Annotated in this window: 94 protein-coding genes, 2 tRNA genes and 2 pseudogenes (2 of these 98 only partly in view); 29 read left to right on the top strand and 69 right to left on the bottom strand. The window is 70.0% G+C overall.

Annotated elements, in window-relative coordinates; translation table 11 throughout:
* Both ACIOJD_RS32885 and ACIOJD_RS32880 read left to right on the top strand, forming a co-directional pair.
* Positions 1 to 969 carry the 3' portion of an ion channel protein gene (locus ACIOJD_RS32885; protein WP_401919933.1) on the top strand. It extends 306 nt beyond the left edge of the window, so 969 of the gene's 1,275 nt are visible here — the last part of the coding sequence; its start codon lies off the left edge, out of view; the stop codon is at positions 967 to 969.
* 128 nt (positions 970 to 1,097) lie between these two features.
* Positions 1,098 to 2,537 carry a glutamate decarboxylase gene (locus ACIOJD_RS32880; protein ID WP_401919932.1) on the top strand — a complete coding sequence of 480 codons (1,440 nt, stop codon included), beginning with the start codon at positions 1,098 to 1,100 and terminating at the stop codon, positions 2,535 to 2,537.
* A gap of 56 nt (positions 2,538 to 2,593) precedes the next feature.
* Here ACIOJD_RS32880 and ACIOJD_RS32875 read toward each other — a convergent pair whose 3' ends face one another.
* The 5 genes from ACIOJD_RS32875 to ACIOJD_RS32855 form a co-directional block, all read right to left on the bottom strand.
* Positions 2,594 to 3,424, bottom strand: coding sequence for an ABC transporter permease (locus ACIOJD_RS32875; protein ID WP_401919930.1), 831 nt, complete (start codon positions 3,422 to 3,424; stop codon positions 2,594 to 2,596).
* Positions 3,421 to 4,386, bottom strand: coding sequence for an ATP-binding cassette domain-containing protein (locus tag ACIOJD_RS32870; RefSeq protein ID WP_401920025.1), 966 nt, complete (start codon positions 4,384 to 4,386; stop codon positions 3,421 to 3,423). Before ACIOJD_RS32870 ends, ACIOJD_RS32875 begins: the two co-directional genes overlap by 4 nt.
* Before the next feature lie 126 nt (positions 4,387 to 4,512).
* Positions 4,513 to 5,154, bottom strand: coding sequence for a PadR family transcriptional regulator (locus ACIOJD_RS32865; protein WP_401919929.1), 642 nt, complete (start codon positions 5,152 to 5,154; stop codon positions 4,513 to 4,515).
* A 208-nt stretch (positions 5,155 to 5,362) separates the two neighbouring features.
* Positions 5,363 to 6,829 (bottom strand): aldehyde dehydrogenase family protein, encoded by a 1,467-nt coding sequence (locus ACIOJD_RS32860; protein WP_401919928.1) that lies wholly within the window; start codon positions 6,827 to 6,829, stop codon positions 5,363 to 5,365.
* 54 nt (positions 6,830 to 6,883) lie between these two features.
* Entirely contained in the window at positions 6,884 to 7,765 is an 882-nt protein-coding gene (locus ACIOJD_RS32855; RefSeq protein WP_401919926.1) for a helix-turn-helix domain-containing protein, read from the bottom strand.
* 317 nt (positions 7,766 to 8,082) lie between these two features.
* Here ACIOJD_RS32855 and ACIOJD_RS32850 point away from each other — a divergent pair, with 317 nt between their 5' ends.
* Positions 8,083 to 8,604, top strand: coding sequence for an ATP-binding protein (locus tag ACIOJD_RS32850; RefSeq protein WP_401919925.1), 522 nt, complete (start codon positions 8,083 to 8,085; stop codon positions 8,602 to 8,604).
* A gap of 544 nt (positions 8,605 to 9,148) precedes the next feature.
* On the opposite strand, the gene ACIOJD_RS32845 is transcribed toward ACIOJD_RS32850, so the two are convergent.
* From ACIOJD_RS32845 to rpmG, 5 genes are all read right to left on the bottom strand, one after another.
* Positions 9,149 to 9,388 carry a DUF397 domain-containing protein gene (locus ACIOJD_RS32845; protein ID WP_401919924.1) on the bottom strand — a complete coding sequence of 80 codons (240 nt, stop codon included), beginning with the start codon at positions 9,386 to 9,388 and terminating at the stop codon, positions 9,149 to 9,151.
* A gap of 316 nt (positions 9,389 to 9,704) precedes the next feature.
* A complete protein-coding gene (rpsR, locus tag ACIOJD_RS32840; RefSeq protein WP_401919923.1) occupies positions 9,705 to 10,004 on the bottom strand; it encodes a 30S ribosomal protein S18 in 300 nt (99 codons plus the stop codon).
* Positions 10,004 to 11,245 (bottom strand): CobW family GTP-binding protein, encoded by a 1,242-nt coding sequence (locus tag ACIOJD_RS32835; protein WP_401919921.1) that lies wholly within the window; start codon positions 11,243 to 11,245, stop codon positions 10,004 to 10,006. Before ACIOJD_RS32835 ends, rpsR begins: the two co-directional genes overlap by 1 nt.
* Positions 11,245 to 11,502, bottom strand: a complete 258-nt coding sequence (locus tag ACIOJD_RS32830; protein ID WP_401919920.1) for a type B 50S ribosomal protein L31 — start codon at positions 11,500 to 11,502, stop codon at positions 11,245 to 11,247. Before ACIOJD_RS32830 ends, ACIOJD_RS32835 begins: the two co-directional genes overlap by 1 nt.
* A 114-nt stretch (positions 11,503 to 11,616) precedes the next feature.
* Positions 11,617 to 11,781: a 50S ribosomal protein L33 gene (gene rpmG, locus ACIOJD_RS32825; protein ID WP_401919919.1), complete on the bottom strand. Its 165-nt coding sequence runs from the start codon at positions 11,779 to 11,781 to the stop codon at positions 11,617 to 11,619.
* A 52-nt stretch (positions 11,782 to 11,833) separates the two neighbouring features.
* On the opposite strand from rpmG, the gene rpmB reads away from it, so the two are divergent.
* Both rpmB and rpsN read left to right on the top strand, forming a co-directional pair.
* Complete coding sequence (gene rpmB / locus ACIOJD_RS32820) at positions 11,834 to 12,070, top strand: 50S ribosomal protein L28 (protein ID WP_401920023.1); 237 nt, start codon at positions 11,834 to 11,836, stop codon at positions 12,068 to 12,070.
* Positions 12,070 to 12,375 carry a 30S ribosomal protein S14 gene (gene rpsN / locus ACIOJD_RS32815; protein WP_401919918.1) on the top strand — a complete coding sequence of 102 codons (306 nt, stop codon included), beginning with the start codon at positions 12,070 to 12,072 and terminating at the stop codon, positions 12,373 to 12,375. The genes rpmB and rpsN overlap by 1 nt, the downstream gene beginning before the upstream one ends.
* A gap of 298 nt (positions 12,376 to 12,673) precedes the next feature.
* Here rpsN and ACIOJD_RS32810 read toward each other — a convergent pair whose 3' ends face one another.
* Both ACIOJD_RS32810 and ACIOJD_RS32805 read right to left on the bottom strand, forming a co-directional pair.
* Positions 12,674 to 15,085, bottom strand: coding sequence for an FUSC family protein (locus ACIOJD_RS32810; protein WP_401919916.1), 2,412 nt, complete (start codon positions 15,083 to 15,085; stop codon positions 12,674 to 12,676).
* A gap of 249 nt (positions 15,086 to 15,334) precedes the next feature.
* Positions 15,335 to 16,723 carry a DUF2786 domain-containing protein gene (locus tag ACIOJD_RS32805; protein ID WP_401919914.1) on the bottom strand — a complete coding sequence of 463 codons (1,389 nt, stop codon included), beginning with the start codon at positions 16,721 to 16,723 and terminating at the stop codon, positions 15,335 to 15,337.
* 175 nt (positions 16,724 to 16,898) lie between these two features.
* Between ACIOJD_RS32805 and ACIOJD_RS32800 the strand changes: the two genes are divergently transcribed.
* Positions 16,899 to 17,483, top strand: coding sequence for a sugar O-acetyltransferase (locus tag ACIOJD_RS32800; RefSeq protein ID WP_401919912.1), 585 nt, complete (start codon positions 16,899 to 16,901; stop codon positions 17,481 to 17,483).
* Positions 17,484 to 17,718: 235 nt separating this feature from the next.
* On the opposite strand, the gene ACIOJD_RS32795 is transcribed toward ACIOJD_RS32800, so the two are convergent.
* Together ACIOJD_RS32795 and ACIOJD_RS32790 are read right to left on the bottom strand one after the other, a co-directional pair.
* Positions 17,719 to 18,630 carry an NADP-dependent oxidoreductase gene (locus ACIOJD_RS32795; protein ID WP_401919910.1) on the bottom strand — a complete coding sequence of 304 codons (912 nt, stop codon included), beginning with the start codon at positions 18,628 to 18,630 and terminating at the stop codon, positions 17,719 to 17,721.
* Positions 18,631 to 18,835: 205 nt separating this feature from the next.
* Positions 18,836 to 20,071 (bottom strand): MFS transporter, encoded by a 1,236-nt coding sequence (locus ACIOJD_RS32790; protein WP_401919908.1) that lies wholly within the window; start codon positions 20,069 to 20,071, stop codon positions 18,836 to 18,838.
* A 284-nt stretch (positions 20,072 to 20,355) separates the two neighbouring features.
* Between ACIOJD_RS32790 and ACIOJD_RS32785 the strand changes: the two genes are divergently transcribed.
* A complete protein-coding gene (locus ACIOJD_RS32785) occupies positions 20,356 to 22,107 on the top strand; it encodes a bifunctional 3'-5' exonuclease/DNA polymerase (protein ID WP_401919907.1) in 1,752 nt (583 codons plus the stop codon).
* A gap of 76 nt (positions 22,108 to 22,183) precedes the next feature.
* Here ACIOJD_RS32785 and ACIOJD_RS32780 read toward each other — a convergent pair whose 3' ends face one another.
* The 12 genes from ACIOJD_RS32780 to ACIOJD_RS32725 form a co-directional block, all read right to left on the bottom strand.
* Positions 22,184 to 23,731 carry an N-acetylmuramoyl-L-alanine amidase gene (locus ACIOJD_RS32780; RefSeq protein ID WP_401919906.1) on the bottom strand — a complete coding sequence of 516 codons (1,548 nt, stop codon included), beginning with the start codon at positions 23,729 to 23,731 and terminating at the stop codon, positions 22,184 to 22,186.
* 660 nt (positions 23,732 to 24,391) lie between these two features.
* A tRNA-Thr gene (locus ACIOJD_RS32775) sits at positions 24,392 to 24,465 on the bottom strand.
* A 97-nt stretch (positions 24,466 to 24,562) separates the two neighbouring features.
* On the bottom strand, positions 24,563 to 26,122 hold the full coding sequence (locus tag ACIOJD_RS32770; protein WP_401919905.1) for an alpha/beta hydrolase: 1,560 nt from the start codon (positions 26,120 to 26,122) through the stop codon (positions 24,563 to 24,565).
* 68 nt (positions 26,123 to 26,190) lie between these two features.
* Positions 26,191 to 27,396, bottom strand: coding sequence for a DNA polymerase III subunit delta' (locus tag ACIOJD_RS32765; RefSeq protein WP_401919904.1), 1,206 nt, complete (start codon positions 27,394 to 27,396; stop codon positions 26,191 to 26,193).
* A 303-nt stretch (positions 27,397 to 27,699) separates the two neighbouring features.
* On the bottom strand, positions 27,700 to 31,239 hold the full coding sequence (gene tmk, locus ACIOJD_RS32760; RefSeq protein ID WP_401919903.1) for a dTMP kinase: 3,540 nt from the start codon (positions 31,237 to 31,239) through the stop codon (positions 27,700 to 27,702).
* Between the two features lie 404 nt (positions 31,240 to 31,643).
* Positions 31,644 to 34,493, bottom strand: a complete 2,850-nt coding sequence (gene topA / locus ACIOJD_RS32755; RefSeq protein ID WP_401919901.1) for a type I DNA topoisomerase — start codon at positions 34,491 to 34,493, stop codon at positions 31,644 to 31,646.
* A gap of 374 nt (positions 34,494 to 34,867) precedes the next feature.
* Positions 34,868 to 35,065: a hypothetical protein gene (locus ACIOJD_RS32750; protein ID WP_401919900.1), complete on the bottom strand. Its 198-nt coding sequence runs from the start codon at positions 35,063 to 35,065 to the stop codon at positions 34,868 to 34,870.
* A gap of 552 nt (positions 35,066 to 35,617) precedes the next feature.
* Positions 35,618 to 37,141 (bottom strand): methyltransferase, encoded by a 1,524-nt coding sequence (locus ACIOJD_RS32745; protein WP_401919898.1) that lies wholly within the window; start codon positions 37,139 to 37,141, stop codon positions 35,618 to 35,620.
* Positions 37,142 to 37,393: 252 nt separating this feature from the next.
* Positions 37,394 to 37,990 (bottom strand): small secreted protein, encoded by a 597-nt coding sequence (locus ACIOJD_RS32740; protein ID WP_401919897.1) that lies wholly within the window; start codon positions 37,988 to 37,990, stop codon positions 37,394 to 37,396.
* 230 nt (positions 37,991 to 38,220) lie between these two features.
* Entirely contained in the window at positions 38,221 to 40,644 is a 2,424-nt protein-coding gene (locus ACIOJD_RS32735) for a sodium-translocating pyrophosphatase (RefSeq protein ID WP_401919896.1), read from the bottom strand.
* 276 nt (positions 40,645 to 40,920) lie between these two features.
* The gene (locus ACIOJD_RS32730; RefSeq protein ID WP_401919895.1) at positions 40,921 to 41,373 is read right to left on the bottom strand and encodes an ATP-binding protein; all 453 of its coding nucleotides are present in this window, start codon (positions 41,371 to 41,373) and stop codon (positions 40,921 to 40,923) included.
* Positions 41,374 to 41,473: 100 nt separating this feature from the next.
* The gene (locus ACIOJD_RS32725) at positions 41,474 to 41,827 is read right to left on the bottom strand and encodes an STAS domain-containing protein (RefSeq protein ID WP_003967428.1); all 354 of its coding nucleotides are present in this window, start codon (positions 41,825 to 41,827) and stop codon (positions 41,474 to 41,476) included.
* 79 nt (positions 41,828 to 41,906) lie between these two features.
* Between ACIOJD_RS32725 and ACIOJD_RS32720 the strand changes: the two genes are divergently transcribed.
* Positions 41,907 to 44,399, top strand: a complete 2,493-nt coding sequence (locus ACIOJD_RS32720) for a DEAD/DEAH box helicase (protein ID WP_401919894.1) — start codon at positions 41,907 to 41,909, stop codon at positions 44,397 to 44,399.
* 81 nt (positions 44,400 to 44,480) lie between these two features.
* On the opposite strand, the gene ACIOJD_RS32715 is transcribed toward ACIOJD_RS32720, so the two are convergent.
* The 7 genes and pseudogenes from ACIOJD_RS32715 to ssd all read right to left on the bottom strand — a co-directional run bounded on the left by ACIOJD_RS32715 (position 44,481) and on the right by ssd (position 49,464).
* On the bottom strand, positions 44,481 to 44,882 hold the full coding sequence (locus ACIOJD_RS32715; RefSeq protein ID WP_401919893.1) for an Rv3654c family TadE-like protein: 402 nt from the start codon (positions 44,880 to 44,882) through the stop codon (positions 44,481 to 44,483).
* Entirely contained in the window at positions 44,879 to 45,322 is a 444-nt protein-coding gene (locus ACIOJD_RS32710) for a TadE family type IV pilus minor pilin (protein WP_401919891.1), read from the bottom strand. The genes ACIOJD_RS32715 and ACIOJD_RS32710 overlap by 4 nt, the downstream gene beginning before the upstream one ends.
* A pseudogene (locus tag ACIOJD_RS32705) lies at positions 45,309 to 45,464 on the bottom strand (DUF4244 domain-containing protein); the annotation flags it as partial. The pseudogene ACIOJD_RS32705 and the gene ACIOJD_RS32710, both read right to left, overlap by 14 nt.
* A gap of 85 nt (positions 45,465 to 45,549) precedes the next feature.
* Entirely contained in the window at positions 45,550 to 46,332 is a 783-nt protein-coding gene (locus tag ACIOJD_RS32700; protein ID WP_401919889.1) for a type II secretion system F family protein, read from the bottom strand.
* Entirely contained in the window at positions 46,329 to 47,210 is an 882-nt protein-coding gene (locus tag ACIOJD_RS32695; protein WP_401919888.1) for a type II secretion system F family protein, read from the bottom strand. The genes ACIOJD_RS32700 and ACIOJD_RS32695 overlap by 4 nt, the downstream gene beginning before the upstream one ends.
* Positions 47,207 to 48,370, bottom strand: coding sequence for a TadA family conjugal transfer-associated ATPase (locus tag ACIOJD_RS32690; protein WP_401919886.1), 1,164 nt, complete (start codon positions 48,368 to 48,370; stop codon positions 47,207 to 47,209). The genes ACIOJD_RS32695 and ACIOJD_RS32690 overlap by 4 nt, the downstream gene beginning before the upstream one ends.
* On the bottom strand, positions 48,367 to 49,464 hold the full coding sequence (ssd, locus tag ACIOJD_RS32685; RefSeq protein WP_401919884.1) for a septum site-determining protein Ssd: 1,098 nt from the start codon (positions 49,462 to 49,464) through the stop codon (positions 48,367 to 48,369). Before ssd ends, ACIOJD_RS32690 begins: the two co-directional genes overlap by 4 nt.
* Before the next feature lie 511 nt (positions 49,465 to 49,975).
* Here ssd and ACIOJD_RS32680 point away from each other — a divergent pair.
* Positions 49,976 to 50,812 (top strand): HAD family hydrolase, encoded by an 837-nt coding sequence (locus ACIOJD_RS32680; RefSeq protein ID WP_401919881.1) that lies wholly within the window; start codon positions 49,976 to 49,978, stop codon positions 50,810 to 50,812.
* Between the two features lie 357 nt (positions 50,813 to 51,169).
* Here the strand turns inward: ACIOJD_RS32680 and ACIOJD_RS32675 are convergent, their stop codons facing one another.
* The gene (locus ACIOJD_RS32675; protein WP_401919880.1) at positions 51,170 to 52,048 is read right to left on the bottom strand and encodes an oxidoreductase; all 879 of its coding nucleotides are present in this window, start codon (positions 52,046 to 52,048) and stop codon (positions 51,170 to 51,172) included.
* Positions 52,049 to 52,150: 102 nt separating this feature from the next.
* On the opposite strand from ACIOJD_RS32675, the gene ACIOJD_RS32670 reads away from it, so the two are divergent.
* On the top strand, positions 52,151 to 53,137 hold the full coding sequence (locus ACIOJD_RS32670) for an ATP-binding protein (RefSeq protein WP_401919878.1): 987 nt from the start codon (positions 52,151 to 52,153) through the stop codon (positions 53,135 to 53,137).
* 18 nt (positions 53,138 to 53,155) lie between these two features.
* Here the strand turns inward: ACIOJD_RS32670 and ACIOJD_RS32665 are convergent, their stop codons facing one another.
* On the bottom strand, positions 53,156 to 54,427 hold the full coding sequence (locus tag ACIOJD_RS32665; protein WP_401919876.1) for a hypothetical protein: 1,272 nt from the start codon (positions 54,425 to 54,427) through the stop codon (positions 53,156 to 53,158).
* 303 nt (positions 54,428 to 54,730) lie between these two features.
* Here ACIOJD_RS32665 and ACIOJD_RS32660 point away from each other — a divergent pair, with 303 nt between their 5' ends.
* On the top strand, positions 54,731 to 57,232 hold the full coding sequence (locus tag ACIOJD_RS32660) for a bifunctional SulP family inorganic anion transporter/carbonic anhydrase (RefSeq protein WP_401919875.1): 2,502 nt from the start codon (positions 54,731 to 54,733) through the stop codon (positions 57,230 to 57,232).
* 261 nt (positions 57,233 to 57,493) lie between these two features.
* Here ACIOJD_RS32660 and ACIOJD_RS32655 read toward each other — a convergent pair whose 3' ends face one another.
* The gene (locus tag ACIOJD_RS32655; protein WP_401919873.1) at positions 57,494 to 57,826 is read right to left on the bottom strand and encodes a hypothetical protein; all 333 of its coding nucleotides are present in this window, start codon (positions 57,824 to 57,826) and stop codon (positions 57,494 to 57,496) included.
* 612 nt (positions 57,827 to 58,438) lie between these two features.
* Between ACIOJD_RS32655 and ACIOJD_RS32650 the strand changes: the two are divergent.
* From ACIOJD_RS32650 to ACIOJD_RS32625, 6 genes and pseudogenes are all read left to right on the top strand, one after another.
* Positions 58,439 to 58,777 (top strand): annotated as a pseudogene (locus ACIOJD_RS32650) (NUDIX hydrolase); the annotation flags it as partial.
* Between the two features lie 150 nt (positions 58,778 to 58,927).
* A complete protein-coding gene (acs, locus tag ACIOJD_RS32645; protein WP_401920021.1) occupies positions 58,928 to 60,886 on the top strand; it encodes an acetate--CoA ligase in 1,959 nt (652 codons plus the stop codon).
* 305 nt (positions 60,887 to 61,191) lie between these two features.
* Positions 61,192 to 62,589, top strand: a complete 1,398-nt coding sequence (gene nhaA, locus ACIOJD_RS32640) for a Na+/H+ antiporter NhaA (protein WP_401920019.1) — start codon at positions 61,192 to 61,194, stop codon at positions 62,587 to 62,589.
* A 64-nt stretch (positions 62,590 to 62,653) separates the two neighbouring features.
* Positions 62,654 to 63,148: a phage holin family protein gene (locus tag ACIOJD_RS32635; RefSeq protein ID WP_401919872.1), complete on the top strand. Its 495-nt coding sequence runs from the start codon at positions 62,654 to 62,656 to the stop codon at positions 63,146 to 63,148.
* Positions 63,145 to 64,230, top strand: coding sequence for an alpha/beta fold hydrolase (locus ACIOJD_RS32630; protein ID WP_401919870.1), 1,086 nt, complete (start codon positions 63,145 to 63,147; stop codon positions 64,228 to 64,230). Before ACIOJD_RS32635 ends, ACIOJD_RS32630 begins: the two co-directional genes overlap by 4 nt.
* Before the next feature lie 188 nt (positions 64,231 to 64,418).
* The gene (locus tag ACIOJD_RS32625; RefSeq protein ID WP_401919868.1) at positions 64,419 to 64,598 is read left to right on the top strand and encodes a hypothetical protein; all 180 of its coding nucleotides are present in this window, start codon (positions 64,419 to 64,421) and stop codon (positions 64,596 to 64,598) included.
* 99 nt (positions 64,599 to 64,697) lie between these two features.
* Here the strand turns inward: ACIOJD_RS32625 and ACIOJD_RS32620 are convergent, their stop codons facing one another.
* From ACIOJD_RS32620 to nth, 3 genes are all read right to left on the bottom strand, one after another.
* A complete protein-coding gene (locus tag ACIOJD_RS32620; protein WP_401919866.1) occupies positions 64,698 to 65,897 on the bottom strand; it encodes a MarP family serine protease in 1,200 nt (399 codons plus the stop codon).
* A 167-nt stretch (positions 65,898 to 66,064) separates the two neighbouring features.
* Complete coding sequence (locus ACIOJD_RS32615; RefSeq protein WP_401919865.1) at positions 66,065 to 66,769, bottom strand: NUDIX hydrolase; 705 nt, start codon at positions 66,767 to 66,769, stop codon at positions 66,065 to 66,067.
* Between the two features lie 205 nt (positions 66,770 to 66,974).
* Positions 66,975 to 67,820 (bottom strand): endonuclease III, encoded by an 846-nt coding sequence (nth, locus tag ACIOJD_RS32610; RefSeq protein ID WP_401919864.1) that lies wholly within the window; start codon positions 67,818 to 67,820, stop codon positions 66,975 to 66,977.
* Between the two features lie 313 nt (positions 67,821 to 68,133).
* On the opposite strand from nth, the gene ACIOJD_RS32605 reads away from it, so the two are divergent.
* Positions 68,134 to 68,808, top strand: a complete 675-nt coding sequence (locus tag ACIOJD_RS32605) for a Crp/Fnr family transcriptional regulator (RefSeq protein ID WP_030353254.1) — start codon at positions 68,134 to 68,136, stop codon at positions 68,806 to 68,808.
* A gap of 173 nt (positions 68,809 to 68,981) precedes the next feature.
* Here ACIOJD_RS32605 and ACIOJD_RS32600 read toward each other — a convergent pair whose 3' ends face one another.
* From ACIOJD_RS32600 to ACIOJD_RS32585, 4 genes are all read right to left on the bottom strand, one after another.
* Entirely contained in the window at positions 68,982 to 69,812 is an 831-nt protein-coding gene (locus tag ACIOJD_RS32600; RefSeq protein WP_401919863.1) for an MBL fold metallo-hydrolase, read from the bottom strand.
* Positions 69,809 to 70,885 carry an NUDIX hydrolase gene (locus ACIOJD_RS32595; protein WP_401919862.1) on the bottom strand — a complete coding sequence of 359 codons (1,077 nt, stop codon included), beginning with the start codon at positions 70,883 to 70,885 and terminating at the stop codon, positions 69,809 to 69,811. Before ACIOJD_RS32595 ends, ACIOJD_RS32600 begins: the two co-directional genes overlap by 4 nt.
* Before the next feature lie 290 nt (positions 70,886 to 71,175).
* Positions 71,176 to 71,646: a RidA family protein gene (locus tag ACIOJD_RS32590; RefSeq protein WP_401919861.1), complete on the bottom strand. Its 471-nt coding sequence runs from the start codon at positions 71,644 to 71,646 to the stop codon at positions 71,176 to 71,178.
* A complete protein-coding gene (locus ACIOJD_RS32585) occupies positions 71,643 to 71,804 on the bottom strand; it encodes a DUF4177 domain-containing protein (protein WP_014178397.1) in 162 nt (53 codons plus the stop codon). Before ACIOJD_RS32585 ends, ACIOJD_RS32590 begins: the two co-directional genes overlap by 4 nt.
* Before the next feature lie 72 nt (positions 71,805 to 71,876).
* On the opposite strand from ACIOJD_RS32585, the gene ACIOJD_RS32580 reads away from it, so the two are divergent.
* Positions 71,877 to 72,842 carry an ArsA family ATPase gene (locus tag ACIOJD_RS32580; RefSeq protein WP_401919860.1) on the top strand — a complete coding sequence of 322 codons (966 nt, stop codon included), beginning with the start codon at positions 71,877 to 71,879 and terminating at the stop codon, positions 72,840 to 72,842.
* Complete coding sequence (locus tag ACIOJD_RS32575; RefSeq protein WP_401919858.1) at positions 72,839 to 74,251, top strand: ArsA family ATPase; 1,413 nt, start codon at positions 72,839 to 72,841, stop codon at positions 74,249 to 74,251. Before ACIOJD_RS32580 ends, ACIOJD_RS32575 begins: the two co-directional genes overlap by 4 nt.
* A gap of 386 nt (positions 74,252 to 74,637) precedes the next feature.
* On the opposite strand, the gene ACIOJD_RS32570 is transcribed toward ACIOJD_RS32575, so the two are convergent.
* Complete coding sequence (locus tag ACIOJD_RS32570; RefSeq protein WP_030353248.1) at positions 74,638 to 74,982, bottom strand: WhiB family transcriptional regulator; 345 nt, start codon at positions 74,980 to 74,982, stop codon at positions 74,638 to 74,640.
* Positions 74,983 to 75,409: 427 nt separating this feature from the next.
* Here ACIOJD_RS32570 and ACIOJD_RS32565 point away from each other — a divergent pair, with 427 nt between their 5' ends.
* Positions 75,410 to 77,689, top strand: a complete 2,280-nt coding sequence (locus ACIOJD_RS32565) for a transglycosylase domain-containing protein (protein ID WP_401919857.1) — start codon at positions 75,410 to 75,412, stop codon at positions 77,687 to 77,689.
* Positions 77,690 to 77,808: 119 nt separating this feature from the next.
* On the opposite strand, the gene ACIOJD_RS32560 is transcribed toward ACIOJD_RS32565, so the two are convergent.
* Positions 77,809 to 78,282, bottom strand: a complete 474-nt coding sequence (locus ACIOJD_RS32560) for a GatB/YqeY domain-containing protein (protein WP_401919856.1) — start codon at positions 78,280 to 78,282, stop codon at positions 77,809 to 77,811.
* A gap of 77 nt (positions 78,283 to 78,359) precedes the next feature.
* Here ACIOJD_RS32560 and ACIOJD_RS32555 point away from each other — a divergent pair, with 77 nt between their 5' ends.
* The 4 genes from ACIOJD_RS32555 to ACIOJD_RS32540 all read left to right on the top strand — a co-directional run bounded on the left by ACIOJD_RS32555 (position 78,360) and on the right by ACIOJD_RS32540 (position 80,938).
* Positions 78,360 to 79,286: a metallophosphoesterase gene (locus ACIOJD_RS32555; protein WP_401919855.1), complete on the top strand. Its 927-nt coding sequence runs from the start codon at positions 78,360 to 78,362 to the stop codon at positions 79,284 to 79,286.
* A 156-nt stretch (positions 79,287 to 79,442) separates the two neighbouring features.
* Positions 79,443 to 79,516 (top strand) — tRNA-Pro (locus tag ACIOJD_RS32550).
* A 306-nt stretch (positions 79,517 to 79,822) separates the two neighbouring features.
* Positions 79,823 to 80,509 (top strand): hypothetical protein, encoded by a 687-nt coding sequence (locus ACIOJD_RS32545; protein WP_401919853.1) that lies wholly within the window; start codon positions 79,823 to 79,825, stop codon positions 80,507 to 80,509.
* A gap of 123 nt (positions 80,510 to 80,632) precedes the next feature.
* Positions 80,633 to 80,938, top strand: coding sequence for a hypothetical protein (locus ACIOJD_RS32540; RefSeq protein WP_401919852.1), 306 nt, complete (start codon positions 80,633 to 80,635; stop codon positions 80,936 to 80,938).
* A 321-nt stretch (positions 80,939 to 81,259) separates the two neighbouring features.
* Here ACIOJD_RS32540 and ACIOJD_RS32535 read toward each other — a convergent pair whose 3' ends face one another.
* The 8 genes from ACIOJD_RS32535 to tatA form a co-directional block, all read right to left on the bottom strand.
* Positions 81,260 to 81,634, bottom strand: a complete 375-nt coding sequence (locus tag ACIOJD_RS32535) for a hypothetical protein (RefSeq protein WP_401919851.1) — start codon at positions 81,632 to 81,634, stop codon at positions 81,260 to 81,262.
* Positions 81,635 to 82,889: 1,255 nt separating this feature from the next.
* A complete protein-coding gene (locus ACIOJD_RS32530; protein WP_401919850.1) occupies positions 82,890 to 83,324 on the bottom strand; it encodes a hypothetical protein in 435 nt (144 codons plus the stop codon).
* Positions 83,325 to 83,427: 103 nt separating this feature from the next.
* The gene (locus ACIOJD_RS32525; protein ID WP_401919849.1) at positions 83,428 to 83,883 is read right to left on the bottom strand and encodes a hypothetical protein; all 456 of its coding nucleotides are present in this window, start codon (positions 83,881 to 83,883) and stop codon (positions 83,428 to 83,430) included.
* Positions 83,884 to 83,898: 15 nt separating this feature from the next.
* Entirely contained in the window at positions 83,899 to 85,542 is a 1,644-nt protein-coding gene (locus tag ACIOJD_RS32520; RefSeq protein ID WP_401919848.1) for a restriction endonuclease fold toxin-2 domain-containing protein, read from the bottom strand.
* A gap of 260 nt (positions 85,543 to 85,802) precedes the next feature.
* Positions 85,803 to 87,995, bottom strand: coding sequence for an MMPL family transporter (locus ACIOJD_RS32515; protein ID WP_401919847.1), 2,193 nt, complete (start codon positions 87,993 to 87,995; stop codon positions 85,803 to 85,805).
* Positions 87,995 to 88,600 (bottom strand): TetR/AcrR family transcriptional regulator, encoded by a 606-nt coding sequence (locus ACIOJD_RS32510; RefSeq protein WP_401919846.1) that lies wholly within the window; start codon positions 88,598 to 88,600, stop codon positions 87,995 to 87,997. The genes ACIOJD_RS32515 and ACIOJD_RS32510 overlap by 1 nt, the downstream gene beginning before the upstream one ends.
* 687 nt (positions 88,601 to 89,287) lie before the next feature.
* Positions 89,288 to 89,713 carry a hypothetical protein gene (locus ACIOJD_RS32505; RefSeq protein ID WP_401919845.1) on the bottom strand — a complete coding sequence of 142 codons (426 nt, stop codon included), beginning with the start codon at positions 89,711 to 89,713 and terminating at the stop codon, positions 89,288 to 89,290.
* 82 nt (positions 89,714 to 89,795) lie between these two features.
* A complete protein-coding gene (tatA, locus tag ACIOJD_RS32500; RefSeq protein WP_401919843.1) occupies positions 89,796 to 90,050 on the bottom strand; it encodes a Sec-independent protein translocase subunit TatA in 255 nt (84 codons plus the stop codon).
* A 160-nt stretch (positions 90,051 to 90,210) separates the two neighbouring features.
* On the opposite strand from tatA, the gene ACIOJD_RS32495 reads away from it, so the two are divergent.
* A complete protein-coding gene (locus tag ACIOJD_RS32495) occupies positions 90,211 to 91,848 on the top strand; it encodes an LCP family protein (protein WP_401919841.1) in 1,638 nt (545 codons plus the stop codon).
* On the opposite strand, the gene ACIOJD_RS32490 is transcribed toward ACIOJD_RS32495, so the two are convergent.
* The 4 genes from ACIOJD_RS32490 to ACIOJD_RS32475 form a co-directional block, all read right to left on the bottom strand.
* Complete coding sequence (locus tag ACIOJD_RS32490; RefSeq protein ID WP_401920016.1) at positions 91,839 to 94,760, bottom strand: HAD-IC family P-type ATPase; 2,922 nt, start codon at positions 94,758 to 94,760, stop codon at positions 91,839 to 91,841. The two genes, ACIOJD_RS32495 and ACIOJD_RS32490, sit on opposite strands and share 10 nt — an antisense overlap.
* A 217-nt stretch (positions 94,761 to 94,977) precedes the next feature.
* Entirely contained in the window at positions 94,978 to 95,334 is a 357-nt protein-coding gene (locus ACIOJD_RS32485) for an ArsR/SmtB family transcription factor (RefSeq protein WP_401919839.1), read from the bottom strand.
* A 105-nt stretch (positions 95,335 to 95,439) separates the two neighbouring features.
* Positions 95,440 to 95,718 carry a twin-arginine translocase TatA/TatE family subunit gene (locus ACIOJD_RS32480; RefSeq protein WP_401919838.1) on the bottom strand — a complete coding sequence of 93 codons (279 nt, stop codon included), beginning with the start codon at positions 95,716 to 95,718 and terminating at the stop codon, positions 95,440 to 95,442.
* Positions 95,719 to 95,896: 178 nt separating this feature from the next.
* A complete protein-coding gene (locus ACIOJD_RS32475) occupies positions 95,897 to 96,568 on the bottom strand; it encodes a hemerythrin domain-containing protein (RefSeq protein ID WP_401919836.1) in 672 nt (223 codons plus the stop codon).
* 340 nt (positions 96,569 to 96,908) lie between these two features.
* Here ACIOJD_RS32475 and ACIOJD_RS32470 point away from each other — a divergent pair, with 340 nt between their 5' ends.
* A complete protein-coding gene (locus tag ACIOJD_RS32470) occupies positions 96,909 to 98,699 on the top strand; it encodes a S9 family peptidase (protein WP_401919835.1) in 1,791 nt (596 codons plus the stop codon).
* Between the two features lie 213 nt (positions 98,700 to 98,912).
* Positions 98,913 to 99,665, top strand: coding sequence for an SURF1 family protein (locus tag ACIOJD_RS32465; RefSeq protein ID WP_401919833.1), 753 nt, complete (start codon positions 98,913 to 98,915; stop codon positions 99,663 to 99,665).
* A gap of 255 nt (positions 99,666 to 99,920) precedes the next feature.
* Here ACIOJD_RS32465 and ACIOJD_RS32460 read toward each other — a convergent pair whose 3' ends face one another.
* From ACIOJD_RS32460 to ACIOJD_RS32415, 10 genes are all read right to left on the bottom strand, one after another.
* Positions 99,921 to 101,369 carry a hypothetical protein gene (locus tag ACIOJD_RS32460; protein WP_401919832.1) on the bottom strand — a complete coding sequence of 483 codons (1,449 nt, stop codon included), beginning with the start codon at positions 101,367 to 101,369 and terminating at the stop codon, positions 99,921 to 99,923.
* On the bottom strand, positions 101,366 to 102,031 hold the full coding sequence (locus ACIOJD_RS32455) for a SigE family RNA polymerase sigma factor (RefSeq protein ID WP_401920015.1): 666 nt from the start codon (positions 102,029 to 102,031) through the stop codon (positions 101,366 to 101,368). The genes ACIOJD_RS32460 and ACIOJD_RS32455 overlap by 4 nt, the downstream gene beginning before the upstream one ends.
* 400 nt (positions 102,032 to 102,431) lie before the next feature.
* Positions 102,432 to 103,499, bottom strand: coding sequence for an aspartate-semialdehyde dehydrogenase (locus tag ACIOJD_RS32450; protein WP_401919831.1), 1,068 nt, complete (start codon positions 103,497 to 103,499; stop codon positions 102,432 to 102,434).
* Positions 103,500 to 103,578: 79 nt separating this feature from the next.
* Complete coding sequence (locus tag ACIOJD_RS32445; protein ID WP_401919830.1) at positions 103,579 to 104,850, bottom strand: aspartate kinase; 1,272 nt, start codon at positions 104,848 to 104,850, stop codon at positions 103,579 to 103,581.
* Between the two features lie 231 nt (positions 104,851 to 105,081).
* On the bottom strand, positions 105,082 to 105,957 hold the full coding sequence (locus tag ACIOJD_RS32440; RefSeq protein ID WP_401919829.1) for a glycoside hydrolase family protein: 876 nt from the start codon (positions 105,955 to 105,957) through the stop codon (positions 105,082 to 105,084).
* A 55-nt stretch (positions 105,958 to 106,012) separates the two neighbouring features.
* The gene (locus ACIOJD_RS32435) at positions 106,013 to 106,750 is read right to left on the bottom strand and encodes a thaumatin family protein (protein ID WP_401920014.1); all 738 of its coding nucleotides are present in this window, start codon (positions 106,748 to 106,750) and stop codon (positions 106,013 to 106,015) included.
* A gap of 319 nt (positions 106,751 to 107,069) precedes the next feature.
* Positions 107,070 to 108,260, bottom strand: coding sequence for a glycoside hydrolase family 76 protein (locus ACIOJD_RS32430; RefSeq protein ID WP_401919828.1), 1,191 nt, complete (start codon positions 108,258 to 108,260; stop codon positions 107,070 to 107,072).
* A 447-nt stretch (positions 108,261 to 108,707) separates the two neighbouring features.
* The gene (locus ACIOJD_RS32425) at positions 108,708 to 109,376 is read right to left on the bottom strand and encodes a DUF5063 domain-containing protein (protein WP_401919827.1); all 669 of its coding nucleotides are present in this window, start codon (positions 109,374 to 109,376) and stop codon (positions 108,708 to 108,710) included.
* Positions 109,369 to 109,968, bottom strand: a complete 600-nt coding sequence (gene recR, locus ACIOJD_RS32420) for a recombination mediator RecR (RefSeq protein WP_401889649.1) — start codon at positions 109,966 to 109,968, stop codon at positions 109,369 to 109,371. The genes ACIOJD_RS32425 and recR overlap by 8 nt, the downstream gene beginning before the upstream one ends.
* A gap of 114 nt (positions 109,969 to 110,082) precedes the next feature.
* Positions 110,083 to 110,418 carry a YbaB/EbfC family nucleoid-associated protein gene (locus ACIOJD_RS32415; protein ID WP_401919826.1) on the bottom strand — a complete coding sequence of 112 codons (336 nt, stop codon included), beginning with the start codon at positions 110,416 to 110,418 and terminating at the stop codon, positions 110,083 to 110,085.
* 417 nt (positions 110,419 to 110,835) lie between these two features.
* On the opposite strand from ACIOJD_RS32415, the gene ACIOJD_RS32410 reads away from it, so the two are divergent.
* Positions 110,836 to 111,630 carry an SLATT domain-containing protein gene (locus ACIOJD_RS32410; RefSeq protein ID WP_401919824.1) on the top strand — a complete coding sequence of 265 codons (795 nt, stop codon included), beginning with the start codon at positions 110,836 to 110,838 and terminating at the stop codon, positions 111,628 to 111,630.
* Positions 111,631 to 111,888: 258 nt separating this feature from the next.
* Here ACIOJD_RS32410 and ACIOJD_RS32405 read toward each other — a convergent pair whose 3' ends face one another.
* Positions 111,889 to 112,539, bottom strand: coding sequence for a hypothetical protein (locus tag ACIOJD_RS32405; protein ID WP_401919822.1), 651 nt, complete (start codon positions 112,537 to 112,539; stop codon positions 111,889 to 111,891).
* A gap of 435 nt (positions 112,540 to 112,974) precedes the next feature.
* Positions 112,975 to 115,343, bottom strand: partial view of a glycosyltransferase gene (locus ACIOJD_RS32400; protein ID WP_401920013.1) — the 3' portion only. 334 nt of this gene lie beyond the right edge of the window; 2,369 of the gene's 2,703 nt are visible here — the last part of the coding sequence; the start codon falls outside the window, past its right edge; its stop codon occupies positions 112,975 to 112,977.

Genomic DNA, 115,343 nt, shown 5'->3' with positions numbered 1-115,343 from the left:
ATGCCCGCCGGGGTGGTGCCGGGGCTGCTGCTGGTCACCGGGCTGGCGCTGGCCGGAGGCGTGAGCCTGGGCCCGGAGAACCCGATCACCGCGTCCAACATCGCGCTCGCCTACTGGCTCGGCCGTAAGGCGGCGCCCGACGCGCCCGCCGCGCTCTGGGTCGCGCTCGCCGCCGCCGGCACGATCGGGGCGCTGTTCGGTACGCCCGTGGCCGCCGCGCTGGTCCTCTCCGAGACGCTCGCCACGAGGCCGGGGCCCGGCTCTCTCTGGGACAAGCTGTTCGGCCCGCTGATCGCGGCCGGCGCGGGCGGTCTCACCACGGTGCTGATCGACCATCCGACGTTCGACCTCGATCTGCCGAGGTACTCGGGCACCCACTGGAGCAGCCTCCTGGCGGCGCTGGTGATCACCCCGCTGGCAGCGGTGCTGGGCATGGCGGCGGTGTACCTGTTCCCCTACGCCCACGCCGCCTTCCGGCGCCTGGGACACCCCGTACTGGCCCTGACGGCGGGCGGGCTGGTGCTCGGCCTGCTGGGGGCGCTCGGCGGGCCGCTGACGCTCTTCAAGGGGCTGGACCAGGTGAAGACCCTGGCCGAGGATCCGGACGGCCGGTCGGCGGGGGCGCTCGCGCTGATGACGGTGGTGAAGCTGGCCGCGATGATGATCGCGGCGGCCTGCGGGTTCCGGGGCGGGCGGATCTTCCCGTCCGTCTTCGTGGGGGTCGCCTTCGGGCTGTGCGCCCACGCCCTCGTCCCGTCCGTACAGATCAGCCTGGGCGTGGCCTGCGGAGTGCTGGGCGTCCTGCTCGCCGTCACCCGGCTGGGCTGGCTCAGCCTGTTCACGGCGGCGGTCCTGGTCGCCGACCCGAATGTGCTCCCCCTGCTGTGCGTGGCCACGCTCCCGGCCTGGCTGCTGGTCACCGGCCGCCCCCAGATGCAGCTCCGCGGGGACGGCACACCGATGCGCTGACCCGCCCCGGCCGGCACGCGGGCGGCGGGCCGCCGGTCCGGCGGGCGCTCCCCGATGTTCGTTCGTATCCTCGCCAGGGGGGACCCGCCACGTCCCAGGGGGCCGTACCACCCCGAGGAGACCCGCTGATGCCACTCCACCGAGGCGCGGACCGCTCAGCCCGTACGACGACGGAGGAAGAGCGCACCGAGCTGCGCAGGCTGTCGCTCAACCCGTTCTACGGGGAGGCCGATCCGGTCAGCGGCATGACCTCGGCCCCGCCCCAGCACCGGCTTCCCGACGGGCCGATCCCGCCCGCCACCGCCTATCAGCTGGTCCACGACGAACTGATGCTCGACGGCAACTCGCGGCTCAACCTCGCCACCTTCGTCACCACCTGGATGGAGCCCCAGGCCTCCGTACTGCTGGCGGAGTGCCGGGACAAGAACATGATCGACAAGGACGAGTACCCGCGCACGGCCGAGCTGGAGCGGCGCTGTGTGGCGATGCTCGCCGACCTCTGGAACGCGCCCGACCCGGCGACGGCCGTCGGCTGTTCGACCACCGGGTCCAGCGAGGCCTGCATGCTCGCCGGGATGGCGCTCAAGCGCCGCTGGGCCACGCGTAACGCGGCGCGCTACCCGGCGACCGCCCGGCCGAATCTCGTCATGGGGATCAATGTCCAGGTCTGCTGGGACAAGTTCTGCAACTTCTGGGAGGTCGAGGCGCGGCTGGTGCCCATGGAGGGTGGCCGGTTCCATCTCGACCCGCAGGCCGCCGCCGACCTCTGCGACGAGAACACCATCGGCGTGGTGGCCGTGCTGGGCTCCACCTTCGACGGCTCGTACGAACCGGTCGGCGAGCTGTGCGCGGCGCTGGACGCGCTTCAGGAGCGTACGGGCCTCGACATCCCCGTCCATGTCGACGGGGCGTCGGGCGCGATGATCGCGCCGTTCCTGGACGAGGATCTGGTCTGGGACTTCCGGCTGCCGCGCGTCTCGTCCATCAACACCTCCGGGCACAAGTACGGGCTGGTCTACCCGGGCGTCGGCTGGGCCCTCTGGCGCTCGCCCGCCGAACTCCCCGAGGAACTGGTCTTTCGCGTGAACTATCTGGGCGGCGACATGCCCACCTTCGCGCTGAACTTCTCCCGGCCGGGCGCGCAGGTCGTCGCGCAGTACTACACGTTCCTGCGGCTGGGCCGGGACGGCTACCGCGCCGTGCAGCAGACGGCGCGGGACATCGCCGGGACGCTGGCCAGGCGGATCGAGGCGATGGACGAGTTCCAGCTCCTCACCCGGGGCGACGAGCTGCCCGTGTTCGCCTTCACCACCGCCCCCGGCGTGCGGAACTTCGATGTCTTCGACGTCTCGCGCCGCCTGCGCGAGCACGGCTGGCTCGTGCCCGCGTACACCTTCCCGGCCAACCGCGAGGATCTGTCCGTCCTGCGGGTGGTCTGCCGCAACGGCTTCTCGGCCGACCTGGCCGCGCTGCTGGTGGCCGACCTGGAGCAGGTGCTGCCCGAACTGCGGGGCCAGCAGCACCCGTTGAACCGGGACAAGTCGGCCGCCACGTCCTTCCACCACTGAGAGCCTGCCGGGTGGTCCACGCCGGCCACCCGGCCGACGCGGACCACCCGCCCCATTCAGTGGCTGAGCCTCGCGAACCTCCGTACGGCGAGCGGGAAGAACACCGCGAGCAGCGCCACCGGCCACAGGACGGCCAGCAGCCCGGAGTGCTCCGCCGCCCAGGAGCCGCCCGCCGCGCCCGGGTTGCCGAACAGCTCACGTACCGCCGTGGCCGTCGCCGACATCGGGTTCCACTCCACGACGGCGCCCAGCCAGCCCGGCATGGACTCCGGCGTCGCGAAGGCGTTGGAGAGGAAGCCGATCGGCCAGACCAGGATCTGCACCGCCTGCACCATCTCGGGACGGCCCGCCACCAGCGCCAGCTGGATCCCGAGCCAGAGCATCGCGAACCGGAACAGGAGCAGCAGACCCACGGCGCCCAGGAAGGACGCGGGTCCGTCGTGCCAGCGCCAGCCGATCGCGTACCCGACCCCGATCATCACGGCCAGACCGGCCGCCGACTGGAGCATGTCGGCGACGCTCCGGCCCACCAGGACCGCGGACGACACCATCGGCATCGAACGGAACCGGTCGACCACGCCCTTGTCGAGATCCTGAGTCACCGCGAGCATGGTCGACTCCAGGCCGAAGGCCATCGTCAGGGCGAGCATGCCGGGGACGAGGAATTCGACGTACTCCCCATCGACCCCCCGGCCGCCGCCGATCAGGTAGCCGAACATCAGCAGCAGCATCACCGGGAAGACCAGCCCGACGACGACCTGGACCGGCTGCCGTGCCCAGCGGGCCAGTTCGCGCCGGGTCATGGTCCAGGAATCGGCGAGTGCCCAGCCGAGCCCGCTGCTCTCGGCGGCTGTCCGGACCGGGGCTGTCGCGTGCGTCGTCGTCATGCCGGCATCTCCTGTCGCTCGGTGCCGTCCGGCCGGTCGGCCTCGCGGGCGGCGGTGAGCTGGAGGAAGACCTCGTCCAGCGTCGGCCGCCGCAGCGCGATGTCCCGCGCCTCGATTCCCCGCGCGTGCAAGGCCCGTACGGTCTCGGTGAGCGCCGTCATCCGGTCCGCGACCGGCGCGCTGAGCAGCCGCCGGTCCACGTCCGTACTGACGGCGTGCGTGCCGGTCGCGTGCGCCAGCGCGTGCGCGCCGTCCGCGAGCCGGTCCGCGTCGTGCAGGACGACATCGATCCGGTCGCCGCCTGCTCTGGCCTTCAGTTCGTCCGGCGTGCCCTCGGCGACGGCCCTCCCGCTGTCCACCACCGAGATACGGTCGGCCAGTTGGTCGGCCTCCTCCAGATACTGGGTCGTCAGCAGTACGGTCGTCCCGCCGCCGACCAGCGAGCGCACCGCGCCCCACACCTCCGCCCGGCCTCGCGGATCGAGCCCGGTCGTCGGCTCGTCCAGGAAGAGCACCTCCGGTTCGGTGATCAGGGACGCCGCCAGATCGAGCCGCCGCCGCATCCCGCCGCTGTAGAGCTTCACGGCCTTGCGGCCGGTGTCCATGAGGCCGAACCGCTCCAGCAGTTCGTCCGCCCGGACCCCCGCGCGCCGGGCGCCCAGATGGTGGAGCCGTCCGAACATCTCCAGGTTCTGCCGGCCGCCCAGGTCCTCGTCCAGCGCCGCGTGCTGCCCCAACAGCCCGATCCGCCGCCGCACTTCACGCCCCCGGTTCCGTACGTCGTGGCCGGCCACCCGCACCAGCCCCTCGTCGTGCCGCAGCAGCGTGGTCATGACCCGTACCGCCGTGGTCTTGCCCGCGCCGTTCGGCCCGAGCACCCCGTGCACCGTGCCGCGTTCCACCGTCAGATCCAACCCGTCCAGGGCCGGCTTCCCGCCGTACCTCTTGCGTACGCCCGCCATGACGATCACATCGTTCGACGTACTCAGTGCGCCCAATGTGCTCTCCCCTTCGGTCCCGCACCCCGTGTAGTCAAGTTTGACTACGTGCCCGAAGGTAACCCCGACCGGACCATTGGTCAAACTTGATCAGCGACGATCTCCGTCATCGGGAATCCCCGTCGCGTACGGGTTCTCCTCGCCCTCGGCGAGCACCCCGACGAACGGCTCACCCTCCCCCGCGAAGGTGTACGCCCCGCCCTCGATGCGTTTGATCAGCCCCTGCGTCCACTCCGCGCCCGAATCCGCGGAGTGCACCCAGTAGTTCATGATCTCCCCGATGTGCCCGAGCTGTTCCGGACCGTCCTCCGGTACGTAGTGCTCGGTCACCGCGGCCCGCCAGGCCTCGATCGCCCGCACCCGCTCCTTGAGCAGCTCGATCACCTCGGCGCGCGGCAGGTCGACGATGCAGCCGATGCCCGCGGACAGCACGTCCATCTTCTGGTCGTACGAGGTCAGCGCCTCGCGCAGCAGCCTGAGGTACTCCTCGCGGCCCGCGTCGGTGAGCTCGTACTCGGTCCGCGGCGGCCCGCCGGCCGTACTCGGCGCGACCTCGTGCGCGAGGAGTACGCCCTGCTTCGCCATCTGCTTCAACGCGTGATAGATCGAGCCGGGCTTGGCGTTGGACCACTCGTGGGCGCCCCAGTACTCCAGGTCGTTGCGGACCTGGTAGCCATGGGCCCGCCCGTGCTGGCGCACCGCGCCGAGCACGAGCAAACGGATCGCTGACATTGCTCCAGGTTATGACCCCGGGCCGAGACCCTCTCGGGACCCCGGCGGTCCGGAGCAGGTCCGGAGCCAGGCCGGGAGCAGGCCCAGGGCAGGCCCGGAGCCAGGCCGGGAGCAGGTCTGGAGCCAGCGGGAGCGGGTCCGGGGCAGGCCCAGGGCAGGTCCGCGGGCCCGAAGCAGGCCCGGGGGCGGTCCTGAGCCGCCCCAGCGCTCAGAGAGGGAAGTGCGTACGGCCGTGCTGCACCGAGATCCACTTCTGCGTCGTGAACGCCTCGACCGCCGAATCACCGGCCAGCCGGCCGACCCCCGAGGACTTCTCCCCGCCGAAGGCCACCATCGGCTCGTCCTGCACGGTCGAGCCGTTGACGTGCATCATGCCGGTCTCGATCCGCCGGGCGAACGAGACGCCCCGCTCCACATCGGACGTGTGCACGGCGCCGCTCAGCCCGTACGGACTGCTGTTGGCGAGCCGTACCGCCTCTTCCTCCCCGTCGAACGGAACCAGCAGCACCACCGGTCCGAAGATCTCCTGCCGCATCAGCGCGGAGTCCTCCGCGACCCCGGTCAGCACCGTCGGTTCCACGAGATTGCCGCGCGTACGGCCCCGTACGAGCGCCGTCGCGCCCTCGGCCAGCGCCTGGTCCACCAGCGCCGCCAGGGCGTCCGCCTGGGAGGTGTTGATGACCGGGCCGATCTGGGTCTCGGGATCGCGCGGGTCACCGGCCTTCAGCGACTTCACCCTCGCCACGAACTTCTCGGTGAATTCCCGCTCGACACTTCGGTCCACCATGATCTGGTTGGCGGACGTACAGACCTGCCCCTGGTAGATGAACCGGCTCGCCACCGCCGCGTCCACCGCGTAGTCGAGCCCCTCCTCATCGAGATCGTCGAGCACGACCAAGGCACTGTTGCCGCTGAGTTCGAGAATGGCCCGCTTGAAATGGCTGCCCGCGACCGCCCCGACATGACGGCCGACCCGGTCGGAACCCGCGAACGAGATCACCTTCGGGACGGGGTGCTCGATCAGCGCGTCGCCGATCTCCGCGATGTCCGTCACCACGACGTTCAGCAGTCCGGCCGGCAGTTCGGCGTCCTCGAAGAGCTTGGCTATGAGCCCGCCCCCGACGACCGGCGCGTTCTGATTGGGCTTGACCACGACCGCGTTGCCGAGCGCCAGCGCGGGCGCCACCGACTTGAGCCCCACCAGGAAGGGGAAGTTGAACGGGCTTATCACCCCGACGACGCCGACCGGCAGCCGGTAGACGCGGTTCTCCTTGCCGTCGACCGGGGACGGCAGGATCCGGCCTTCGGGCCGCAGCGCCAGCTGAATGGCCTCGCGCAGGAACTCCTGCGCGGTACGGACCTCGTACACCGCCTTGAGACGCGTACCACCGAGCTCGTCGATGATCGCCTCGACGATCTCGTCCTGGCGCTCCTCGACCAGCCGGAGCACCCGTTCGAAGACCAGTCTGCGGGTGTACGGATTGGTCACGGCCCAGACGCGCTGCGCGCGCTCGGCGGCGCGGTAGGCCTCATCGACCTCCAGGGCCGTGGCGACCGTGATGGCGGCCAGCTTCTCCCCGTTGTACGGATTGAAGTCGATGATGTCCCACGAGCCACTGCCGGTCCGCCACTCGCCATCGATGTACTGGTGAGCCAGGTCGGTGAAGTAGGACATGCGATCCCTTACTGCAGGTGCAAACTCCTGATATGACGTCATCGTACTGATGCTTCAGATGAGTTGAAGCAGGCCACGGAGGACATCCCGGCTTTCCTCCGGTCCCGGACTGTCCTCCTGGAGCCGCGCCATCACCCGTTCGTACTGCGCCACTTCCTCGCGCTTGTCCAGATACAGCGCGCTGGTCAGCTGTTCCAGGAAGACGACATCGGACAAATCCGACTCGGGGAAGCTCAGCATGGTGAACGCGCCGCTCTCGCCCGCGTGCCCGCCGAAGCTGAACGGCATCACCTGAAGAGTGATGTTCGGCTGCTCCGAGATCTCGATCAGGTGCTTCAACTGGCCCTGCATCACGGACCGGTCGCCGTACGGGCGGCGCAGCGCCGCTTCGTCCAGTACGGCGTGGAAGCGGGGCGCCCGTTCGGAGACGAGGACTTTCTGCCGCTCCAGACGGAGGGCGACCCGGCGCTCGACCTCGGCGCAGGGCGCGTCCGGCTGGCCGCGGGTGACGACCGCGTGCGCGTACGCCTCGGTCTGCAACAGACCGTGCACGAACTGCACTTCGTAGATGCGGATCAGCGAGGCGGCACCTTCGAGACCGATGTACGTCTGGAACCAGCCGGGCAGCACATCACCGAAGCTGTGCCACCAACCGGCGACATTGGCCTCCTTGGCGAGGCCAAGGAGAGCCGCGCGCTCGCCCTCGTCGGCGACTCCGTAGAGGGTCAGCAGGTCCTCGATGTCCCTGGCCTTGAAGCTCACCCGTCCCAACTCCATACGGCTGATCTTGGACTCGGATGCGCGGATCGAGTAGCCGGCCGCTTCACGTGTGATGCCGCGCGTCTCACGCAGCCGCCTCAGCTGTGAGCCAAGCAGGATGCGCCGCACCACGGAACCGCCCGATTCGGCTGCGGTCACGTCTCCAACCCTCCCCATCGCATGTGGTTCTCCTCGGAGCACCCCCGAACTCCAAGTGCCGGATTCTGCCATCAAAACGCTTCAGCCCGTACTCGATCGATTACGGAAATAAGAAGGCTTTACGGAGAGACCGAAACTGGTCATGGGGAGAAATCAACAACAACCGGCACGGGAAGGGCCAATCCCGGCGCGTGCACGTGCATCTGCCCTTGCATCTGCCCTGCGCATTCGGAACCATGGGCCCCGCGCACCTGTGTGCTCGTACGTGATTGACGTGTTGTGACGCTGGACCCATCGCAGTATCGCTACGGCCGCGAATCCCGGGAGTGCCTCGCATGGGGATGAATGGATCGACCGTGCTCGAGCCGTTGAGGCAGGGCCTTCCCCCGATCGATCCCGCAGGAGCCGCGGGGTCCGCGTCGTGCGCTCTGCCTCCCCACTACGAAGCGGTACGCGGGGCACGGCAGTTCACCCGCACGACGCTCAAGCAGTGGGAGCTGAGCGAGCGTTTCGACGATGTCGCGCTGGTCGTCTCCGAACTCGTCACCAACGCACTGCGGCACGCCCTGCTCGATGACGGCACCGTACGGCAGGAGCCGTACGACGCCCCCGTACGACTGCATCTGATGCGGTGGACATCGCGACTGGTGTGCGCGGTACGGGACCCCAGCCACACGGGCCCGGCGGCGCGGCAGACCGAGGAGGACGGGGCGGCGGAGTCCGGACGGGGGCTGCTCCTGGTGGAGTCGTTCAGCGACACCTGGGGCTGGCACCCGCTGGCGGGGACGCTGCACGGGAAGGTGGTCTGGGCGCTGTTCCAGCTGCCGTGCGCCGCGGAACCGGACGGCCGAACCTGAGCCGGACCGCTGAACCCGATCCGGACCACTGAAGCGGACCGCCGGGCATTGAAGCGGACCGCCGGGCATTGAAGCGGACCGCGGGGCATTGAAGCGGACCGCCGGGCGTTGATCGGAACCGCGGGGCCGCGCATGCAACCGGGCCGCCCGGCGGGTCCGCACAGGGAACCGACCGCGGATCCTCGGCACCGAACCGGCACCCATCGGCTCATCGGGGGCTCATCGGGCGACTGGCCGATTCGCGCTCTTTCGCGGTGACGTTGGGCACGCATGGCCCCTACTGGTCCGTACCAATCTGGCCGTGATCCTCGCCAGATTGACTGAAACTCGCCGCTCCCGAGGCGTACCGGAGCGCGCTCCCGCCGCTGGGCGCACGCCGTAGGCGCGCCAGGCGCATGAAGCAGGCACACTCCGTGACGAGTACGCCGTCGGACCCCCGTCGGAACCCCGTCGGAACCGTGCGCCGTCGAGGCGGCGCGCACAGCCGCCGCCCGTGCGCCGTGAGGCGGTGGCAGCCGGTGGTCAGGTGGTGGTCAGGTGGTGGTCAGCCGGTGGTCAGGTGGTCGAACTCCCCGGCCTTGGCGCCGATCAGCATGGATTCGATCTCGGCCAGGGTGTAGACGAGCGCGGGACCGTCGGGGTGGCGTGAGTTCCGTACCGCCACCTCGCCGCCCGGCAGTTTGGCGAACTCCACACACGAGCCCTGGGAGTTGCTGTGCCTGCTCTTCTGCCAGACGACTCCGTGAAGCTCTGTGGCCGCTATGCCGTTGTACACGTCGTACACAGGTCGCTCCCCGAGTTGCAAGGTGCAGGTTTCAACTGTCTCGGATCATAGCTGTGTTCATGTGCCGTTGCATGAGCAGATGCACGTGCACGCGGGGTGTTCCTGCGATTACAGACTCGCAGGTGAAACGGCTGTCCGGACCCGCTCCGACCTGCGCCGACCCGTTTATGGGCCGTCCGCGGGCCGGTGCCGGACCGATTCCGGGCCGGATTCCCTGCGTTCTCTCCTGCTTCCTGAGAAGGAGACGTATTTCGAGGGCATTCGGCTCCCTTGCCGGCCCTCTCCCGTGCCGGTTTTTCCTCTCCTGTGTCGGTTATCACTCCCGCTTCCTCCGTGACGGAGGAAGCGGGAGTGAGCGGGAGGGGGCGGGACGGTCAGCGCGGGCCGTGCGGTACGGCAGCAGACCCATCTCGCGCGCGTTCTTGATCGCGCGCTCCAACTGCCGCTGCTGCTGGGCGTTCACCCGTGTCACCCGGCGGCTGCGGATCTTGCCGCGGTCCGAGATGAACCTCCGCAGCAGGTCGGTGTCCTTGTAGTCGATATAGGTGACGCCCGCGCGATCCAGCGGATTGGGGCGGGGCGCCGACGGCTTGCGGTCCCTGCGGCGGGTGGACATCAGACCTCCAGGAGGGAGTCGAAGGCGGGCGGCAGGCGCTTCCAGGCCGCGCGGCCCGCGGTGTACTCGGCGTCGGTCAGCAGGCAGGACTCCAGGAGCCGCTCGACCCCTTCGCGGTCCAGGCCGGGTGAGGTGAAGACCAGGTGCTGGCAGCGGTCGCCGTGGTGCGGATGCCAGTCCAGGGCCACCGCGGCCCGGCGCAGCGGCGGGACCGCGTCCCAGGCGGCGTCCGGCAACGAGGCCAGCCAGGGCCCCGCGCTCTCCACACAGAGCGCGCCACCCGCCGCGTCCCAGGCCAGCAGCGTGTCGGGACGGTCGGCGAGCCAGAAGCGGCCGCGGCTGCGGGCCGCGGCGCAGGTCAGATCCTCCAGCGCCTGGTAGAGCCGCTCCGGGTGGAAGGGGCGGGTGCGGTGCCAGACATACGTACCGACACCGCAGTCGTCCGCCTCCTGCGGCAGCAGCGCGCAGGCCGGGTGCTGACGGGCGGCCGCGGCCTCGATGTCGAAGCCGGCGAGCGCGGCGGCGGCCAGTTCTCCGGCGCGCACTCCGGCGCGCTCGGTGGCGGACGCGTCTTCGCCGGGGATCCGTATCTGCCGTGCGGTCGGGTGGAGCTGGGCCAGCAGCGCGCGGTCCTCGTCGTCCGCGAGCGGGTTGTCGATCACGGCGAGTACGGGCGCGTACTCCAACTGCCGGGCCCAGGTGTCGGCGATCGTCCGCTGGTCGGAGGCCGCTGCCGCCAGCCCGGCGTCGGCGAGGTCGTCGCCGTTGCCGAGAAACGGCAGCAGCAGCGCCGGATCCACGGCGGTCAGCACCTGACTGACGACCAGCCCCTCACCGTGCGCCGCGACGACCTCGGCCATCGCCCGGGGCTCGACCGAGTCCCAGAGCTCGACGACGGCCAGCCGGGTCGGTCCGCCGTCCGCGAGCCGTTCCAGCTCGGGTACCAGGTCCTCGCGCAACGCGCAGCAGGCACAGTCGTGGACCAGCGGCGCCTCACCCGTGGAGATCAGTTCGGCGGCGTCGCGGACCGTACGTACGACCGTGCCCCGGTCGGCCGTGGACAGGTCGTGGTGGAGCGCGACGCTGCCCGGCACGGTGGCGAGCAGGTGGCGCACGGCGGCCTTGCGCGCATCGGAGTGCAGTCCGGCGACGATCACGACGGGGAGCTTGCCGTCGGCGCCACCGATGTCACCGATACCGCCGCTCTCGCCGATCGCCCCGGAATCGCTGATGCCGCCCATCAGCGGGCCTCGGGGCGGCGGCCGTACCGGCGCTCGAAGCGCTCCACGCGGCCGGCGGTGTCCAGGACGCGGGCGGTGCCCGTGTAGAAGGGGTGGCTCACCGACGAGATCTCCACATCGATGACGGGGTAGGTGGTGCCGTCCTCCCATACGACCGTCTTCTCGGAGGTCGCGGTCGAGCGGGTCAGGAAGGCGAAGTCGGCGGCCTTGTCGCGGAAGACGACGGGCCGGTACGCGGGGTGGATTCCGGGCTTCATCTCAGGCCTCTTCTGGTGCTTCTTGTTCTTGTGCTTCTTGTGCTGCTTCTTGTGCTGCTTCTGCTGGTGCCGGTACTTCTGTTGGTGCCGGAGCTTCTGCCGGCGCTGCCGGGGTCAGCGCTCTTCGCGGAAGTCGACGTGCCGCCGGGCGACCGGGTCGTACTTGCGCAGCCTCATGCGGTCGGGATCGTTCCGGCGGTTCTTGCGAGTCACGTAGGTGAAGCCGGTCCCCGCCGTGGACCGGAGCTTGACGATCGGGCGTAGTTCGTTGCGGGCCATGTGGCTAGTATATGGAAATGGTTTCCATTTCCAAAGAGAGGAACGTGTGACGTTGTCCGCCCACTGCCAGCTGACCGGCGCCAAGCCGGGCTTCGGCAACCAGATCTCCCATTCGCACCGGCGCACCTCCCGCCGCTTCGACCCCAACGTCCAGCGCAAGCGCTACTGGCTCCCGAGCGAGGGCAGGCATGTCCGGCTCACCCTCAGCACGAAAGCGATCAGGACCATCGACGCGATCGGCATCGAAGCCGCGGTCACCCGGATCCGCGCCCGCGGGGTGAGGGTCTGATGGCGAAGAAGAGCAAGATCGTCCGCAATGAGCGGCGCAAGGAGACAGTCGAGCGGTACGCCGCGCGACGTGCGGAGCTGAAGGAGGTCCTCCGGCGCCCCGGCACATCCGACGAGCAAAGGATCTCGGCGCAGCGGGAGTTGCGGAGCCAGCCGCGCGACGCGAGCGCCACGCGGGTACGGAACCGGGACAGCGTGGACGGCCGACCACGTGGGCATCTGCGGAAGTTCGGGCTGTCCAGGGTCCGGCTGCGCGAACAGGCCCACGCCGGATTCCTTCCCGGGGTGCGCAAATCCTCCTGGTAGCTTGGCGCGAACTTGTCAACCAATCAGGGGACTTGTCGACCAGTCAGAGGGAACGGATCATCCGAAGTCCTGACGGCGGCGGGACCGTGAAGGAAGACAGCGGGACGGCGCGACCGGATTACGGCTACGGCTCACCGGCCGACCTCCCGTCGGCGGTCGCCCGGTTTTCGGCGCGCGGGCCGCGGATCCTTCTCGGATCCGTGGCCCGCGGCCGTTACCGCGGGAGCCGCGGCCGTTACCGCGGGAGCCGCGGCCGTTATCGCGGGGCCGTGGCCGCCACGCCTTCGGACCTACTCGTCTAGATCGTGTCCCGCCGTTCGACCCATTCCTCGTCCCACCCCTCGGCCCGCCCTTCGTTCCCTTCCGCCTCCTGCTCCTCGTCCAGGCCCTCGTCCAGCCCTTCCGACAGTTCCTCCAGCGCGTCGAGAAGCAGGCCGGCTCCGCTCCGTACGACTTGGTCGGGGACGCCCTCGCCGTCCCAGCGCGCCAGTGCCTCACGGACCGGACCCCACTGCGGGACCCGGCCCTCCTGTATGTCCTTCGCGCCCTGTTCCGTAGCCCGTCGCAGTGCCTCGGCCAGGTCGGCCGCCGCCGGTACGGGGGTGGTTCCGCGTTCCGGAAGGTGCGCCTCCATCAGCATCGCGACCCGGGACAACTGGGCGAGCGCCTGCTCCGCGTCATCGGCGGCGACGAGGGAGAGGCCGCGGTGCCGCACCGGTTCGTGAATGGCCCTCGCCTCGGCCTCGTGCCAGGCGACCCGGGCCTCACGGGTCTCCAGCAGCGCCTCGCGTACGTCCGGGCTGTCGCGGTCCGCGGGCTCGGCGTAGTGGGCGACGACGGCGGCCGCGTAACGGCCGTCCGCGACCAGCCAGTCGGCGAGCCGGGCGCGCAGGCGCGGGGTTTCCCAGGCCGGATAGACGGCGTACGCGATCATCGCGAGCAGACCGCCGAGGAGGGTGAGCAGGGCCCGCTCCCGTACGGTCTGCGTCACGCCCATGCCCGCCACGCCGAGCAGGAAGACCACGTAGGCGGCGACAAAGATCTGGCTGATCGCGTAACCGGTGCGCAGCAGCAGATACATCAGGCCCGCGCTGAGCACGGCGAGGAGGACGAGGACCTCGCGGCCGGGGTGGGCGAGTTCCACGATGCCGGTGGCCAGGGCGACGCCGACGAGGGTGGCGCCGATGCGGGCCACCGCGCGTCCGTACGTCTGGGAGAAGTCGGGGCGCATCGTCATGACGGCGGTCATCGGCACCCAGTAGCCGTGCCCGAAAGGAAGGGCCGCGCCGAGGACGTAGCCGACGGACGTGACGGCCGTGACGCGGATGGCGTGGCGCAGGATCGGGGAGTCGTGGTGCAACTCGTTGCGGACGGAGCGAAGGACGACCGGGACCAGCCGCAGCAGACTGGGGCGGTCGCGGTGGGAGGCGGCCTGCTGCCGCCTCTGGCTCCGGTCCTGGTGGAGGGTCTCCTGGGCGGGGGCCTCTGGGGCCTTGTCGGCGGACTGGGCGAGGGCCTGGGCGAGGGCCTCTCGGTCGAAGGCCTCGTCGGAGGCCACGCCTGAGGCCGTGTCTGAGGCTCTGTCTGAGGCCGTGTCTGAGGCCACGCCTACGCCCACGCCCACGTCTGCGGCCTGTCGCCTGCGGGGTGGCCAGGCCTTGACCTTGTTCTCCGGTGGCCGTCGTCGGGGCCAGGGCGCGATCCCCGCCCGGGTCTCGCTTCCCGAGCCCTTCGCCGTCTCTACGACGTCATCGAGCAGGGCGACCAGCCGGGCGGCGGCGCGGCGGGCCGGGCCGGTCAGGACCGAGCTGGTGTCAGGGGTGCTGACCAGCCCGAGCGTGGCGGGTTCCAGCCGGACGGGCTCACCGTGGCGGATGGCGCGGGCGGCCGAGTCCAGGGCGGAACCGGCGGCGGCGAGCAGTTCCCGTACGCGGTCCCGTTCCGGCCCTTCGGACGGGGCACCGACCGCCGGATCGGCGAGGGAGGCGAGCACGGGCCTGATCCGCTCGGCGACCCCGCGAGCACCGTGCAGTTCGGCGGGGCGGCGGCGGGCCTCCCACGCGGTGATGGCCGCGGCGCTGCGCGCCGTCATCAGCGGCTCGGGGTCGAACGGGGCGACCGGGTCGTACCGTAGCCGGCGGGCGTAGTCGGCCACGGCGGCGAGGGCGTCGGCCAGCGCGTCCCGCTGTCTGCCCCAGCGCCGGATCGGGAAGAGCAGGATCATCCCGGCCTGGACGAGCCCCCCGCTCGCGATCACGGCGGCGTGCTCGGCGGCGGTCGCCACGGACGTGGGGAGGGTGACCGTCACCAGCATGATCGCGACATTGGACGACGCGATGATGCCGACGGTCGGCCCGGCCACCCAGGCAAGACCGGCGAGGAAGGTCCAGACCGCCAGCAGGATGAGGAACAGCGCGATATGGGCGCCGCCCGTGAGGTAGCCCAGGAAGGTACTGACGGCCAGACTCGCCCCGGAGGCCAGCGCGAGAGTCGGCCGGGGCCGCCAACTGCGCTGAAGGGTGGCGATGCCCGCCTGAAACGCGCCGAAGGCCGCGCTGACGGCGACCGTCGCCCCGAACAGCGTGAGGCAGACTCCGACGACGACGGCGAGCCCCACGGCCCCGCGCAGTGCGACGAACGGTTCGAGCCGCTGCCGCTCGATCGTGAACCCCGAACGGGCCGTCTCCTTCAGCGCCCGGAGCCAACTCATGGACCGAGCCTAGCCATAACCGGGCAGACTGGGTGATTCGGGAAGGTGGAGTTCACCCGCCTCTCGGGTCTCAGGCGTAGCGCCGACGGGCACGGTGAGCGGTGCATTCGGACGCGAGGGCATCCGGGCACGGTGCATGGGGCATTCAGACGCGGGGGGCATCCGGGCACGGTGCATGGGGCATTCAGACGCGGGGGGCATCCGGACGCGGGGACATCCGTACTGAGGGGCAGGGACCATGGAGCGCGGTCAGCCCGCCGGACGGATTCGGCCGCGCCGGTCCTTCGTACCCGAGGCTCCCGGCACATGCGCCGCGTCCGCCGCCGAGGTGCCATGGGTCCAGCCCTCGGCGTCCGTCACCCCGCGCACCCGCGTCGCCACCGTCTCCGGGAACATCCGGTCCGTACGGTCCGCCACGGCCACATCCCGCGCCGCGAGCACGGGAAGCAACGCGTCACCGCCGTCGGCACCCCCTGCGCCGCCCTCGGCAGCCTGCTCCGTGACCTGTTCCGTGACCTGTTCCGTCGCCCTCGCCAGCCGTTCGCCGATGCGATGGGCGTACGCCATCAGGAACGACTGCCGGAAGGTCTTGGTCCGTTTGCGCCCCGACGCGCGTTGGGCCGCCTCCGCGCGGGTCATCGCCGAGGTCCCCTGCACCAGCAGGGACGTGTGGAGCAGTTCGACCGCCTCAAGGTCGGGCTCGAAGCCGACGACCGTCGAGAAGCCGAAGGCGCTGTTCCAGACCGCGCGACAGCGGTTCGCGGAGGCGACGGCATCGAGCAGGATCGCCTTGGCCGTCTCGTACGGAGCGTCCACCCCGATCCGGCACGCGCCGGGCACATCACCCCGGTGGGTCCGGTCGGCCAGCAGCGCCTCGTCGATGCTGTGCCGGGCCATCAGCTCCTGCGCCTTGGCGGTGAGCGCCTCCGCCTCCTGCGGGTAACCGGTCGCCTCCGCCTTGGCCAGCAGCGCGCGGATCCGGGTGAGCATGCGCGGCTCGCCGTCGGCGGCGGGCAGATGTACGGGCGTACCGGGCACCGGTCCCACGGACTCGATCGCGGGCAGCCGTATGAGGAGCAGGTACAGCTCCAGTACGGCGGTGGCGTACGAGAAGCGGTCGGCCCGGTAGGGCGCGGGCCCCGGACCTCGCCGCGCGCCCGGTTCCGGACCTCGCCGCGCGCCCGGTTCCGGACCTGGCCGCGCACCCGGTTCCGGCACGGGGTCGGCGCCGAGTTCGGCGAGCTGGGCGGCCCAGCGCGGCGGCAGCCGCTCGTACCGCCGCACCTCCGCCACGATCAGCTCGGTGGCCAGCCGTACGTGGTGGTCCTCCAGGTCGCGGCGTACGAGTCGTACGACATCGGCCGGCTGCCAGCCACGCTCCCAGGCCAGGCGTACGAACTGCTCGCCGCGCCGCCGCAGTTCCTCGTCGGCCGCCGGGTCGGCGGCGAGCAGTGAGGCGCCGGCGTCGATTCCGTCGAGCCCTGCGGCGCCTCGCGGGCCGTCACCGCCGCCCGTGGAACGCGCGGAGAGCACGGCGGCAAGGGCACGCTCGACGGTACGGACGGCCTCACCGGCCTCACCGGCGGCGCCCCGGTCGCCACCCTCACCGCCGGCGCCGCCATCGCGGCTGTCGCTCATGCCGTGCCCTCGGTGTGCTCCACGAACATGCGGGTGCCTCCTCTGATGTACTTCTTGCCGCGCCCTCGATGGTCCCAGGTCCACACCCCGAACCTTGTCCACAGGCTGTGGATATCGAACTGTCGCACGGGACGCCGGGTCTACGGTGGTACCTCCGACCGACGAGAGGACGTCCGTGGGCGAGAACAAGCGACGCATGCTGGCCGGCGAGTGGTATCTCCCCGACGACGAGGAGCTGGGGACGGACACCGAGCGCCGCTTCGCGCTCTGCGCGGCGTACAACGCGAACGGCGGCGCCGCACCGGCCGACCGCGCCAAGATCCTTGCGGAGCTGCTCGGTTCGGTGGGCGAGAATGTCCGTATCAGGCCGCCGTTCCAGTGCGACTACGGAAGCCATATCAGCGTCGGCGACCGTACGTTCGTCAACTTCAACGCGGTCTTCCTCGACGCCGCGCCGATCACCGTCGGCTCCGACGTACAGATCGGCCCGAACGTCCAACTGCTCACCCCCACCCACGAACTCGACACGGAACGCCGCCGTGCGGGCTGGGAGAAGGCCTCGCCGGTGACGATCGGCGACAACGTCTGGCTGGGCGGCGGGGTGATCGTCTGCCCAGGGGTGACGATCGGCGAGAACACCGTGGTGGGCGCGGGCTCGGTCGTGACGAAGGACCTCCCGGCGGGCGTGCTCGCGGTGGGAAACCCGGCGCGGGTGATACGCGAGTTGGAGAGCCGAGGCGACGCGGGCCGTGGGACATAGACGGGGACCGAGGACGCGGACGGGGACGCAGGCCGAGGACGCGGTGGTGGCCGATCGACCCCACCACCGCGCGTCTCGGCCTCACGACGACGCTATGTCACGGGCTCACGACGTCACTACGTCACGGCCTCACGATGTCGCTGCGTCACGGCGTCGCGGCATCACGACGTCACTACGTCACGGCGTCGCGGCATCAACGCGGCGCGTCATGGCATCGGCTCAACGCGTCACGCCCTCACGGCGTGATCACGAGCTTCCCGCCCGCATGGCCGCCCTCGCTGATCGCGTGCGCCTCCGCCGCGTCCGCCAGGGGGAAGACCCGCGCGATGTTCAGGCGGAGCGCGCCCTCGGCAGCCAGGCGGACATTCTCGGCCAGGCCCGCGCGCTTCTTCTCCAGCGACGTGCCCGACGAGTAGGGCACCCCGTACTTCCCGGCGTCCGGGTCGGCGATGGTGATGATCCGGTCCGTCGTACCGCCGCGCAATTCGATCGAGTCGGGCAGCGCCCCCTTGCCCGCCACGTCGAAGACCGCGTCCACCCCTTGGGGCGCGGCGGCGCGGACGCGTCCGACCAGACCGTCCCCGTACGCCACCGGGATCGCGCCCAGCGAGCGGACGTACTCGTGGTTGGCCGGGGCCGCCGTACCGATCACGGTGGTTCCACGGGCGACCGCCAGCTGTACGGCCATCGAACCGACCGAGCCCGCGGCGCCGTGCACCAGCAGGGTCTCGCCGTCCCGGACCGCGAGCTCGTCGAGCACCCGCCGGGCGGTCTCCCCCGCGACCGGGATCGCCGCGGCCTCGTCCCACCCCAGGGCGGCCGGTTTGGGTACGAGGGTCTCGGCCAGGGCGTACGGGGCGTAGGCGCCGGTGGCGGTCCATCCCAGCACCTCGTCGCCGACGGCGACCTCGGTGACTCCCTCGCCCCTCTCGTCCACGACCCCGGCGAATTCCAGACCGGGGATGGCGGGCAGGGGCGTGGCGAAGGCCTGTTCCATCCATCCGCGGCGGATCTTGTAGTCCAACGGGTTGACGCCCGCCGCCCGTACCGCCACCCGGATCTGACCGGGGCCGGGGTGCGGCTCCTCGACCTCCTTGACGTGCAGTACGTCGGGGCCGCCGAACTCCTCGAAAACGATCGCTTGCATTCCAGCCTCCATACGGCGCGCGGCCTCATACGGCGCGCGACTTCGCGAAACAGCGTGAAACCGCGTGAACCGGCCCGGATTTCCGGGCATGGCTCCTGAGTCGATCCTCCCGGTGCCCGGCCCGGCCCGCCTTTCGAACGGTTCCGTCCACCCGAAAGGTGGGCCTCCGCGCGGCCGGCGGATCGTGGGCGGCAGGAGCCGGGTGTCATACGGTCGCGGCGCGGCGTCCGAGCATCTCCCCGAGGCACGAGAGAAGGGCCGCGGCGCTGAAGGCGGCGCCCAGGGCGCAAGCGCCGGTCCACCCGGCGTGGGCCCAGACGAGGGAGGTGAGCGCCGAACCGGCGACGCCTCCGAGGAAGTACGCGGTCATGTAGAGCGAGTTCAGCCGGCTGCGCGCGGGTGGGTCGAGGGCGTACACCACGTTCTGATTGCTGATGTGCACCGCCTGCACCGCCAGGTCCAGCACCAGGACCCCGGCGAGCAGCCAGGCGAGTCCGTGTCGTCCTCCGGCCAGCAGAACCGCCCAGGAGGCCAGCAGGAGGATCGCGCCGCCGATGGTCACGGTGTGCACCAGCCCCCGGTCGGCCAGCCGTCCCGCGGCCGAAGCCGCGGCGGCTCCGGCGGCCCCGGCCAGCCCCATCAGGCCGATGGCCGCGGTGGACCAGCCGTATGGCGGTCCGGACAGCAGGAAGGTCAGCGAGACCCACAGCACCGTGAAGGCACCGAAACCCGATGCCCCGGTCAGGGTCCGCCAACGCAGCACCGGATGGTCGCGCAGCAGCAGGGCCATCGAGCGGAACGCGGCCAGGTAGGAAGCGCGTCCGGCGGCGGGGAAGAGCGGCAGTATGCGCCGCAGCAGCAGGGCCATCGCCAGCATCAGCACGGCGTTGACCCAGTAGACCGTGCGCCATCCGCCCAGCTCGGCGAGGCCGCCCGCGGCCGTTCTGGCCAGCAGAATGCCCAGCAGCAGCCCGGTCATGACGGTGCCCACCGCTCTGCCGCGCATCTCGGGCGATGCCATGGTCGCGGCGAACGGCACCATGACCTGCGCGCCGACGGAGCACAGTCCGGTCAGGGCGAGACCGGCGAACAGCAGGGGGACGTTCGGCGCGGCGGCGGTCCAGGCGAGCCCGACGGCCGTGGCGGCGCACAGCGTCACGGTGAGCCGACGCCGTTCCAGCAGGTCCCCCAGCGGTACGAGGAGCACCAGGCCGCACACGTAACCGAGCTGGCTCACGGTCACCACGAGCGCGGCCGTACCGGAACTCATCCCGAACCGCTGGGCCATGGTGTCGAGAAGCGGCTGGGCGAAATAGTTGCCCGCCACGGACAGACCGGTCGCGGTGGCCATGAGCAGCAGCGTGGAGCGCGTGAGGCCGCCGGCGACGTCGCGGCCGGTGACGTCGACGTCCACGGTGGCGTCCCGTGCGGCGCGCTTCATACGGGAGTCCCTTCAAGAGCTCCCGCTCCTGCTCCTGCTGCCCTGTTCATGAGCGGTGGAACTCCTTTCGCACTCCTGTGCCCAGGAGCGCTCCTCGACACTGATGCCCATCACTTCACCGGCGAACCGCGCCACGAGCGGTTCGCCGAGGCCTTCACCAGGTGCGCGTCCCGGTGCGTTCCGGCGCGCGTCCCGGCACGTCCTGGCACGTCCTGGCGCGCGTCCGGCGCGCGTCCCGGTCGTGCCCCCGGGCGTTGTCAGACCCTCCTGCGAGACTCGGCATCATGACCGAACGATGGGCCCTGGCCACGGCTGACGGCGGTGGCGCGCTGCTCGCTCCGCTGGGCGTGGACGGCCGACCGGCCGGGCCCGTACTGCGCGAGCCCGACCTCGTCGCGGCGGTCGGGGCACGGCTGCCGGAGGTCGGACGGTGGGTGTGGCGCTCCACCGCCGAGGTGTATCCACGCCTGCTCGCGGCGGGCGTGCGGGTCGAGCGGTGCTACGACATCGAGGCGGCGGAGCTGCTGCTGCTCGGCCACGAAGGACGGCTCGGCGAGCCCCGGTCGGCGGCGGCCGCCTGGGCCCGGCTGCGGAACGGACCGGTGCCGCCCGATCCGCCGCCGCGCTCGGCGGCACCGGGCTCGCAGTCCTCGTTGTTCGAGGCGCACGCGGGGGCGGACGTGCCGTTCGAGGGCCTGTTGGAGGTGTACGCGGAGCAGCAGCGACGGCATGCGGCAGCCGAACATCCCGGCCGGATGCGGCTGCTCACCGCGTCCGAGTCGGCCGGGATGCTGGTGGCCGCGGAGATGCACCGCGCGGGGCTGCCCTGGCGGGCGGATGTGCACCGGGAGGTGCTCAACGAGCTGCTGGGCGAGCGGTATGCGGGCGGGGGCGAGCCGCGGCGGCTGGCCGAGCTGGCGGAGGAGGTGTCGGCGGCGTTCGGGCGGCGGGTCAGACCCGACCTGCCCGCGGATGTGGTGAAGGCCTTCGCGCAGGCCGGCATCAAGGTGAGATCGACCCGGCGCTGGGAGCTGGAGGAGATCGGCCATCCGGCGGTGGAGCCACTGATCCAGTACAAGAAGCTGTACCGCATCTGGACGGCGCACGGCTGGAGTTGGCTCCAGGACTGGGTACGGGAGGGGCGGTTCAGGCCGGAGTATCTGCCGGGCGGCACGGTCTCCGGCCGCTGGACGACCAACGGCGGCGGGGCGCTCCAGATCCCCCGGGTGATCCGGCGCGCGGTCGTCGCCGACGAGGGCTGGCGGCTGGTGGTGGCGGACGCCGACCAGATGGAGCCCCGGGTGCTGGCCGCGATCTCCCGTGACCCGGGGCTGATGGAGGTGGCCGGACACGACGGCGATCTGTACACGGCACTGTCCGACCGGGCGTTCTCCGGCGACCGCGACCACGCGAAGCTCGCGCTGCTGGGGGCGATCTACGGGCAGACCTCCGGCGACGGGCTGAAGAATCTGGCGGCGCTGCGAAGAAGGTTCCCGCTGGCCGTGGCGTATGTGGACGACGCGGCACGCGCGGGCGAGGAGGGCAGGCTCGTACGGACCTGGCTCGGGCGGACAAGCCCGCGGGCGGCCGGGAGTGGGGACGACGACGAGGCCGGGATCCCCCAGGAGATGCCGTCCGGAACAGCCGGATCCGAGGACGGGAGTACGGGCGGGGGCGGCGACGGCGGTACGGGCGAACGGGCCTCGGGCGGTGGCGAGTTCACACCGGGCTACACCTCGTCGAACAGCCGGGCGCGCGGGCGCTTCACCCGCAATTTCGTCGTACAGGGCAGCGCGGCCGACTGGGCCCTGCTGATGCTGGCCGCGCTGCGGCAGGCGACCGCCGGGATGCGGGCGGAGCTGGTCTTCTTCCAGCACGACGAAGTGATCGTGCACTGCCCTGAGAAGGAGGCCGAGGCCGTGGTGGAGGCGATCCGCACGGCCGGGGAGGTGGCCGGGCGGATCGCGTTCGGGCAGACGCCGGTGCGGTTTCCGTTCACGACGGCGGCGGTGGAGCGCTACTCCGACGCGAAGTGACGGCACCGCCCCACGTACCGGCCCATGTGAGGAAGGGAGGACGCTTGGACCGGACACGAAGGCCGGGCGCGGTGCATCACTCCGCGACGACGGTCGTGGCAGCGCTGGTCGCCGTCCTGCCGGACTGATGGACGGCGCGTACGGCGACCTTGTGGGAGCCGGGAGAGAGCGTCGCCTTCGCGGACGTCGCTGAACCGGCGACGCTCGCGGCCACCTCGCCGTCGACCAGCAGTTCGTTCTTGGTGATCAGCGCCGCCGGGGTGGTCGCCGACCACTTCACGACGATGCCGCCCCCGGCGGAGTACGTCGAACCGGCGCGGCCCGTCCCCGTACCCGCACCTGAGCCCTTGCCCGATCTGATGGACTTGACGGCCAGACCGGACACGGGGCCCGCCGCCCAGGACCGGATGGCGGCCAGCTTGCGGTAGAAGGCGTCACCCGGACACTGGGTGTTGTAGCCGTCACGGTGTCCGTGGATGGCCCGGAAGGACTTCCGGGCACCCTTGGCCCAGGACCTGCCGAAGTGGTCACCGCCCCGGTCCCCCGCGGTGAGCGTGACGGTGCCGGCCGGGTCGACACCGTACTGACCGAGCTTCCAGGCGGCGACACGGGCGACCGAGGTCATGGCCGCCCTCGACGGTGCGACGGCGGCGTACGTACCGAGCACCGAGACGCCCGCCGTCTCGGTGTTGAAGCCATAGGCGTGAGCACCCGTCACCGGCCGGTCGACACCGCCCTTGCGGCCCTCGTAGACCCTGCCGCACTTGTCGACGAGGAAGTTGTAGCCGATGTCCTTCCAGCCCAGCTTCTTCACGTGGTACACGTACACCCCCCGCACCACGGCCGGGGCCTGCGCGCAGGTGTAGTCGTTGCTCTCGGCCGTGTGGTGGACGATCACCGCCTTGATCTTGCCGCCCGGCAGGTAGCCGGGCTTCTCGGGACTGATCGACTCGTCAGCGCCCCACTCGGACCGTGCGGTGATCGGCGGGCGCGGCGCGGACCCGCTGCCGGCCGCGCGGTGACCGGCGGATCCGGTATCGGCGCCGCCCCGTACGGAAGGGGAGGCGGACGACGCCACGCGCGCCGGTTCGGACGGCCTGCCGCCCTCGGGCCTCGCCGGTACCGGAGCCTTCGACGCCGGAGTCCCCGGTGCCGGGACTTGCGGTGCGGTGGCTCCCAACGCCGGGATTTCCAGCACCGGGGCCCCCGTCTCGTCAGCGGGGCCGAGGCCGAGGCCGAGATCGAGACCGGGTCCGGGTCCCCCGGACGTACCGGATTCCTGAGGGGCGGACCCAGCGGAACCGGAGGCGGCGAAAGCGGCGGTCTCCATCCTCAAGGCACTCCCCCGCCCCGGGCCGGCGCTCCCCCGACCCGGATCGATCATGGCCAGGCTGAGCCCAGCGGGCAGCCGCTCCGACGTCTTCCCGCCGCTGGTGACCCGTACCTCGACACCGTCGGAGGGCCCCACCCACGCGGGCTCGGTCCCTCCCCGCTCGGCCCCGCGCTCGCTCTGCCCGGTGTCACCGTCCAGCGTCAGCCAGCGGGACCACGCCCCGGACGCCACAGAACGAGTACGGGCCTCGACCCGGCCGTCCACGCGCGCGCCCGGGTCCCTCCACGTCACGCCCAGCATGCTGAAGCGCCCGGTGTCCCGCTGCGCGAGCACGGCGCTGCGCCCGTCCCCCCGACTCTCCAGCCCGGCCGACCGCACATACGCACGCACCGGCGCCGAACGCTTCCCGTCCTCGCCGCCACCGGACGCTCCCCGCCCGCCACCGGACGCCCCCGGAAGGACGAGAGCACCCGAGACACCGACCGCGGCAATGCCGGCGGCAATCCACAACCGACGCGACGTCACGCCGTTCCTCCCCAGTTGATACAGCGCGGAAGCATTACGCCCGACTCCTCTGCCAACCCGTTCGCCGACTGTTCGTCAACTCCTCCGCCAACTGATCAACCGGGGGCTCCGTGCTGCCGACTGCCGGAGATGGGCGCAATTCGCCGCGCACAGGAGGGAACAGGGGGACGCCTGTACGAACAGAGCCCGGCGGCGACTTCGGTACGACGCTTCCCGCATACGGTTCGAAGCTCGACAGCCCGAGCAGCCTCGTCCTGTCGGCATGGACGACCGCCCGCCTCTGCAACGGCAGCCACCAAACGGCCGCACCCGCTTCTGAGACCACAATGGAGACCACGGAAAGCCGGACGGCACGCACTCGGCGGCCGTCATGCCCGGACATGAAAAAACCCCAGGTCACGGCGAGTGAGTCCTGGGGTGATTCCGAGCCGCCTTCGGGATTCGAACCCGAGACCTACGCATTACGAGTGCGTTGCTCTGGCCAACTGAGCTAAGGCGGCGTGCCGTGTGCACCATGGTGCGATCAGCAGCGCGGCCAAGTCTACACAGTTTCGAGGGGTGCTCCGCACACCCTCGGCGTGGAGGGGTTCTCGCAGGTCAGGAGCACTTCTTGCCGGCAGTCGGAGGGGTGCCCTCCAGGAGGTAGGTGTTGATCGTCGTGTCGATGCAGTCACTGCCGCGGCCGTACGCCGTGTGGCCGTCGCCGTCGTAGGTGAGCAGGGTGCCGGAGGAGAGCTGGCGGGCCAGGGACTGGGCCCACTTGTACGGGGTGGCCGGGTCGCGGGTGGTGCCGACCACGACGATGGGCGCCGCGCCCTTCGCCTCGATGCGGTGGGGGGAACCGGTGGCCTTGGTGGGCCAGTAGGCGCAGTTCAGGGAGGCCCAGGCCAGGCCCTTGCCGAAGACCGGGGACGCCTTTTCGAAGGAGGGGAGGTCCTTGGCGACCGCTTCTGGGGCGGTGAAGCCGGGCGGGAGGTCCAGGCAGTTCACGGCGGAGTTGGCGTACATCAGGTTCGCGTACGAACCGTCGCTCTCGCGCTCGTAATAGGAGTCGGCCAGGGAGAGCAGGGCCGCGCCGTCGCCGTCCATGGCGCCGGCGAGTGCTTCGCGGAGCTGGGGCCAGCCGGACTCGTCGTACATCGCGGCGATCACGCCGGTCGTGGCGAGGGACTCCCCCAGCCGGCGGCTCTGGCCGGTCGGGACGGGCTTGGCGTCCACGGCCCTGAAGAAGGCCTTCATACGGTTCGAGGCGTCGGCGGCGGAGGTCGTGCCGAGCGGGCAGTCGGTCTGCTTGACGCAGTCCTTGGCGAAGGACTGGAAGGCCGTCTCGAAGCCGCCGGTCTGATCGCGGTTCAGGTCACGGGCCGGCAGGGACGGGTCCATCGCGCCGTCGAGGACGAGGCGGCCGGTGCGCTTGGGGAACAGCTCCGCGTACGTCGCACCGAGGAAGGTGCCGTACGAGGCGCCGACGTACGACAGCTTCCTGTCGCCCAGCGTGGCGCGGAAAATGTCCATGTCGCGGGCCGCTTCGACCGTGGAGACGTGCGGGAGGATCTTGCCGGACCGCTTCTCGCAGCCCTGGGCGAACTTCTTGAACGACCCGGCCAGCCGCGTCGTCTCGGCCCGGTCGTCGGGTGTCTGGTCGACCTGGGTGTAGGCGTCCATCTCCTTGCCGCTGAGGCATTCGACGGGCTCACTGCGGGCGACGCCGCGCGGGTCGATGGCCGCCATGTCGTACCGGGCCCGGACCTGGGCCGGGTAGCCGATGCCCGCGTACGTCTGGAGGTAGCCGATGGCCGTGCCGCCGGGGCCGCCCGGGTTGACGAGGAGGGAACCGAGACGCTTGCCGGGACCGGTCGCCTTCTTGCGGGACACGGCCAGCTTGATCTCCGTACCGTCCGGCTTGGTGTAGTCGAGCGGTGCCTTCATCGTGGCGCACTGGAAACCGGGGACTCCGCACCCGCGCCACGTGAGCTTCTGGTCGTAGTACTTCTTCAGGGCGGCCTGATCCACGGCCACCGAGCCCGGAGCCGCTCCGGAAGCCCCGTCCGAAGCCGATGCCTCGGACGGCGATTTTCCGGAGCTGCATCCGGAGATCAGCAGACCGGCTGCCACGAACGCGGTGGCGGAGAGACGGAGCAGGCGCCTGGTGTCCATCCAGGGAGACTAGCCGCCGGACCGCCCGCGCCACCTCTCCGCACTCGTACGGGTGAGTACGCCTATGATCAGCCCGCCCGCAGCGACACCGCCATGGCCTCCACCGCCAGCAGCGGCGCCACATTGCGGTCCAGCGCCTGCCGGCAGGCGCCGATCGCCTCTATCCGGCGCAGCGTCCGCTCCGGTGTCGAGGCATGGGCGATCCGGTCCAGAGCGTCCTGTACGTCCCCGTTGGCGAGCGCGACCCGCGAGCCCATCTGGAGGGCGAGTACGTCGCGGTAGAAGCCCGTCAGGTCGGTGAGGGCGAGATCGAGGCTGTCGCGCTGGGTACGGGTGGAGCGGCGTTTCTGACGATCCGCCAGATCCTTCATCACACCCGCCGTGCCCCGGGGCATACGGCCGCCCGCCGAGGCGCCGAGCGCGGCCTTCATGTCCTCGGTCTCCTTGCCGTCGACATCCTCGGCGACCTGCTTGGCGTCCTCCGTGGCGGCGTCGATCAACTCCTGCGCCGCCCTGAGGCAGCCGCCGATGTCGTCCACCCGCAGGGGCATCTTGAGAACCGTGGCCCGGCGGGCGCGGGCCCGCTCGTCGGTGGCGAGGCGGCGGGCCCGGTCGATGTGTCCCTGGGTGGCCTGTGCGGCCGCGTGGGCGGCCTCCGGCGCGATGCCGTCGCGCCGGATCAGGAAATCGGCGACGGCCGCCACGGGTGGGGTGCTCAGGACGAGATGGCGGCAGCGGGAGCGGATCGTGGGCAGGACGTCCTCCTGAGAGGGCGCGCAGAGCAGCCAGACCGTACGGGGCGCGGGCTCCTCCACCGCCTTCAGCAGGACATTGCCGGCGCCCTCGGTGAGGCGGTCGGCATCCTCCAGCACGATGACCTGCCAACGGCCGACGGCCGGGGAGAGCTGGGCGCGGCGCACCAGCTCACGGGTCTCCTTGACACCGATGGAGAGCAGGTCGGTACGGATCACCTCGACGTCGGCGTGCGTGCCGATCAGGCTCGTGTGACAGCCGTCGCAGAATCCGCAGCCCGGCTCTCCGCCGAGCGCGCGGTCGGGGCTGGTGCACTGAAGAGCGGCGGCGAAGGCGCGGGCCGCGGTGGCACGGCCCGAGCCGGGCGGGCCGGTGAACAGCCAGGCGTGCGTCATCTTCGACACCTCGGGCGGCGCGGCGCGCGAGGCTTCGGCGGTCACGCGCGCGTCGGCGTCGCGGGCGGCGGCGGCGAGCGCCACCTGAACGCGGTCCTGCCCCACCAGCTCGTCCCATACGGTCATGCGCCGTCACCCCTCCGTGCCATGTGCTGCCTCACGCCTCACGCCCCACACCTCGTGCCTCGTCGCGCGCCCGTGTGCCGTCACCTCGCGGTGGCTCCACCGCGGATCGCGTCGGTCGGTCGCCCAGATCGTTCGGTCACTCGGAATCCATTGTGGGGGCCGGGGTCTGACAGTCCGGCCCCACCGGCGCGAATACGCCCCATACGACGGAGCACCGCCGGGATCTGTCACGGCCCGGCGGTGCCCTGGGTGCCAGCGTGCCGGGGCGAAGATCCGCCCGACACGCCCTGGTGACGCCACCTGCTAGCGGTGGCGCCTGCCCCTGCTGTCGTCTCCGTCGTCACCGTCACGCGGGCCGAGCAGTTCGTCCGCCAGAGACGGGAGGTCGTCCAGCGGGGTCTCCTCCGCCCAGTCCGAGCGGCGGCGCGGGCGCTCGGGCTCACGCTCCGGCGCACGCCCGGACCCACGCCCCGGGATCTCCCGCTCCGGCGTGGCCTCCGGGTTGAAGTGCGGCAGCTCAAGCTCCCGGGTGCGCTCGTTGGGGTTCTCCTCGGACGACGACGGGGCGCCTTCGCGGAAGAAGCCCGGCGGCACACGGTCGGCCGGATCGGCGTCGCGTACGGGCGGGAGTACGGCGGTCTCGTCAGCGGCACGCGTCTCCCGCGCACCCCTGGAATCCCACGCACCCCTGGACTCCCACGGGCCTCCGGAGTCCCGCACTCCACCTGAGTTCTGCGCGTCCCTCGGATCCCGTATGCCCTGGGCGCCACCCGAGTCCCGCGAGTCCCCCGCGTTTCGTCCGTCCCGCGGACCCCGGTCCTGGCCCCGGTCCCGGTCCTGACCCCGGTCCTGGCCCCGATCCCGATCCCGGTCCTGATCCCGGTCCCGGTCCCGGTCCCGTACCGACGGAAACACCGCTGTCTCGTCCGCGTCCCGCCCCTCCGTCGGCCGCGCGTCCTCCGGACGTACCGCCGGAACCTCCTGCGTCACGTCGTCCGGAGCGATCTCCGGCTTCCGGAGGTTGTGCCGGACGACCGGCGTCGGAACCGTGATCTCGTTCGGCGAGAGCTCCCGGCCCGGGTCCGCGGCAGATTCGGCGGCTGCCGACTCCTCCGAGAGCCGACGTGCCTCCTCGGCCCTGACCAGCGCCTCCTCGGCCTTGCGCTGCTTCTCTCGGCGGCGCTCCTCGGCCTCCACGCGGAGCCTGGCCTCTTCCTGGGCCTGCTTCCTGAGGCGCTCCTGCTCCGCCTCGTACGCCTTCTCCTCGGCCTCCCGGCGCTTGCGCTCCTCCTCGGCCCTCCGGCTCTCTTCCTCCGCGCGCCGCCTGGCCTCCTCCGCCTGCCGCTCGGCCTCGCGCTGGCGCGCCTCCTCCAGCTCGCGCCGCTTGCGCTCCTCCTCCTCGGCGCGGAGCTTGGCGAGCTGCGCCTGTCGCTCACGCTCCAGCCGCTCCTCCTCCGCCTTGCGGGCGGCCTCTTCCTCGGCCTTGCGGCGGGCCTCCTCGATGGCGGCCTTCCGCGCCTCCTCCTGGGCCTTCACCTCGGCCTCGGAGAGCGGCAGCAGCTGGTCGAGCCGGTGCCGTACGACCGTGGTGACCGCCGCGGGCTCCTGGCCCGCGTCCACGACGAGATAGCGCGCGGGGTCGGCCGCGGCAAGGGTGAGGAAGGCGGACCGTACCCGCTGATGGAACTCCGCGGGCTCGGACTCCAGCCGGTCGGGCGCCTCAGTGAAGCGCTCCCGCGCCGTCTCCGGGGAGACGTCGAGCAGCACCGTGAGATGCGGTACGAGACCGTCCGTCGCCCAGCGCGAGATACGGGCGATCTCCGTCGGCGAGAGATCACGGCCCGCGCCCTGATACGCCACGGACGAGTCGATGTAGCGGTCGGAGATGACGACCGCACCGCGCTCCAGGGCCGGGCGTACGACCGAGTCGACATGCTCGGCGCGGTCGGCGGCGTACAGCAGAGCCTCCGCCCGGTTCGACAGACCGGCGCTCGACACGTCCAGGAGGATCGAACGGAGCCGCTTGCCGATCGGAGTGGCACCCGGCTCACGGGTGACCACCACTTCGTGGCCCTTGGCGCGAATCCAGTCCGCGACTGCCTCGACCTGGGTGGACTTGCCGGCGCCGTCGCCGCCTTCCAACACGAGGAAGAAGCCGGTGGCCGTCTGGACCTGCGCCGGATCGGCGCCACCGCGCAGCGCGTCACGCAGATCGCGCCGGAGCGGCACGCCGGAACGGTCGTCCGTCTTCGCGAGGACGACCGCCGCGACGGGCAGCAGCAGCGCGCCGACCAGCATCAGCGTGAAGGCTGCGCCGTCATGCGCGAAGACGAAACTGCCGCCGGCGAGGCGGTGCGGGCCGATGGCCGCGGCGACGAGGGGGGCGACGACCACGCCGAGTGCGATGGAGACCCTGACGACGGCATGCAGGTGTTCGGTGACTCGGGGACGACGGTACTCCTCCGTCTCCAGGTCGATAAGAGCGTGGCCGGTATGCGCCACGACACCGGCCGCGAAGCCCGCGAAGAGCGCGAGGAACAGCACCGTCGCCATGTCCGGTACGAACCCCATGACAAGCAGCACGATGCCGGTGACCGTGATCGCCAACGGGAGCAGACGACGCCGCGACAGCGTGGGCAGCACCTTCGCGGCACCGCGGATCCCGAGTGCCGTACCGCCGGTCAGGGCGAGGACCAGCAGGGCGAAGGCGACGGGGCCGCCGCCGATGTCCTTGGCCTGGAGTACGGAGACGGACACGGCGGCCGCGACCGCTCCGGCCACGGCGGCACAGGCGAGCACGAGCAGCGACACCGCGCCCGTACGGCCCTTGTCCGCGCCACCGCTCCCGGCACCGGCGGGGCGGCGCAGTCCTTCGAGCGGGGAACGCGGGCGGGGCGTGTGTCCGTCGGGCAGTTCGAGGAAGTACAGGACGGAGACGGACGCGGCGAACAGTCCGGCCGCGACATACGAGCCGAGAGCCGCCTGGTGCAGCGAGAACCACCCGATGCCCGTGCCGAGCAGGTTGCCGATCAATGTGGCGACGAGCAGAACCGCCGCGGCGACGGGCACCGCGAGAAAGGTCGTACGGAGAGAGAGGCGGCGCAGCGCGTCGAGGTGGTCGGGCAGCGGCCGTACGGCGGCGCCCTCCAGCGGGGGCGGCGGAAGCAGCGCGGGGGCCGCGCTCTCCTTGGCGACCGTCCAGAAACGCTCGGCGACACCGACGACGAAGACCGTGCTGAGAAGGACCGGGAGCGCGCGGCCGGGGCTCCAGTCGAGCCACAGCGGCGCGATCATGAGGAGTGCGAGGCGCAGTACGTCCGCGACGATCATCGTCCAGCGGCGGTCCAGGGGACCGCCGTCCTTGGCGGACTTGGCCGACTTGGCGGACTTGGCCGGCGCGGACGGCTTCCCGGCCGTCTCGGCGCTCGCCGCACCCTCGCCGTCCAGGGTGGGCTTGGCGCCTACCGGCGAGGCTCCGCCCACCTTCGTGGCGCCACCGGCCGGCGGGACGGCACCCGTCGCCCCGGCTTCACTCGTGGGCTCCGCCGCACCCGCGGTCTTCCTGGCCCCTGCGGCTCCCGCCGTCCCCGTCGCGCCCGTGCTCGGCGCGATCAGCGCCGACAGCGGGCCGAGGAGCACGGCTCCGAACAGCAGCGTCGCGAGAATGCGGGCGCCGAACACCGCGGCGACGGCAAATGCCACGCCCCTGTATCCGGCACCGAACGAGCCCTCGGCGATCGCCGCCTGCAACGACAGCAGCAGAAGCACGAGAAGGGCGAGTACGTCGCCGACACCGCCGACGAGTTGAGCACCCCACAACCGCCGCAGCGGAGGTAGGCGCAACAAAGATCGTACGGCGCGCTCTCGTGAGTCTGCGGCAAGTGCGTCGGAGTCGGAGGTGGGGCTCACGACCGTTGGCTGCTCGGCTCGCGTCATCCGCCCAGCCTAGCCGGAGCCACCGACAAGCCTTGCGACGGCATCCGAACAAACGACCATGTGACGGCCACGTCAGACCGCGTGACACCTGTGACAGGTGGGACGAGAGAGTCCGGGAGGGCACTGCCCCGATCTCCGGCAGAGGCCCGGGAAGGCACTGCCCCTCACCCGGCAGAGTCCGGGAGGGCACTGCCCCGATCCCCGACAGAGTCCGGGAGGGCACTTGCCCCTCCTCAGCCGACCATCCGCCTACCTGTCCGCGCCCGTCCGTCCTGCGCGCCTGCCCCTAGTGTCCGGCTTCGACACTGTCCCTACGTGTCCGACTTCGCCGAGGACGATGCCGACGCCGACTTCGCGGCCGTCTTCTTGGCGGTCGTCTTCTTCGCCGCCGTCTTGGCCGTCGTCGTCTTCTTCGCGGCGGTCTTCTTCGCCGTCGTCGCCTTCTTCGCCGGGGCCTTCTTGGCCGGAGCCTTCTTCGCCGCCTTCTTGGCCGACTTCTTCGCCGGACCCTTGGCGCGCTTCTCCGCGAGCAGCTCGTAACCCCGCTCCGGAGTGATCTCCTCGACGCTGTCGTCGGTCCGCAGCGTCGCGTTCGTCTCGCCGTCCGTGACGTACGGCCCGAAGCGGCCGTCCTTCACCACGACCGGACGCTCGCTCACCGGGTCCGTGCCCAGTTCCTTCAGCGGCGGCTTGGCCGCGGCCCGGCCCCGCTGCTTCGGCTGGGCGTAGATCGCCAGCGCCTCTTCCACCGTGATGTTGAAGAGCTGGTCCTCGGTCTCCAGCGACCGCGAGTCCGTGCCCTTCTTCAGATACGGGCCGTACCGGCCGTTCTGCGCGGTGATCTCGACACCCTCGGCGTCCTCGCCGACCACCCGCGGCAGCGACATCAGCTTCAGGGCTTCGGCGAGCGTGACCGTGTCCAGGGACATCGACTTGAAGAGGGAGGCCGTACGCGGCTTGACCGCGTTCTTGCCGGTCTTCGGAGTGCCGTCCGGGAGGATCTCGGTGACATACGGCCCGTAGCGGCCGTCCTTCGCCACGATCTCGTTGCCGCTCACCGGGTCCGTACCCAGCTCGAAGTCGCCGCTCGGCTTGGCCAGCAGCTCCTCGGCGTACGTGACCGTCAGCTCGTCCGGCGCCAGCTCCTCCGGCACATCGGCGCGCTGATGGCCCTCCTGGTCCTTCTCACCGCGCTCGACGTACGGGCCGTACCGCCCGACGCGCAGCATGATGCCGTCGCCGACGGGGAACGAGGAGATCTCGCGCGCGTCGATCGCGCCGAGGTCCGTGACCAGCTCCTTGAGGCCGCCGAGGTGGTCGCCGTCACCGTTGCCCGCGCCCGAGGCGAGGCCCGCGTTCTCGTCGCCCTCGCCGAAGTAGAAGCGCCTCAGCCACGGCACCGCCTGGGCTTCGCCCTGCGCGATGCGGTCGAGGTCGTCCTCCATCTTGGCCGTGAAGTCGTAGTCGACCAGTCGGCCGAAGTGTGTCTCCAGCAGGTTGACCACGGCGAACGACAGGAACGACGGGACGAGCGCCGTCCCCTTCTTGAACACATAGCCGCGGTCGAGGATGGTGCCGATGATCGAGGCGTACGTCGACGGGCGGCCGATCTCGCGCTCTTCCAGCTCCTTGACCAGCGAGGCCTCGGTGTAGCGGGCCGGCGGCTTGGTGGCGTGACCGTCGACCGAGAGCTCCTCGGAGGAGAGGGCGTCACCCTCGGCGACCTGCGGCAGCCTGCGCTCGCGGTCGTCCAGCTCAGCATTCGGGTCGTCGGCGCCTTCGACGTAGGCCTTCATGAAGCCGTGGAAGGTGATCGTCTTGCCGGAGGCGGAGAATTCCGCGTCCCGGCCGTCGCTCGACCGGCCGCCGATCTTGACGGTGACGCTGTTGCCGACCGCGTCCTTCATCTGAGAGGCGACGGTCCGCTTCCAGATCAGCTCGTAGAGCCTGAACTGGTCGCCGGACAGACCGGTCTCCGCCGGCGTACGGAAGCGGTCGCCCGAGGGACGGATCGCCTCGTGCGCCTCCTGCGCGTTCTTGACCTTCCCGGCGTACGTACGCGGCTTGTCCGGCAGATAGCTCGCGCCGTACAACTGCGTGACCTGCGCACGGGCCGCCGAGACCGCGGTGTCCGAGAGGACCGTCGAGTCCGTACGCATATAGGTGATGAAGCCGTTCTCGTACAGCTTCTGCGCGACCTGCATCGTCGACTTCGCCCCGAAGCCCAGCTTGCGCGAGGCCTCCTGCTGGAGGGTCGTCGTACGGAAGGGGGCGTACGGGGAGCGGCGGTACGGCTTGGACTCGACCGAGCGCACGGCGAACGAGGCGTTCTCCAGCGCGGCGGCGAGAGCCCGTGCGTTCGCCTCGTCCAGATGCAGCACCTGGTCGGACTTGAGCCGGCCGTCGGAGCCGAAGTCACGGCCCTGGGCGACACGGCGGCCGTCGACCGAGTTCAGCCGGGCGACCAGCGACGACGGGTCGGAGGCGTCACCGGCGCGGCCGGTGGAGAACGTGCCGGTCAGATCCCAGTACTCGGCGGAGCGGAAGGCGATGCGCTCGCGTTCGCGCTCGACGACGAGCCGGGTCGCGACGGACTGGACGCGGCCGGCGGAGAGGCCGCGCATCACCTTCTTCCACAGGACCGGCGAGACCTCGTAGCCGTACAGCCGGTCGAGGATTCGGCGGGTCTCCTGGGCGTCGACCATGCGCGAGTTCAACTCGCGCGGGTTGGCGACGGCGGCCCGGATCGCCTCTTTGGTGATCTCGTGGAAGACCATCCGGTGGACCGGGACCTTGGGCTTGAGGACTTCCTGGAGGTGCCACGCGATGGCCTCGCCCTCGCGGTCCTCATCCGTGGCGAGATAGAGCTCGTCGGATTCGGCCAGCAGCTCCTTGAGCTTCCTGACCTGGGCCTTCTTGTCGGCGTTGACGACGTAGATCGGCTGGAAGTCATGTTCGACGTCCACGCCGAGGCGGCGCACCTCGCCGGTGTACTTCTCGGGCACCTCGGCGGCGCCGTTCGGGAGGTCGCGGATGTGCCCGACGCTCGCCTCGACGACATAGCCGGGGCCGAGGTAGCCCTTGATCGTCTTCGCCTTGGCAGGCGACTCGACGATGACGAGTCGGCGGCCGCCGTGTGCGGTCTCGCTGGTCGGGGACAACTTCGCTCTTCTCTCCGGTCGATGCTCGGTGGGCCCGTACGGCAGTACGTCAGTACGTCATGGTGGGCGCGGTGCTGCCCAGCGGTGACGCTGCTTCGCTGCGGAGTGTGACGGTACAACCCGCCCCCGTGTCAAACGGCAAAAGCCCGCAACGGCCACTCGAACGGTAACCCGACTCCAGGCATTCCTGCCGCCCGGACCCCGTGCCCGCCACGTCGGACGACGCTCACCGTGGTTCCGCCGGAGGATACGGAGGCCGTTCCTCCGGCGGGCCCGCAGACGCGTCCCGCGCAGGTCCGGCGGCCTTGGGGCGCCGCCCGCCGACCTGTGTCGATCATGAACGGAGGTTCCGGTCCGGCCTCCCGGGGTCTGGATCACATACGACCGAAGCACCACACGCCGAGAGCGAGAAAGACCACGCCCGAGAGTGTCACCGCCGTCGTGGCCACCGCCGGCCGCATCCCGTGGACCACCGGTTCGCGATGCAGGAGGCGGCCCCCCGTCCACAGCAGCAACGCGGCGCCGAACAGGGCGAACGCCGTCCCCGCGAAGATCGCCGGCCCGCTCTCCATACGCCCGTGCCCCGTTCGTTCTGTGACGCCCTCACCAGGGCACCGGGAATCCCGGAGGCCGAGGCTGACACCCCGGGACGTCAACGGCGCGAATTCGAGGTGAACGCCACACACGGGCCCGCCAGAACCCGTCCGAGCACCTTTCGTCCGGATCAGGCAGGGGCTCCATGCCGCCCCCGGACCAGCGGCTCGCCACACGGGCCCCATACGCGTAAGAGCCGTACGGGCACGGGCTTCCGTACACACAAGACCCGTGCGGGCACGGGCTCCCGTACGGCACGGCACGGACTCCCGGACAGCACGCGCTTTCCGTATCACGCGCACGCGCCCTCCCCACCAGCACACACACCTCGTACGGCACGCGCATCCCGCACAGCGCAGGCTTTTCGAACGGCACGGACTTCCGCCGCCGCGCGGACTGCCCCTACCGCGGGGATTGCCCCTGCCGCACGGACTGCCACTGCCCCTACCGAGCGGACTGTCCCCGACCGCTCGGGCTTTCCCGACCGCTCGGGCTTTCCCGGCCGCGCGGGCCGTACGAGGTGTCCGCCGTCATCGCGGCCACGGCTCCGGCGCGGGTTCGGGGACCGGTTCCAGGAACCCTTCCTCCACCAGCAGCCGGATCGACTGAGGGGTACGGTCGCGCAGCAGCACCGGGTCCTCCCCCATCAGCTGAGCGATCGCGTCCATGATCCGCCCGGCGCTCAGCGTCCCGTCACAGACCCCCGCGAACCCCGCTCCGACCGTGTCGACCTTCGTCGCCCGCCGCATGCCGCGGTTCTGCCGCAGCACCACATGCTCCGGATCCTCGGCGCCCGGCAGCCCGACCTGCTCCTGGACGACCTCCGGCGCCAGCACGAAATGACCGGCGAGGAGCGCCGCGTCGTCGTGCGTCCGCAGATAGTCCTGCCGCTCGAAATGGGCTCGTACGCTCTCGCCGAGCGGCTGCTCCACCGGGTGCGGCCACTCCTCGACGACGATCGACGGCCGCTCCGCGCCCGACTTCCTGAGCGCGATCCACCCGAAGCCGACCGCCTTGGTCCTCCGGGCCTCGAACTCGTCCAGCCATGCTTCGTACCGCGCGGCGTACGCTTCCGGATCGGCCCGGTGGTCACCGCTGTCGCGCAGCCACAGCTCCGCGTACTGCGTCACGTCCTGCACCTCGCGCTGCACGATCCAGGCATCGCAGCCGCTCGGCACCCATGAGCGCAGCCGCTGCTGCCACTCCTCCCCTTCCACGTGCTGCCAGTTGGCGAGGAATTGCGCGAACCCGCCCTCCTCCAGCCGGTCCCCCGCCTGCCGCACGAGCGTGCGGCACAGGTCGTCCCCGCCCATCCCGCCGTCCCGGTAGGTGAGCCGGGCGCCGGGAGAGATGACGAACGGCGGGTTGGAGACGATCAGGTCGTACGTCTCGTCCCCGAGCGGTTCGAAGAGCGAGCCCTCCCGCAACTCGGCGGCGGGCGCGTCGGAGAGAGCCAGGGTCAGCCGGGTGAAAGCGAGCGCGCGCGGGTTCAGATCGGTGGCGGTGACCCGCGTCGCGTGCTGCGCGGCGTGCAGCGCCTGGAGACCGGAACCGGTGCCGAGATCGAGCGCCTTTGCGACCGGCGTACGTACGGTGATCCCCGCCAGGGTCATCGAGGCACCGCCGACGCCGAGGACCACCCCCTCGTCATGGCCGCTCGCGCCGCCGGCCCCGCCGACGGAACAGCCGAGGTCGGAGACGATGAACCAGTCCTCCCCCTCGGGCCCGCCGTACGGCCGGACGTCCACCGTCGCGCGGATCTCCTCACCGTCCCGCACGACCCAGCCGTCGGCCAGCGCCTCGTCCAGGGGCAGCGCGACTGCCGCCCGCTCCCCCGGGACCGGCCGCTGGAGCAGGAAGAGCCGCACGAGCGTTTCGAGCGGGGTGTCGCCGCGGGTGGCCCGCAGGGCGGGCACGGTCTCGCTGCGGGCCAGCGCGGCGTACGCGGGGGCGCCGAGCAGGTCGAGCAGGCCGTCGGCCGTGAAGTCGGCGGCGAGGAGGGCCGCACGGAGTCGGGGCGAGTGGTCGGGCGCGGGAAGGCTGGTCGTACTCACCCGCCCATTGTGGCGGCTCCCACTGACAACGGCCCGCGGCCCGGCCCTCCGTTCGGGAGGACCGGGCCGCGATGCCGTGTTCGAGAGCGTCCGTGAGCGGATGCCGTGGGTCGCCGCGCCGAGCGCCGACAGCGGTCGGGAAAGCGGTTACGCGGTCACGCGGTCACGCGGTCACGCGGTCACGCGGTCACGCGGTCACGGCGGAACGAGGTCGCGTGCCGCGCGATTCCCTGCCCCGTACCACCGAGCTCGTCATGACGCGGTGTCGGACGCCGGCTCGGCGGATCCGCCACCGGCCGACGGTGACGGCTTCTGGCAGCCGGGCTGCTTCGCCATCGCCTTGCCGACATCACCGGACTGAAGCTGCTGGAGCGCCTTGTCGCCGCTCTTGCTGAGCTTGTCCAGCTCGTCCGCCACACCCTTGAGGCCATCGGCGAAGTTCGCCTGGTCCTTGGTGTCGAGCTTGTCCACCTGCTTCTTGAGGTTCGCGTACGAGACCGAGGTGGCGTTGAGTTCCTTGACGGCCTCCTGCTGCGTCTTGTCGCCGTCGTCGACGGGCGGAGCGCCCGCGCTGTTCACGGCGGAGCCCAGCGACTTGTAGGCGTCGGAGATGGACTGGAAGGCCGCTGAGTCGGCCTTCTGCACATCAGCGGGCTTGCTGCTGTCCGAGGTCGCCTGCTGGATGGAGGTGTTGGCGTCCGCGATCTTCTTCAGCTGGGGCTGGACCTGGTCACAGACCTTCTTGGCCCAGTCGTTCACCTTGCTCTCGCTGTCATCACCGCTGCAACCAGACAGCGCCATGAGCAGTACCGAACCGCCGGACAGCGCGGCCACAAGCTTCTTGTTCACCGGATGGGTCCCTTCCAAGGCTCTCGGCCCCGGAACATACACGCCAAGCGGGCGACAACCTCGTGCCGAGCGTCCAGTCTGTAGGCTATTGCAGCCATTTGCACCAAGGGAGAGACACCTCACGCTCACCGCGTGTCCCCTCGGCGGAAACGGGCGGACGGCGCGTCAATCCACGCCGCCCGCCCGCTCCTTGACCGGATCCCGGGCCGACCGGTCCGGTCAGCCGGCGGTCAGGACGCCACCGCGGGATCGGACGACTTCTCGGCCCCGCCGCCCGGACCGTCTCCGCCGCCGTCCCCGCTGTCGCCACTCCCGTCGTCCACCGTGACCGAGCGCCGTTTGGAGACGTACACCGCGCCGACGATGACGAGAAGGGCGAGCACCGCCACCACCGCGCGGATACCGGCGTTGGCGTCGTCCCCGTAGCTGAACTGCACGACCGCGGGAGCGATCAGCAGCGCCACCAGGTTCATCACCTTCAGCAGCGGGTTGATGGCGGGCCCCGCCGTGTCCTTGAACGGGTCGCCGACGGTGTCGCCGATCACTGTCGCGGCATGGGCCTCGCTGCCCTTGCCGCCGTGGTGACCGTCCTCGACCAGCTTCTTGGCGTTGTCCCAGGCGCCGCCGGAGTTGGCGAGGAAGACGGCCATCAGGGTGCCGGTGCCGATCGCACCGGCCAGGAACGACCCGAGCGCCCCGACGCCGAGCGAGAAGCCGACGGCGATCGGGGTGAGGACGGCGAGGAGGCCGGGCGTGGCCAGCTCGCGCAGCGCGTCCTTGGTGCAGATGTCGACCACGCGGCCGTATTCGGGCTTCTCGGTGTAATCCATGATGCCGGGGTGCTCGCGGAACTGCCTGCGCACCTCGTAGACCACCGAACCGGCCGACCGGGACACCGCGTTGATCGCCAGCCCCGAGAAGAGGAAGACGACCGCGGCGCCGAGGATCAGCCCCACCAGATTGTTGGGCTGGGAGATGTCCAGGCTGAGCGTCAGCTCGCCCGTCCTGGCCCCCACGTCCGCGACGGCCGTGGCGATGGCGTCGCGGTACGAGCCGAAGAGCGCCGCCGCGGCGAGTACGGCCGTGGCGATGGCGATGCCCTTCGTGATGGCCTTCGTGGTGTTGCCGACGGCGTCCAGGTCGGTGAGCACCTGAGCGCCGGCGCCCTCGACGTCGCCGGACATCTCGGCGATGCCCTGGGCGTTGTCGGAGACCGGCCCGAAGGTGTCCATGGCGACGATGACGCCGACGGTGGTGAGCAGGCCGGTACCGGCCAGGGCCACCGCGAAGAGGGCGAGCATGATCGACGTACCGCCGAGCAGGAACGCCCCGTACACCGCGAGGCCGATCAGCAGAGCGGTGTAGACCGCGGACTCCAGACCGATGGCGACACCCGCGAGAACCACGGTGGCCGGGCCGGTCAGGGCGGACTTGCCGATGTCCCTGACCGGGCGCCGGGTGGTCTCGGTGAAGTAGCCCGTGAGCTGCTGGATCAGGGCCGCGAGCACGATACCGATGGCGACCGCGACCAGGGCCAGCACTCTCGGGTCACCGCCGTGGTCCAGGATCTCCCGCTCGGTGACTCCGTCCAGTCCCGCGTACGAGGACGGCAGGTAGAGGAAGGCCGCCAGGGCCACCAGGGCGAGCGAGATCACCGCGGAGATGAAGAATCCGCGGTTGATGGCGCTCATACCGCTGCGGTCGGCCCGCCGCGGGGCGACCGCGAAGATGCCGATCATCGCGGTGACCACACCGATCGCGGGGACCATCAGCGGGAAGGCCAGTCCGGAGTCCCCGAAGGCCGCCGTGCCGAGGATGAGCGCGGCGACGAGCGTCACGGCGTACGACTCGAAGAGGTCGGCCGCCATGCCCGCGCAGTCGCCGACGTTGTCGCCCACGTTGTCGGCGATGGTCGCGGCATTGCGCGGATCGTCCTCGGGGATGCCCTGTTCCACCTTGCCGACCAGGTCCGCGCCGACGTCGGCGGCCTTGGTGAAGATGCCGCCGCCGACTCGCATGAACATGGCGATCAGCGCGGCACCGAGGCCGAAGCCCTCCAGGACCTTGGGGGCGTCGGCCGCGTAGACGAGGACCACGCAGGAAGCACCGAGCAGACCGAGGCCCACCGTGAACATGCCGACCACGCCACCCGTACGGAACGCGATCTTCATGGCCTTGTGCGAGACGGCCGTCAGATCCTTTTCCGGCTCGCCTTCCGCCGGTGTCGCCTCACGCGCGGCCGCGGCCACCCGCACATTGCTGCGTACGGCCAGACGCATGCCGATGTATCCGGTGGCCGCCGAGAAAAGCGCACCCACCAGGAAGAACAACGAACGCCCCGCGCGCTGTGACCAGGTGTCGGCCGGCAACAGCATCAACAGGAAGAACACCACGACGGCGAAAACGCCGAGGGTACGCAACTGCCGGGCCAGATAGGCATTCGCGCCTTCCTGTACTGCGGCCGCGATCTCTTTCATGGATTCGGTGCCCTCGTCGGCCGCCAGTACCTGGCGCACCAGCAGCTGGGCGACGAACAGTGCCGCGAGCGCGACGACCGCGACGACGATCACGATCAGCCGGTTGTCGTCCGTGAGTATCGCGGCAGCGAGAGAAGTGGGGTGCTCGGACAGGTGTGGTTGGAAGTGCCCCGCCATTCGTCCTCCTTGACGCTCAGCGTTCAAGATGGACGGATTGTAGGGAGGGGAACCCGATCAAAACAGAGCACGCCACATGCAATTGACCTTGACTTGCGGAATGACCTTGGAACGAGTAATGAGATAAACGCGTTAATAAATGTCCGGCGATCCGGCAGAAACAAGAAAGGCCCTGCTCAGCAGGGCCTTTCCGGAAAATTGGATCACCCATTCGCGCGCCGACCGCCCGAGCGGCTCGGACGACTCGATCAGGGCAGCCCGATCAGAACGGCGCGTTCAGGGCGTCGCGACGGCCGGCGTTGTCGGCCAGCTCATCCTGATGACGCCACCGTCGTCGCCCGAGGTGACTTCCACATCGTCGACGAGCCCGCTGATGACCGCGAGCCCCATCTCGTCCTCGTCGTCGCTGTCGTAGGGGTCGCCCGAGGGCGCCCCCTCGCGCGTGCCCGAGGGCTCACCGCCGGCCTCACTGCCCGCAGCCGTCACGCCGTCGCCGACCTCGATGGAGAAGATCTTCTCCTCCTCGGTCAGCGCGACCCTCACCGGAGCGGTGATGCCATGGCTGCGGTGCAGCCCGACCGCTCGGCTGCACGCTTCACCGACCGCGAGTCTGACCTCGTCCAACACAGCTTCGTCGACGCCTGCCCGGCGCGCCACGGCGGCCGCCACAAGACGGGCCGTCCTGACGTGTTCGGGTTGGGCGCTGAAGCGGAGTTCAACGGTGGCCATGCGATCCCCCTCGAACGTACGAGCGTGCATTCTCCCAGGCGGGGGCACCCGGGCAGAACGCCCGGTGCCTCTGCCCTTCCTCCGGAAGCTGCGGCCGACCTCAGTCGGTGGCAGCCACGGCCTCGTCGACCGTGGTGTGGATCGGGAACACCTTGGTCAGACCGGTGATCCGGAAGATCTTGAGAATGCGCTCCTGGTTGCAGACCAGACGCAGCGAGCCCTCATGGGCGCGCACACGCTTGAGGCCACCCACGAGCACGCCGAGTCCGGTCGAGTCCAGGAAGTCCACGCCCTCCATGTCGACAACCAGGTGGTAGCTGCCGTCGTTCACCAACTCGACCAACTGCTCGCGCAGCTTGGGCGCGGTATACACATCAATCTCGCCACCGACCTCGACGACCGTACGGTCGCCACCAGGGCCGGACACATTGCGAGTCGACAGGGACAGGTCCACGGATCCTCCAGCACCTTGCTATCGAGCGGTCGCCCCTCGGGTCTCCCCGACGGAGCCAGGGGACGTATCGCCAGCCGCGATGGCATTCAATCACTTACCAGCAGTCATGCACGACGCCTTGAGCCCATTGTCCGTCACGCCAGTGACACACTCGATGCCGATGGCCAGGAATCAACGCCCCAGTGGCCCCCCCGAGAGCGGGGGCAACCGCCCCTCTCCCGGCATGGTCCTCGACCGGATCGCCGCAGGGGCGGGCCGTGCTGCGCGCATCACCCATACGGAGCACCTGCCCCCGCGTGCGGGTCGTCATGCAGTGTGGCCCGCACGCATCCGCCCAGAAGTGATCAACGCCATTCAGCAGGCCGGGATCGACCATCCGTGGGCGCACCAGGCGGAGGCCGCCGAACACGCCCTGGACGGCGAAGCCGTCGTCATCGCCACCGGCACCGCCTCAGGCAAGTCCCTCGCCTACCTCGCGCCCGTACTGACCACCCTCCTCGACGGCTCGGAGGCCGCCAACGGCCGGGGCGCGACCGCGCTCTACCTCGCCCCGACGAAGGCCCTCGCCGCCGATCAGCGCCGCGCGGTCAAAGCACTCGCCGCCCCGCTCGGCAACCGCGTGCGCCCCGCCGTCTACGACGGCGACACCCCGGTCGAAGAACGCGAATGGGTCCGGCAGTACGCCAACTACGTGCTCACCAATCCGGACATGCTGCACCGGGGGATACTCCCGTCCCACCCCCGCTGGTCCTCCTTCCTCCGCTCCCTGCGCTATGTCGTGATCGACGAATGCCACACCTACCGGGGTGTCTTCGGCTCCCATGTGGCCCAGGTCCTGCGCCGGCTCCGCCGCGTATGCGCCCGTTACGGGGCGAATCCGGTCTTCCTCCTCGCCTCGGCCACCGCCGCGGAGCCCGCGCTGGCCGCGGGACGGCTCACCGGTCTGCCCGTCCACGAGGTGGCCGACGACGCCTCACCCCGCGGCGAAATGGTCTTCGCCCTCTGGGAACCCCCTCTCACCGATCTTCATGGCGAGAAGGGCGCGCCCGTGCGCCGTACCGCCACGGCCGAAACCGCCGACCTCCTCACCGATCTGACCGTCCAGGGCGTCCGGACAGTGGCCTTCGTACGCTCGCGGCGCGGGGCCGAACTCGTCGCCGTCATCGCCCAGGAACGGCTGGCCGAGGTGGACCGCTCCCTGGCCCGCCGGGTCGCCGCCTACCGCGGCGGCTACCTCCCGGAGGAGCGCCGCGCCCTGGAGAACGCCCTGCACTCCGGCGAGCTTCTCGGCCTCGCCGCCACCACCGCCCTGGAACTCGGCATCGACGTCTCCGGCCTCGACGCCGTCGTCATCACCGGCTACCCCGGTACCCGCGCCTCCCTGTGGCAGCAGGCGGGCCGGGCCGGCCGAGGCGGGCAGGGCTCGCTGGCCATCCTGGTCGCCCGGGACGACCCGCTGGACACCTTCCTCGTCCACCACCCCGAGGCGCTGTTCCGGCAGCCGGTCGAATCCACCGTCCTCGACCCGGACAATCCGTATGTCCTCGCGCCCCATCTATGCGCCGCCGCCGCCGAACTCCCCCTCACCGAGGACGATCTGAAGCTCTTCGGCCCGGCCGTCCCCGAGCTGCTCCCGCAGCTGGAGACCGCGGGGCTGCTGCGTCGCCGTACCTCCGGCTGGTACTGGACCCGCCGCGAGCGGGCCGCAGACCTCGCCGACATCCGGGGCGAGGGCGGCCGTCCCGTCCAGATCGTCGAGGCGGGGACCGGCCGGCTGCTCGGCACGGTGGACGAACCCGCCGCCCACACCGCCGTCCACGAGGGAGCCGTCCACCTCCACCAGGGCCGCACCTATCTGGTGCGACAACTGGATCTGGCGGACTCGGTCGCCCTGGTCGAGGAGGCCGACCCGCCGTACTCCACCACCGCCCGTGACACCACCGCCATCTCCGTCCTCGAAACCGACACCGACATTCCATGGGGCGACGGGCGCCTCTGCTACGGCTCCGTCGAAGTCACCAACCAGGTCGTCTCCTTCCTGCGTCGCAGGCTCATCACCGGCGAGGTGCTCGGCGAGACACAGCTCGATCTGCCCCCGCGGACGCTCCGCACCCGGGCCGTGTGGTGGACGGTCACCGAGGACCAGCTGGACCGGGCCCGGGTCAATCCGGAGCAGCTCGGCGGCGCGCTGCACGCCGCCGAGCACGCCTCGATCGGGATGCTGCCGCTGTTCGCCACCTGCGACCGCCGGGACATCGGCGGCGTCTCCGTACCGCTCCATCAGGACACCCTGCTGCCGACGGTCTTCGTGTACGACGGCCATCCCGGCGGCGCCGGCTTTGCGGAGAGAGCCTTCCGTACGGCCCGTGAGTGGCTCACGGCCACCCGCGAGGCGATCGCCTCCTGCGAGTGCGACGCCGGCTGCCCGTCCTGCGTCCAGTCCCCCAAGTGCGGCAACGGCAACGACCCCCTGCACAAACGAGGCGCCGTACGGCTCCTCACCGAGCTGCTGAGGTCCGCGCCAGACACGCCGGACACCTCGACCGAGGCGGACGCACCGACCGCGGTGTAGCGCCCCGCGGACCCGTCACCCCGTCACCCCGTCACCCCGTCACCCCGTCACCCCGTCACCCCGTCACCCCGCATGATCGGCTCACGGCACGCCCCGCGCGGTGTCCGCCGGAAGCGCCACGAGCGGCGGACCCGCCCGTGCCCTGACCGTCGGGGTGTACGGGCCGAAGGCCGCACGGGCTGTCACGTCCGCGATCTCCCCGCTCAACGCACACCGCACCACCTCCGTCCCCTGCGCCGCCGCCACGTCCACCGCTCTGCGACAGGCCTCCGCCGAGCCTTTGAGCGCCTGGTCCGCAGCGGCGAGGGCCGCCAGGTCGGCGGCGGCACCCGCTCGGTGCCGCGCACCGACCGCCTGGCCCATGGCGAGCACCACCGCGAACACCGCGCACATCGTGGTCGCCGTCAGGGCCACCCACACCGTCGCCGAACCCTCGTCCCGGCCCCGGCCCCGGCCGCAGCCCCGCCCCCGTTGCCCGGTCATGGAGCCGCCTCCGCCCGCTCCGGGGTTCCAGCGCCCTCTCCCGGCGCCGCCACGGTGTCCTCCGCCGACGCGGCGGCCTCCGCCGTGAGCGTCAGGGCCAGGGTGCCCGGCCCGGGTGTCGGAGCATCCACCCGGACCCGCCACAGATCGCCTGTACGCCCCAGGGTGACCCTGGCGCCCGCCGGGGCGGCCGAACGGGCGGCGGCCATCGCCACGGCCCGTGGCTCGGCCCTGGCGGCCGCTCTCGCCCCCGCCCGTGCCGCGTCCACGCACTGGATCTGCGCGGCGGCCGCCGTCAGGGCCCAGACCAGGGCGAGGGCGAACATCACCAGCGCCGGCACCGCCACGGCCGCCTCCGCCGTCACAGACCCCCGGTCGTCCCGGACCGCACCAGATCGGACCCGGACCGCACCAGATCGCGCCACATCAGAACTGCGCACCGAGCGCCTTCCCGATCAGCGACTCCAGGGCGTCCGAGACGGGGCCGCTCGTGACCACCTTGTAGAGCACGGCGGCGAACGCGCAGGCCGCGATCGTTCCCACCGCGTACTCGGACGTGGTCATCCCCGCATCGGTCCGCGCCAGGCGCAGCCACACACGCCGCATTTGTCGCATCCTCATCCACATGTCGGCCTCCCCGTAGGAACAGTCGGAAATCTCGGAAAACTCAATTGCCTTTCAGCAGCCCGCTCGCCAGCCCGATGACCACCGGCGCCACGCCCACCGCCAGAAAGGCGGGCAGGAAGCACAGCCCCACCGGGCCGGTGATCAACACCTGGGCCCGCTGGGCCCTGGCAAGGGCGGCCCGGGACCGCTCCCCCCGGAAGCCCTCGGCCAGCCGGGACACCGGCTCCGCCGCCGGCGCTCCGGAGGACCCGGCACGCTCCAGACAGCGGGCCAGCCCCGCCGCACCAGGTATCTCGCCGAGGCGCCCCCACGCCTCTGCCGGTTCGCCGCCGAGCCGGAGCTCCGCGGCAGTCAGCGCCAGTTGATCGCCGACAGGACCGCCGAGCGACTCACCGACCGCCTCCGCGGCCTCACGCGGTCCCGCCCCGGCCGCGACACAGGCGGCCAGCAGGTCGGCGGCGAGCGGCAGCTGACGCGCCGCCTCCTCGATCCCCGTCCGGTCGTCGGGCTTCCTGGTACGCAGCCACCGGCGGACCCCGTAGGCGCCCGCGAGCCCCACCGCCCAGCCGGCCACTCCGCCGACGAGGACCCATCCGGTGACCGCCGCTCCCAGCGGCGGACCCCAATGTCGCGCCCACGTCCGCGTCTCCCGGGACGGCCGCCGCCCCTGCTGCCGTCGTCCGCGATCGGCCGCCGACAGCTCCATCAGCCGCCCACGCACCCGCCGTTCGCGCCGCCCGGCCGCCACCGTGAGGGCCAGGCACCCGACGACAGCGAGCACCGGGGCCACCGTCCACAGGCTGTGGGCGGAGAGCCCGGTCATGACGCTTCCCCGATCCGCACGATCCGCGCGGCCCACCACAGGCCCGTGCCTTCCAGCAGCCCGCCCACCGCCAGGCACCCCAGACCCGCCGGGGTGTGCAACAGCACGCGCAGTGGATCCGCGCCCAGTGCCCAGCCCATCGCCAGCCCCACCACCGGGAGCAGCGCGAGCACGACGACCGTCGACCAGGCGCCCGCCAGCTGGGCCCGTAACCCTTCCTGTTGGTCTCTCTCCGCCCGCAGCGCGGATTCCAGGCGGTCCAGGCCGTCCGCGAGCCCCGCTCCGCCGTCCACGGACACCCGCCAGCAGGCCGCAAGCCCCACGAGGCCGTCAGCTCCCGGCTCACGCGCCGCCTGCCGCAACGCACCGGGGACGTCCCCACCGAACCGCGCCGCGGCCAGCACGGCGGCCTCCGCGCCTCCCAGGCCACCGGTGGCCCTCGTGGCGGCCAGCAGGGCCTGTACGGGCTGGAGGCCGGCCCGTAACTCCGCCGCAGTCGCGCCGCACAGCGCGACGATCCCGTCGCCCCTCCGCTCTCGCACCCTTCTCGTCTCCCTGGCCTTCAGCCGCCGTCTCACCAACGGCACCGCCAGCGCGCCCCCGACGAGCGGCAGGGCCGACTCGCCGAGCACCGCGAGCACGACCGCCACCGGAAGGCAGAGCCACTCTTCCCGCACCTTCCGTGCCCATCCACGGGCCCTCGGCAGCCACCGCTCCCACGGCGGGGCCCCCGGCACGACGCTCTCCACCGCGGCGCCGTCCGCGATCAGCATCCTGGCCCGCCGAAGACCGCGCTCCTGACCTGCCGTCAGCCAGGCCACACCTCCCGCACAGAGCGCCGCCGCGCAGGCGGAGGCCGCCACGAGGGTCGTCGTCACAGCGCACCCCCGAGCAGCGTCAGCAACCGCGGCCAGCCCCGCTCGTACGCGAATCCGTCGGCACCCCAGCGCAACGCGGGCACCGGCACCACCAACCCCGCGGCGTCCCGCTCCAGCACATGCACCTCAGCGATCCGCCGCCGCCCGTCACGGTCCCGTACGAGATGGATCACAACCGACAGCGCGGCCGCCAACTGGCTGTGCAACGCTGCCCTGTCGAGCCCCGCCGCCGTCCCCAGGGCCTCCAGCCGGGCGGGCACGTCCGCCGCCGCATTGGCATGAACAGTCCCGCAGCCTCCCTCGTGCCCCGTGTTCAAGGCCGCCAGCAACTCGGTGACTTCATGGCCTCGCACCTCTCCGACGACCAGTCGGTCCGGTCGCATGCGCAGCGCCTGACGGACCAGGTCCCGCAGCGTCACCAGGCCGGCGCCCTCCTGGTTGGCCGGCCGGCCCTCCAGCCGCACCACATGCGGGTGGTCGGGCCTCAACTCCGCCGAATCCTCGGCCAGTACGATCCGCTCGCGGTCCCCGACCAGGCCGAGCAGAGTGGACAGGAGTGTCGTCTTACCCGTGCCGGTCCCCCCGCTGATCAAGAACGACAACCGGGCCTCGATCAGTGCCCGAAGCAGTCGCTCCCCGCCTGGCGGCACCGTCCCCGCTTCGGTCAGTTCCGCAGGCGAGAAAGCCTTGGGACGTACCACCCGCAGCGACAGACAGGTCGAACCGACCGCCACCGGTGGCAGCACCGCGTGCATCCTCGTCCCGTCGGGCAGCCGGGCGTCCACCCAGGGCCGGGCGTCGTCCAGCCTGCGGCCCGCCACGGCCGCGAGCCGCTGCGCCAGCCTCCGTACGGAGGCTGCGTCGGGGAACGACACGGCGGTGAGCTCAAGACCGCCGCCCCGATCCACCCACACCCGGTCGGGTGCGGAGACCAGCACGTCCGTCACCGAGGGGTCGGCGAGCAGGGGCTCCAGCGGGCCCGTCCCGACCAGCTCGCACCGCAACTCCTCTGCCGCACCGAGCACTTCCGTATCGCCCAGCAGCCGCCCCTGGGCCCGTAAGGCCGCCGCCACCCGGGCGGGTGTCGGGTCCGACCCGCTCTCCGCGAGCCGCTGCCGTACGGCGTCGAGCAGCCCGCCCGCCTTCGTCCCGGCGCTCACGACGCCACGCTTCCGTCCCCGGCCAGGGCCCGCTCCCAGAAGTCCGTGCAGAACGCGGCCAGTGGCCCTCTCGCACGGGATCCCGGCGGTGCCCCGCCATCCAGGTCCTCCGACAGGCCGGGTTCCAAAGGCAGTTCGCCCACCAGTGGCAGCCGGAGCGCATCGGCGATCCACCGCTCGTCCAGCCCGGCCGCATACGGACCGCGGACCACCGCCCGCAGGTCCTTGATCACCATGCCCGCCATCGAGGCCACCCGGCCCGCCGCCGCGACGGCACGCAACTCGGCGGGCACCACCAGCAACCCCACATCCAGCTGGGCCAGGGCCTCCGCCGCGGCCTCGTCGACGCGGCGCGGGAGATCCACGACCACGACGCCGCCGCGCCTGCGGGCCGCCGCGAGCACGGACCTCATGGCCTCCGGCCGGATGACCACCGAATCTCCACGATCCCAGCTGAGCACCCGCAGCTCATGGAGGCGGGGCAGCGACTCCTCCAGCGCACCGCCCGCCACCCGCCCTCTGGAAGCGGCGAAATCCGGCCACCGTCTGCCTTCCGCCTGCTCGCCGCCGAGCAGTACATCGAGCCCGCCACCGAGCGGATCGCCGTCGATGAGCATCGTGCGTCGCCCGGCTCGGGCCGAAGTGACGGCCAGCGCACAGGCCAGTGTCGAGGCCCCGGCGCCACCCCGGCCACCGATCACGCCGACGGTGAGCGCCTGCTCGCCCACCCCCTCGGCCGCGTCCGCGATCCGGTCGACGAGCCAGCTCTCCGCGTCGGGCAGCCGCAGCACGCAGTCGGCGCCGATCTCGACCGCCCGCCGCCATACGTCCGGGTCGTCCTGGTCCCGTCCGACGAGCATCACGCCCCGCCGACGAGTGGCGCCGCGGCAGCGGGACGCCGCGTCGTCCCCGACGAGGACCATCGGAGCGTCCTCCCAACACCCTTTCCGCTCCGGCACGGCGTGATGCACTTCCGGCTCGGCTCCCGCCGCGGCACACAGCCTCAGCAGATCGTCGAGCAACTCCACATCCTCGGTGACGATCAACGGTCCGATCCGGCGGTCGTCCGCCACTTGTGAACGATCGGAAGTCATGGATCCAGCCACGATCTTCGCCCCTTTCTCTGCTTGGATCCGGATCCGTGAGCGCTTCTCTCGGCGATCTCGAAGTGATCCGGTATCCGTGATTCCGGCTTCCGCGAACTTCGCGGCCGGAATCACCGTGCAGCGGAACGGGAAATCGTGTGGATCTTGCTCGAAAACTGTGGACAACTCGCCACTTGTGAATATCCCGGCAGCTCATACCGGTGACTTCCGGAGAGCAGTGCATCGACTACGTACAGTCACGGGCATGCTTGCCGAGAGGTCGCCGCACTCAACGCACAGAAGGAGGGAGGACCGCCGGTTTCGAGAGCCGAAAACGCGTCCGGACATGCGACGACCCCCGCCGGGGGGGAGAGCGGGGGTCGTCCCCACGGCCGACTCGGGGGGGGAGGAGCCGGACCGGGTTAGCACGGTCGCGAACGATCCGTGACTTCCATGGTGTACCCGAGAGCCTTCTCAGGCAAACCCACGCGCCACACCTTACGCCGAATGGTGGGCGCATATGCTCGGCCTCGTGGAAAACCACTCCTTGCCGCGCACAGCAGCCTTCTTTGACCTGGACAAGACGGTCATTGCGAAGTCATCGACGTTGACCTTCAGCAAGTCGTTCTACCAAGGCGGCCTGATCAACCGTCGCGCCGTACTGCGCACCGCATACGCGCAGTTCGTCTTCCTCGCCGGAGGTGCCGATCACGACCAGATGGAGCGGATGCGGGAGTATCTCTCGGCGCTCTGCAAGGGCTGGAACGTCCAGCAGGTCAAAGAAATCGTCGCCGAGACTCTGCACGACCTGATCGACCCGATCATCTACGACGAGGCCGCGTCCCTCATCGAAGAACACCACACCGCCGGCCGCGATGTCGTGATCGTCTCCACCTCGGGGGCGGAGGTCGTCGAGCCGATCGGCGAGCTCCTGGGCGCCGACCGGGTCGTGGCCACCCGGATGGTCGTCGGCGCCGACGGCTGCTTCACGGGCGAGGTCGAGTACTACGCCTATGGCCCGACCAAGGCCGAGGCCGTCAAGGCGCTCGCCGAGTCCGAGGGGTACGACCTCTCCCGCTGCTACGCGTACAGCGACTCCATCACCGACGTGCCCATGCTCAGCTCCGTCGGCCACCCCTACGCGGTGAACCCGGACCGCGCGCTGCGGCGGGAGGCGATGGCGCGGGAATGGCCGATTCTCGTCTTCAACCGGCCCGTTCGGCTCAAGCAGCGGTTGCCCGCCTTCTCCATGCCGCCCCGCCCGGCACTGGTCGCTGCGGCCGCGGTGGGAGCGGCGGCAGCGACAGCCGGCCTCGTCTGGTACGCCAGTCGGCGCCGCCAGTCCACGCACGTCTGAACGGCACCCGCCGGGGCAGACCACGGTGACGGGAAAGCACATGAGCGCTTTAGCCCTGTTTGAACCTAAAAGTAAAGAAGTGAGGCCAGGGGTTCCGCATACCGTCACGGAAGAGTAGAAAGGACTCAACGGCCCGCGAGACCAAGGACATCCGAGAGGATCACCAGTTAACGCATCAGGCCCCACGGACCGAGCATGAAAGCGGAGTACCCACGCGACGTCGACCCGTCGATTACGGGCCAGCCGCACCAGGTGACGGGCGAAGCACCCGACCTGATGGGCAAAATCACGAGGACGCTTGGTAACTCCGTGGACGTGTCAGCGGCGGCGCCGGTCACGGTGCCGCCGCAACCGCGTTCAGGCGGCGCCGCGCTGTAGCGCCTCACAGACGGCCGTCGACTCCCGCACACCCAACTCGACCGCGCGCCCGCAGTGGGTGATCCACGCCGCCATACCGTCCGGAGTCCCCGACAGATAGCCGTCGAACGCGGCCGCGTACGCCGCGCGTCCCAGTTCCGCGTGGCCGACCTCCGCCGGGCAGATGGACTTGGGATCGAGACCGCTCCCGACCAGGACGACCCGCTCGGCCGCCCGAGCCACCAGCCCGTTGTACGAACCGAAGGGGCGCAGCGCCAGTAGCTCGCCGTGCACCACGGCTGCCGTCACCAACGCGGGCGCCGCACTTGTCGCGCGCACCAGCCCAGAGAGCCCCTCCAGCCGCCCCGCCACCTCGTCCGCCTCCGGCAGCGGAGCCTCGGTCAGCGGCCCGGCGGTGTCCACCCCCGGCACCTCGACAACCGGCTCGCCCGACAGCCGGGGCCGCCCCACCCTCTCGTCGGAGACGCCCGCGCCCCCCGCGGCCACGAGATGCAGTCGCGCCAGCACACGCAACGGCGACTGACCCCAGACGGAAAGGAGTTGGCCGGCTTCGGCGTTCAGCCGCAAGGCCGCGCCGACCGTACGGGCCTCGGCTTCCGAGCCGAAGTCGCTGCGACGGCGCACCTCTTCGAGTGCCCAGTCGGCACCGGACAGCGCCGCGGATCCCCGCGCGGCACGCAAGGCCGCTTCCGAGGTGACCTCGTTGCTGCGGCGCCGCATCACCCGGTGCCCATAGACACGGTCGACGGCCTTACGTACGGAATCCACCACGTCGGGAACCCCCGGCAGGGAGGCCAGCGTGACCAGGGGGTCCTCCGGCCGCGGTGCGGAGGAGGCGTCAGAGGCAGTCGTACTCATAGGTAAGGAGGCTACGCGCCCACGGCGCACGCCCCACCTTGGAGTGGTCTTCTTCACCGAAGAACATCACCTTGAGCGAGAGAGCTACTACCCTACGTGAACATGAAGATCGCTTTCGTGGGCAAGGGCGGCAGCGGCAAGACCACGCTGTCCTCGCTCTTCATCCGCCACCTGACCGCCAACGAGGCTCCCGTCATCGCGGTGGACGCCGACATCAACCAGCACCTGGGGGCCGCGCTCGGTCTCGATGAGGCGGAATCCGCCGCGCTGCCCGCGATGGGTGCGCACCTTCCGCTGATCAAGGACTACCTGCGGGGCAGCAACCCGCGCATCAGTTCCGTCGAGGCGATGATCAAAACGACACCGCCGGGTGACGGATCGCGGCTGCTCCGGGTCGATGAGTCCAATCCCGTGTACGACGCCTGCGCCCGCACCGTGCGGCTGGACGACGGCGAGATCCGTCTGATGGCCACCGGCCCCTTCGTCGAGTCCGACCTCGGGGTGGCCTGCTACCACTCCAAGGTCGGCGCGGTCGAGCTGTGCCTCAACCATCTGGTCGACGGGCCCGACGAGTACGTGGTGGTCGACATGACGGCCGGCTCGGACTCCTTCGCCTCCGGGATGTTCACCCGGTTCGACATGACGTTCCTGGTGGCCGAGCCCACGCGCAAGGGTGTCTCCGTCTACCGCCAGTACAAGGAGTACGCACGGGACTTCGGGGTCTCGCTGAAGGTCGTCGGCAACAAGGTGCAGGGCCCGGACGACCTGGACTTCCTCCGTACGGAAGTGGGCGACGACCTGCTCGTCGCGGTGGGGCACTCCGACTGGGTCAGGGAAATGGAGAAGGGCAGGCCCGCCCGCTTCGAGTTGCTGGAGGCGGACAATCGCTGCGCGCTCCAGACCCTTCAGGACGCGGCCGAGGACTCGTACGAGGACCGCGACTGGGAGACGTACACGCAGCAGATGATCCACTTCCATCTCAGGAACGCGGAGAGCTGGGGCAACGCGAAGACGGGTGTCGACCTGGCCACACAGGTCGACCCCGACTTCGTTCTCAGCGAGGCACTCGCCGTACCTCAGCCGTCCTGAGGTACGGCTCCGGCGCCGTCAGTGCTGCTTGGCATGGGCGGCGGGCCGGCCCGCCGTGGCCGCGGGGGAAGCCGCGGCCACGGCGGCGGTGAACGACGGCCATCCGCCCTTGGGCGCCTGGCCGACGCCGAGACCGCGCAGCTTTTTCAGGGTCCCCGGGTCCTGCACGTCCAGCCAGTCGGCGAGTTCGCGGAACGACACGCACCGCACGTCCTTCTGCGTACAGACCGTCTTCATGGTCTCTTCGATGGCGCGCATGTAGGTGCCGCCGTTCCAGGACTCGAAGTGGTTCCCGATGATCAGCGGGGCGCGGTTGCCCTTGTGTGCGCGGTCGAAGGCCTCGAGCAGGCCGTCACGCATCTGGTTGCCCCAGTACTCGTGCTGCGACGGGTCGCCCTTGACCGTCCCCGACTGGTTGTACATGAAGTTGTAGTCCATCGAGAGAGTCTCGAATTCGCGGCCGGGCACCGGAACCAGTTGCAGTGGAATGTCCCAGAGGCCTTCCTTCTTCTTGGGCCAGACCTGATTGCCGATGCCGCTGGAGTCATAGCGGAATCCCATCGTCCGAGCGGCCAGCATCATGTTCTTCTGCCCTTCCAGGCAGGGGGTGCGACCGCCGACCATCTCCTTGTCGTAATCGAAGGGCAACGGGGCCTCGTTCTTCAGACCGGCATTGGTCTTCCAGCCTTTCACAAAGGACTTGGCCTGGTTGATCTCGCTCTTCCACTCATCTACGGACCAGGTGCCGACGCCACCCTCCTTGCCGCAGAAGTGGCCGTTGAAGTGGGTGCCGATCTCGTTCCCGTCGCGCCAGGCACCGCGTAGCTCCCGCAGGGTGTCCTTGATTCCCTGCGTGTCATTGAAACCGATGTCCGAGCTGCCCGGCGAGTGCTGGGGCGGGTCGTACATCTTCGCCTTCTCCTCGGGGAGCAGATAGACGCCGCTCAGGAAGTACGTCATCGTCGCGTTGTACTTCTTGCCCACGTCACGGAAGTGGGAGAAGAGTTTCTGGCTGTCCTCGCCTGCGCCGTCCCACGAGAACACCACGAACTGCGGAGGCTTCTGACCGGGCTTCAGGCGCTGCGGCTTGGTCAGGTGCGGCTGGACACCGGTGAATGCCGTCGAGCCGTCGCCGATGAGCCGTACCACGTTCTTGGGCGCCTCGGGGGCCTTCTTGTTCGCCCCGTGCGCGCCCTTCTGGGCATCCGGCGCACCGGAACATCCGGCAACGCCGACGGCGAGCGCCATGACGGCCGCGCCGAAGGCGATTCTCTTTGTGGCGGCCAGCATCCGCCCACCTCTTCCTTCAGGTTTCGGTACCGAAGTGCCGAGCGGCGATGTGCCGGCCGGCGCCGAGCGCCAACAACGTCGCACCGAGACCGATTAGAAGAAGAAATGACAAGCCGTAAGAAATTACTAATCACCAGCCCGAGTGAATGATTGGACCATTTGCCCCGAATGGACAGCCAGATTCTTTACTCTCCATTACGATCCATTTACCTGGACTTGAATAAGTGTCCCGCCACTGCATGCCGTGTCCCACGGCCGCGACCCACATTTCGCGACCGCGCCGCCCCGGAGGAGACGGGAAATATGTCTGCCTGCATCCCCACCCGCACCGACCACACGTCTCGGACCGCCCACGCCGAAACCGCGACGGATTCGCCGCGCACACTCACTTCGCGCATCTCACGCTTCCTCCGACCGCACGACCCGCCTCCGGGCGGCCGTGGGTTCCGGATCGCCGGCGCCGATCTCTCCGCTTCGATCTCCGTCTTCCTGATCGCGTTGCCGCTCTCCCTGGGCATCGCGCTCGCCACCGGGGCGCCACTTCAGGCGGGGCTGGTGGCCGCCGCCGTCGGCGGTCTGGTCGTCGGCCGGCTGGGCGGAGCGCCGCTCCAGGTCAGTGGCCCCGCGGCCGGGCTCATCGTCATCACGGCCGACCTGATCCAGCGGTACGGCTGGCGCACGACCTGCGCCATCACCATCTGCGCCGGCCTCGCTCAACTCGCTCTCGCGGCGCTGAGAGTGGCGCGTTCGGCGCTCGCCGTCAGTCCGGCCATCGTGCACGGCATGCTCGCCGGCATCGGCCTCACGATCGCCCTCGCCCAACTCCATATCGTGCTCGGCGGCTCACCTCAGAGCTCCGCTGTCGACAATGTGCGAGGGCTTCCCGCCCAGTTGGCCGATCTGCACCCGGGGGCGGTCTCCGTGAGCGCCCTGACCGTCGCCGTGCTTCTCGGCTGGCCGCGAATTGCCGGGCGCGTGGGCCGGGTTGTGCGCAAGCTCCCGGCCGCGCTCGCCGCGGTGGTCGTCGCGACCGCCGTCGCCGCCCTCGTCGGGATCGACCTGGAGCGAGTCCATCTGCCGTCCTGGCGCAGCCACGCACTGCCCGAGCTGCCGGAAGGGCCGGTGCTCGGGCTGCTCGCCGCCGTCCTCACCGTCACCTTGGTCGGCAGCGTCGAATCACTGCTGTCCGCGGTCGCCGTGGACAAGCTGATCGCCGCGCGCAAGGACCCGCGCGTCCAGATCCCACGGGCCCGCCTCGACCGGGAGCTGTCCGGACAGGGCGCGGGGAACGTCCTGTCCGGCGCGCTCGGCGGACTGCCCGTCACCGGGGTCGCCGTGCGCAGCGCCGCGAACGTGGCCGCGGGCAGTGTGAGCCGGCACTCCACGATGTTGCACGGCCTGTGGATCGCGGTCGCGGCCCTGCTGCTGGTGCCCGTGCTCGATCTGATCCCGCTGGCTGCCCTGGCCGCGCTGGTGATGGTCGTCGGGGTCCAGATGGTGAATCTCACGCGTCTGCGCAGCGTGCGGCGGAACCGCGAAATGCTGGTGTACGCGGCCACACTGACCGCCGTGCTGCTCACCGGCGTGCTGGAAGGAGTCCTCATCGGGATCGCGGTGGCTGTCGCGGTGGCGCTGCACCGGCTCACCAGGACGCGGATCACGGCGGAGGAACGAGGCGGTGTCCACCGTGTGCGGGTCCGTGGCCAGTTGACGTTTCTCGCGGTGCCGAGGCTCACCCGGACCCTGCATCAGGTACCTCAGGACGCCGACTGTGTCGTCGAACTCGACGGGTCCTTCATGGATCACGCGGCGCACGAGGCCCTGCGTGACTGGCAGACCGCGCACACCGCCCGGGGCCGTACGGCCGAGTTCACCAGCCCGGCGGGGGCCAGGATCGCCGAGCCCGCCCCGAAGTCCCATGCCTGTTGCCGGCCCTGGACCCCGTGGCGCAACCACCACTGCGCACAGAGCGGCGGGGCGAGGACCGACGGTGCGCGGTCCGGGGGCCAAGAGACCGACAATGGGCGGGCTGAGGGCGGACACCGCGTGGGCGGCGACGGGGCGGGCGGCGCGGCTCGTACGTCGGGCAGCCGTCAACTGGCCAGCGGGCTCAGCTCCTTCCAGCGCCATACGGCTCCGCTGGTGCGAGGCGAGCTGGAGCGGCTGGCGCGCGAAGGGCAGCGCCCGTCGCAGCTCTTCCTCACCTGCGCCGACTCCCGACTGGTCACGAGCATGATCACATCCAGCGGCCCGGGTGACCTCTTCACCGTACGGAATGTGGGCAATCTGGTGCCGCTGCCGGGGGCGGTCGGTGCGGACGATTCGGTGGCCGCCGCCATCGAGTACGCGGTCGAGGTGTTGCGGGTGGAGTCCATCACCGTCTGCGGGCATTCGGGATGCGGCGCGATGCAGGCCCTGTTGAACACGCCCGAGCCACAGGCGCTCACACCGGCATCCGAGCCGACACCATTGCGGCGGTGGCTGCGCCACGGGCTGCCCAGCCTGGAGCGGATGAGGAGCCGACACCATTCCTGGGCCAGGATCGCCGGGCGGCTGCCCGTCGACGCGGTCGAGCAGCTCTGTCTGACCAATGTGATCCAGCAGTTGGAGCATCTACGGGCTCATGAGTCGGTGGCGCGCAGACTGGCCGAGGGCACGCTGGAGCTTCACGGGATGTACTTCCACGTCGGCGAGGCCCAGGCGTATCTGCTGGCGGACGGCGTCGGGTCCAGCGACGACCACGGCGGGGAGGAGGAGGTGTTCAACCGGGTCTCCCCGACCGCGTTGGAGGAGTCGCGCGCCTGAACCGGTCCCGTACCGCGTCCGTGAGAGTGTGTGGCCCCCTTCCTCATCTGCCCCGGGGAAGAGGGCCGTTCTCCGTCGAACCGGACAGCACGCCCCGAAGCCCGAACCACCGCCTCAAGCTGTCACCTGCCACCCGGGCATGCGCCTGATGAGCTAGCCGGGGACGCATAGGACGCCCTGGGAAAGGGAGATGTCGTGAGCAGCGAAAGCCTGGCCAACCTGCTCAAGAAAGAGAGGGAAGAATGCCCCTTTGACCTGCGGTTATGCCGCAGCGTGGCGAGGCGGATGAATTTGACGGCACAGAGACCAAGCAGCGTTCACGAAATCGAGCGCAGCTTTCTTTGTGGCAAGTTCGTCGCCTTGGGTAGCTCGATCATGAAGTCTTCCCAGCTCCCTGAACAGCTCCAGAGACTCCGGCGGCATATCCATCCGCTCCATCTCGTGTATCAGGTTTCTCTGTCTGTCAGACGCCGGCCCCACGAACGACACAGGAAGCACCTCCTCGGCCAGGCGGCGAACTGTGTTCCACGCGATGACGATCGCCGCCACGGGAGATGTCGGCACGACATTCCCGGCGTCGGCCAATTGCTCCATCCATCCGGTCAGCCCTGCCGCTCCGTCAGTCCATGAGGAAAGCCGATGGGTGACGGGCTGTGGAGTCCGACCGTACGGGGCAGGCGTCTGGGCGTACGGCGCCGGTGCGCCCGCGTGGGCAGGTTGCGGATAGCCGTAGCCAGGCTGGGGGTAGCCGTACGCGGGCGCCGGGGCGGGCGCCGGGGGAAGCAGTGGGGCGGGCGCCGGATACGGGTACCCGTACGACGGCTCCCCCGCCGGCGGCCTCTGCGGCGCCGCCCCTCGCGCCGGGCTCTGATCCTGGCTCCGAGGGTCCACCGGGGCCTGGGCGGGACTGAGGGGCGGCGGCGCCAACTCTGGCTCCGGGGGAACCAACTCGTCAGCACGCTCACGTATGCGCCGCGCATCAACTTCGAAGTCGGCAGCTCCGAATGGGGTTTCCAGCCGCGTCAAGCGGCCAAAGGCCTCACGTAGATACGCACGTAAACCCCACACAAGGCCGAACGTCGTAACAGGCCAGATCACGGCCTCCAGGTATTTGAGAACAAGCTCGGCAATCTCCACACCCTCATCCTCCAAAGAAGATCGACTTGGTGCGGCCGGGACCGGAGATCGTTACGGAGGTGACACCCCATGGCGCGTCCCATTACCGGGAAGGACCCGCGCCGCAGTGCACCGCGGTCAGGACCTAAGGGCTGTCCCGCAATCCCCGGCGGGCGCACGGACCGAGGGCCGCCTACGTGGCCCTACCGCCCAGCGCCGGCCCCGGCACCACAGAAGGTCCGAGCCATGCCAGCACCGACACCCGGTCACCCCGTGCCCCGGCGTCGTGCTGATCACCGGTCCGGGCGACAGCCTGCTCATCGTTCACCCTGCCAAGGCGCCCCCTGGCAGCTACCCGGCGGCATCGTCGAGCAGCACGGGTCACCTCTCGACGCCGTCCGCCGGGAAAGCCGTGAAGAATTCAGCCCTGACCTCGACCCGCGTTCCCGACAACCCGCCCGAACGCTGTACCCGTCGCGTCGTAAGTGCCAGGATCGGTGGGGGTTGACCTGCCCTTGTTGGTACTTGAGCATCTGGACTATTGGTCTACACCACAAGCCGCTATCGGGAGCCGCCACTATGAACGAACCCTCTTCCCTCTCCAACCTGCTCAAGGAAGAACGGCGGTTCGCGCCGCCGGTCGAGCTGGCCGCGCACGCCAATGTGACGGCGGAGGCGTACGAGCGGGCCGAGGCGGACAGGCTTGGCTTCTGGGCCGAGCAGGCGAGGCGGCTCACCTGGGTCACCGAGCCGACCGAGACACTGGACTGGTCGAACCCTCCCTTCGCGAAGTGGTTCGCCGACGGCGAGCTGAACGTCGCCTACAACTGCGTCGACCGCCATGTGGAAGCCGGCCACGGCGACCGCGTCGCGATCCACTTCGAGGGCGAGCCGGGCGACAGCCGCGCGATCACCTACGCGGAGCTCAAGGACGAGGTGTCCCGGGCCGCCAACGCGCTCACCGAACTGGGCGTACGCAAGGGCGACCGGGTCGCCGTATACCTGCCGATGATCCCCGAGGCCGCGATCGCCATGCTGGCCTGCGCCCGGATCGGTGCCCCGCACTCCGTGGTGTTCGGCGGCTTCTCGGCCGATGCCGTCGCCTCCCGTATCCAGGACGCGGACGCCAAACTGGTCATCACCGCCGACGGCGGCTACCGCCGGGGCAAGCCGACCGCGCTCAAGCCGGCCATCGACGCGGCCGTCGCCAAGTGCCCGCAGGTCGAGCATGTGCTGGTGGTGCGCCGTACGGGCCAGGACACCGCCTTCGACGATGCACGGGACGTGTGGTGGCACGACATCGTGGGCCATCAGTCCCCGGAGCACACCCCGGAGGCGTTCGGGGCGGAGCACCCGCTTTTCATCCTCTACACCTCGGGCACGACGGGTAAGCCGAAGGGCATCCTGCACACCTCGGGCGGCTATCTCACCCAGACGGCCTACACCCACCACGCCGTTTTCGACCTCAAGCCCGAATCGGACGTGTACTGGTGCACGGCCGACGTCGGCTGGGTGACCGGCCACTCGTACATCGTGTACGGGCCGCTGGCCAACGGCGCCACCCAGGTCATGTACGAAGGCACCCCCGACACCCCGCACCAGGGGCGGTTCTGGGAGATCGTGCAGAAGTACGGGGTGACGATCCTCTACACGGCGCCGACCGCGATCCGTACGTTCATGAAGTGGGGCGACGACATCCCCGCCAAGTTCGATCTGACCTCCCTGCGCGTGCTGGGGTCGGTCGGCGAGCCGATCAACCCGGAAGCGTGGATCTGGTACCGCGAGAACATCGGCGCCGGCAAGACGCCGATCGTGGACACCTGGTGGCAGACCGAGACCGGGGCCATGATGATCTCCCCGCTGCCGGGCGTGACCGAGACCAAGCCGGGCTCCGCCCAGCGCGCCCTGCCCGGGATCTCCGCGACCGTGGTGGACGACGAGGCCCACGAGGTGCCCGACGGGGGCGGCGGCTATCTCGTCCTGACCGAGCCCTGGCCCTCGATGCTGCGCACGATCTGGGGCGACGACCAGCGGTTCATCGACACGTACTGGTCCCGCTTCGAAGGTACGTATTTCGCCGGGGACGGCGCCAAGAAGGACGACGACGGCGACATCTGGCTGCTGGGCCGGGTCGATGACGTGATGCTGGTCTCCGGCCACAACATCTCCACCACCGAGGTCGAATCCGCTCTCGTCTCCCATGCCAAGGTCGCCGAAGCCGCTGTCGTCGGCGCGGCCGACGAGACCACCGGCCAGGCCATCGTCGCCTTTGTCATCCTGCGCGGCACCGCCACTGTCGATGACGGCCTGGTGGCCGAGTTGCGCAACCACGTGAGCACCGCGCTCGGCCCGATCGCCAAGCCCAAGCGGATCCTTCCGGTCGCGGAGCTGCCCAAGACCCGCTCCGGCAAGATCATGCGGCGCCTCCTGCGGGACATCGCGGAGAACCGCGAGCTCGGCGATGTCACCACCCTCACCGACGCGTCCGTCATGGATCTCATCCAGAGTCAGCTGCCCAGCGCGAGCAGCGACGACTGAGCGACCGGTCAAGCGGCAGCCGCAGCGGCGGCAGGCAAGGGAGCGGGGCGCACCGGGTGCCCCGCTCCCTGTCCGTCCCGGCCTGCGCCGGTCCGGCCCGCGCTTGTACCGCTCCGCCCCTAAAGTGAAAATCACCCGAAACATCCCCCACGCACCCCGGGTAAGGTAAACAACGCGTCAACGGCAGCAGGAACGCCAACAGCGTCAAGCAGGTCCACAACACCACAAGTGATTCTGGGTGCGCCGGGAAGTCTGGTCGGCATGCGATGCGTCATGTCCGCCTCACCGCCCCGGAGGTCCTCCTCGTGCCCGCGCCCACTCCGACCTCGCGTAAGTTCCTCGGCCGTCTCCCGCTGCCCGAACGGAACTACCTCGCGGACGCGCTGCGTACCGAGACCGTCGGTGGAGTACTCCTGCTCATCGCCGCCCTCGCGGCCCTGATCTGGGCGAACACCCCGCTGAGCGACAGCTACGCATCCGTGAGCGCCTTCCACGCCGGACCTGCCGCGCTCGGCCTCGACCTCTCCGTACAGCACTGGGCGGCCGACGGTCTCCTCGCGATCTTCTTCTTCGTCGCCGGCATCGAGCTCAAGCGCGAGCTGGTGGCCGGTGAGTTGCGCGATCCCAGGGCCGCCGCGCTTCCCGTCATAGCCGCGCTGTCCGGAATGGTCGCGCCCGCACTCGTATATGTGCTGGTCAACAGCGTGGGCGGCGGGTCGTTGGGCGGCTGGGCCGTCCCCACCGCCACCGATATCGCGTTCGCGCTCGCCGTCCTCGCGGTCATCGGCACCTCACTGCCCTCCGCGCTGCGCGCCTTCCTGCTGACCCTCGCGGTCGTCGACGATCTCTTCGCGATCCTGATCATCGCCATCTTCTTCACCAGCGATCTGAACTTCGCGGCGCTCGGCGGCGCGTTCGCCGGCCTGGCCCTCTTCTGGCTGCTGCTGAGAAAGGGCGTGCGCGGGTGGTACGTGTACGTTCCGCTGGCCCTGGTCATCTGGGGCCTGATGTACAACAGCGGCGTACACGCCACCATCGCCGGTGTCGCGATGGGCCTGATGCTCCGCTGCACCCGTCGCGAAGGCGAGGAGCAGTCTCCCGGCGAGCGCGTCGAACATCTGGTGCGCCCGCTCTCGGCAGGTCTGGCCGTACCGCTGTTCGCCCTCTTCTCCGCCGGTGTCCCGGTCTCCGGCAGCGCGCTCGGCCAGGTCTTCACCCGGCCGGAGACCCTGGGGGTCGTACTGGGACTGGTGGTCGGCAAGGCGGTCGGCATCTTCGGCGGCACGTGGCTGGCGGCGCGCTTCACCCGGGCGGAACTGAACGAGGATCTCGGCTGGCCCGATGTCTTCGCCCTCGCCTCTCTCGCCGGAATCGGCTTCACGGTCTCCCTGCTCATCGGCGAGCTGGCCTTCACGACGGACCCCGCGCTCACCGACGAGGTGAAGGCGGCGGTGCTGACGGGCTCGGTGATCGCGGCAGTCCTCTCCGGCGTCCTGCTCAAACTGCGCGTTCGCACGTACCGCGCGCTGTACGAGGACGAGGAACGCGACGAGGATCAGGACGGCATCCCCGACGTCTATGAGCAGGACGATCCGGGGTATCACCTGCGCATGGCCTCGCTGTACGAGGCGAAGGCCGCCGAACATCGCCGGCTGGCGGAACACGCGGGGGCAACGCGCGAGGACGACGACAGTCCGGCATGATCTGACAACGGATCGGTAGACGAGCGGATCCGTAGACGAGTAGAGCGAGACGAGGGAGTCACCGATGAGCGACCACGGTAAGCACGCCGACGGCGCTGTCCGGAGCGGCACGGTGGTCGAAGTTGTCAGTGCCGACCGCAGCGTCGGACAGCTGGTCGCCGCAGCGACCGCCGAGATGTCCGCACTGGTGCACGACGAGATCGCCCTGGCCAAGGCCGAGATCCGACAGGACGTCAAGCGTGGCGCGGTCGGTGGCGGCGCCCTCACCATCGCGGGTGTTTTCGCCCTGTTCTCCCTGCCGGTGCTGAGCTTCGCCGCCGCGTACGGGATCCACAATCTGGGGCTCGGCCTCGCCTGGTCGTTCCTGATCGTGGGCGCGGCGTTCCTGCTGCTCGCCGGACTGCTCGCCGGGCTCGCCGTCCTGAAGTTCAAGAAGGTCAAGCCGCCGGAGAAGAGCATCGCCTCCGCCAAGGAAACGGCGGCCGTCCTCCAGAACGTGAAGCCTCACCCCCGCCAGGTCCGGGAAGAGACCAAGTCTGTGGCACGCTCGACTGCATGACCGCCCCCGATTCCGACTCCGGCAGGACCTCCGGCGACATCCCCGGCAAGGCCTTCGGCGCGCCCCCCGGCTCGACACCTGGTGCGAGATCCGCTTCGACACCTGGCTCGGCTCCGGGTTCGGCCGCCGGTCCGGTACCCGCCCCGGCGCCGGGTTCCGCGTCTGCCGTGACTCCGGCCTCGGCCGTACGTCTTGACGGTCCCTGGACCCATCGCGATGTGGCGGCGAACGGGGCCCGTTTCCACATCGCCGAGATGGGCGACGGGCCGCTGGTACTGCTGCTGCACGGCTTTCCCCAGTTCTGGTGGACCTGGCGGCATCAGCTGACGGCGCTGGCGGACGCCGGCTACCGGGCGGTGGCCATGGATCTCCGGGGTGTGGGCGGCAGCGACCGTACGCCCCGGGGGTACGACCCCGCCAACCTGGCACTCGACATCACCGGCGTGGTGCGCTCCCTCGGGGAACCCGACGCCGCGCTCGTCGGACATGACCTGGGCGGCTATCTCGCCTGGACCGCCGCCGTGATGCGGCCCAAGCTGGTGCGCCGGCTCGCGGTCTCCTCGATGCCGCACCCGCGCCGCTGGCGTTCGGCGATGCTCTCCGACTTCTCGCAGAGCCGGGCCGGATCGTACATCTGGGGTTTTCAGCGCCCCTGGCTGCCGGAACGTCAGCTCGTGGCGGACGACGCGGCGCTGGTGGGGCAGTTGATCCGGGAGTGGTCAGGGCCCGGACTCCCCGACGACGAGGCGATCGACGTCTACCGGCGCGCGATGACCATCCCGTCGACGGCGCACTGCTCGATCGAGCCGTACCGCTGGATGGTGCGGTCGATGGCGCGGCCTGACGGCATCCAGTTCAACCGGCGGATGAAGCGCCCGGTGCGGGTGCCGACCCTCCAACTGCACGGGTCCCTCGATCCGGCGATGCGGACACGCAGCACGGCGGGGTCGGCCGAGTACGTGGAAGCGCCGTACCGCTGGCGGCTGTTCGACGGGTTGGGGCACTTCCCGCACGAGGAGGACCCGGCGGCGTTCTCCTCGGAACTCATCAACTGGCTCAAGGACCCGGAGCCGGACCGCTGACTCCGGTCGTGGACCCTGCTCCCGGTCCCGCTGCCGGCCTTGACCGGCGGCGTCGGCACAGCTCCGGCTGACAACCGTCCACCGACCCGCGAACACTTGTCCTACGAACAGCCAATTGCCTCCCGCATAGGCCAATTGGCCCCGTCCCGGGCGGTTACCGACCACGGGGCACGGGAAAACGTCGGGGTATGGGCTGGACGCACGACTACGGTGACGCAGCACGCAACCGCCGCTCGGCCTCCGGGCCGATCACCCACAAGAGGGGCCACCCGGAAGATCAGGGCAACGATCCCCGGCTCGGCATTTCCCTCATCCTCCGCCGCAGGGCCCGCTGGGTCTCGGCCAGGCTCCGCCATCAGCGTACGTAGACGCGAACGCTCCGGCGAGGAAGCCCCGGACCGGACCGACCGGGGCTTCCTCGCCGAAGCGGACCGCGCGCCGGAGCGGACCGCGCGCCTACAGGACCTCTACAACGCGCACTGCTGCGTGTCGATCTGCTGGTTGGCCGTCCGGCCGAGCCTGATGTCCTCGCGGATCTCGTCCACCGTCAGGGCATAGCCGGTCTGGGGGTCGTCGAGCGATCGCGCGAAGATGACTCCGTACACCTTGCCCTCCGGGGTGAGGAGCGGGCCTCCGGAGTTGCCCTGGCGCACGGTGGTGAAGAGCGAGTAGACATCGCGGCGGACTTCACTACGGCGGTAGATGTCGGGCCCGTTGGCGTCGATGCGGCCCCGGACACGCGCGGAGCGTACGTCGTACGCGCCGTTCTCCGGGAAGCCCGCGACGATCGCGCCGTCGCCGCTCTCGGCGTCGGAGCCGGTGAACTGGAGGGGTTTCGCCGGGAGGTTCGGCACGTCCAGTACGGCGATGTCCCGCCGCCAGTCGTAGAGGACGACCTTGGCGTCGTACAGCCGTCCCTCGCCGCCTATCTGGACCGTGGGCTCGTTCACACCGCCGACCACATGCGCGTTGGTCATCACCCGGCGGTCGGAGAAGACGAATCCGGAGCCTTCCAGAACCTTGCCGCAGCTCTGGGCCGTACCGACGACCTTCACGATGGACTTCTTGGCGTCGGCCGCGACCTGGCTGCCGGCGAGCGCCGGATCCGGGGCACTGACCTCGGTGATGGGCTCATTGGCGAACGGGCTGAAGACCGGCGGGAAGCCCTTCTGGGCGAGCACGGAGGAGAAGTCCGTGAACCAGGTCGACGCCTGACGGGGGGCCACCTGGGAGACCCCGAGCAGCACCTTGGAGCTACGGACCTCCTTGCCGAGCGTCGGCAGCGAGGTGCCGGCGAGGGCGGAGCCGATCAGCCAGGCGACTATCAGCATGGCCACGACATTGACCAGCGCCCCGCCGGTGGCGTCCAGGGCGCGGGCGGGCGACCACGTGATGTAGCGGCGGAGTTTGTTGCCGAGGTGAGTGGTGAAGGCCTGGCCGACGGAGGCGCAGACGATCACTATGACGACCGCGACGACGGCGGCCGTGGTCGAGACCTCCGAGTCCTGGGTCATCTTGGCCCAGACCACGGGGAGGAGATAGACGGCGACGAGACCGCCGCCGAGGAAGCCGATCACCGACAGGATGCCGACGACGAATCCCTGGCGGTAGCCGACGATCGCGAACCACACGGCGGCGAGCAGCAGCAGGATGTCCAGCACGTTCACCGTCAATAGCCTCGCTTGCCTCGCGGATTCGTCTCCGGTCGACATCGACTCGACATCGACCGGCCGGCGGTACGGAGGGCCCGCCCAGCTGGTGGGACCGGGCCCGGTGCGGCCCCTCCCGGGGCCGCCATTGTCACGGCCCTGGAAAGGGCCAGTACGTCAGCCTGTCATGGGCGCCAATCGAGCGGGACCTGCCGGGCGCGGTCCCACGGCCGCTCCCAGCCGGCGAAATGCAGAATCCGGTCGATCACTCCGGCCGTGAAGCCCCAGACCAGGGCGGAAGCGACCAGAAAGGCCGGGCCCTGGTGACCGCTGGGGTGGTGGGCGGTCACGCGGTTGGCGGGGTCCGTGAGATCTGCCACGGGCACGGTGAAGACCCGGGCCGTCTCGGCGGGGTCCACGACACCGACGGGGGTGGGTGCGCGCCACCAGCCGAGCACGGGCGTCACCACGAAGCCGCTCACCGGGATGTACAGCTTGGGCAGCACCCCGAAGAGCTGGACCCCGGAGGGATCGAGACCCGTCTCCTCCTCGGCCTCCCGGAGCGCGGCCCGCAGCGGTCCCGAGGCCGCCGGGTCTCCGTCCTCGGCGTCGAGGGCGCCGCCGGGGAACGAGGGCTGTCCGGGATGGGAGCGCAGACTGCTGGAGCGCTCCATGAGCAGCAGCTCGGGACCCCGCTCGCCCTCGCCGAAGAGGACGAGCACGGCCGACTGCCGCCCGCTGCCGCTCTCGGGCGGCAGAAAGCGGCTGAGCTGCTCCGGCGCCACGGTCCGCGCCGCGCTCACGACCGGCAGCAGCCAGTCCGGCAGCCCGTCGGTGATGACGGCGATCCCGCTCGCCCGGTCGTCGTAGGTCTCTTTAGCGCGCGTCATAGGCACCCCTGTCGGACAACGCCTGCCATCGGCCGGATCGTTCCGCCCTCGTCCGGCTCCACTCGTTCGTGCCCCTGCCCCTGTCCCGTTCACGCCGGTGTTCCACCTGTGCAGCTGTCCCGCTTCATGACCTCATACGGTGCGGCTGCGCCGCGTGCTCAATGCGGCCGGAATCCCGCCGTCCGCTTGAGGCCGGTACGGAGCCTCATGCGGCGCCCAGCGGCGGGGCGGGTTTGCCCGGGTAGTCGGCGGGCGGGCTCAGCCGCTGGCCCGGGTAGCCGCCCATCTCGTACTTGAGGAGTTTCCTCGCCTTCTCCGGATCCGTCTCGCCTTCTCCGTACGAAGGGCAGAGATGCGCGATCGGGCAGGCGCCACAGGCCGGTTTACGGGAGTGGCAGATGCGGCGGCCGTGGAAGATCACCCGGTGCGAGAGCATCGTCCACTCGCTCTTGGGAAAGATCGCGGCGATCTCCGCCTCGACCTTCTCCGGGTCCTCCTGCTCGGTCCACTTCCAGCGGCGGACCAGTCGGCCGAAGTGCGTGTCGACAGTGAGACCGGCGACGCCGAAGGCATTGCCAAGAACGACATTCGCCGTCTTGCGGCCCACCCCCGGCAGCGTCACCAGATCCGCCAGCCGGCCGGGGACCTCGCCGTCGAAGCGGTCGCGCAGAGCCGTGGAGAGGCCTATGAGGGACTTCGCCTTGGCACGGAAGAAGCCCGTCGGGCGGATGACCGCCTCCAGCTCCTCCGGCACGGCCGCCGCCATGTCCTCGGGCGTCGGATATTTCGCGAAGAGCGCGGGCGTCGTCTGATTGACCCTGAGGTCGGTCGTCTGGGCCGACAGGACCGTCGCCACCAGCAGCTCGAACGGATTGCGAAAATCCAGCTCGGGATGGGCGTACGGATAGACCTCGGCCAGTTCGCGGTTTATCCGGCGGGCCCGGCGGACCATCGCCAGTCTCGACTCTGACTTGATTGTTGACCCTTTTGCGGCTTTTTTCGGTTTCGCTGAGGACTGTTCGCCCACAGCGGAATTGCTCTCCGCGGACACTCTTCCAGCCCCCTTGGCCTGCGCTGTCACCGGCGAGTTGGACACCCGGCCAGCGTAAAGCCCTCCACTGACATCCGCCCCGGCCCCGGCCGATCACCACCCGAATCGGCCCCCAGGGCACAGTGGGGCACGCCCGTACGTCAAACTTGTGACTGATCGCATGGTTTCGAACAACCGGAATTCGGCAGCGGGCGAAGCAGCCCAGGAAAACCAAGCCACCCGAGAAGAAGCGGCACGTACGGCATCATGGGGACCACGGTCCCGAGCAGGTGGGGACCACGGTTCCCTGAGCAGGTCGACAAGGAGAGAACACGTGGACGACGTTCTGCGGCGTGCCCCGCTCTTCGCGGCGCTCGATGACGAGCAGGCGGCGGAGCTCCGCGCCTCGATGAGTGAAGCGACGCTCGCCCGCGGCGACGCGCTCTTCCACGAGGGCGACCCCGGCGACCGCCTTTACGTGGTCACCGAGGGCAAGGTCAAGCTGCACCGCACCTCCCCCGACGGCCGCGAGAACATGCTGGCCGTGCTCGGCCCCGGAGAGCTGATCGGCGAGCTGTCCCTCTTCGACCCGGGCCCGCGCACCGCCACCGCCAGCGCGCTCACCGAGGTGAAGCTCCTCGGCCTGGGCCACGGCGACCTCCAGCCCTGGCTGAACGCCCGCCCTGAGGTCGCCACAGCCCTGCTGCGCGCCGTCGCCCGCAGGCTGCGCAAGACCAATGACCAGATGTCCGATCTGGTCTTCTCGGACGTCCCCGGCCGCGTGGCCCGCGCCCTCCTCGACCTGTCGCGCCGCTTCGGCGTGCAGTCGGAGGAAGGCATCCACGTCGTCCACGACCTGACCCAGGAAGAGCTGGCCCAGCTGGTCGGCGCTTCCCGCGAGACGGTCAACAAGGCGCTCGCCGACTTCGCGCAGCGCGGCTGGCTGCGCCTGGAGGCGCGCGCGGTGATCCTGCTGGACGTGGAGCGTCTCGCGAAGCGCTCGCGCTGACGGGAGCCTGAGGGCCCCCTCCTCGAAGAAGGCCTCCTCTTGAAGCCTTGAAGAAGGCACCTCTTGAAGAAGGGCCGCATCCGATCGGTCTGTCCGTCGGAAGCGGCCCTTCTTTCTGCTGTCCCGCTCGGCAGCGACAGCGGAAGTGCCGTGACGGGGCTCCGGACAGGCCCCTAGATGAGGCCGTGTTCCCTCAGGTATTCGAGCTGGGCACGTACCGACAGCTCGGCCGCCGGCCACAGGGATCTGTCCACGGCCGCGTAGACCTGTGCCACCACTTCGGAGGGCGCCCGGTGGCCGTTCTCGACGGCCGTCTCCACCTGGGCGAGGCGGTGCGCGCGATGGGCGAGGTAGAACTCCACCGCGCCCTGGGCGTCGTCCAGTACGGCGCCGTGGCCCGGCAGGATCGTGTGGACACCGTCGTCGACCGTGAGCGAGCGCAGCCGGCGGAGCGAGTCGAGATAGTCGCCGAGCCGGCCGTCGGGATGTGCCACGACCGTGGTGCCACGGCCGAGGACGGTGTCGCCGGTCAGTACCGCACGATCGGCGGGCAGGTGGAAGCAGAGCGAGTCGGCGGTGTGGCCCGGGGTGGGCACGACCCGCAGGTCGAGGCCGCCGGTGGTGATGACGTCCCCGGCCGCCAGCCCCTCGTCACCGAGGCGCAGCGCCGGGTCCAGGGCTCGGACGGACGTACGGGTCAGGGCGGCGAAGCGCGCCGCGCCGGCCGCGTGGTCCGGGTGGCCATGGGTGAGAAGGGTCAGCGCGATCCTCTTCCCCGCCTTCTCGGCGGTGGCGATGACCGCCTTGAGATGTGTGTCGTCCAGCGGGCCCGGGTCGATGACGACCGCCAGTTCCGAGTCCGGCTCGGAGACGATCCACGTATTGGTGCCGTCGAGGGTCATCGCGGAGGGGTTCGGGGCGAGCACGTTGATGGCGCGGGCGGTGGCGGGGCCGGACAGCACCCCGCCGCGCGGCCGGCCGGGAAGAGCGGCGGCGTCGGTCATCGCGGACTCCTCTCGGCCCGGCCCGCCGGATCAGAGGAGCGCTCGGACTCCACGGGACCGGCAGGACCGGCAGGAACAGCGGGCCCGGCAGAACCGGCAGAACCGACAAGGTTGGCCGAATCAGTGCGACCGTCGGGACCGACCGGGCCATCGAACCCCGTGGGATCCAGCCGCTTGGTGAACTCGTCGTGCCCCGGCCAACTCAGCACCAGCTCCCCGCCCTCCAGCCTGGCCGTGGCCAGCACAGGCGTCAGATCGCGTCCGTCGGCACCGGCGAGCGCCTCGGCGGCCGTACCGTACGACTGGAGTTCGCGCAGCGTCGAGACGGTCGGCGGCATCATCAGCAGCTCGCCCCTGTCGTACGCCTCCGTCGCCTCGGCCGGTCTGATCCACACCGTACGGTCGGCCTCCGTCGAGGCGTTCCTCGTCCGCTGGCCCGCCGGCAGCGCGGCCACGAAGAACCAGGTGTCGTAGCGGCGCGGCTCGAACTCCGGAGTGATCCAGCGGGCCCACGCGCCGAGCAGATCGCTGCGCAACACCAGCCCGCGCCTGTCCAGGAAGTCCGCGAAGGACAGTTCGCGGTCGACCAGGGCCGCGCGGTCGGCCTCCCAGCCGTCGCCCGTGGTGTCGTCCACGACCGTCCCGGCACTCTCCCCCGCGAGCAGGACGCCGGCCTCCTCGTACGTCTCCCGGACCGCCGCGCAGACGATGGCCTGGGCGGACGCGGCGTCCACTCCGAGCCGTCGCGCCCACACCTCGCGGCCGGGTCCCGCCCAGCCGACGAGCCGGTCGTCGTCCCTCGGATCGACTCCCCCGCCGGGATACGCGTACGCACCGGCCGCGAAGGCCATCGAGGCCCGGCGCCGCAGCATGTGGACGGCGAGCCCGTCGCCGGAGTACGGAACGGGAGCAGGACCACCGGGGCGCGGGGCAGCGCCACCGGAGCCGCCCGCGCCGTCGCGCAGGAGCATCACCGTCGCGGCCCGCCGGGGCGTCGCCGCGGTGATCTCACCGGCGGCGAGGGCACGGATCCGCTCAGGCCATTCGGGCGGGTACCACTGACCATTGGGCATGGCCGGATGCTATGCGCTGACGCGAGGATGTTCGAGAGGCATGTGGCGCGAGGATCTGAACGCGGTGCACACCCTCACCACCACCGTGCACGCGCTCACCGCCACGAACAGAACCTCCGCGAACAGAACCTCCGCGAACAGATAAAGATCCCGCCCGGTGCGCATCCGTACACGCACCGGGCGGGATCTCGGTGTCCCCGCGTCACTCCGTCGGTGGTCAGGGGCGAACGAGCGCGGCCTCAGGACTCCCCAGGGCTTCTCAGGACTCTCCAGGGCTTCCCGGGCCGGCCCTACGCCGCGGTCAGCTCGATCTGGATCTCCACCTCGACCGGTGCGTCCAGCGGCAGCACCGCCACGCCCACGGCGCTGCGCGCGTGCACTCCCTTGTCACCGAGGACCTCGCCCAGCAGCTCGCTGGCGCCGTTGATGACGCCCGGCTGACCGGTGAAGTCCGAGGCCGAGGCGACGAAGCCGGTGACCTTGACCACGCGCGCGATGCGGTCCAGGTCGCCGGTGACCGATTTCACCGCCGCCAGAGCGTTCAGCGCGCAGGTACGGGCCAGTTCCTTGGCCTCTTCCGCGGTGACCTCGGCCCCGACCTTGCCGGTGACCGGAAGCTTGCCCTCCACCATCGGGAGCTGGCCCGACGTGTAGACGTACACCCCGCTGCGCACGGCGGGCTGATAGGCGGCCAGCGGCGGTACGACCTCGGGCAACGTCAGCCCCAGCTCGGCGAGGGTGGCCTCCACGGCTCCGCTCATGCGGCTTTCTCCCGCTTCAGGTAGGCCACCAGCTGCTCCGGGTTGTTCGGCCCGGGGACGACCTGGACGAGCTCCCAGCCGTCCTCGCCCCAGGTGTCCAGAATCTGCTTGGTCGCGTGCACGAGAAGGGGCACGGTCGCGTATTCCCACTTGGTCATGTGCCCGACTGTAGTCGTAGCTCCCGGCAGCCTCGTGCGTAGCCCGTGGCCGTACTGGTTAGGCTCGAATACGTGAGCAGGCTCCAGGTCGTCAGCGGCAAGGGCGGTACCGGTAAGACGACGGTCGCCGCCGCTCTCGCGCTCGCCCTCGCGACCGAGGGCAAGCGCACTCTTCTCGTGGAGGTCGAGGGAAGACAAGGAATCGCACAGCTTTTTGAGACGGAGGCCCTTCCTTACGAGGAACGGAAGATCGCCGTCGCCTCGGGCGGCGGGGAGGTGTACGCGCTGGCCATCGACGCCGAGCGGGCGCTCCTCGACTACCTCCAGATGTTCTACAAACTCGGCGGCGCGGGCCGGGCGCTCAAGAAAATAGGCGCGATCGACTTCGCCACCACGATCGCCCCCGGGGTCAGGGACGTACTGCTGACCGGCAAGGCGTGCGAGGCCGTACGCAGGCGGGACAAGCAGGGACGTTTCGCGTACGACTACGTGGTGATGGACGCCCCGCCCACCGGCCGCATCACCCGCTTCCTCAATGTGAACGACGAGGTCGCGGGGCTGGCGAAGATCGGGCCCATACACAATCAGGCACAGGCCGTGATGCGCGTCCTGAAGTCCCGCGAGACCGCCGTGCATCTGGTGACGCTGCTGGAGGAGATGCCGGTCCAGGAGACCGCCGACGGCATCACCGAACTGAAGGCCGCGGAACTGCGGGTCGGCAAGGTCATCGTGAACATGGTGCGCCCGCATCTCCTTGACGAGGCCGCCGTCCGCGCGGCGTCCGGGGACCGCCGCAAGGAGGTCGCAAAGGCGCTCGCGACGGCCGGGGTGGCCGCGCCGACGAAGCTCGTCGGCCCGCTCCTCGACCAGGCCGCGGAGCATGCCCAGCGTGTGGAGCTGGAGCGCGAGCAGCGGGCCGTCCTGAGCAAGCTGGGACTGCCCACGTACGAACTCCCCCTGATCGGCGAGGGGATGGACCTCGCGGGTCTCTACCGGCTGGCGGGGGAGCTACGGCAACTTGGGAAGGTCTTCTCGTGACCCTGGACCCGGCGGCTGCCCCGCTCGAAGTCGACCCGCTGCTCGATGATCCGGGCACCCGCATCATCGTGTGCTGCGGCTCGGGCGGTGTCGGCAAGACGACCACCGCGGCGGCTCTCGGCGTACGGGCGGCGGAGCGCGGCCGGAAGGCCGTCGTCCTCACCATCGACCCGGCCCGGCGGCTGGCCCAGTCCATGGGCATCGACTCGCTCGACAACACCCCGCGCCGGGTGAAGGGCGTCGAGGGCCCCGGCGAACTGCACGCCATGATGCTCGACATGAAGCGGACCTTCGACGAGATCGTCGAGGCCCACGCGGACGCCGACCGGGCCCGCGCGATCCTGGAGAACCCCTTCTACCAGTCCCTGTCGGCCGGCTTCGCCGGCACGCAGGAGTACATGGCGATGGAGAAGCTGGGGCAGCTGCGGGCCCGCGACGACTGGGATCTGATCATCGTGGACACCCCGCCCTCGCGGTCCGCGCTGGACTTCCTGGACGCGCCGAAGAGGCTCGGTTCCTTCCTCGACGGGAAGTTCATCAAGCTGCTGATGGCCCCGGCGAAGATGGGCGGCCGGGCGGGGATGAAGTTCCTGAATGTCGGCATGTCGATGATGACGGGCACGCTCGGAAAGCTGCTGGGCGGTCAACTCCTGCGTGATGTGCAGACGTTCGTGGCCGCGATGGACACGATGTTCGGCGGGTTCCGTACGCGCGCGGACGCGACGTACCGGCTGCTTCAGGCGCCGGGCACGGCCTTTCTGGTGGTCGCGGCGCCGGAGCGGGACGCGCTGCGGGAGGCGGCGTACTTCGTGGAGCGGCTGGCGGCCGAGGAGATGCCGTTGGCGGGTCTGGTCCTCAACCGTGTCCATGGCAGTGGCGCCGCCCGGCTCTCGGCCGAGCGGGCGCGGGCCGCGGCAGAAAATCTTGAAGAGATCGGCATTGTGGATCAGGAGGCCGGGAAGGCTGATGGGCGTGGCACTGCTGCCCCGGAAGGCTCTTCTCCCGAAGCCTCCGAGACGCATGAGGCCCCCCGAGCCGCCGAATCCTCACCTCTCTCCGACCCGTCCGACCCGCCCACATCCACGACGTCCGCACCGTCCGCGGCGTCTGCGACATCCATGACGCCCGCACCGTCAGAAGCGGCCGCACCCGTGTCGGAGCCCGCTTCCGAGTCCGTTTCCACGGCCCCTTCTGTCACAACTGTGGAACAGCTGACGGCGGGTCTGCTGCGTCTCCACGCCGAGCGGATGCAGGTGCTGGCGCGCGAAAAGCGCACCCGCGATCGCTTCACGGCGCTGCACCCCGAGGTGGCGGTGGCCGAGGTGGCCGCCCTGCCCGGCGACGTTCATGACCTCGCCGGGCTGAGGGCCATCGGCCGGCGTCTCGCGGCCGGTCGGGCTACGACCTGACCTGCGGGGACGCGATGGCGGACGCGGCTGATCAAGCCGCGACAACCGGCGTGGGGACCTGAGGACCGGGCACACCGACGCCGAAGTGAGGGCATCGATGTGACGACATCAGCCCCGCCGCCACGACGGCACAGGCCCGTCGCGCCTTGGGGATCCAGGCGCAACGGACCGAAACCCGCCGCCGGCAGCGGGATCGCCGTGGGCCCAAAGGGCCAATGGTTCGTACCAGGAGCCGTACGGCACTGGACCATGACGAACATGACGAACTGGCCGTACGACGCCGTAGTGGACGCAGGGCGGCGACCGGCGCCCCGGCCGGGGCGGGAGCCGCTTCGGTGTGCCCCGAAGCGCCGCCGCCCCACCAGGACCGACCGGCCGCTCCAGGGCTACCCCACCGCCGCGTACGTCTCGTACGTCTCGTCATCCTCCAAGCCCACGGGCAGCAGGCCCGCGCTGCGCTCGTACTCCGTGCGTGCCGTCTCGAGCAGCCGTCGCCAGGAGGTGACGGTCGGGCGCCTGCGCAGCAGCGCGCGGCGCTCCCGCTCGGTCATCCCACCCCACACGCCGAATTCGACGCGGTTGTCCAGCGCGTCGGCCAGGCACTCGGTCCGCACCGGGCATCCGGTGCACACCGCCTTGGCCCTGTTCTGCGCTGCGCCTTGTACGAACAGTTCGTCCGGATCGGTAGTGCGGCATGCTGCCTGCGCACTCCAGTCGGTTACCCAGCCCATGCTGGCGCCGTCCTCTCCCGAATTGAGGCTCCCCCACGGCGGCAGCGGCATATTCACCGTTGCCAGTTGAGGACGTTACGGAAGGCGGGCACAGCGCAACACCCCCTTCGGGCCCAATCTTGAATGGCCCGAACGGACTATGCGTACGCGGCAGATCACCCAGGGGAGTGACCCAAGGGCATAACCGACCAATCCGACAGAGTCGGCTATTTCAGTTGAGCGATAACGGGCATGCGCTGACACACAAGGGGAATTCGGGCATCAGCATCCCGGGCTTCATGTTCAACGGAGCTTGCACGGAGTTGCACGGAGTTCGCGTCGGAGGCTTTCGGGAGCTTGATGCACAACCGCACTGCTGTGACAGCTGGGAGCAGCTTAGGCCAGAGCCTTGACGCGTGTCCGGCGAATGAGAACGTAGGCTGCCCTCATGCCAAAGAAGCGCTCGGGCGGGGGTCTGACCGGGACCCAGCAGGCCGCCAAATTCCTCGGTGTCAGTGTGCTGGCGGGTGCGGTGCTGGCGGGAATCGCTCTGCCGGCCTTCGGGGCGCTGGGGCTCGCGGCCAAGGGGAGCGTCGAGGGATTCGACGAAATCCCCGCCAACCTCAAGACGCCGCCCCTGAGTCAGCGCACCACGATCCTGGACTCCCAGGGCGGAAACATCGCCACGGTCTACTCCCGTGACCGTACCGTCGTACCGCTCAAGGACATCTCCCCGTACATGCAGAAGGCGATCGTCGCGATCGAGGATTCTCGCTTCTACGAACACGGGGCCATCGACCTCAAGGGCGTGCTGCGTGCCGTCAACCGCAACGCGCAGTCGGGCAGCGTCTCCCAGGGCGCCTCGACCCTGACCCAGCAGTACGTGAAGAACGTGTTCGTCGAGGAGGCCGGCGACGACCCGGACAAGGTCGCGCAGGCCACCCAGCAGACCCTGGGCCGGAAGATCCAGGAGCTGAAGTACGCGATCCAGGTCGAGGAGGAGCTGGGCAAGAAGAAGATCCTCGAGAACTACCTGAACATCACCTTCTTCGGGCAGCAGGCGTACGGCATCGAGGCGGCGGCCCAGCGCTACTTCTCCAAGCCGGCCAAGGAGCTGAAGGTGGAGGAGGCGGCGATGCTCGCGGGCATCGTCCAGTCGCCGAGCCGCTACGACCCGGTCAACGACGAGGAGGAGGCCACCAAGCGGCGCAACACCGTGCTGCAGCGGATGGCCGATGTCCGCGACATCTCCCAGACCGAGGCCGACCGGGCCAAGGCCACGAAGATCAAGCTCGATGTGAGCCGCCCGAAGAACGGCTGCATCACCGCCGTCAGCGGCGCGGGCTTCTTCTGCGACTACGTACGCGAGGCCTTCCTCACCGACAAGGTCTTCGGCAAGACCCGTGAGGAGCGCGCCAAGGTCTGGAACCAGGGCGGTCTGACGATCCGTACGACGATGGATCCGAAGGCGCAGGAGTCGGTCCAGGAGTCGATCAAGAGCCACGTCAACCAGAGCGACAAGGTCGCCACGGCGGTGACCCTGGTCGAGCCCGGTACCGGCAAGATCCTGGGCATGGGGCAGTCCAAGCCGTACGGCTTCGGGAAGAACGAGACCCAGATCAACCTCTCGGTCGACCACGGCATGGGCGGTTCGAACTACGGCTTCCCGACCGGTTCGACGTTCAAGCCGTTCCTGGCTACGGCGGCCATCGAGCGGGGCGTCCCGCCGACGCAGTCGTACCCGGCGCCCTACCAGATGCCGTACCCGGCCTCGATCCAGACGTGCAGCGGCAGCCCGTGGGTCAACACCGGCAACGACACGGCGGAGAACGAGAACGAGAGCGAGGTCGGCCCGTACGCGCTGAAGGAGGCGATGGCCAAGTCGGTCAACACCTACTTCGTGCAGATGATCGGGCAGATCGGCCTCTGCCCCGTGACGGAGGCGATCTCCAAGCTGGGTGTCGTCCAGGGCGACGGCAAGAAGCTCCCCGAGTCGCCGTCGGCGCTCACGCTGGGCTCGCAGGGCATCTCGCCGCTGCGGATGGCGAGCGCGTACGCGGCGTACGCGAACCGGGGCACCTACTGCACGCCGGTCGCCATCTCCTCGATCAAGACGGTGGCGGGCAAGAGCCTCACGGTGCCGAAGTCGGGCTGCAGCCGGGCGATGTCCGAGAAGACCGCGGACACGATCAACACCCTGCTGAAGGGCGTGGTCGACTCCGGTACGGGCGAGAAGGCCGGACTCACGAGCCGGGACAGCGCGGGCAAGACGGGTACGACAGACGCCCGTAAGAACGCGTGGTTCGTCGGGTACACCCCGAACATGTCCGGCGCGGTCTGGGTCGGCAGCCCGTCCCAGCAGGTGGAGATGCAGGACATCACCATCGGCGGCGTCTACCACGATCTGGTGTTCGGTGGTGCGGTGCCGGGGCCGATCTGGAAGGACGCGGTGTCCGGCGCGCTGGACGGCAAGCCCGCTCCCGGCTTCACGACCGTCGACATCCCGGACGGGGCGAAGGACCGGGACAAGGAGAAGCCGGACGACGGCGGTGACAACGGCGGCGGCAACCCCGGCCAGGGCAATGGAGGCCAGGGCAACGGCGGCCAGGACGGCAAGCCGAACGACGGCGGTGGCGGTGGCGGTCGGGACGAGAAGCCGTCGTGGCCGGACATCGAGTTCCCGCCGGACGGGAACGGCGGACAGGACGGCGGCTGGAACTTCCCGTAGGGACGAAGGCATCCACGGGTAGGCGTACGTGAAAGGGCGCCCGGTCGGTGACGTTGACGCGTCACCGACCGGGCGCCCTTGTGTCGCGGTTCCCGAACCCGTAAGTCGGTGCGGCCGGCTCAGCCGGCGGCGAGCGACTGCTTCACGAGGGCTGCGACCCGGCCGCCCTCGGCGCGGCCGGCGACCTTCGGGTTCACGATCTTCATCACGGCGCCCATGGCACGCTGGCCCTCGGCACCGGACGCCTTCGCCTCCTCGACGGCCTGGGCGACGATCGAGCCCAGCTCCTCGTCGCTCAGCTGCTTCGGCAGGTACGCGTCAAGGATCACGCCCTCCGCCCTCTCCCGCTCGGCCTGCTCGGCACGGCCACCCTGGGTGAAGGCCTCGGCCGCCTCACGGCGCTTCTTCGCCTCCTTGGCGATCACTTTCTGCACCTCGTCGTCGGAGAGCTCGCGCGCGGACGTGCCCGAGACCTCCTCCTTGGTGATCGCGGAGAGGGTGAGCCGGAGCGTCGCGGAGCGCAGCTCGTCACGCGCCCTGATGGCCTCGGTGAGGTCGTCCTTCAGCTTGGACTTAAGACTGGTGCTGGTCATGCGGGCCAGTGTGGCAGGTACGCCGTTGGGCCTGCCCGCGGATTTCCCACCCGTACGACGTCTGCGACGATGGGCGCATGCGCGCACGCTACGGAGTACCCCTGGGAATCACGGCAGTCGGCGCGGCCGGCCTCGCCTACGCCGTCGGATTCGAACCCCGTTCGTTCCGGCTACGGCGGATCTCGGTACCGGTGCTGCCGCGCGGGATGCGTGATCTCCGCGTCCTCCAGGTCTCCGACATCCACATGGTCAGCGGCCAGCGCAAGAAGCAGCGCTGGCTCCAGTCGCTGGCAGGGCTGCGCCCCGACTTCGTCGTGAACACCGGCGACAATCTCTCCGATCCGGAAGGCGTACCGGAGGTTCTGGACGCGCTGGGCCCGCTGATGGAGTTCCCGGGCGTCTATGTCTTCGGCTCGAACGACTACTACGGCCCGAAGCTCCGCAACCCGGCCCTTTACCTCCTGGAGAAGGCCCAGGGCCGCCACGGCCTGAACGGCAACGCTCCGGCCGTGTCCGCGGTGCACAACCCCTGGGAGCCGATGCGCGACGCCTTCGACGCGGCGGGCTGGGTGGGCCTCAGCAACGCCCGCGGTCGGCTCAAGATCGACGGCCATGAGATCGCCTTCACCGGCGTGGACGACCCGCACATCAAGCGGGACAGGTACGAGCGGGTCGCGGGCGGCCCCGAAGCGGACGCGGACCTCTCGATCGGCGTGGTCCACGCCCCCTACCTGCGCTCTTTGGACGCGTTCACGGCCGACGGCTACCCCCTGATCCTGGCGGGCCACACGCACGGCGGCCAGCTCTGCATCCCCTTCTACGGGGCCCTGGTCACCAACTGCGACCTGGACACGGACCGCGCCAAGGGCCTCTCCACACACAGCTCCGGCGGGAACACCTCGTACATGCATGTCTCGGCGGGCTGCGGCGCCAACCGCTACACCCCCGCTCGCTTCGCCTGCCCCCCGGAGGCGACGCTCCTGACCTTGACGGCGCGGGCGTGAGAGGTCGGACGACAGGGGGTACGCCCCAGGCCGGGACTCGGCCGGGCCTGGGCCTCCGGCGCGCTCGTGACGGCGGGCGACCACCTGAAAACCGGATTTCGTCTCCGGCCAGCGGTGGGCTAAAGTAATCGATGTCGCCGGGACACGAGGCGACATCGGGGTGTAGCGCAGCTTGGCAGCGCGCTTCGTTCGGGACGAAGAGGTCGTGGGTTCAAATCCCGCCACCCCGACAGCAGGAACACCAGGTCAGGCCCGGTACTGAGAGATCAGTACCGGGCCTGATTTGCTGTGCGGCCGCGTTTTGACGTTCCGCCTTCCAGCGCCCTCTGTGCTGCGTGTGCCCGGAAAGGTCATCCCACGGCTTGTGCCGAGGGGAGCACAGACGGTACGACGATCGCCATGCCCCCATGATCTCCGTTAAATGACCGGCAGCTCGCACTCCTCGCCTGTATCGGGGACGGAACCAACCCCGTCACGTCGGACAGTCCCGAGTTCGCTCTTACCGCCCGCGCGCTCAAGGAACGGCGCTGATCACCATGCCCAAGCTGAGCGGAAAGTGGCGGGCGGAGATCACGGACGCGGGACGCTTCTACCTGGAGCACGGCCATCATCCGGACCGGCCGGAGCCGGCTCCGCGCAAGCAGAGGTCGACGGGTCGCGAACGGACACCAACGGCCCCTCCACCGCAGAAGCAAGCCGCAGCCCCGGCCCCGACGAAGCCGGCGCCGCAGCGCGCCGCCAAGCCCCCACAGCCGTCGCAGGCGCAAGCCGTCGCCGCTTTGATCGCGGAAATCCAGCAAGCTGGGCGGTTCCTCCGGATCCCCAACCCCGGCAAAGAGGAACGGGCCCACTACCGCAGGGCTTTCGACGCACCGCGCCAGTGCGCTCCCGAGGGGTGCCACCTGAGGTACAGCGGACGGGCGAAGGGGGTTTTCTTCCTCGGCTTGCTCAGGGTGACCGGCGCGGACGAGACCGAGTGGAACCGGATCCGGCTGACGCGCAGCCGTATGATCACCGATGTCGAGGACGTGATCGCGGCGGTCACCGGACCACAGCGCCTTCGAGATCTCGGAGGAGGACCTCCCCGGGTGCTCGCGCTGCTCCGGCTCCTCGCTGAACAAGCCCCCACATGCCACGGCGAGATCGCGGTATCAAAGAAGCGCAAGCAGCCGAGGCCACTTCTCACCGTCCACGGCAGGACGTACGAGATCAGCTTCCGCTAGAGGCAGAAGCAGGTCCGGTACGTACCCAAGCAGCCGGGCCGCCGTACGTACGACTGACAACGCGTCACCCCGGCCCACAAGTTCGAGCCGTCCGGCGAACTGGAGCTGCTGGTCGGCGAACACTTGGGCCACAGCTACGGTTGGAAGAAGGAATGGCCCGACACCGCCAAGACACCATTGGAGGATCAGATCGGTTCGGTCTTCAGGACGTTGACGGCCCGCGCGGAGGAACAGGAACACGCTCGGCTGAAACGTGAGGCGGAGCAGCAGCGCCTGCGAGAGGAGCGGGAGCGGCAGGAGACCGAGCGCTGGGGCCTGGAAGCGGAGCAGGAGGAGCGCGAGCGGCGGGAGTTGGGAAGCCGCTGTCAACGTCGCTTCGATCAAGGCGGTTCACGCGGTACGGGCCGAGCACTTCGGTACGGCCTTTGAACAGTGGCAGGCCGCAGGGGAGATCCGGGCAATCTGTGCCGCTCTGGATGAAGCCGCCGCCACGTCGGAGGACGCCTTCGAAGCCGAGAGACTGCGAGAGTGGTCGACCTGAGGGAAGACGGAGGCCGACCGGCTCGATCCCACCCTGAGCGGCAAGGGCCTGGCTTTCTCTCAACTTCCGCGCGAAGCGACAGAAGATCAGCTGCGGCCGTGCCTCGACGGCTGGCACCCGCACCGGCCGGAGAAGGAGAAGAAGCCCGCTCCACAGTCGGCGCCGCCCAAGGTGGAGCCAGATCCGTGGCGCGGTCTCATCGACGCACGTCAGGGTCGAGGCTGGAGATATGGAGGCCAGTCGCGCTCAATGGCGGAGGCGATGACGCCGTGACCGCGGTCACGTAGGGCCTTGACCGCCTTTTCGACCAGCTGCCCGATCCATATGACCTCAGCGCGCAGGGCAACCAACTCGTCGTAGCGGTCGGCCTTGTCCTGGCAACACCACGCCCGGACGGTTCGCAGGACGGCCGCCTCCGCGTCCAACATGCGCTCGTCACTCCGACTGTAGGGGTACCAAGAGGGCTGGGCACGCTCCTGCTCGATGCCCTGCTGCTTGCGATCCACCTCCAGAAGGATCTCGTCGGCGAGTCGGCCGGCCACGTTGCGGGCGATGCGCTCGGTGACCGGCCCCCCGGCCAGCACATGGCGTAGCGGTTCTCGAACACCATGGTGTCGCGGCGGAGTTCGGCGGCGTCCATACCGAGAAGCGATGCCGTCTCATGGAGGTGGCTCAACTCAAGTACCCCTGCGTCGGCCATCGTTCGGCGCAGACGCAGCCTCTTCTTCGGCCGGACAAAACCGAGGATCATCCGCGCGGCCTCGAACTCCGTGCTGCCCCGGACATGGCGGGATGCCTCGACCAGTGCCAACTCCGCCGCGTCATCAGCACGGAACGTATCGACGCCCGCCCACGATGCTACGAGAGAGCCGGGACTGACCCATTCCTGCAGACCGGTGTCGTCGCCTCCGAGAAATCGCACGTGGATCCAACCAGACATGCCAGGGCCGCCCACCTCGAACGATCTCCACCTTGCGAACCGCGGTACCCAGTTCCTTCGGCCTCGCGCGGTATGCGCAGTGTTTCGCCAATCTCCATATACCTATTGAGCCAGGTCTGTTGGCCTCGTCACCGGGCATTCGCCTCAACTGCCAGACCGAGCGGACCGCACTGGGTTGACGCTGCCCCAGCGAGGCATCGGCGCTCTCCATGCACAGGTCCGGGGGCGCCACCGGACACGGCCAGCGAACTTGCGTGGCTAACTACCCGCCGGGCGATGGTCCTTTCACCCATTCACCGCGTGCTGCCGCACGCATCAGAAGCGAAGGTTTGTCATGGCCACCACAAACGACCACTCGGATGTCCCGCAGCCGCATGGAACGCCGCCGAGCGAGCCGCAGACGCCGGACCAAGCCCCCTCGGAACACTCACGCTCACAGAACGCCCTCGCCTGGGCCACGGTCGGGCTTTCCGCGGCCTTCTGCACCACCGGAGTGGTCCTCACTCTGACCGGCCACGAGCAAGCAGGCACCGCCCTCATCACCGCCGGATCCTTGGGACAAGGCGTCAGCCCCCGGAAGTAAGGGCTCGGTCTCGGGGCCCCCGCCGCCGGCCTCACCCCGTCCGGCGGCGGGGGCCGACCTCCATGGAGAGGTACGGCGCATCCTCGACCAGCCCAGGCCAGAACCCGAGTTCGTCAGCACTCCCAGCGCAGCTCCGCGGAGTGCGTTTCCGCACCGCGTGCGGGTGGCGTGTTGATGCGGTCGAGCTAAGAAACCGGTGCTCGTACAGTGGCCAGCTGCTGCCCACCCTGGTATGGGCAAGTGGGGCCACTCCTCTCCGCACGTGCGCCCAGCCAGACCTGCCACGGTCCCGGCATGAGGTACCTGACGAACACCCTTATGGCCTTGGCTGGAACCCCAACGCTTGGCTCGCTTCGACGGAGATGTCGAGAAGCGTCTCCTGGCCGACTGACGGGATACGGAAGTCATGACGCCGCACGGTTTCAAGGAAATCCTGCGGAAGGGCGATGTGGTATTTCTCGACATACGACGCCAAGTCCACGGGCCACACATATTCCCCATCGGTGAGCAGGGACGATCCGCCCGGCACACTGAAAGCCCCACCGATGACGTCGGTGGTCAGCTCCATCACATCGAAGACAGGGTAACCGGATTCAAGGTAGCCGACCAAATTCCTGACCGAGTACTTTTCCACACCTGATTCAACTGAAGGCACGGGGGAACCCCAGGACACCGAGTACATTTCCCGATAAAAACCGATCAACTTCAACTTTGCCTCCGCCAAACGGGCAGGAAGGTCCGCCACGCCCATATCTGACGTTGTCGATCTGCGGAATCTGCGTGCGTCCATTTCACTTTGAGGGTACGTAGCATCACTCCGAATCCGGGCGACCAGCCCCGTAGACGAGTGCGGGCTACGGCATGTCGATGGCGTCAAGGTGGTCACGAAGCACGGCCCTGATCTCTTCGACGCCACCCGTGGCCGGCAAGGGCGACGGAACATCTCCGCCGTTGGCCATGGCCAGGCTGCTGGCAAAGCGCACAAGGTGCGCGGCGGGGACGAAGGAGTCGCGGAGCCATACGGCGACGACGGCGGCCTCGTCAGCGGTGACATCGGTGAGGGTGATGTAGGAGTAGTCGGGCCTGGGCATCGCCGCCGTTCCGTCCACCCATACGTCCGGTACCAGCTCGATCTCGAAATCGAGCACGGCCATGTTGTGGATTCCAGATTTCCTGTATTCCAGGGTGGGTTCGGGAAATGCCTGGCTCAGTGCCCTCTCCAGAGTGTAAAGGGTGGCGTGCCAGGCTCCGCCATCCTCCTCGGGCGGATAGAAGGAGAAGTTGGTTCGGATATTCCGCTCAGCGGTCACTGCATTACCTCGGTCTCAGGGTACGTATCGCGTCGAGCCGGGCGTACCCGTCATCGCCATCATGGACTGCCAGTAGGCGGCGTTGTCCCGCCCATTTGTGACGATCTCCAGGCCCCGGATCTCAGTGTTCGCGGGATTGGCCATGGCCTGCTTGTAGCGCACGAGTTCCTTCTCGTCACCGCCGTACATGGCGTCGACGACCGGGTCCCATGCGATCTCTCCCTTGTTGTTCGCTTTGACAGGCTTGGCCAGTGTGCCTTCGACACGGTCGAGGGAGCGGAAACTCTTCTTCTTGCAGTCCGGGTCCCGTACATGCTTCGCCTCCACAAGGTATCCATCGGCGGGGCGTATGCCGTCCACCATCAGTCCTCTCTTCTTCCCCGCCAGTGGCACCTCCCGCTCGGGATAACCGGCGATACGGAGTTGGTAGGCGTTGTCCGGATCACTCGGGCCGCCGCCACCCGCCAGCCCTCCCCGGTTGAGGGAGTTCGTCCAGGTGCGGAACTGCTGCTGCTCTGCGGCGGTGAGCAGGCGAGTCGTGCCCGGCGCCGGCGGAATGGGATCCGCGACAGGAATGCCCGGATCAACAGGATTGGCCAAGGGAAGGAGGGCCGGCGCCTGCCCTCGGTACGACGCGAGCACGAATGGCACGGGGACTGGTACGCGGATCAATGGAGGCAGAAACGGCATTCCTGGGCTTCGCGGATCGTCCGAACCGTGCGGAAGCTTGACGCGAGCCTCCGACGCGTCCAGCGCGTGGGCAACCTCGCCGAGCCGGTGGATCCACGGGTCCCCGAGCACGGCGTTGCGCAGACCGCCGTCGTACCCGTTGCCGCCGAACATCGGCTGGTCCCAGGGCATGTCGATCTCGAACAGATCCATCTGGTGCTGAAGGATCTTCTCCTTGGCGGCTTCGACATGGTCGGCATACCGGTCGCACGCCTTGCCGAGTTGAGTGCAGGCCGCCACCAGGTTCACCACAAGAGGCTCATCCTGCTGGGCGCGGTCCGAAGGGCAGGTCATCCCTACGCAATATTTGAAGTACGTCCGGAAGGAATCCGCAGCCTCGCCCGAGTGCGCCTTGTCCGCTGTCGAAGCGTAGGTCTGGGCGTCTTCGAGGAAGCGCTGCATCAGCTTCCCGGCATGCCTCCAAGAGCCGGCCACATCTCGTAGCTTCTCCGGCGAACCTCGGAAACGATCGCTCTGGCCGCCGGGCGCGTACTGGTCGGACCACGCCGTCTCGCCCACCACTTCGGGCAGTTCCTGTCCGAGCCCGAGATAGTTCTCCGTACAGTCCTCACCTGGGTCGCCCATGCCGGCCGTCAGGTCGACCTGTTTGCCGATGATGGACGCGACGACGCGGCTCTCCTGAGCCATGAACTCGCGCGCGTTGCGCATCAGCCCCCTGCCGGACTCGCCCAGTACGTACGAGCTGAACCCCATCCGGTCGAGCGTGGCCGCCGCCGCAGACTTGTACACCTTCGCGAAGTCGCGCCCCGCGTCGTCAGCACCGGCCATCCCGTTCTGCCGGTCCAACTCATGGGACAGCGCTATCGCCGTGTCGCGAACGCCCCTCATGACATCGGTCGCCAGCCCCATGGCGCTACGGATCATGCCCTCGGCGATCACTTTCACATCAGGCGCAAGCCCACCACTCATGAGCGTCCCCTCCCGTTCACCGGCTTTGCGACCACGAACCCGCCCCGGCCACACAGCCGTTCTATCTCACTGTCAGTCGTGTGTGCGAGGGGTTCACTACGCGGTCCTGACCTGTCAAACGCCACACGACCAGCTGGCGACCTCGTGAACCTCGCTCGGGACGAAGAGGCCGTGGTTCACATCCCGCCACCCCGACAGTGAAGTACCAGGTCAGGGGCCTGATCCGCATCGCGGGTCGGGCCCCTGAGTGGTTTCCGGGGTCATCCAGGGTGCCGTTTGGGTGTCGACAGGGGCCGATGAGGGGCGCTGCGACGGGGTTCAACGTCGGGCAGCATCCGGTCCAGCCGGTGCGGCAGCCACCAGGCGCGGTTCCCTGCCAGTGCGAGGATCGCCGGCACCAGGGTCATCCTGATCAGGAAGGCGTCGACGACGATTCCGACGGCGAGGCCCAGGGCGATCGGCTTGAGCGTGAGGTCTTCTGCGGTCACGAAGCTCGCGAATACGGAGAACATGATCAGGGCGGCTGCGGTGACGACGCGTGAGGCGTGCCGGGAGCCCGTGATCACGGACTCCCGGTGCTTGCCGGTGTGAACGAATTCCTCGTGCATTCTCGATACGAGAAAGACCTCGTAGTCCATCGCGAGGCCGAACAGGACCGCGATCAGGATGATCGGCATGAAACTGAATACGGGCCCCGTGGTCGGGACACCGAACAGGTCTGCGAGCCAGCCCCATTGGAAGACGGCGACGACCGTGCCGAACGCCGCCCCGACGGAGAGCAGGAATCCGAAGACGGCCTTGACGGGTATCACGATCGAGCGGAAGACCAACAGCAGCAGGATCAGGGCGAGTCCGACGACGATCGTGGCGAACGGCAGCAGTGATGAGGTGAGCCGGTCGGACACGTCGATGGCCGCGGCGGTTGAGCCGGTGACCAGCACGTCGGCATCTGCCTCGGCGGCCAGTTCAGGGGCGGCGGCGCGGATGTCGCGTACGAGCCGCTCCGTTGTCTCGTCCCGGGGCCCGTCCTTCGGCACCACGGTCAGGATCGCCGTCCGGGCGTCCTCGCCGAACTGTGGTGGGCTGACGGATATGACCTCGGGCAGACGCAGCCGGTCGATGCCGGTCGCGACCCGTGTGGCCGCCGGCTCGGGGGCTCCGCCCTCCTCGGTCCGTACGAGAACGAGCAGCCGGCCATTGCGACCGGGGCCGAACGCGTCGGAGATCAGGTCGTAGGCCTTGCGCTGTGTCGACTCGGGCGCCGCGGTGCCGTTGTCGGGCATGGCCAGGGTGAGTTGAGCGGCGGGAACCGCCATCAGGCCAAGGCCGAGGACGACGGCTCCCATGGTGACCAGAGGCCTGCGCGTGACCAGCCGGGCCCAGCGTTCGCCGCCGTACCGCCGATCGCCGGGCGCGGCCCGCTCCCGCCGGTCGGCGCGCGAGCCGGGCTTGGGGCGAAGTCGCGTTCCGGCGAATCCGAGCAGGGCGGGCAGCAGGGTGACGGCCACCAGCACCGCCGTCAGTACCGTGCCCGCGGCGGCCAGCCCCATCACGCTGAGGAATGGGATACCGACGACCGACAGGCCGGAGAGCGCGATGATCACGGTCAGGCCCGCGAAGACCACGGCGCTGCCCGCGGTTGCGGTGGCCCGTGCCGCGGACTCCTCGGCGTCCATTCCGGAGGCCAGCTGCGTACGGTGCCGGGACAGGATGAGCAGGGCATAGTCGATGCCCACGGCCAGGCCGACCATCAGCGCCAGGCTCGGCGCGGTGGACGACACCGTGGCGACGTTCGACACCAGCAGCAGCCCGAGCAGCCCGATGGCCAGCCCGACAAGCGCCGTGAGCAGGGGCAGTCCGGCCGCGAGCAGCGATCCGAAGGTGAGAACGAGCACGACGACCGCGACCGCGAGGCCGATCACCTCACCGATGCCGACCTCCAGTCCGGCGGTGCTGTAGATCGTGCCGCCGACCTCGGCCCGCAGGCCGCTCGACCGCGCCTCTTCGGCGATCTCCTCAAGGGCGGCGACGCTGGAGTCGTTCAGCGCGTCGCGTTTGATCGGGTAGAGCACCTGAGCGAGCGCCGTGCGCCGGTCGGTCGAGACGGACTTCGCCCCGAAGGGGTCCACCGCGCTCTCCACCTGCGGAGCCTTCCCGGCTTCCGCGACCGTCTTCCCGATAACGGCCCGATAGGCGGGATCGTCGACAGTCGAACCCTTGGGTGCGACGAATACGAGTTGCGCCGTGACGCCGGTGGAGGCGGGCTGCGACTTCTCGAGTAAGTCGATGCCCTCCTGCGACTGGGAGCCGGGGATGGTGGCCTCGCTGTCGAGATGTGAGCCCAGCGCGGCCAGGCCGCCGCCCACCAGCACGATCAAGAGCAGCCAGCCGGCGAGGAAGCGACCGCGGTGGCGGAACGCCGACCTGCCGAGGGAGTGGAGCAGGGCAGCCATCACAGGGTCCTTGAGGAGTCGGTACGAGGTCCGAGCAGCGCGGCGAGGACCGTGGACAGGGCCTGCTCCACGCTGTCGGCGTCGATCGCGGGATCGGCGACGCACTCGTTCGAGAGGCCGTTGCACAGGCAGTGCAGGATCAGCGCGGCCAGGTCGGCGCTGACCGTCGGCCGCACGCCGGTCCTTTCGACCACTTCGGTGATCGACCGGGCCGCCGCCGCACGCTGGGCGCGGCGCAGTGGCGTGAGAATCTCCCTCATCCGCTCGTCTCGCGCGGCGCGGGCCGCGAACTCGATCCCGAGCTGCCCGCGTTCGGCGTCGTCTACGATCCGATGGGCGACGGTCCGAGCGGCCTGGCCGACCGCTTCGGTGGGGTCGGCGGATTCGCGTATCTCGGACATCACCAGGGCGAACTCCGTGTCCGCGGCGGCTCCGAGGACCGCGCCGAACAGCTCCTGCTTGCCGGTGAAGTTGGAATAGACGGCGCCCTTGGTGAATCCGGCCGCGTTGGCGATGTCCTCCAGCCGGCTTTCCTCATAGCCCTTTTCCGCGAACGACCGTGCGGCAACGGTCAGCAGACGGCGGCGCACCTCGTCGCGCGGCACACGCGGGATCGGGCCTCGCGGATGGCTCTCCGTGACATCAGGCGAGGGTGTGGATGAATACTCGGGGTATTCGATACCCGAAGTACCGTGATTCGACCGGACTTCGGGTGCGGACGGTGAGTGCATCGTCGTTTCCTTTGCGTGAGGAAGGAAAGCAGGGCTCGACCGGCGGTGCGCGGGGTGGTTTCCGTATTCGGTCCAGGTCCTGACCGCGCGATGGCTGTTCGTGTCCACGGGCACATCGGCCTTCTCGCCACCACTGCCCGTCCTGGCCGTGGCAGTGGGCTGATCTGGGCTGAGCTGAGCTGAGGCGAGTTGAGCTGGGCTGGGCTGGGCTGGGCTGGGCTGGGCCGAGCCGAGCCGAGCCGAGTTGGGCTGGGCTGAGCTGAGCCGAGCCGAGTTGGGCTGGGCTGGGCTGAGCTGAGCTGAGCTGAGCTGGACTCATGACGCTACGGAGGAATCGGCGAGGCTTCGATGCGGTCCGCCCCCAGGATCTCGGGGGGCTAACCCCCCGTCCCGCTGTCCGGTCAGCCTCCCGGCGCGCGGCCATCTGCGTACGCGCGCGCTGCCCGGGGCCGGCGTCGACGGTGCGTCCAGCGCCTCAGGCGTCTTCGGTCTCGCAGGCGACGCAGGTGCCTCAGGCGCCTCAGGCCCCTGCGTCGTCTCCGGCGTCCGCGCTCGGGAAAATCAGGAGGAAGCGGGCCGGAGTTCCGCCTGGTCCTTCGTCACGGTCACCTGATCCCCGTCGAGGGTGTACGTCACGACGCCGGACCAGCGGCGGTTGGCTTCCTGGCGCCATTGGTTGAGTATCCCCGGAACCCAGATGCCGTCCACGCGCACCTGGCACGCCTTCGCCTCGACCGCCGGGCGATAACCGGGGAAGCAGATGATGCAGGCGCCCCTTCCGGTCTCCAACGCGATGGAGACCGCCACGGTCCGGGCGGGATGGTTCTCCCTGCCGAATCGGCGGGCCTTGCGTTGTCCGTCTTGCAGCCCTTGGCAGCTCTCGGTGCGGTGGAAGACCGAACCCCCGCTCGTGATGAGCACCCGGGCGGTGAGGCCGCGAGGAACCGGAGCGCAGTCCGTGCACTGCCCGACCACAAGTTCATGCACACACCGTTCGTCCCCCATACGCCCATGCTTCCGGCTGACCTGCGCCGACGCAAGAGCGGGCCAGGGAGGGGCTGTTGGCGCTCTACCTTCTTGTGCGTCGCCCCGCAGCGCCGGGCCTGTCCGTCGGGGGCGCCTGGGCCGGGGCGGCGGTGGGGTGCCGGGTGTCCGTTCCCTCTCTCCCCGCCTCCTCCTTCATCGCCTTGGCCTCGCTCTTGAGGATGCGCATGGACTTGCCCAGGGACCGGGCGGTGTCCGGCAGTCTCTTCGAGCCGAACACCAGGATGATCACCATGGCCACGATCAGCAGGTGCCAGGGCTCCAACCCGTTGCGCAGCATTCCGTCCGCCTCTCCACTCGTTCCGCGTCGCACGCTCTCGTCCGAGGTCGAATCCGCGCAGGTGCCATGGGCCGCACCCGCGGGTAACATCGATCAACAAGGTTGCTACATTGCGCAACTGTACAACCGTGGGGCGGGTCGGAGGGGTGAGGGCGTACATATGGCAGGCAGCCACGAGACGATGTCCACGCGTGGCGGCAGCGCTCGTCACGGCACCGGCGGGCGTACCGTCGCGGCACGCAGCCGACGGCGCGGACAGAGTCGGGCGCGGCCCGGCCTCGCGATAGGTACGGTCCTTCTCGTGCTCGTCTCGGCCGGCGTCGGCTGGGTCTATCTGAGGCTCAGCGGGAACATCGACACCTTCAGTACCTATGGGCTCTCCGACAACCGGCCGTCGGGTTCGTCGAAGGGCCAGAACGTCCTGGTCATCGGATCGGACGCGCGGACCGGCGGCAACAGCGCGCTGGGCGGCGGCGACAAGAACGACATCGGCCGCTCCGACACCGCCTTCCTGCTGCATGTCTACGCCGACCGCAAGCACGCGGTCGCCGTGTCCATCCCGCGCGACACGCTCCTGGAGATCCCGCCCTGCAAACTGCCCGACGGCAGTTGGACGACGGCGCGGAGCGACGCCATGTTCAACTCGGCTTTCTCGGTGGGCCAGACGGCCAAGGGCAACCCGGCCTGCACGCAGAACACCGTCGAGAAACTCACCGGCCTGCGCGTCGACCACACCGTCGTCGTCGACTTCAAGGGCTTCTCGGAGCTGACCGAAGTCGTCGGCGGCGTAGGCGTGTGCCTGCCGCAGGACGTCTACCAGAAGGATCTCAATCCCAACCGCACCACCCGCGGCAAGCTCATCTTCGCCAAGGGCCCGCAGACCCTCTCGGGGCAGAAGGCACTGGATTACGTACGGATCCGGCACGGCATCGGCGACGGTTCCGACATCGGCAGGATCAAGCGCCAACAGGCCTTTGTCGCCGCCCTCCTTAAGAAGGTGAAGGGCGAGGGCCTCACCCCCACCAAACTGCTGCCGCTCGCGGACGCCGCCACACGGTCCATGACCGTCGATCCGGGGCTCGGATCCGCCGACAAGCTGCTGAGTTTCGCGATGTCCCTGAAGGACATCGATCTGCACAACACCAAGTTCGTCACCGTCCCCTGGCGTTACGAGGGTTCGCGCATCGCGATCGTCGAACCGGACGCGAGCGCGCTCTGGAGCGCGTTGAAGGCCGACCGTACGATCGGCGGCACCGAAGCCGGTGGTCAGAAGGGCGGGACGGGGACACCGTCCGCCTCCCCCACGCCCACGTCGGGTTCCGACGAGTCCATGTCGGGCGCGGGCATATCCGTCGCCGTCCACAACGGCACCAGGGTCACCGGACTGGCCGCCCGCGCGGCCGGGGTCTTGACGGAGCACGGTTTCACGGTGACGGACACGGCGACCGCGAGCGCCCAGGACTACGGCACGACGCTGATCGAGTACGGCCCCGGTCAGGAGGCCGGGGCGCGGGCGGTCGCTCGGCTCTTCCCGGACGCCCGGCTGCTGGCGGTGTCCGCCGCCTCCACCGCGGGCATCGACGTCATCCTGGGCACGTCGTACGAGGGCGACTCGCCCGATTCCCACGACTCCCCGTCCTCCGGCGCGACGGGCTCGGAAGGCCCCGGCTCGGAAGGCCCCGGCTCGGAAGGCTCCGGCTCGCAGGGCTCCGGTGCCACGGGCTCCGTACCGTCCGATGTGACCGACGGTGCCCGTTCCGCCGACGACGATCCCTGCTCGGACCTCTCCTACGGCTGAGGCGCGGTCCCTGTCTCCGTCACCGTCTCGTGTGCCGCGTACCGCCGCTCGTACCAACCCCTGGCGGCGGCCAGCCCGGCCGCGTACAGGCCGAGGACCGCGGCGAGCAGTACGTAGTACTGCACGGGGAGCGCGGGCATGCCCAGGGCCGGGCCGAGCGGGGAGAGCGGCAGCAGGACTCCGGTCACGGCGAGCCCGGCGGCGGCCCAGCGGACCGGGCTCGCCGTCCGTCGACCGGTGAGTTCGATCCCGCAGCGCCCGCGACGGACACCGTCGCGCAGCAGGAGCATCACCAGCGCCTGGGTGAGCAGATTCTCGGTGAACCATCCGGCGTGGAAGGCCGCCTGGCTGCCCACGTCCGCGGCGGTGTGGAGGGCCGGCGCGAGCACGCCGAACGTCGCCAGGTCGGCGACCGCGTTGAGCAGGCCGAAGCCCGTGATGAAGCGGAGGAACGTACGGGACCGCAGCTCCGTCGGCCGGCGCAGGGCTTCGGGCCGGGGCCGTTCGTACGCGAAGGCCAACTGCGCCGCGTCGAAACACAGGTTCTGGGCCAGGACCTGGACGGGGAGCATCGGCAGGAAGGGCAGCAGCAGCCCCGCGACCAGCATCGCGATGACATTGCCGAGGTTGGAGGAGAGCGTGATCCGCAGGTAGGTGGCGATATTGCCGCTCGAATGGCGCCCGGCGCCGATCGCGTGGTCGATGGCGGTGAGGTCCTTCTCCGCGAGGACGACATCGGCGCTCTCGCGGACGACATCGACGGCGTCGCGGGGGCAGATCCCGACATCGGCCGCGAAGAGCGCGGGCAGATCGTTGACGCCGTCGCCGAGGAAGCCGGTGGTGTGTCCGTCGGCGCGTACCGCGGCGACGACACGGGCCTTGTGCTCGGGGGTGCAGCGTGCGAAAACGGTGGTACGACGGGCGAGTTCGGCGAGTTCGGCGTCGGTGAGGCCATCGATACGGTCGGCGAGGACGACGGGCCCGTCAGGACGGCGGTCCGGGGCGAGGGCGGGGGCAAAGTCCTGAGCAAAGTCCTGGGCAAGGTCCGGGGCAAGGTCCGGGGCAGAGTCCATGCCGACGTCCACACCCGAGTCCACGCCGACGTCCACACCGGAGTCCACGCCGACGTCCACACCGGAGTCCACGCCGAGGTCCCGGCACGCGCGGGCCGCCGTCCCCGGGTGGTCGCCCGTGAGGATCTTGACCGTGACGCCCCGGTCGGCGAAGACCTTCAGAGCCTCGGCGGCGGTCGGGGCAAGGGCGTCGCGCAGGGCCACGAAGCCCAGGAAGCCGAGACCGCGCTCGTCGGACGGGGTGTAGTCGCCGTGGCGGGCCCGCCGTTCCACGGAGGCGACCGCGAGCAGCCGCAGGCCGCCGTCGGTCTCGCGGGCGGCGAGAGCGGTGAGCCGTGTCCGTTCGCCGTCGTCCAGCGCACACCGCTGGAGCACGTCCTCCACCGCGCCCTTGACGACCAGGGTGTGGGTGCCGAGGCTGCCCGGCCGCCGGACGACCGCGGTGGAGAGGCGCCGTACGGGATCGAACGGCAGGGCCGCCACACCCTCGTACCGCTGCGGATCCTGTCCCCCGTCCGATGCGCCGACGTGCGAGCCCTCTGCCGCGTCAAGGATCGCCTCGTCCAGGGCGTCCGGGACCGGAAGGTCGGCCAGTTGCAGGGTCCACCAGGCGTTGACGGCAGCCCAGTTCAGCACCTCGGGAGCGGGCGCGCCCTGCCCGTCCATCGCCCGCTCGACCACCGGCCGGTCCTGGGTCAGGGTGCCCGTCTTGTCCAGGAACAGTACGTCGACGGCGCCCAGATCGTGCAGCGCGGGCAGGCGCTTGACGATCACGCCCTGGCCGCGCGCGAGGCGTGCGGCGCCCCGGGCCAGCGCGGTGGTGACGATGACCGGGAGCATCTCCGGAGTGAGTCCGACCGCCACCGCCACTGCGAACGGAAGCGTCTCCAGGCCCCGGCCGCGCAGCGCGGCATTGGCCATGAGCACGAGCGGCGGGGTCAGCAGCATGAACCGGATGAGGACCCACGAGATCCCCTGCACCGACCGGTCGAAGGCGCTGGCGGGACGCCTCCCCAGCCGGCTGCGCGCGGCCCCGAACCGGGTACGTGCGCCGGTCGCGACGACGACCGCCGTCCCACTGCCGGACGCCACGCCGCTGCCCTGGAAACACAGCTGCGGCCACGCGAACACCCCACCGCCGGCCACCGGTTCCGGCGCGTCCACGGCGTATTTGGCGACCGGAGCCGACTCACCCGTCAGCGCCGCCTGATGGACGGTCAGGCCGCTCGCGCGCAGCAGCCGTACGTCGGCGGGCACCAGGTCACCGGGGCCGAGGCGGATCACATCCCCCGGCACGAGCTGGTCGACGGGGATCTCCCTGGCCTGCGCCGGACCGCCTTCCGGGCCGTGTCCCTGACCATGTCCCTGGCTGTGTCCCTGGCTGTGTCCCGGGCTGTGTCCCGGGCTGTGTCCCGGGCTGTGTCCCGGGCTGTGTCCCGGGCTGTGTCCCGGGCTGTGTCCCGAGATGTCTCCCAGGCCGTCCTCCCCTGTGCGGCGCAGCACGGTCGCCGTCGTGGCCACCAGTTCGCGCAGCGCGGCCATGGACCGGTCGGCCCGGTGTTCCCCGGACGACCGCAGCAGGCAGCTGACGACGACCAGCGAAAGGATCACGAGGGCGGTGCCCCAGGCGGACACGGTCGCCGACACGAGGCCGAGGCAGAGCAGTACGGCGGTGAACGGATCCCGCAGGCTCCGTACGAAGCGGCGCGGCCGGGAGGCCGTACGCCACTCGGGCACCGCGTTCTCGCCGTACCACAGCAGACGCTCCTCGGCCTGCGCGTCCGTCAGTCCGCGCGGCCCGCTGTCCAGGTGCCGCAGCACTTGGAGGGAGGTGAGCACGGTCAAGTCGCGAGGGGCCTGTGTGGCCCAGGAGTTGTACGAGTACGAGGGGGTGTCACTCGCTTCGGAGGATCGGCCCCACCGGTTCTGGCCCCGCTGGTCCTGACCCCACCCGTCCTGGCCCCACCGGTCCTGGCCCCACTGGTCGTGGCCCCACCGGTCCTCGTCCTCGCCCTTGGTGGGGCCGGTATGGGCACTCGCCCCGGATACCGGAGGCTCAGGCACCAACGTCACTGATGTGCCGTACGGGAGCGTGCGCCGCGCGGTCCGTCAGCTGTCCGACCATCAGCCGCACCACGGTCACGACATCGGGGTCATCGACGAAATACACCTGCCGACGGCCTTCGCGCCGTGACCGTACGAGACCGGCCAGCTTCAGCTTGGTCAGATGCTGGCTCACGGCGGGAAGCGCGCCGCCCACCCGCTCGGCGAGCCCGCTCACATCGCACTCGCCCTGGGCCAGCACCCACACGATGTGCAGCCGCGCCGACGACGCCAGCAGCCCGAACGCGGCGGCCGCCTCGGCGAGTACCCCGGCGGGAGGGTCTCCGAGGTCGCCGACACCTGCCGTCACGATCGTTCTCCCGTCCCACGCGGGCCGTCGACCCGAATACCCGAACCCGTCGGCCCAGTCTAGGACCCGTTCGTCATCCGCCGGATCCCGTCCCTGGCCGGAGCGTCAGGGGCGCGCGGGCTGGTCGTTCCGCTCGACGATGGTGCCGGTGACGATACGACGCTCGCCCTCCCGCCCCGCGCCACCGGGGCCGGCACCATCGGCGTGGCCGGAGGCGGAGCCGGGCTCCTGGGCCGTCTTTCCGTCCTCCTTCAGCGCCTTCGCCTCGCTCTTGAGGATGCGCGCGGACTTGCCTGCGGAACGGGCCAGATCAGGCAGCTTCTTCACCCCGAGAACCAACACGATGATGATGAGGATCAGGGCCACTTCGCCAATGCCGAACATCAGGTTTGCTCTCTCCCGGGAACCGAAAGTGACCGATGGCTCGGTCGGAGCATCGGCATCTACAGTGCTGTAGAAGTATCCCGCACCGCATGGGAGCCCAACAAGCCCACATCACAAGCCCACATCCGGCCGACCCCGACCCCGACACCCTCACAGCTCCGGGGCCACCGGAACGACGCTATCGGAACTGGTCACGCGCACCGAGCGCCTTCTTGATCGCGCGGTACCGCGCCAGGAGCACCGGTCGCATCCAGCGCACCGGCACCGGGAAGTTGCCCATCATGACTTCGTACCCCGGGATCAGTTCCGGGTCCTCCATCAGCCCGAACACCAGATGCGGGCCCACGTGCGGGGCTCCGTCGACGATCGCCTCACGCAGTCGCGGTACTTCCTCGTCCGGCACCTTCGGGAACAGACTCAGCAGAACCGGTTCCTCCTCTTCGAAGTGCCTGGTCAGAAGAGCCTGAAGGCCCTGCACCGCCGGCAGCCCGGACAGGGCGGCCCGACCTACGACGACCAGAACCGCTTCGCGCTCCCCCGGCAGTTGCGGGGCGTCGATCGCGTCAACCGCCCTGGAAAGGACGTGCATCTCGACGTCGATCGCCGGATGCTCGGCGGTCACCCGGTCGAGTTCGGCGACCGCTTCGGGGAAACGGTCACGCAGGACCGGCCAGAACTGCCCGTCCTCGCTCATCTGATGGCGGTGGACGAACTCGATCAGCCAGCGGGCCGTACCGACCAGCACCTTGACGTCGACAGGTTCGCCGGCGACGAGGCGCTCGAACGACTCGGACACGAGGGCGGTCCCCCGGCGCATGATCGTGTGTACGGCCAGAAACTCTTCGTACATGTGCGCTTGCCCGGTTCGGAGTGCGGCTGGAGCAGCCATCATGGGTCCCTCGCATCTCGATGAGCGCATGGCGTACACCTTCACGCCATGCGCACTAAGTCCAATTTTACCTCCTCTATGCCATATTTCTGCCGTGAAATGTATGTTTAAAGCGATGCGACCATTTATAATCCGCGCGGCCATGCGCGCGGCTTCACGGCGCACCGGGCCCACGGGGCGCGTCGGCGGATCGTGGCCGCACATGGCCGCCCTCGGGCCACTCTCGGGCCGCTCGCGGGAGTTATCCACAGGCTGAGGGGGACGCTGACGGGATGTCGGCGGCCGGGCGCAGAATGGGGTCATGACTGAGATCACCGGTTCGACACCGGAGTGGGAGAAGCGCTTCCGGGCGCCGCGCGTATCGCTGCCCGACTGGGCGGAGGACGCGCCCGAGCGGGCGCTGTTCGTGTCCAACGCGACGGGGACGTATGAGCTGTACGCGTGGGATCGCGCGACCGGCGAGCAGCGCCAGGCGACGGACCGGCCGAACGGGACGACGGACGGGGTGCTCTCGCTCGACGGCGAGTGGATCTGGTGGTTCTCGGATACGGACGGGGACGAGTTCGGGGTCTGGATGCGCCAGCCGTTCACCGAGAGCGTCGACGAGCCGGCGGTGCCGGACCTCGCTCCCTCCTATCCGGCCGGGCTCGCGCTCGGGCGGGACGGCACGGCGGTCGTCGGGCGGTCGACCGACGAGGACGGCTCGACGCTCCATGTCGTACGGCCCGGGGAGGCGCCCATAGAGATCTACCGGCACCGGGAGTCGGCCGGGGTCGGGGATCTGTCGCACGACGGGGCGCTGCTCGCGATCGAGCACACCGAGCACGGGGACGCGATGCACTCGGCGGTACGGGTGCTGCGGCTGGACGGCTCGACGGTGGCCGAGCTGGACGACACCGAGGGCGGCACGCGCGAGCTGGGGCTGGAGGTGCTCGGGTTCGCACCGGTGGAAGGGGACAGCCGGCTGCTCATCGGCCATCAGCGGCGGGGCCGCTGGGAGCCCGTCGTCTGGGACCCGCTGACCGGCGAGGAGACCGCCCTCGCGATCGAGCTGCCCGGCGATGTCAACGCCGAGTGGTATCCGGACGCCTCGGGACTGTTGATCGCGCACAGCTTCGAGGCACGCGCCGAGCTGTGGCGCTACGACTTCGCCGAGGCCGCACTGGCCAAGGTGGAGACCCCGGCCGGGACGGTCTCGGGGGCGACGGCCCGGCCGGACGGAAGCGTGGAGTACCTGTGGTCGTCGGCGGCCCGGCCTCCAGAGGTACGGTCCACGGCCGGCGGGGTGGTGCTCGACCCGCCGGGGGCCGCGGCGCCCGCCTCGGTGCCGGTCGAGGACGCCTGGGTCGACGGACCGGGCGGGCGGGTGCATGCCCTGGTGCAGCGGCCGGCGGGAGAGGGGCCGTTCCCGACGGTCTTCGAGATCCACGGCGGCCCGACCTGGCACGACAGCGACGCGTTCGCCGCGGGACCGGCCGCGTGGGTCGACCACGGATTCGCCGTCGTACGGGTCAACTACCGCGGCTCCACCGGCTACGGACGGGAGTGGACCGACGCCCTCAAGCACCGGGTCGGGCTGATCGAGCTGGAGGACATCGCGGCGGTCCGTGAGTGGGCGGTCGCCTCCGGTCTGGCCGACCCGGCGAAGCTGGTCCTCTCGGGCGGGTCGTGGGGCGGCTATCTGACGCTGCTCGGCCTCGGCACACAGCCCGACGCCTGGGCGGCGGGGCTCGCCGCGGTCCCGGTCGCCGACTACGTGACGGCGTACCACGACGAGATGGAGGCCCTCAAGGCGATGGACCGCACCCTGCTGGGTGGCACACCGGAGGAGGTGCCGGAGCGCTTCGAGGCGTCGTCCCCGCTGACGTACGTCGACGCGGTGCGGGCTCCGGTCTACATCTCGGCGGGTGTGAACGACCCCCGCTGCCCGATCCGCCAGGTGGAGAACTACGTGGACCGGCTGGCGGCCCGTGGCGCGGTCCACGAGGTGTACCGGTACGACGCGGGTCATGGCTCGCTGGTCGTCGAGGAGCGGATCAAGCAGGTGCGGCTGGAGCTGGACTTCGCGACGAAGCACCTGGGGCTGGACTGAGGCGGGGCCGGGACCGAGAGGCGGGGCGGGCACCGAGCTTGGTACCGGGCTGAGGCCGGGCCGGGGGCCGGGGCCGGGGCCGGGCGGACCCCTTGGCCCGGTCTCCTCAGGGGCTGAAGACGGCGTACGTACAAGGCCGGTGGAGAGGAGAGACAGGCGCGACACCCGGGCCCCGGGACCGAGGGGTGGAGCGGCGTTCCGTACCGTGGAGGGGTGTACCGGTTCTTGGTGACTCCGCGATGGTGGGGGATCAACGTCTTCGTCGTGCTGGCGATCCCCGTTTGTATTTTTATGGGGACCTGGCAGCTCGGTCGCTTCGAGGACCGTGTGGACACCCACCAGGCGGCCCAGGAACGGCCCGATCCGGGGAAGCGCCCCGCGGTGGCGGTGGAGACGCTGCTGCCGGTCGACCAGGAGACATCCGGGCGGCACGCCACGGCGAGCGGCCGGTACGGGGACCAGTTCCTGGTGCCCGACCGGCAGCTGGACGGCGCGAACGGCTCGTATGTGCTGACCATGCTGCGCACCGACGGCGGCCGGGCGCTGCCGGTGGTGCGCGGGTGGCTGGCCGAGGGCCGTGAGGCGCCCGCGCCGCCCACCGGAGAGGTCACGGTGACCGGGGCGCTCCAGGCGTCCGAGTCGGCCGGGTCCGACGGGGTGAGCGCGGGCGGCGGGCTGCCGCAGGGGCAGCTGGGCATGATCAGCGCCGCGTCGCTGGTCAATATCGTGCCGTACGACGTGTACAACGCCTGGATCACCGTCGACCGGGCGTCGGACGGGTTGCGGGCGGTGCCCGCGACCGCGCCGCAGAACACTGGGCTGGACCTCAAGGCCTTCCAGAACCTCGGTTACACGGGCGAGTGGTTCGTCTTCGCCGGCTTTGTGGTCTTCATGTGGTTCCGGCTGTTCCGGCGCGAGGTCGAAGCGATCAAGGACCGGGCGCTCGGACTGGAAACGGCCGCGTAGCGCTCCGACCGCACCGGACTGTCCGACCCCCCGGCCACCGCACCCGACCACCGCACCGGACCGGCCGAGTCGGCGCGGCCAGGCCCACTGGTCCGCGTACCGCTTCCTCAGGTCCGCGGACCACTTCCTCAGGACCGCTTCCTCGGCTCCGGGCGCCGGGCGCCGTTCGCCTGGGTGCCGACCGGGGCGGCGGGCGGGCCGGGGCGCCAGGTCACCGGCGCCTCGCCTTGTCACGTCCCGTCCCGTTACGTCACGTCACGTCCCGGAGAGGATGCCCGTCCGGTAGATCGTGCCCGCGCAGGCGTTGGGGATCGTCGCCTGGGCGATCGGCTGTCCGGCCTCCGGGATGTGCGACACCGAGACGCTGCCGTCAGCTGTGCCGCCGTCGCCGCGCAGTTGGGTCTCCGCGCCCGACCCGTCCGAACCGGAGCCGGTGCCGGCGCCCGGACCCGCGCTGGTTCCGCCGGACGCGCCGTCGTCCGTGGGCGAGGGGTCGGGCGAGGCGCCCGTTGTCGGGCAGGTGTCCGCAGGCACCCAGGCGAACTTCACTTCGTACGCGCCGTTCGGCGGCAGCACCAGTGCCGCCGACTCCTGTGACGGGTCGGGCAGACCGGTCGCCGCGTCGCCCGGCGTGTGCGCCACGACGGTGATTCTGGCCGGATCGGCGGCACCCAGGGCCTGGACGCCGACCGTGCCACGGCCGGTGACCGAACAGTCGGTGCCCGAGACATTGGCGATACGGAAGGTGCCGTACACCGCGCCACCGGAGTCGGGCGCGCCCGCCTCGGCGGCGGAGATGGCGAGCTGGCCCGCGCCGCAGCTGCCCGAGGAGACGGTGTGGCTTTCGTCGGGCTTGGAGCTGTCGCCCTTTTCGCCGCCCGACGACTCCGACTCGGGCTTGTCCTTCTCGTCCTTCTTGCCGGGGTCGTCCTTCTCGGCGGACGCCTTGCCGGAAGGGCGGTCCTTGTCCCGCGCGACGCCGTCGCCGGGCTTGTCGGCGCTCGCGCCGCCCTGTGCCTCCTGGCGGTGGCCGGCATTGACGGGGTGATCGTCCGACGTACCGCCGGAGCCGGCGACATGGACGAACGCGGGGACCGCCGTACCGATCAGCAGCGCGGCGGCGGCCATACCCACGATGGCCTGGCGTTTTCTTGCCCGCCGGGTCGGTACCGCCTTGCGCAGCTGGTCGAGGGCTCCGTCGGACGGCCGTAGGTCCGCCACGGCGCCATGCATCAGACGGCGCAGTGCCAGTTCGTCCCCGTCGTCGAAGAGCCCGCTCGGGTCGCCGCCCTGCCCACCACCCGAACCGCCACTCAGCGGATTCAGGCCGCGCACTCCACCCGAGCCGCCGCCCACACCACCATGAACGCCGTGAACGTCGCCGTGAACATCGGCGTCCAGGTCACGGGTCAGGTCACCGTTCAAGTCGCTACGGGACTCGCCGCTGTGGTCGTCGCTCCGTTCGGCACCCGGCTCTCCGTCCGCACCACCACCACCACTGTCACTTCCGGTGACGTCGCTGCCACTGGCACTGCCGCTGTCACTGCCGGCGCCCGTATCACCGGGGCCGCTCAGCTCTTTCTCCGGCCCGTTGTTCACAATTCCGTTCCCAGTCAGGTCGTTCAACGACGCGTTCGGACCGGCCGGTCCACCTTCGTGGCCTTCGCCACGGCGGAATCCGCGCCGGTCCTTGCGCTCACTCATGATGTGGCGGCCTCCATGGCAACGCGAAGCGCCGCTATGCCGCGTGAGCCGTACGCCTTCACCGAGCCCAGGGATATCCCCAGGGTCTCGGCGACCTGCGCCTCGGTCATGTCCGCGAAGTACCGAAGAGAGAGCACCTCACGCTGCCGGCGCTGCAACCCGCGCATCGCCTTGATCAGCGCGTCCCGCTCCAGCAGGTCGTACGCGCCCTCTTCGGCGCTCGCCATGTCGGGCATCGGCTTCGAGAGCAGTTTGAGGCCGAGGATGCGACGGCGCAGCGCGGACCGGGAGAGGTTCACCACGGTCTGGCGCAGATACGCCAGCGTCTTCTCCGGTTCCCGTACGCGATTGCGGGCGGAGTGCACCCGGATGAAGGCCTCCTGGACGACGTCCTCGCAGGAGGCGGTGTCGTCCAGCAGCAGGGCCGCGAGACCGAGCAGCGACCGGTAGTGAGCGCGATACGTTTCGGTCAGATGATCGACGGTGGTGCCCGCTGCCATCGATTCGTCAGCGCCCTCGCGCTGCGACGGCAGACGAGCCGGACGCGCGGCGGGCATGGGAGCGATCACCGGCATACCACCGGGATCGCGGAGCCGCCGGAGCGGGCGCACCGTCGCGCCGCGAGCCGGACCGACCTCTGTGATGTCGAGAACCTCTGCCACTGCCACGCCTGTTGGACACGCTTCCCCCCGTCAGGGTTGTACGCGCATGCCGCCCCGTTTGACATTGCACCAATTGCCCTCATGCGTACCGGATCCCCCCAATGCCCCAACTCTGTGGCGCCACAGAGGGGCGCGCACAGAGACGCTTCCCGACCGGCCGGCGGTTGCGGAGCTCTCGCGGGAAGACGAACGCACATAGTCGAACACGACAACGTCCCAGTTCAAGTGCCATAAGCAAGACACTCGGTCACAGGACGTTCACAGATCCTACAAAGCCTTGAGGGTTCTTGGCTTCCAGGTTCGCGCCGATCGGCCTCGACCACGCGTCGGCCGCCGGCCGTTCGGCGACTCGGCCACGGCCTTTGCGCGACTCGGCCACCGGCCTCTGCGTGACCTGGAGTTACGGCTTCGCCGACTTCGCCAGCCCCGCGGCGACGGCCTCGGCGATCTGCACGGTGTTCAGCGCGGCGCCCTTGCGGAGATTGTCGCCGCAGACGAACAGCTCCAGCGCCCGCGGGTTGTCCAGCGAGCGCCGTACGCGGCCCACCCATGTCGGGTCGGTCCCCACCACGTCGGCGGGCGTGGGGAAGTCGCCCGCTTCCGGGTCGTCGAAGAGGACCACGCCGGGCGAGGTCGCCAGGATCTCGTGCGCCCGCTCGACCGTGACCTCGCGCTCGAAACGGGCGTGCACGGTCAGGGAGTGCGCGGTGATCACGGGAACGTGGACACAGGTCGCCGCCACCCGCAGCTCCGGCAGGTCCAGGATCTTGCGTGTCTCCTCGCGGATCGCCATCTCCTCCGAGGACCAGCCGTCCTGCCGGGCCGAACCGGCCCATGGCACGACATTGAGCGCCAGCGGCGCGGGGAAGGGGCCGGTGGTCTCGCCCACCGCGCGGCGCACGTCGCCCGGGTGCGTGCCCAGTTCCGTACCGGCGACGAGGGAGAGCTGGTCACGGAGCGTGGTGACGCCGTCCTGGCCCGTGGCGCTGACCGCCTGGTACGAGGAGACCACCAGCTCGCGCGCACCGAACTCGGCGTGCAGCGCGCCCACCGCGACGATCATCGACAGTGTGGCGCAGCCCGGACTCGCGACGATGCCGCGCGGCCGGGTCCGTACGGCATGGGGGTTCAGCTCGGGAACGACCAGCGGTACGTCGGGATCCATCCGGAACGCGGCCGAATTGTCCACGACGACCGCGCCCCGGGCCGCGGCAAGCGGTGCCCAATGGGCGGACACCGTGTCCGGTACGAGAAACAGGGCGACGTCCACGCCGTCGAAGACCTGCTCGGAGAGCCCGAGGACCTCGGTTTCCTCGCCGCGTACGGTCAGCTTGCGGCCGTACGTACGCGGTGAGGCGATCAGCCGGATCTCGCCCCAGATGTCGGCGTGCTGCGACAGGATCTGGAGCATCACGGCGCCGACGGCCCCGGTCGCACCCACGACCGCGAGCGTCGGCCTGCCGTTCATCGCGCGGCGCTTCCGCTTCCGCGCCGCGGACACCCCGGACGACCGGGATGTCCGTACAGCCGCGGAGACGGACGACGCGTCATCGTCCGGTGCCTCCATAGACCACGGCCTCGTCGGAGTCGCTGTCCAGACCGAAGGCGCTGTGCACGGCGCGCACGGCCTCGGTGACCTCGTCGGCGCGGGTGACGACCGAGATACGGATCTCGGAGGTCGAGATCAGCTCGATGTTCACGCCCGCGTCCGAGAGCGCCTCGAAGAAGCCCGCGGTGACGCCCGGGTTGGTCTTCATCCCGGCGCCGACGAGCGAGATCTTGGCGATCTGGTCGTCGTAACGCAGCGACTCGAACCCGATCGTCGACTTCGTCTTCTCCAGCGCGTCGATCGCCTTGCGCCCCTCGGTCTTCGGGAGGGTGAAGGAGATGTCGGTCAGACCGGTCGTCGCGGCGGAGACGTTCTGCACCACCATGTCGATGTTGATCTCGTTGTTCGCGATGGCACGGAAGATCGTCGCGGCCTCGCCGGGCTTGTCGGGGACGCCGACGACCGTGATCTTCGCCTCGGAGGTGTCATGGGCGACACCGGAGATGATGGCCTGCTCCACCTTGCGGTCCCCTTGTAGCTCGTTGCTGACCCATGTGCCTTGCAGCCCTGAGAACGAGGAGCGTACATGGATCGGAATGTTGTAGCGGCGTGCGTACTCGACGCACCGGTGCAGCAGCACCTTGGAGCCGGAGCTGGCCAGCTCCAGCATGTCCTCGAAGGAGATCCGGTCGATCTTGCGGGCCTTCGTCACGACCCGGGGGTCGGCGGTGAAGACACCGTCCACATCGGTGTAGATCTCACATACCTCGGCCTCCAGCGCTGCCGCGAGGGCGACCGCGGTGGTGTCCGAGCCGCCACGTCCCAGGGTAGTGATGTCCTTCTTGTCCTGGGAGACTCCCTGGAAACCGGCGACGATGGCGATATTGCCCTCGTCCAGCGCGGTCTTGATCCGGCCCGGCGTGACATCGATGATGCGCGCTTTGTTGTGGACCGAGTCGGTGATGACACCCGCCTGGCTTCCGGTGAACGACTGGGCCTCGTGGCCCAGGTTTTTGATCGCCATGGCCAGCAGGGCCATGGAGATCCGCTCTCCGGCGGTCAGCAGCATGTCGAACTCACGGCCGGCAGGGATCGGGGATACCTGTCCGGCGAGATCGATCAACTCGTCCGTCGTGTCGCCCATCGCCGAAACCACGACGACCACCTGGTGGCCGTTCTTCTTGGCGTCGACGATTCGCTTGGCGACCCGCTTGATGCCCTCGGCATCGGCTACGGAGGAGCCTCCGTACTTCTGCACGACAAGGCCCACGTGCGCTCCTCGCTCGGTTCATTGCTGTCGGCTCATTTTACCGAGCGGCCGTATGACGCCCCGGTTATACCGCATCGTGAGATGTCCCGCTCACTCTGTGATCACCCAGGAGGCGGACACGGCCGCTCGATGAGACAGCATGCCCCCGATGCCCGGGGGCACGCAGGAACGTGGGGCGCGTCACACGGCAGGCCCTGGCATCCGCCTGTCCAGCGCCTGTCCAGCGCCTGCCTACCCTCGCCTGCCTACCGCCCGGTAGGCGAGACCGGACGCGTTGGGCGTCATGCCGTTGTAGAGACCCGTCCGGCTGGTCTGGGTGGACAGGGTGAACCAGGAGTAGCGCTCCACGTACGACTGGCTCTCCAGCATCGCCGTCGACGAACGGACGAAGTTGGTCTGCTCCTGCTCGCTGGGGTAGCGGGGGGCGCTGCCCGAGAAGTCGATCAGCGCGTACTCGGTCAGCCAGATCGGCTTGTGGTAGCGGTTGTACACGGCCTGGAGGTAGCCGCGCAGCTGCTCGGCCGCGGCCCCGCTGAAGTCGCCGCCGTACCAGTGCAGCGGGATGAAGTCGACGCGGTAGCCGCGCGCGGCTGCCCCGGACATGAACCGGTCCAGCCAGCCGCCCGGGGTGTCGCCGCCGTAGGCGACGGAGGGCGCGCCGAGGCGCATACCGGTCGCTTGCAGCCGCGGCCACAGGTTCAGCGCCTGCTCGACCGACATATTGGCCTGTGCCGCCATGTCGGGCTCGTTGAAGCCGAGGAGCTGGGTGCCCTGCGCCTTGGCCTTGGCCAGTTCGGCGTCGGTGACCGAGCCGGCTCCCCAGATCATCGGAACGAACTCGGTGCCCGCCGGCTTGGCGACGCTGCCCGGAGTCGTGGCCCAGCTGTAGTACCAGGACGCGCCGACATCGGCGAGCGCCTGCGAGGCGCCGGCGACGGAGTTCACGCTCACGCCCTTGCGCGACGACGCGGCGACCTCGGCATTCGCGGCGGGGCCGAAGAAGGCCGCGAAGAGCAGAGCCAGCAGCGGCGCGAGGATCAGCAGCGGCCGACGGAAGGGAGAAGGAGGGGAAGAGGAAGAGGAAGACACAGTGGAAGATCTGTTCATGGAGCTTGCTCCAAACAGTGTGTGTAGGGGGCTCGGGTACGACCGGTCCCCGGCGTCAGTGGAAGGTGACGGTGAACCCGCTGCACGCCCGGCACTGGCGCATCACCTGGTTGCCCGGAACCGTGTCCTGCTTCGACCACGCGTAGGCCTTGGGGCATTGGGCGTTGATCGCCCTGCTGTAGTTGGTCTGCGCGTCACGGTTGGGATTGACGCAGAGCATCGGCGCGCCCGTGGCGGGGTCCTTGGTCAGGTTCTCGGGCGGGCAGTACGGCAGCAGTTTGTTCGAGCAGCCCATCTGGGCGCATTCACCGCCGTCCGACGGGGGCGCGACACCGACCGGGGTGATCGTCACCGGCACCGAGACCGCGTTGACGTAGCTGACGTTGTACCAGGGCGCCAGCGAGTCCCGCGGATCGAAGTTGAACTCCGCCAGACTCACGGGCTGTTCGCCGGTGCTGCAACGGTCGGCGTACGGGCCGCAGTCGGCGACCTTGCAGTGGAACGTACTGCCCGAGTTGCCGCTACAGCCGGTCCGCGCGAAGAACTTGCCGCGCCAGTGCCCGGCGCCGGAGTTCTCCGGGATGGTGACGGTGGCCGACCGCCCGTTGTCGAGCACGGGCAGATTGGTGAGCACCGCCGAACCGTCGGCGTTGACCGTACTGCCGATCCACACGCGCTGACCGGACTGATTGACGAAGGTGACGGTGTGCTCGGCGGCGACCGCCGCGTGCGCCCCGGGGCCGGCGGCCCCGGTCAGTACACAGGCGAGAGCGAGGAGAAGAGCGGACAACACGGAACGGATACGCGGTAATTGGTTACGCGGCAGTGGACGGACATCCATGTGAACACCTCTCGTGGAGTGGATTGACGAGTTGCAGGTTGCGGGCTGCGGATTACGGATTACGGGCTGTGGGCTGTGGGCTGTGGGCTGTGGATTGCGGGCTGTGGATTGCGGGCTGTGAACGTGGTGCGCGCATTAGTCATGGCCATGCCACATTGAACGGTGACAACCATGTGTCCCGCCCCAGCGCCCCGCCAGTTCCTTTTGAGCCCAGTTCCCCTTGAGCCCAGTTCCCCTTGGGCCCAGTGCCCCTTGAAGCCCCAATTCCCCGCTATTCGGCCGCCGTCAGCGCGCCCAGTGCGCTCGCCTGGGTGCGCCAGTCCGTCACATTGGGGCTCGTGCCCGCCCAGCGCTGGCCGAGCCTGTTGAGGGAATCGCGGTCGTGGGCCCACAACGTGTCCGCCTGTTTCCGGGCGAACCGTCGGTACGTGGCCGAACTCGTGGCGTCCGTGAGGTCGTCGAGATACCGCATGAAGACACCCTTGAACTGCTTCTGGTTGTCGTCGCAGGACCGCTGCCCGACATCGCAGGACTCGGTGAGCACCCCGCCGCTGGTCAGCTCCGTACTGACCAGCGCGGAATCGGCCAGACGCCGTGCGGTGGCCAGCGCCGTCGCGTGCCCGGTGCCCCGCCACAGTTCGAGCAGGCCGCCGATGGCAAGGCCCTGGTTGTAACTCCACACGGTCTGGCCATTGTTGCGGCAGTCCGTGGTCAGCCCGTCGTTGACCAGGCCGGACGCGTTGACCAGACCGCTGGACAGGAACCAGTTCCCGGCGGCGGCCGCCCGCGCGCCCCACACCGTGTCGTTGGCGACGCGCCGGTGCAGGGACGCGGTCAGACGCAGATACAGCCCGGCGGTCACGGAATTCTTGTACGTACGCTCGCGGTCCCACCACATGCCGCCGCCACAGGTGTTGGTGTCCCAGTACTGGCGCAGGTAGTCGGCGATCGTGACCGCCTCCGCCAGGTAGCGGGGGTCGCGGGTGTAGTCGTACGCCGTCACCCAGGCCATCCCCCACCACGCGGTGTCATCGATGGAGCGGCTGATGAAGTGCCCCTCGATCGGGTCCGTCGCGCGCTCGCCGGCCGCGAAGGCGCCCTTGTTCTTGTCGAAGGTGCGCGCGACGACCCAGTCGTAGTCATGCGTTCCGGTACGCCGGACGGAGTCGATCAGGGCGGTCAGGGTGGCCGCGGAGTTCCACCAACTGCTGCGCCACCAGCCCTCGTCCGTATCGTACGACGACATCAGGACGTCCACCGCCACGCGCGACCGGGTCGGGGTCGCCCGTACCCACGGCGTACAGCTTCCCTCCTGGTGACCGGTCTCCCGGCCGCAGTCGCGGACCGCGCCGTCATGGAGCAGGCCGCGTGGGTCGTCGGCGGACATCGCCGCCCGGACAGGCACGGCGGCGTGCGCCGGGACCGCGACCGACGCAGCGACCAGGGCGGCGACAACAGCCATGACCAGGAGCGGCCCGGACCACCCGGGGACGCGTCCGGCACCAACCGCCACAGGTGGTCGGGGGTGCCGGTGCGGGCGGTCATGCCGACGGTCTTCGTGCTCCTGGGACACCATGGACGGGGGGTCCTTCCTGGTGAGGGGCGTGGCGCGGGCGTGGGCACAGGGAAACGCGTGGCGCTGCACCGCTCCGACCAGGATTCACTTGTTCCGGTGTTCCGGTGTTCCGGTGTTCCGGTGTTCCGGCACGCTACCGCTGTCGCGGTACGCGATCACCGCCGTTCACTGCCGGCAACTCCCGGTCGGTGGTCGTCCGTTGGCAAGGGTCCGAGCCATTCGTACTCCTCGGCTACAACGTTGTACATACGTCCCGCGCAGACTGTGCCGCGCGGGACGTGTACGCGAGCTACGCGCGAGGCCGGGCCCGCCCCGGTCGACCCGCCGTACGGATCACCTGGTCGTACGCAGGCCCAGCGGGCCCGCGATCTCCTCCACCATCACCCTGCCGGCCTCCTCCGCCAGGATCTCCTCGGCGTCCTCGGTCAGGCCCTGGTCCGTGTCCAGGCCGTCCAGCGCCGGGAGGGGCTGGTCGAGGCGGACGTGCGCGACCAGGGACTGGAGTGCGCGCAGGGCGGCGGAGGCGGTGGAGCCCCAGTTGGAGAAGTAGGAGAACTGCCACCACCACAGCGCCTCGGTCGTCCGGCCCGCGCGGTAGTGGGCCAGGCCGTGCCGGAGGTCCGTGACGACATCGGCGATGTCGTCGGAGATACGGGACGCGACGGGCGCCTTGCGGGGCTCGTACGGGTCGAAGACCTCGGAGTAGACGTCGATCGGTTCCAGTATCAGGGCGAAGCGCTCGCGCAGGTCGTCGACGTCCGGCTCGGGGCCGAGGTCCGGCTCGTACCGTTCGTCGGGAAGGATGTCCTCGTGCGCGCCCAGACGGCCGCCGGCCAGCATCAGTTGGGAGAACTCCAGCAGCAGGAACGGCACGGTGCTGTCGGGCTCATCGCCCTTCGCCACCTCCGTGACGGCCACGATGAAGCTCTCGATCTGGTCGGCGATCTGGACCGCGAAGTCGTCCGGATCCTGGTTGACGGCGTGCAGCGTTGCGTCAGACATCGAGAAGTCGTCTCCCCTCGAAGGCCCGCCCGAGCGTGACCTCGTCGGCATATTCCAGGTCGCCCCCGACGGGCAGACCACTGGCCAGGCGTGTGACTCTCAGGCCCATCGGCTTGATCATGCGGGCGAGGTACGTCGCTGTGGCCTCGCCCTCCAGATTGGGGTCGGTCGCCAGGATCAGTTCCGTGACCGTGCCGTCGGCGAGCCGGGTCAGCAGTTCACGGATCCGCAGATCGTCGGGGCCGACGCCCTCGATGGGGCTGATCGCGCCACCGAGCACGTGGTACTTCCCGCGGAACTCGCGGGTGCGCTCGATGGCGACGACATCCTTCGGTTCCTCCACGACGCAGATCACCGCCGGATCGCGGCGCGCGTCACGGCAGATCCCGCAGCGCTCCTCCTGGGCGACATTGCCGCACACGGCGCAGAACCGGACCTTGTCCTTGACCTCCAGGAGGGAGTGGGCAAGGCGGCGTACGTCGGTCGGCTCGGCCTGGAGGATGTGGAAGGCGATCCGCTGCGCGCTCTTGGGACCGACGCCGGGCAGCCTGCCCAGTTCGTCGATGAGCTCCTGAACCACGCCTTCGTACAACGGATTGCCTTCCCTGCTGCGGTCGGTACGTACGCTAGTTGGTGTCGGGGAGTCTTAGAAGGCCGGGAGCCTGGCCGGGAGGCCGGGAGGGCTTCGGCCGGCGGGCCGGAAGCCTCAGAAAGGCATACCGGGCATGCCGCCGAGGCCCTGGGCGAGCGGGCCCAGCTTCTCCTGCTGGAGCTGCTGCGCGTTCTGGTTCGCCGCGTGGACGGAAGCCACGACGAGGTCCGCGAGGGTCTCGGTGTCCTCCGGGTCCACGGCCTTCGGGTCGATGGAGAGCGCGAGCAGCTCGCCGGAGCCGTTGACGGTCGCCTTGACGAGGCCACCGCCCGCCAGGCCCTCGACCGACATCTCCGCCAGCTCCTCCTGGGCCCGCGCGAGGTCCTGCTGCATCTTCTGCGCCTGCTGGAGCAGGTCTTGCATATTGGGCTGACCACCACCGGGGATCACGGTTACTCCTGGTATTTCGGCTGGTATGTCGACTGGCTCTTCGACATCGATGCATCTCTAAGCCGAGCCTACGTGTTCACCGCGCACCTCGCCCTACCCCGCAGGGAGTAACTCTTTCGGGTGAGAGCCTCCCGGCTCCTCCACCTGATCAAGGCCCACGCGTGGGGTGAAATACCGGGATTTCATCCACAGAGCCCACCATTCGGCGGTAGGAATTGCATGGGCATCCTCACACGCAGCGACGCGTATTGCCGGAGGGGCAGTACGTATGCGCGGAGGCGCACACCCACCGTTACGGGCGGTCGCAGGGAGTCGCAGCGAGTCAACAGTCGACCGTAGTCACCGACGTAAACGCAGACGCAGACGCAGACGCAGACGCAGCAGACCTAGCAGACGTAACCGCAGAGGAGTGCCCCGGTGAGCCAGCCGGAGATGCAGCCCGGAGGCCCCGCCCACGAGGGGGCCGCCCCGCCCGGTGCCGCGTACGGAGAAGCGGAAGGGGCCACTGAGGCCACCGAGGACGACGACGGTCCTCCGTACGGAGATCTGACCGGGGGGCCGTTCCCGCTCGGTGACTGGGGGGAACCGGCGGAACGGCTCGACGAGCTGTACCGCTGGGTCGAGACGGGGGCGCTGCGCACGGTCGGCTGGTATCTGGCCGACCGGGTACGCAAACGGCGCTTCGCGCGCGTCCTGCGGGCCGTCACCGCCGTCACCGGCACGGTGGGCGCCGCGCTGCCGCTGCTGGACCTCACGGGAGCGCTGGCGGGGGCGGCGGGCTGGGGTTATCTCTCGCTGCTGCTGGGCGCGGCGTGCCTGGCGTGCGACCGGTATCTGGGGCTGACGTCCGGGTGGATGCGCGCGCTGGCGACGGCGCAGGCGGTGCAGCGCAGGTTGCAGACCCTCCAGTTCGACTGGGCCTCGGAGTGTGTACGGGAGGTCCTCGGCCCGACGGAGGGCACGGCGAGCGAGGCGGCCGAGCGGTGCCTGACGGTGCTGCGGAGGTTCACGGAGGACATGACGGAGCTGGTGCGGGCGGAGACGGCGGACTGGATGGTCGAGTTCCGTTCGGGTCCCGCGCCGCTGGTGATGCAGTCGATGCCGATGGGCGGGGGGCGCGGCGAGGGCGCCGTACCGCACCCGGGGCGCTTCCCCCTGCCGCCGGGCGCACGCCCCAACATGCCGAGGCAACGGCCGCCCGAGCCGAGGTGAACGGGGAGAGGTCGTCCCCGGAGCGCGGGTGACCGGGGAGCGGGGCGGGTGACCCGAGGCTGAGCGGGATGACCGGGGAGCGGGGCCGACGCGAAGTGGGGCCGACGCGAAGTGGGGCCGACGCGAAGCGGGGCCGACGCGAAGCGGGGCCGACGCGAAGCGGGGCCGACGCGGATCTCGTCGGCCCTCACCCCGCGTCGGCCGCCCATCGGTCGACGGGCGGCCCGGCGGCGGCCAGTCAGTCAGTCAGTCAGTCAGTCAGCTGAAGATGATCATCGAGCCCTGTCCCAGGCTCCGGGTGGCCGCCGCGTGCAGGCCCAGCCAGACGTGGCGCTCCCGGGCGAACGGGCTGTCGTCGTACGGGATCGAGGTCGCCGGTTCCTCCAGGGACGTGGGGCGGTCCGGCGGGATCGGGGCGGACGGGGGGTTGGCCGGGTCGATGCCGATCGACGGGCCGACGAACTCCAGCTCACGCAGCAGGCCCTGGGTGGAGCCCAGCGGGCCGCCGCCCGCGAGGAGTTCCTCGTTCGAGAGGGGCGAGGCATAGTCCACCGGGACGTAGGCGCCCGCGTGGTCGTAGTGCCAGACCAGATGCGACTGCTGGGCCGTCGACTCGAACATCTCCAGCAACTGCTCGTAGTCACCGCCCAGTTCACCGACCGGCGTCACCGCGAGGCCGCAGAGCTGGAGCAGATACGCGCGCCGCAGGAAGTGCAGCGCGTCGTAGTCGAAACCGGCGACCGGGGCGACATCGCCCGAAAGGCCCGGCATATAGGCGAAGACGGGAACGGACGGCAGCCCGGCGTCGCCGAGCGCCTTGTCGTACACGGCGATCTCTTCGGCGAAGGGATTGTCGGGGCTGTGGCACAGCACATCGACGAGGGGGACCAACCACAGGTCACAGGCCAAGGGAGGCTCGCTCTCCAACGGATTCGTACGCGTGCGCGCGATGGTCGGGACAGCGTAATTCGGGACAGCGTAGTGCGGCGGGCTCGTTCGGCGAAGGGACCGGTCAGCCAGCGTGAGGGCGTCCCGGTCGGCCAACACCGTGTGTCTCGGTCAGGTGTCGCGCTCAGCGAACACCTACCCGCCCCGGGCGGCCACCATCCACATCCGACGATCGGCCCACCGGTGACGGCGACCTCCACGCGACAGCCGACCCACGCATGACGGTCAACCAGCACCCGTACGTCGCGACCAGCGGACACCCGCACGTCATGGCCGACGGGCGCGTGCCTGACCCAACCTCTTGTGCACACGTCACCTCTTGTGTGCTCACGTCCCGACCACTCCGCGCGCACACGTGCATATCTTCCCAGCCCTTCGGTCCGCGCGCGCTCCCGGTCACCGTGCAGGCGGCAGGTCCCAGATCCAGACCCCGCCGACCTTCTTCGCGGGGCGTCCGAGCAGCTTCTCCACCGTCTCGTTCAGCACCGCGTCGTTGGGCTGCGGCGCGAGCACCACCACACCCGCCTTCCAGAAGGCGAGGTCGAAGCGCGCCTGCGCCCGCCACTGGGCGTTGATCTCCGGGACCTGGCCGCTGTTGCGGACATCGCGCAGCAGATTCGAGGTGTAGCGGGCCGGGGCGCCGTAGATGCCCCGGCGGTCCTCGCCCCACGGGCCGTTGAAGTAGCCGCCGGGCACGGAGAAGCCGGGGCCGCTCGCGGACTGCCAGTGCAGCGCCTCGGCGTTGCCCGGGTCGGGCACCGGTACGGGCACGACGGTCTCGCCCTTGGAGACGTACGAGCGGTACATCCCCTCGGCGATGAAGGGCGGGACGTCCGGGCGCTCCCGTACCGGCAGGGTCGTCGGCACGATCGGGAGCAGGGCCGCGGCCACCGCCAGGAGCCCGATGGTCCGGATGGTCCGCCGCTGGCGCCGGTACGCCACCTCCAGAGCGCCGAGCCCCGTCGCGGCTCCCAGCTCTCCGGACTCTCCCGGCTCTGCGGACTCTCCCGGCTCTGCGAACTCTTCCGGCTCTGCGAACTCGCCCGGCTCTCCGAACTCGCCCGGCTCTCCGAACTCGCCCCACTCTCCGAACTCTCCGATCTCTCCCCGCCGGTCCACGAGCCGGTCCACCGCCAGCGCCAGCATCGCGCCCAGCGCCGGTGCGCAGATCATCCCCACCCGCGACTCGATGACCGACTCGAACAGCGGCTGATGGGCCAGCATCAGCCAGGGGCCCGGCAGCACCACGTCCGTGAACGGGATGCGGATCCGCTGTCCCAGCGAGAGCAGCGCCGCCAGGAACGCCGTGCACGCCAGCGCCCGGACCGCCGCGGACCGCCACAGCCACACCAGGATCCCGACGGAGAGGGCGATCAACGGCCAGCCGTAGAACGCGTTCTGCTCGGTACGGTTCATCGCCAGCGCGTCGGCGGTCCGCTCGTCACCGAACAGCGCGCGCCCTGAGTACTCCAGGAAGGCGAGCGGGCTGTTGCCGGCGTTGTCGCCGTGCAGCACGCTGTGGTAGCTCTGCGGCCCGAAGAACTGCCAGTACAGCGGAAACGCCAGCAGCGGCAGACAGACCAGCGTGGCGATGCCCAGCCCGCGCAGCAGGGGCCGCAGCGCCGCCCGTGCCACATCGCGGCGGACGGCCGCGTACGAGAGCGCGAAGAGCAGCATCCCCATCACGGCGAGGAGCAGCGCCTCCTCGCCGAGGAAGATCTGGTACGTCGCGAAGAGGCCGAGCAGCACACCGTTCCGTACGACCCGCTCGCCCTCGCACAGCCTCAGGGCCCGCTCGATGAGCACCGGAATCATGAAGAGCACAAGGAAGTTGGGGTGCGCGTTGCCGTGCGACATCATCGGCGGCGCGAAGGCGGCGAGCGCCGCGCCGAGGGCGGCCGCCCAGCGGCTGTGGACGATGAGCCGGCGCGCGAACAGCCGGTGCCAGCAGAAAGCGGTGGCCGCGAGGCCGAGCGTCAGGACGAGCGCCCAGGTGACGGCCGGGCCGAAGGCGAGCGTGACGGGGGTGAGGGGGACGGAGATCCCGAGCATGACGGTGTTCGCCATCAGGTTCACGCCGTCGGGGAAGTTCTGGAGGGTGGTGAAGAGCGGGTTGCGCAGATGGACGACGTTCTCGGCGGTGACCCGGAAGAACCACTCCCACTGGTTCTGGTCCGACCCCGCGTCCGCGAGGTACGCGTGGTGGAGGTCCGCCCACAGTCCCTTGTAGAGGAAGAAGGAGGCGAGGAGGAAGAGTCCGGCGACGGCGAGATCCGTACGGAGAACACCACGGCTCCCCGCGCCGCCGCCTCCCGCCGCCCTGAGCCGTACCAGCTCCAGCAGCACCTTGCCGTAGTCCAGCGGCCGTACCTTGGAGCCCGGTTGGTGCGACCAGCGCACCGGCACCTCCGTCACCGGCCAGCCCGAGCGCCGGAAGAACCGCAGTATCTCGACGTCTATGCCCCAGCCGTCCAGCCGGGATCCGGCGAAGGCGGCCCGCGCCTGCTCGCCGTCGAAGAGCTTGAAGCCGCACTGGGTGTCGCTTATGCCGTTGACCGCGACCAGCCGTATCAGCCCGTTGCCGAGCCGGCCGAGCCACTCGCGCAGCGCCAGCTGACGTACCTCTATCCGCGCGTCGGGATGGGCGCGCGAGCCGATCGCCGCGCCGCCGCCGTCGGCCGTGAGCTGCTGGTCGAGCCGGTCGAGTTCGTCGATCGGGGTGGCCAGGTCCGCGTCGGTGACCAGGACGCGGCGGCCTCGCGAGG

This window comes from Streptomyces sp. NPDC088116 (genome assembly GCF_044741745.1).
Lineage (GTDB): Bacteria > Actinomycetota > Actinomycetes > Streptomycetales > Streptomycetaceae > Streptomyces.
This window is presented reverse-complemented; position numbering and strand designations above follow the sequence as displayed.

Coding starts and splice junctions, on each gene's coding strand:
- ACIOJD_RS32880 (WP_401919932.1), top strand. CDS start 1,098: ATGCCACTCCACCGAGGCGCGGACCGCTCAGCCCGTACGACGACGGAG.
- ACIOJD_RS32875 (WP_401919930.1), bottom strand. CDS start 3,424: ATGACGACGACGCACGCGACAGCCCCGGTCCGGACAGCCGCCGAGAGC.
- ACIOJD_RS32870 (WP_401920025.1), bottom strand. CDS start 4,386: ATGGCGGGCGTACGCAAGAGGTACGGCGGGAAGCCGGCCCTGGACGGG.
- ACIOJD_RS32865 (WP_401919929.1), bottom strand. CDS start 5,154: ATGTCAGCGATCCGTTTGCTCGTGCTCGGCGCGGTGCGCCAGCACGGG.
- ACIOJD_RS32860 (WP_401919928.1), bottom strand. CDS start 6,829: ATGTCCTACTTCACCGACCTGGCTCACCAGTACATCGATGGCGAGTGG.
- ACIOJD_RS32855 (WP_401919926.1), bottom strand. CDS start 7,765: ATGGGGAGGGTTGGAGACGTGACCGCAGCCGAATCGGGCGGTTCCGTG.
- ACIOJD_RS32850 (WP_401919925.1), top strand. CDS start 8,083: ATGGGGATGAATGGATCGACCGTGCTCGAGCCGTTGAGGCAGGGCCTT.
- rpsR (WP_401919923.1), bottom strand. CDS start 10,004: ATGTCCACCCGCCGCAGGGACCGCAAGCCGTCGGCGCCCCGCCCCAAT.
- ACIOJD_RS32835 (WP_401919921.1), bottom strand. CDS start 11,245: ATGGGCGGCATCAGCGATTCCGGGGCGATCGGCGAGAGCGGCGGTATC.
- ACIOJD_RS32830 (WP_401919920.1), bottom strand. CDS start 11,502: ATGAAGCCCGGAATCCACCCCGCGTACCGGCCCGTCGTCTTCCGCGAC.
- rpmG (WP_401919919.1), bottom strand. CDS start 11,781: ATGGCCCGCAACGAACTACGCCCGATCGTCAAGCTCCGGTCCACGGCG.
- rpsN (WP_401919918.1), top strand. CDS start 12,070: ATGGCGAAGAAGAGCAAGATCGTCCGCAATGAGCGGCGCAAGGAGACA.
- ACIOJD_RS32810 (WP_401919916.1), bottom strand. CDS start 15,085: ATGAGTTGGCTCCGGGCGCTGAAGGAGACGGCCCGTTCGGGGTTCACG.
- ACIOJD_RS32805 (WP_401919914.1), bottom strand. CDS start 16,723: ATGAGCGACAGCCGCGATGGCGGCGCCGGCGGTGAGGGTGGCGACCGG.
- ACIOJD_RS32795 (WP_401919910.1), bottom strand. CDS start 18,630: ATGCAAGCGATCGTTTTCGAGGAGTTCGGCGGCCCCGACGTACTGCAC.
- ACIOJD_RS32790 (WP_401919908.1), bottom strand. CDS start 20,071: ATGAAGCGCGCCGCACGGGACGCCACCGTGGACGTCGACGTCACCGGC.
- ACIOJD_RS32785 (WP_401919907.1), top strand. CDS start 20,356: ATGACCGAACGATGGGCCCTGGCCACGGCTGACGGCGGTGGCGCGCTG.
- ACIOJD_RS32770 (WP_401919905.1), bottom strand. CDS start 26,122: ATGGACACCAGGCGCCTGCTCCGTCTCTCCGCCACCGCGTTCGTGGCA.
- ACIOJD_RS32765 (WP_401919904.1), bottom strand. CDS start 27,396: ATGACCGTATGGGACGAGCTGGTGGGGCAGGACCGCGTTCAGGTGGCG.
- ACIOJD_RS32750 (WP_401919900.1), bottom strand. CDS start 35,065: ATGGAGAGCGGGCCGGCGATCTTCGCGGGGACGGCGTTCGCCCTGTTC.
- ACIOJD_RS32735 (WP_401919896.1), bottom strand. CDS start 40,644: ATGGCGGGGCACTTCCAACCACACCTGTCCGAGCACCCCACTTCTCTC.
- ACIOJD_RS32730 (WP_401919895.1), bottom strand. CDS start 41,373: ATGGCCACCGTTGAACTCCGCTTCAGCGCCCAACCCGAACACGTCAGG.
- ACIOJD_RS32720 (WP_401919894.1), top strand. CDS start 41,907: ATGGCATTCAATCACTTACCAGCAGTCATGCACGACGCCTTGAGCCCA.
- ACIOJD_RS32715 (WP_401919893.1), bottom strand. CDS start 44,882: ATGACCGGGCAACGGGGGCGGGGCTGCGGCCGGGGCCGGGGCCGGGAC.
- ACIOJD_RS32700 (WP_401919889.1), bottom strand. CDS start 46,332: ATGACCGGGCTCTCCGCCCACAGCCTGTGGACGGTGGCCCCGGTGCTC.
- ssd (WP_401919884.1), bottom strand. CDS start 49,464: ATGACTTCCGATCGTTCACAAGTGGCGGACGACCGCCGGATCGGACCG.
- ACIOJD_RS32680 (WP_401919881.1), top strand. CDS start 49,976: ATGCTCGGCCTCGTGGAAAACCACTCCTTGCCGCGCACAGCAGCCTTC.
- ACIOJD_RS32675 (WP_401919880.1), bottom strand. CDS start 52,048: ATGAGTACGACTGCCTCTGACGCCTCCTCCGCACCGCGGCCGGAGGAC.
- ACIOJD_RS32670 (WP_401919878.1), top strand. CDS start 52,151: ATGAAGATCGCTTTCGTGGGCAAGGGCGGCAGCGGCAAGACCACGCTG.
- ACIOJD_RS32665 (WP_401919876.1), bottom strand. CDS start 54,427: ATGCTGGCCGCCACAAAGAGAATCGCCTTCGGCGCGGCCGTCATGGCG.
- ACIOJD_RS32660 (WP_401919875.1), top strand. CDS start 54,731: ATGTCTGCCTGCATCCCCACCCGCACCGACCACACGTCTCGGACCGCC.
- ACIOJD_RS32655 (WP_401919873.1), bottom strand. CDS start 57,826: ATGGAGCAATTGGCCGACGCCGGGAATGTCGTGCCGACATCTCCCGTG.
- acs (WP_401920021.1), top strand. CDS start 58,928: ATGAACGAACCCTCTTCCCTCTCCAACCTGCTCAAGGAAGAACGGCGG.
- ACIOJD_RS32635 (WP_401919872.1), top strand. CDS start 62,654: ATGAGCGACCACGGTAAGCACGCCGACGGCGCTGTCCGGAGCGGCACG.
- ACIOJD_RS32630 (WP_401919870.1), top strand. CDS start 63,145: ATGACCGCCCCCGATTCCGACTCCGGCAGGACCTCCGGCGACATCCCC.
- ACIOJD_RS32625 (WP_401919868.1), top strand. CDS start 64,419: ATGGGCTGGACGCACGACTACGGTGACGCAGCACGCAACCGCCGCTCG.
- ACIOJD_RS32615 (WP_401919865.1), bottom strand. CDS start 66,769: ATGACGCGCGCTAAAGAGACCTACGACGACCGGGCGAGCGGGATCGCC.
- ACIOJD_RS32600 (WP_401919863.1), bottom strand. CDS start 69,812: ATGACCGACGCCGCCGCTCTTCCCGGCCGGCCGCGCGGCGGGGTGCTG.
- ACIOJD_RS32595 (WP_401919862.1), bottom strand. CDS start 70,885: ATGCCCAATGGTCAGTGGTACCCGCCCGAATGGCCTGAGCGGATCCGT.
- ACIOJD_RS32590 (WP_401919861.1), bottom strand. CDS start 71,646: ATGAGCGGAGCCGTGGAGGCCACCCTCGCCGAGCTGGGGCTGACGTTG.
- ACIOJD_RS32585 (WP_014178397.1), bottom strand. CDS start 71,804: ATGACCAAGTGGGAATACGCGACCGTGCCCCTTCTCGTGCACGCGACC.
- ACIOJD_RS32570 (WP_030353248.1), bottom strand. CDS start 74,982: ATGGGCTGGGTAACCGACTGGAGTGCGCAGGCAGCATGCCGCACTACC.
- ACIOJD_RS32565 (WP_401919857.1), top strand. CDS start 75,410: ATGCCAAAGAAGCGCTCGGGCGGGGGTCTGACCGGGACCCAGCAGGCC.
- ACIOJD_RS32560 (WP_401919856.1), bottom strand. CDS start 78,282: ATGACCAGCACCAGTCTTAAGTCCAAGCTGAAGGACGACCTCACCGAG.
- ACIOJD_RS32555 (WP_401919855.1), top strand. CDS start 78,360: ATGCGCGCACGCTACGGAGTACCCCTGGGAATCACGGCAGTCGGCGCG.
- ACIOJD_RS32545 (WP_401919853.1), top strand. CDS start 79,823: ATGCCCAAGCTGAGCGGAAAGTGGCGGGCGGAGATCACGGACGCGGGA.
- ACIOJD_RS32530 (WP_401919850.1), bottom strand. CDS start 83,324: ATGGGCGTGGCGGACCTTCCTGCCCGTTTGGCGGAGGCAAAGTTGAAG.
- ACIOJD_RS32520 (WP_401919848.1), bottom strand. CDS start 85,542: ATGAGTGGTGGGCTTGCGCCTGATGTGAAAGTGATCGCCGAGGGCATG.
- ACIOJD_RS32515 (WP_401919847.1), bottom strand. CDS start 87,995: ATGGCTGCCCTGCTCCACTCCCTCGGCAGGTCGGCGTTCCGCCACCGC.
- tatA (WP_401919843.1), bottom strand. CDS start 90,050: ATGCTGCGCAACGGGTTGGAGCCCTGGCACCTGCTGATCGTGGCCATG.
- ACIOJD_RS32495 (WP_401919841.1), top strand. CDS start 90,211: ATGGCAGGCAGCCACGAGACGATGTCCACGCGTGGCGGCAGCGCTCGT.
- ACIOJD_RS32480 (WP_401919838.1), bottom strand. CDS start 95,718: ATGTTCGGCATTGGCGAAGTGGCCCTGATCCTCATCATCATCGTGTTG.
- ACIOJD_RS32475 (WP_401919836.1), bottom strand. CDS start 96,568: ATGTACGAAGAGTTTCTGGCCGTACACACGATCATGCGCCGGGGGACC.
- ACIOJD_RS32470 (WP_401919835.1), top strand. CDS start 96,909: ATGACTGAGATCACCGGTTCGACACCGGAGTGGGAGAAGCGCTTCCGG.
- ACIOJD_RS32460 (WP_401919832.1), bottom strand. CDS start 101,369: ATGAGTGAGCGCAAGGACCGGCGCGGATTCCGCCGTGGCGAAGGCCAC.
- ACIOJD_RS32450 (WP_401919831.1), bottom strand. CDS start 103,499: ATGAACGGCAGGCCGACGCTCGCGGTCGTGGGTGCGACCGGGGCCGTC.
- ACIOJD_RS32440 (WP_401919829.1), bottom strand. CDS start 105,957: ATGAACAGATCTTCCACTGTGTCTTCCTCTTCCTCTTCCCCTCCTTCT.
- ACIOJD_RS32430 (WP_401919828.1), bottom strand. CDS start 108,260: ATGGCTGTTGTCGCCGCCCTGGTCGCTGCGTCGGTCGCGGTCCCGGCG.
- ACIOJD_RS32425 (WP_401919827.1), bottom strand. CDS start 109,376: ATGTCTGACGCAACGCTGCACGCCGTCAACCAGGATCCGGACGACTTC.